At 60.3% G+C, this 115,343-nt stretch carries 88 protein-coding genes and 1 pseudogene; 21 read left to right on the forward strand and 68 right to left on the reverse strand.

The window, feature by feature from the left end:
• From ABXR19_RS05955 to ABXR19_RS05990, 8 genes and pseudogenes are all read right to left on the reverse strand, one after another.
• Positions 1 to 67: transposase DNA-binding-containing protein (locus tag ABXR19_RS05955; protein WP_354600367.1), on the reverse strand; the 67-nt coding region annotated here is incomplete at its 3' end.
• Between the two features lie 19 nt (positions 68 to 86).
• Positions 87 to 332, reverse strand: a pseudogene (locus ABXR19_RS05960) (DUF3987 domain-containing protein); the annotation flags it as partial.
• A gap of 497 nt (positions 333 to 829) precedes the next feature.
• The gene (gene ettA / locus ABXR19_RS05965; protein WP_354600189.1) at positions 830 to 2,494 is read right to left on the reverse strand and encodes an energy-dependent translational throttle protein EttA; all 1,665 of its coding nucleotides are present in this window, start codon (positions 2,492 to 2,494) and stop codon (positions 830 to 832) included.
• Positions 2,495 to 2,784: 290 nt separating this feature from the next.
• Positions 2,785 to 3,777: an NAD(P)H-dependent glycerol-3-phosphate dehydrogenase gene (locus ABXR19_RS05970; protein ID WP_354600190.1), complete on the reverse strand. Its 993-nt coding sequence runs from the start codon at positions 3,775 to 3,777 to the stop codon at positions 2,785 to 2,787.
• Positions 3,777 to 4,223, reverse strand: a complete 447-nt coding sequence (locus ABXR19_RS05975; RefSeq protein WP_354600191.1) for an SH3 domain-containing protein — start codon at positions 4,221 to 4,223, stop codon at positions 3,777 to 3,779. The genes ABXR19_RS05970 and ABXR19_RS05975 overlap by 1 nt, the downstream gene beginning before the upstream one ends.
• A 19-nt stretch (positions 4,224 to 4,242) precedes the next feature.
• The gene (gene secB, locus ABXR19_RS05980; RefSeq protein ID WP_354600192.1) at positions 4,243 to 4,713 is read right to left on the reverse strand and encodes a protein-export chaperone SecB; all 471 of its coding nucleotides are present in this window, start codon (positions 4,711 to 4,713) and stop codon (positions 4,243 to 4,245) included.
• 35 nt (positions 4,714 to 4,748) lie between these two features.
• On the reverse strand, positions 4,749 to 5,012 hold the full coding sequence (gene grxC / locus ABXR19_RS05985) for a glutaredoxin 3 (protein WP_354600193.1): 264 nt from the start codon (positions 5,010 to 5,012) through the stop codon (positions 4,749 to 4,751).
• Positions 5,009 to 5,425 (reverse strand): rhodanese-like domain-containing protein, encoded by a 417-nt coding sequence (locus tag ABXR19_RS05990; protein ID WP_354600194.1) that lies wholly within the window; start codon positions 5,423 to 5,425, stop codon positions 5,009 to 5,011. The genes grxC and ABXR19_RS05990 overlap by 4 nt, the downstream gene beginning before the upstream one ends.
• Before the next feature lie 183 nt (positions 5,426 to 5,608).
• Here ABXR19_RS05990 and ABXR19_RS05995 point away from each other — a divergent pair, with 183 nt between their 5' ends.
• The 4 genes from ABXR19_RS05995 to ABXR19_RS06010 all read left to right on the forward strand — a co-directional run bounded on the left by ABXR19_RS05995 (position 5,609) and on the right by ABXR19_RS06010 (position 8,980).
• Positions 5,609 to 5,767, forward strand: a complete 159-nt coding sequence (locus tag ABXR19_RS05995; RefSeq protein ID WP_354600195.1) for a histidine phosphatase family protein — start codon at positions 5,609 to 5,611, stop codon at positions 5,765 to 5,767.
• Between the two features lie 2 nt (positions 5,768 to 5,769).
• Entirely contained in the window at positions 5,770 to 7,011 is a 1,242-nt protein-coding gene (locus ABXR19_RS06000) for a murein hydrolase activator EnvC family protein (protein WP_354600196.1), read from the forward strand.
• A gap of 19 nt (positions 7,012 to 7,030) precedes the next feature.
• Entirely contained in the window at positions 7,031 to 8,464 is a 1,434-nt protein-coding gene (locus tag ABXR19_RS06005; RefSeq protein WP_354600197.1) for a S41 family peptidase, read from the forward strand.
• 63 nt (positions 8,465 to 8,527) lie between these two features.
• Positions 8,528 to 8,980: a hypothetical protein gene (locus ABXR19_RS06010; protein ID WP_354600198.1), complete on the forward strand. Its 453-nt coding sequence runs from the start codon at positions 8,528 to 8,530 to the stop codon at positions 8,978 to 8,980.
• 29 nt (positions 8,981 to 9,009) lie between these two features.
• On the opposite strand, the gene hslO is transcribed toward ABXR19_RS06010, so the two are convergent.
• Both hslO and ABXR19_RS06020 read right to left on the reverse strand, forming a co-directional pair.
• The gene (gene hslO / locus ABXR19_RS06015) at positions 9,010 to 9,867 is read right to left on the reverse strand and encodes an Hsp33 family molecular chaperone HslO (protein ID WP_354600368.1); all 858 of its coding nucleotides are present in this window, start codon (positions 9,865 to 9,867) and stop codon (positions 9,010 to 9,012) included.
• Complete coding sequence (locus tag ABXR19_RS06020; RefSeq protein WP_354600199.1) at positions 9,867 to 10,217, reverse strand: ArsC family reductase; 351 nt, start codon at positions 10,215 to 10,217, stop codon at positions 9,867 to 9,869. Before ABXR19_RS06020 ends, hslO begins: the two co-directional genes overlap by 1 nt.
• 113 nt (positions 10,218 to 10,330) lie before the next feature.
• Here ABXR19_RS06020 and ABXR19_RS06025 point away from each other — a divergent pair, with 113 nt between their 5' ends.
• Entirely contained in the window at positions 10,331 to 10,924 is a 594-nt protein-coding gene (locus tag ABXR19_RS06025) for a hypothetical protein (protein ID WP_354600200.1), read from the forward strand.
• 63 nt (positions 10,925 to 10,987) lie between these two features.
• On the opposite strand, the gene ABXR19_RS06030 is transcribed toward ABXR19_RS06025, so the two are convergent.
• From ABXR19_RS06030 to ppsR, 8 genes are all read right to left on the reverse strand, one after another.
• Positions 10,988 to 12,151, reverse strand: coding sequence for a DUF2863 family protein (locus ABXR19_RS06030; protein ID WP_354600201.1), 1,164 nt, complete (start codon positions 12,149 to 12,151; stop codon positions 10,988 to 10,990).
• Positions 12,152 to 12,316: 165 nt separating this feature from the next.
• A complete protein-coding gene (gene bioD, locus ABXR19_RS06035; RefSeq protein ID WP_354600202.1) occupies positions 12,317 to 12,985 on the reverse strand; it encodes a dethiobiotin synthase in 669 nt (222 codons plus the stop codon).
• Positions 12,982 to 13,752 carry a methyltransferase domain-containing protein gene (locus tag ABXR19_RS06040; RefSeq protein ID WP_354600203.1) on the reverse strand — a complete coding sequence of 257 codons (771 nt, stop codon included), beginning with the start codon at positions 13,750 to 13,752 and terminating at the stop codon, positions 12,982 to 12,984. The genes bioD and ABXR19_RS06040 overlap by 4 nt, the downstream gene beginning before the upstream one ends.
• Positions 13,742 to 14,455, reverse strand: a complete 714-nt coding sequence (locus tag ABXR19_RS06045; protein WP_354600204.1) for an alpha/beta fold hydrolase — start codon at positions 14,453 to 14,455, stop codon at positions 13,742 to 13,744. The genes ABXR19_RS06040 and ABXR19_RS06045 overlap by 11 nt, the downstream gene beginning before the upstream one ends.
• Positions 14,452 to 15,624, reverse strand: a complete 1,173-nt coding sequence (gene bioF, locus ABXR19_RS06050; RefSeq protein ID WP_354600205.1) for an 8-amino-7-oxononanoate synthase — start codon at positions 15,622 to 15,624, stop codon at positions 14,452 to 14,454. The genes ABXR19_RS06045 and bioF overlap by 4 nt, the downstream gene beginning before the upstream one ends.
• Positions 15,625 to 15,805: 181 nt before the next feature.
• Entirely contained in the window at positions 15,806 to 16,702 is an 897-nt protein-coding gene (locus tag ABXR19_RS06055) for an alpha/beta hydrolase (protein ID WP_354600206.1), read from the reverse strand.
• Positions 16,703 to 16,809: 107 nt separating this feature from the next.
• Positions 16,810 to 19,347 carry a sodium-translocating pyrophosphatase gene (locus ABXR19_RS06060; protein ID WP_354600207.1) on the reverse strand — a complete coding sequence of 846 codons (2,538 nt, stop codon included), beginning with the start codon at positions 19,345 to 19,347 and terminating at the stop codon, positions 16,810 to 16,812.
• Positions 19,348 to 19,568: 221 nt separating this feature from the next.
• Positions 19,569 to 20,399, reverse strand: coding sequence for a posphoenolpyruvate synthetase regulatory kinase/phosphorylase PpsR (gene ppsR, locus ABXR19_RS06065; protein WP_354600208.1), 831 nt, complete (start codon positions 20,397 to 20,399; stop codon positions 19,569 to 19,571).
• A 131-nt stretch (positions 20,400 to 20,530) separates the two neighbouring features.
• Here ppsR and ppsA point away from each other — a divergent pair, with 131 nt between their 5' ends.
• From ppsA to ABXR19_RS06090, 5 genes are all read left to right on the forward strand, one after another.
• Entirely contained in the window at positions 20,531 to 22,903 is a 2,373-nt protein-coding gene (ppsA, locus tag ABXR19_RS06070; RefSeq protein WP_354600209.1) for a phosphoenolpyruvate synthase, read from the forward strand.
• A gap of 216 nt (positions 22,904 to 23,119) precedes the next feature.
• Positions 23,120 to 24,079 carry a M23 family metallopeptidase gene (locus tag ABXR19_RS06075; protein WP_354600210.1) on the forward strand — a complete coding sequence of 320 codons (960 nt, stop codon included), beginning with the start codon at positions 23,120 to 23,122 and terminating at the stop codon, positions 24,077 to 24,079.
• Positions 24,072 to 24,440: a hypothetical protein gene (locus ABXR19_RS06080; RefSeq protein WP_354600211.1), complete on the forward strand. Its 369-nt coding sequence runs from the start codon at positions 24,072 to 24,074 to the stop codon at positions 24,438 to 24,440. Before ABXR19_RS06075 ends, ABXR19_RS06080 begins: the two co-directional genes overlap by 8 nt.
• Positions 24,441 to 24,461: 21 nt before the next feature.
• Positions 24,462 to 24,881: a bactofilin family protein gene (locus tag ABXR19_RS06085; protein ID WP_354600212.1), complete on the forward strand. Its 420-nt coding sequence runs from the start codon at positions 24,462 to 24,464 to the stop codon at positions 24,879 to 24,881.
• A gap of 17 nt (positions 24,882 to 24,898) precedes the next feature.
• Positions 24,899 to 25,336 carry an NfeD family protein gene (locus tag ABXR19_RS06090; RefSeq protein ID WP_354600213.1) on the forward strand — a complete coding sequence of 146 codons (438 nt, stop codon included), beginning with the start codon at positions 24,899 to 24,901 and terminating at the stop codon, positions 25,334 to 25,336.
• Positions 25,337 to 25,538: 202 nt separating this feature from the next.
• Here the strand turns inward: ABXR19_RS06090 and ABXR19_RS06095 are convergent, their stop codons facing one another.
• From ABXR19_RS06095 to ABXR19_RS06120, 6 genes are all read right to left on the reverse strand, one after another.
• On the reverse strand, positions 25,539 to 45,470 hold the full coding sequence (locus tag ABXR19_RS06095; RefSeq protein ID WP_354600214.1) for an immunoglobulin-like domain-containing protein: 19,932 nt from the start codon (positions 45,468 to 45,470) through the stop codon (positions 25,539 to 25,541).
• 288 nt (positions 45,471 to 45,758) lie between these two features.
• Positions 45,759 to 46,373 carry a helix-turn-helix transcriptional regulator gene (locus tag ABXR19_RS06100; protein ID WP_354600215.1) on the reverse strand — a complete coding sequence of 205 codons (615 nt, stop codon included), beginning with the start codon at positions 46,371 to 46,373 and terminating at the stop codon, positions 45,759 to 45,761.
• Between the two features lie 3 nt (positions 46,374 to 46,376).
• On the reverse strand, positions 46,377 to 47,747 hold the full coding sequence (locus ABXR19_RS06105; RefSeq protein WP_354600216.1) for an HlyD family type I secretion periplasmic adaptor subunit: 1,371 nt from the start codon (positions 47,745 to 47,747) through the stop codon (positions 46,377 to 46,379).
• A gap of 1 nt (position 47,748) precedes the next feature.
• Complete coding sequence (locus tag ABXR19_RS06110) at positions 47,749 to 49,920, reverse strand: type I secretion system permease/ATPase (RefSeq protein WP_354600217.1); 2,172 nt, start codon at positions 49,918 to 49,920, stop codon at positions 47,749 to 47,751.
• Complete coding sequence (locus ABXR19_RS06115; protein WP_354600218.1) at positions 49,910 to 50,230, reverse strand: hypothetical protein; 321 nt, start codon at positions 50,228 to 50,230, stop codon at positions 49,910 to 49,912. The genes ABXR19_RS06110 and ABXR19_RS06115 overlap by 11 nt, the downstream gene beginning before the upstream one ends.
• Positions 50,231 to 50,408: 178 nt before the next feature.
• On the reverse strand, positions 50,409 to 51,659 hold the full coding sequence (locus ABXR19_RS06120) for a methyltransferase family protein (RefSeq protein WP_354600219.1): 1,251 nt from the start codon (positions 51,657 to 51,659) through the stop codon (positions 50,409 to 50,411).
• A gap of 196 nt (positions 51,660 to 51,855) precedes the next feature.
• Between ABXR19_RS06120 and ABXR19_RS06125 the strand changes: the two genes are divergently transcribed.
• Positions 51,856 to 53,637 carry an ABC transporter ATP-binding protein gene (locus ABXR19_RS06125; protein WP_354600220.1) on the forward strand — a complete coding sequence of 594 codons (1,782 nt, stop codon included), beginning with the start codon at positions 51,856 to 51,858 and terminating at the stop codon, positions 53,635 to 53,637.
• A gap of 170 nt (positions 53,638 to 53,807) precedes the next feature.
• Here the strand turns inward: ABXR19_RS06125 and ABXR19_RS06130 are convergent, their stop codons facing one another.
• The 15 genes from ABXR19_RS06130 to ABXR19_RS06200 form a co-directional block, all read right to left on the reverse strand.
• Positions 53,808 to 54,815, reverse strand: coding sequence for an inorganic phosphate transporter (locus ABXR19_RS06130; RefSeq protein ID WP_354600221.1), 1,008 nt, complete (start codon positions 54,813 to 54,815; stop codon positions 53,808 to 53,810).
• A 5-nt stretch (positions 54,816 to 54,820) separates the two neighbouring features.
• Positions 54,821 to 55,450 (reverse strand): DUF47 domain-containing protein, encoded by a 630-nt coding sequence (locus tag ABXR19_RS06135; RefSeq protein WP_354600222.1) that lies wholly within the window; start codon positions 55,448 to 55,450, stop codon positions 54,821 to 54,823.
• A gap of 84 nt (positions 55,451 to 55,534) precedes the next feature.
• Entirely contained in the window at positions 55,535 to 56,467 is a 933-nt protein-coding gene (ispH, locus tag ABXR19_RS06140; protein WP_354600223.1) for a 4-hydroxy-3-methylbut-2-enyl diphosphate reductase, read from the reverse strand.
• 19 nt (positions 56,468 to 56,486) lie between these two features.
• The gene (locus ABXR19_RS06145; RefSeq protein WP_354600224.1) at positions 56,487 to 56,918 is read right to left on the reverse strand and encodes an FKBP-type peptidyl-prolyl cis-trans isomerase; all 432 of its coding nucleotides are present in this window, start codon (positions 56,916 to 56,918) and stop codon (positions 56,487 to 56,489) included.
• Positions 56,915 to 57,412 (reverse strand): signal peptidase II, encoded by a 498-nt coding sequence (gene lspA, locus ABXR19_RS06150; protein ID WP_354600225.1) that lies wholly within the window; start codon positions 57,410 to 57,412, stop codon positions 56,915 to 56,917. The genes ABXR19_RS06145 and lspA overlap by 4 nt, the downstream gene beginning before the upstream one ends.
• Entirely contained in the window at positions 57,409 to 60,201 is a 2,793-nt protein-coding gene (gene ileS, locus ABXR19_RS06155) for an isoleucine--tRNA ligase (protein WP_354600226.1), read from the reverse strand. The genes lspA and ileS overlap by 4 nt, the downstream gene beginning before the upstream one ends.
• Positions 60,194 to 61,153, reverse strand: a complete 960-nt coding sequence (locus ABXR19_RS06160) for a bifunctional riboflavin kinase/FAD synthetase (protein ID WP_354600227.1) — start codon at positions 61,151 to 61,153, stop codon at positions 60,194 to 60,196. Before ABXR19_RS06160 ends, ileS begins: the two co-directional genes overlap by 8 nt.
• 135 nt (positions 61,154 to 61,288) lie before the next feature.
• Positions 61,289 to 62,833 (reverse strand): rhamnogalacturonan acetylesterase, encoded by a 1,545-nt coding sequence (locus ABXR19_RS06165; protein WP_354600228.1) that lies wholly within the window; start codon positions 62,831 to 62,833, stop codon positions 61,289 to 61,291.
• Between the two features lie 359 nt (positions 62,834 to 63,192).
• A complete protein-coding gene (locus tag ABXR19_RS06170) occupies positions 63,193 to 64,005 on the reverse strand; it encodes a helix-turn-helix domain-containing protein (protein ID WP_354600229.1) in 813 nt (270 codons plus the stop codon).
• Between the two features lie 320 nt (positions 64,006 to 64,325).
• Positions 64,326 to 65,408, reverse strand: coding sequence for a polyamine ABC transporter substrate-binding protein (locus ABXR19_RS06175; protein WP_354600230.1), 1,083 nt, complete (start codon positions 65,406 to 65,408; stop codon positions 64,326 to 64,328).
• Positions 65,405 to 66,184, reverse strand: a complete 780-nt coding sequence (locus tag ABXR19_RS06180; RefSeq protein WP_354600231.1) for an ABC transporter permease — start codon at positions 66,182 to 66,184, stop codon at positions 65,405 to 65,407. The genes ABXR19_RS06175 and ABXR19_RS06180 overlap by 4 nt, the downstream gene beginning before the upstream one ends.
• A complete protein-coding gene (locus tag ABXR19_RS06185) occupies positions 66,184 to 67,020 on the reverse strand; it encodes an ABC transporter permease (protein WP_354600232.1) in 837 nt (278 codons plus the stop codon). The genes ABXR19_RS06180 and ABXR19_RS06185 overlap by 1 nt, the downstream gene beginning before the upstream one ends.
• Positions 67,021 to 67,027: 7 nt before the next feature.
• Positions 67,028 to 68,131: an ABC transporter ATP-binding protein gene (locus tag ABXR19_RS06190; RefSeq protein WP_354600233.1), complete on the reverse strand. Its 1,104-nt coding sequence runs from the start codon at positions 68,129 to 68,131 to the stop codon at positions 67,028 to 67,030.
• A 286-nt stretch (positions 68,132 to 68,417) separates the two neighbouring features.
• Positions 68,418 to 69,953: a sensor domain-containing diguanylate cyclase gene (locus tag ABXR19_RS06195; RefSeq protein WP_354600234.1), complete on the reverse strand. Its 1,536-nt coding sequence runs from the start codon at positions 69,951 to 69,953 to the stop codon at positions 68,418 to 68,420.
• 67 nt (positions 69,954 to 70,020) lie between these two features.
• Positions 70,021 to 72,321, reverse strand: coding sequence for a sensor domain-containing diguanylate cyclase (locus ABXR19_RS06200; protein WP_354600235.1), 2,301 nt, complete (start codon positions 72,319 to 72,321; stop codon positions 70,021 to 70,023).
• A 319-nt stretch (positions 72,322 to 72,640) separates the two neighbouring features.
• On the opposite strand from ABXR19_RS06200, the gene mobB reads away from it, so the two are divergent.
• The 4 genes from mobB (at position 72,641) to moaE (ending at position 75,078) form a co-directional block, all read left to right on the forward strand.
• Complete coding sequence (gene mobB / locus ABXR19_RS06205; protein ID WP_354600236.1) at positions 72,641 to 73,135, forward strand: molybdopterin-guanine dinucleotide biosynthesis protein B; 495 nt, start codon at positions 72,641 to 72,643, stop codon at positions 73,133 to 73,135.
• 62 nt (positions 73,136 to 73,197) lie between these two features.
• Positions 73,198 to 74,382 (forward strand): molybdopterin molybdotransferase MoeA, encoded by a 1,185-nt coding sequence (locus ABXR19_RS06210; protein ID WP_354600237.1) that lies wholly within the window; start codon positions 73,198 to 73,200, stop codon positions 74,380 to 74,382.
• On the forward strand, positions 74,379 to 74,636 hold the full coding sequence (gene moaD, locus ABXR19_RS06215) for a molybdopterin converting factor subunit 1 (protein WP_354600238.1): 258 nt from the start codon (positions 74,379 to 74,381) through the stop codon (positions 74,634 to 74,636). Before ABXR19_RS06210 ends, moaD begins: the two co-directional genes overlap by 4 nt.
• A 1-nt stretch (position 74,637) precedes the next feature.
• The gene (gene moaE, locus ABXR19_RS06220) at positions 74,638 to 75,078 is read left to right on the forward strand and encodes a molybdopterin synthase catalytic subunit MoaE (RefSeq protein ID WP_354600239.1); all 441 of its coding nucleotides are present in this window, start codon (positions 74,638 to 74,640) and stop codon (positions 75,076 to 75,078) included.
• A gap of 147 nt (positions 75,079 to 75,225) precedes the next feature.
• Here moaE and ABXR19_RS06225 read toward each other — a convergent pair whose 3' ends face one another.
• From ABXR19_RS06225 to ABXR19_RS06265, 9 genes are read right to left on the reverse strand one after another with little or no spacing between them, the layout of a single operon-like run.
• Positions 75,226 to 76,500, reverse strand: a complete 1,275-nt coding sequence (locus tag ABXR19_RS06225) for a glycerate kinase type-2 family protein (protein ID WP_354600240.1) — start codon at positions 76,498 to 76,500, stop codon at positions 75,226 to 75,228.
• 29 nt (positions 76,501 to 76,529) lie between these two features.
• The gene (glxR, locus tag ABXR19_RS06230; protein WP_354600241.1) at positions 76,530 to 77,420 is read right to left on the reverse strand and encodes a 2-hydroxy-3-oxopropionate reductase; all 891 of its coding nucleotides are present in this window, start codon (positions 77,418 to 77,420) and stop codon (positions 76,530 to 76,532) included.
• Between the two features lie 36 nt (positions 77,421 to 77,456).
• A complete protein-coding gene (locus ABXR19_RS06235) occupies positions 77,457 to 78,251 on the reverse strand; it encodes an aldolase/citrate lyase family protein (RefSeq protein ID WP_354600242.1) in 795 nt (264 codons plus the stop codon).
• A 17-nt stretch (positions 78,252 to 78,268) separates the two neighbouring features.
• Positions 78,269 to 79,054 carry an ABC transporter ATP-binding protein gene (locus ABXR19_RS06240; RefSeq protein WP_354600243.1) on the reverse strand — a complete coding sequence of 262 codons (786 nt, stop codon included), beginning with the start codon at positions 79,052 to 79,054 and terminating at the stop codon, positions 78,269 to 78,271.
• 11 nt (positions 79,055 to 79,065) lie between these two features.
• Entirely contained in the window at positions 79,066 to 79,917 is an 852-nt protein-coding gene (locus ABXR19_RS06245; protein ID WP_354600244.1) for an ABC transporter ATP-binding protein, read from the reverse strand.
• 12 nt (positions 79,918 to 79,929) lie between these two features.
• Positions 79,930 to 80,832, reverse strand: a complete 903-nt coding sequence (locus ABXR19_RS06250; protein ID WP_354600245.1) for an ABC transporter permease — start codon at positions 80,830 to 80,832, stop codon at positions 79,930 to 79,932.
• Between the two features lie 10 nt (positions 80,833 to 80,842).
• A complete protein-coding gene (locus ABXR19_RS06255; RefSeq protein ID WP_354600246.1) occupies positions 80,843 to 81,883 on the reverse strand; it encodes an ABC transporter permease in 1,041 nt (346 codons plus the stop codon).
• A 60-nt stretch (positions 81,884 to 81,943) separates the two neighbouring features.
• The gene (locus ABXR19_RS06260) at positions 81,944 to 83,545 is read right to left on the reverse strand and encodes an ABC transporter substrate-binding protein (RefSeq protein ID WP_354600247.1); all 1,602 of its coding nucleotides are present in this window, start codon (positions 83,543 to 83,545) and stop codon (positions 81,944 to 81,946) included.
• A 37-nt stretch (positions 83,546 to 83,582) separates the two neighbouring features.
• Positions 83,583 to 84,737, reverse strand: coding sequence for a mandelate racemase family protein (locus ABXR19_RS06265; RefSeq protein WP_354600248.1), 1,155 nt, complete (start codon positions 84,735 to 84,737; stop codon positions 83,583 to 83,585).
• Between the two features lie 311 nt (positions 84,738 to 85,048).
• Here ABXR19_RS06265 and ABXR19_RS06270 point away from each other — a divergent pair, with 311 nt between their 5' ends.
• The 3 genes from ABXR19_RS06270 (at position 85,049) to ABXR19_RS06280 (ending at position 92,329) form a co-directional block, all read left to right on the forward strand.
• Positions 85,049 to 85,768, forward strand: a complete 720-nt coding sequence (locus ABXR19_RS06270; RefSeq protein ID WP_354600249.1) for a FadR/GntR family transcriptional regulator — start codon at positions 85,049 to 85,051, stop codon at positions 85,766 to 85,768.
• Between the two features lie 369 nt (positions 85,769 to 86,137).
• Positions 86,138 to 89,827, forward strand: a complete 3,690-nt coding sequence (locus ABXR19_RS06275) for a DUF748 domain-containing protein (protein ID WP_354600250.1) — start codon at positions 86,138 to 86,140, stop codon at positions 89,825 to 89,827.
• A 210-nt stretch (positions 89,828 to 90,037) separates the two neighbouring features.
• Positions 90,038 to 92,329: an EAL domain-containing protein gene (locus tag ABXR19_RS06280; RefSeq protein WP_354600251.1), complete on the forward strand. Its 2,292-nt coding sequence runs from the start codon at positions 90,038 to 90,040 to the stop codon at positions 92,327 to 92,329.
• Between the two features lie 168 nt (positions 92,330 to 92,497).
• Here ABXR19_RS06280 and pabB read toward each other — a convergent pair whose 3' ends face one another.
• The 3 genes from pabB to typA form a co-directional block, all read right to left on the reverse strand.
• The gene (gene pabB, locus ABXR19_RS06285; RefSeq protein ID WP_354600252.1) at positions 92,498 to 94,327 is read right to left on the reverse strand and encodes an aminodeoxychorismate synthase component I; all 1,830 of its coding nucleotides are present in this window, start codon (positions 94,325 to 94,327) and stop codon (positions 92,498 to 92,500) included.
• A gap of 9 nt (positions 94,328 to 94,336) precedes the next feature.
• Positions 94,337 to 95,722, reverse strand: coding sequence for a transglycosylase SLT domain-containing protein (locus ABXR19_RS06290; protein WP_354600253.1), 1,386 nt, complete (start codon positions 95,720 to 95,722; stop codon positions 94,337 to 94,339).
• A 242-nt stretch (positions 95,723 to 95,964) separates the two neighbouring features.
• Entirely contained in the window at positions 95,965 to 97,782 is a 1,818-nt protein-coding gene (typA, locus tag ABXR19_RS06295) for a translational GTPase TypA (RefSeq protein WP_354600254.1), read from the reverse strand.
• A 194-nt stretch (positions 97,783 to 97,976) separates the two neighbouring features.
• On the opposite strand from typA, the gene ABXR19_RS06300 reads away from it, so the two are divergent.
• Together ABXR19_RS06300 and def are read left to right on the forward strand one after the other, a co-directional pair.
• The gene (locus tag ABXR19_RS06300) at positions 97,977 to 98,720 is read left to right on the forward strand and encodes an S-methyl-5'-thioinosine phosphorylase (protein ID WP_354600255.1); all 744 of its coding nucleotides are present in this window, start codon (positions 97,977 to 97,979) and stop codon (positions 98,718 to 98,720) included.
• Positions 98,717 to 99,241: a peptide deformylase gene (gene def / locus ABXR19_RS06305; protein WP_354600256.1), complete on the forward strand. Its 525-nt coding sequence runs from the start codon at positions 98,717 to 98,719 to the stop codon at positions 99,239 to 99,241. The genes ABXR19_RS06300 and def overlap by 4 nt, the downstream gene beginning before the upstream one ends.
• 47 nt (positions 99,242 to 99,288) lie before the next feature.
• Here the strand turns inward: def and ABXR19_RS06310 are convergent, their stop codons facing one another.
• Together ABXR19_RS06310 and ABXR19_RS06315 are read right to left on the reverse strand one after the other, a co-directional pair.
• Positions 99,289 to 99,615: a cupin domain-containing protein gene (locus ABXR19_RS06310; RefSeq protein WP_354600257.1), complete on the reverse strand. Its 327-nt coding sequence runs from the start codon at positions 99,613 to 99,615 to the stop codon at positions 99,289 to 99,291.
• 74 nt (positions 99,616 to 99,689) lie between these two features.
• Entirely contained in the window at positions 99,690 to 100,880 is a 1,191-nt protein-coding gene (locus ABXR19_RS06315; RefSeq protein ID WP_354600258.1) for a hypothetical protein, read from the reverse strand.
• 340 nt (positions 100,881 to 101,220) lie between these two features.
• Here ABXR19_RS06315 and kduI point away from each other — a divergent pair, with 340 nt between their 5' ends.
• On the forward strand, positions 101,221 to 102,060 hold the full coding sequence (kduI, locus tag ABXR19_RS06320) for a 5-dehydro-4-deoxy-D-glucuronate isomerase (protein WP_354600259.1): 840 nt from the start codon (positions 101,221 to 101,223) through the stop codon (positions 102,058 to 102,060).
• Positions 102,061 to 102,224: 164 nt separating this feature from the next.
• Here kduI and ABXR19_RS06325 read toward each other — a convergent pair whose 3' ends face one another.
• The 15 genes from ABXR19_RS06325 to nifH form a co-directional block, all read right to left on the reverse strand.
• Positions 102,225 to 102,998 (reverse strand): NAD-dependent deacylase, encoded by a 774-nt coding sequence (locus ABXR19_RS06325; RefSeq protein WP_354600260.1) that lies wholly within the window; start codon positions 102,996 to 102,998, stop codon positions 102,225 to 102,227.
• On the reverse strand, positions 102,995 to 104,419 hold the full coding sequence (locus ABXR19_RS06330; protein ID WP_354600261.1) for an MATE family efflux transporter: 1,425 nt from the start codon (positions 104,417 to 104,419) through the stop codon (positions 102,995 to 102,997). The genes ABXR19_RS06325 and ABXR19_RS06330 overlap by 4 nt, the downstream gene beginning before the upstream one ends.
• Entirely contained in the window at positions 104,416 to 104,985 is a 570-nt protein-coding gene (locus ABXR19_RS06335; protein ID WP_354600262.1) for a hypothetical protein, read from the reverse strand. Before ABXR19_RS06335 ends, ABXR19_RS06330 begins: the two co-directional genes overlap by 4 nt.
• A gap of 372 nt (positions 104,986 to 105,357) precedes the next feature.
• On the reverse strand, positions 105,358 to 106,053 hold the full coding sequence (locus ABXR19_RS06340) for a hypothetical protein (RefSeq protein ID WP_354600263.1): 696 nt from the start codon (positions 106,051 to 106,053) through the stop codon (positions 105,358 to 105,360).
• Between the two features lie 157 nt (positions 106,054 to 106,210).
• A complete protein-coding gene (locus ABXR19_RS06345; protein WP_354600264.1) occupies positions 106,211 to 107,620 on the reverse strand; it encodes a response regulator in 1,410 nt (469 codons plus the stop codon).
• A complete protein-coding gene (locus ABXR19_RS06350; RefSeq protein WP_354600265.1) occupies positions 107,575 to 108,165 on the reverse strand; it encodes an NAD(P)H-dependent oxidoreductase in 591 nt (196 codons plus the stop codon). The genes ABXR19_RS06345 and ABXR19_RS06350 overlap by 46 nt, the downstream gene beginning before the upstream one ends.
• A gap of 105 nt (positions 108,166 to 108,270) precedes the next feature.
• Entirely contained in the window at positions 108,271 to 108,837 is a 567-nt protein-coding gene (locus tag ABXR19_RS06355; protein WP_354600266.1) for a hypothetical protein, read from the reverse strand.
• 244 nt (positions 108,838 to 109,081) lie between these two features.
• Positions 109,082 to 109,399, reverse strand: a complete 318-nt coding sequence (gene cowN / locus ABXR19_RS06360; protein ID WP_354600267.1) for a N(2)-fixation sustaining protein CowN — start codon at positions 109,397 to 109,399, stop codon at positions 109,082 to 109,084.
• The gene (locus ABXR19_RS06365; protein WP_354600268.1) at positions 109,389 to 109,661 is read right to left on the reverse strand and encodes a DUF6129 family protein; all 273 of its coding nucleotides are present in this window, start codon (positions 109,659 to 109,661) and stop codon (positions 109,389 to 109,391) included. Before ABXR19_RS06365 ends, cowN begins: the two co-directional genes overlap by 11 nt.
• Positions 109,662 to 109,663: 2 nt before the next feature.
• Positions 109,664 to 110,371, reverse strand: coding sequence for a dinitrogenase iron-molybdenum cofactor biosynthesis protein (locus ABXR19_RS06370; RefSeq protein ID WP_354600269.1), 708 nt, complete (start codon positions 110,369 to 110,371; stop codon positions 109,664 to 109,666).
• Positions 110,372 to 110,497: 126 nt separating this feature from the next.
• Positions 110,498 to 110,695 carry a 4Fe-4S binding protein gene (locus ABXR19_RS06375; RefSeq protein WP_354600270.1) on the reverse strand — a complete coding sequence of 66 codons (198 nt, stop codon included), beginning with the start codon at positions 110,693 to 110,695 and terminating at the stop codon, positions 110,498 to 110,500.
• Positions 110,696 to 110,810: 115 nt separating this feature from the next.
• Positions 110,811 to 111,035 (reverse strand): putative nitrogen fixation protein NifT, encoded by a 225-nt coding sequence (gene nifT, locus ABXR19_RS06380; protein ID WP_354600271.1) that lies wholly within the window; start codon positions 111,033 to 111,035, stop codon positions 110,811 to 110,813.
• A 90-nt stretch (positions 111,036 to 111,125) separates the two neighbouring features.
• Positions 111,126 to 112,694, reverse strand: coding sequence for a nitrogenase molybdenum-iron protein subunit beta (nifK, locus tag ABXR19_RS06385; protein ID WP_354600272.1), 1,569 nt, complete (start codon positions 112,692 to 112,694; stop codon positions 111,126 to 111,128).
• A 91-nt stretch (positions 112,695 to 112,785) separates the two neighbouring features.
• Positions 112,786 to 114,258, reverse strand: coding sequence for a nitrogenase molybdenum-iron protein alpha chain (gene nifD / locus ABXR19_RS06390; protein WP_354600273.1), 1,473 nt, complete (start codon positions 114,256 to 114,258; stop codon positions 112,786 to 112,788).
• 78 nt (positions 114,259 to 114,336) lie between these two features.
• The gene (gene nifH, locus ABXR19_RS06395) at positions 114,337 to 115,218 is read right to left on the reverse strand and encodes a nitrogenase iron protein (protein ID WP_354600274.1); all 882 of its coding nucleotides are present in this window, start codon (positions 115,216 to 115,218) and stop codon (positions 114,337 to 114,339) included.
• Positions 115,219 to 115,343: the final 125 nt, after the last annotated feature.

Raw genomic sequence — 115,343 nt, forward strand, 5'->3', positions numbered from 1 at the left:
CTGCCAACTTGACCAGACGCTTGGTCAAACGCTTATCCCCTGTCTGTGCCTTGCCAAACTCGTCCATTGCCCAGTTCCCAGATCAGTTTTGCAGCACTATATTCCGTGCGTTGTTTTTTATACTCCTGAAGTTGATCTGACTGAAATTCATGAAATGCCTTCGTGGTTTTTCTGTCCACGGTCGTTTTTCGTTCGCCTGACGCGCAGATTGAGACGAGCGCTAGCGAACAAGGTGACTCTAGACCTTCCCGTCGCCTTACTCTGTACTGTGCTTGTACAGCAAGCGCCATGGACGCGAGAATGGAACTTCCAATCATTGGAAGCGGGGCCATTGTCTCGGCCGCTAGTTCTTGTAGGACTAAGAGTGCGATCTCCGGAAAGGCGTAAGCCGGGTACGCGCGCTGCTTCGTGCAGGGGAAGTAGTCCCCAGCGTGGAGACTGTGATATATCGAACATGCGCAAGTCCTTTTTTGAGTGGTTCAGTCATGGGCAACGGCATGGGGTAGCTAAACTTGACTGTATGGGGGCTAGAGTGATTTGGTGCAGCCAGCTTTTCGAATGACAAAGGGTGTTTGTTAGAGACTTTTTTGTGTGTATTTCTGTGTGTATATTGTTTTGTTGCTCTGACATTCTTTTATATAGATCAGTGTTTTAATATTGTTTTGTGATTAACAGGACATCATGAACATGCAGGTTTAAGGGGGTTTTCGGGGTTCGAAGTCGATGGGTCAGATGCTGGGCCTTGTCTGGTCTGTCGGGCTTATGAAACGACTCATGAAAAAGCCCGCCAGTTCGGCGGGCTTTTTGCTGTCCGTAACGCGCAAACGAATCAGCGCGAGATTGGCTTGTAGCGGATGCGCTTGGGCTTGGCGCCTTCTTCGCCCAGACGCTTCTTTTTGTCTTCTTCGTACTCGGTGTAGTTACCGGCGAAGAAGGTCCATTGCGATTCGCCTTCGCACGCCAGGATGTGGGTGGCGATGCGGTCGAGGAACCAGCGGTCGTGGGAGGTGACCATCGCGCAGCCGGAGAATTCCAGCAGGGCGTCTTCCAGTGCGCGCAGGGTTTCGACGTCCAGATCGTTTGAGGGCTCATCTAGCAGCAGCACGTTGCCGCCTTCGACCAGAGTCTTGGCCAGATGCAGACGACCGCGCTCGCCACCAGAGAGCTTGCCAACGACCTTGGCCTGATCTCCGCCTTTGAAATTGAAGCGGCCGATGTACGCGCGGCTGGGCATTTCAAACTTGCCGACGGTCAGCACGTCGGCGCCGTCTGCAATCGCTTCGAACACGGTCTTGCTGTCGTCCAGGCCTTCGCGGGTCTGATTCACGGCGGCGATTTTGACGGTGGAGCCGATGATGATCTCGCCGGAATCGGCTTTTTCCAGGCCCTGAATCATGCGGAACAGGGTCGATTTACCGGCACCGTTCGGGCCGATTACGCCGACGATGGCGCCGGGCGGGATCTGGAATGAGAGGTTGTCGATCAACAGGCGATCCCCGAAGGCCTTGGAGACGCCATTGAAGTCGATGACCTGGTTGCCGAGACGCTCGCCCGGCGGAATGAAAATTTCGTGGGTTTCGTTGCGCTTCTGGTATTCGACCGCGCTCATTTCCTCGTAGCGGGCCAGACGAGCCTTGCTCTTGGACTGGCGAGCCTTGGCGCCCTGGCGCACCCATTCCAGCTCTTCCTTCATGGCCTTGCGGTGCGCGTCTTCCTGCTTGGATTCCTGCGCCAGACGAGCACCTTTTTGTTCCAGCCAGCTGGAGTAGTTGCCCTTCCACGGGATGCCTTCGCCGCGGTCGAGTTCGAGAATCCATTCGGCGGCGTTGTCGAGGAAGTAGCGATCGTGGGTGACGGCCACCACGGTGCCGGGGAAGCGCACGAGGAACTGTTCCAGCCATTCGACGGATTCGGCGTCGAGGTGGTTGGTCGGCTCGTCGAGCAGGAGCATGTCGGGCTTGGAGAGCAGCAGTTTGCACAGCGCCACGCGGCGCTTTTCACCGCCAGACAGCGGCCCGATCTTGGCATCCCAGGGCGGAATGCGCAGCGCGTCGGCGGCGATTTCGAGCTGGGTTTCCACGTCCGCACCGCTGGTGGAAATGATGTTCTCGTACTTGGCTTGCAGTTCGGCGAGCTGGTCGAAGTCGGCATCAGGCTCGGCGTAGGCGGCATACACTTCTTCGAGCTTCTGCTTGGCTTGCATGACTTCACCCAGCGCGGATTCGACTTCTTCGCGCACGGTCTTGTTCGGGTCGAGCTGCGGCTCCTGCGGCAGGTAGCCGATGCTCATGTTTGGCTGCCATTGCACCTCTCCGTCATACTCCTTGTCTTCGCCGGCCATGATGCGCAGCACGGTGGATTTGCCCGAGCCGTTGAGGCCGAGCAGGCCGATCTTGGCGCCGGGAAAGAAGGAGAGGGAGATGTCTTTGATGATCTGACGCTTGGGCGGAACAACCTTGTTCACGCGCAGCATCGACATGACGTACTGGGCCATAGTGCAGAGTCCGGAAAGGAGTGGGAATTTTTGGGAGTCGGGAGTTTAGCTTGTTAATCAGGACTGAGTGCTGAGGACTGAGGGCTGAGTAAAAACGCGGGGTCTTGGTTGTTTTGTGGTGCGTGCTTGAAGAGCCGCTCCTGTATTGGCTCTCCAGCTTGCATGGCTGGAGAGCCGCTTCGGGCGTATTCCATTTCCAGGTAGAGACGAGACGCGAAGACGAGCCGCAGACAGTGCTGTGGCACGGCAAGGCGAAGTCAACAATGTATCGTTTCTATCTGGAATTGGAATTAGTTCTCCAGCCGGGTCTCGCGCGTCATTAGTTGCTCGACCGCATCACGCGGTTTGAGGCGGCCGCACAGCACTTCCTGCACGGCTTCGGTGATGGGCATTTCGACGCCGAGCTGGGCGGCGCGTTGCACCACGGTTTCGGTGGTCAGTACGCCTTCGGCGACGTGGCCGAGTTCGGTGAGGATTTCAGCTAGGCTGCGACCTTCGGCCAGCGACAGGCCGACGCGGCGGTTGCGTGACAGATCGCCGGTGCAGGTCAGGATCAGATCGCCCATGCCGGCCAGGCCCATCAGGGTGTCACGGCGCCCGCCAAGGGCTTCGCTGAGGCGGGCGATTTCCGCCAGGCCGCGCGTAATCAGGGCGGCGCGGGCGTTCAGGCCGAAGCCGAGGCCATCGGAAATGCCAGCTGCAATCGCCAGAACGTTTTTCACCGCCGCGCCGATTTCGGCGCCGACGATATCGTCGTTGGCATACAGGCGCAGACGTGGGTGAATCAGCTGGGACACCCAGTAACGGGCGAAGGCCAGATCTGGCGAGGCCAGGGTAATCGCGCAGGGCAGGCCGACGGCGACTTCCTGGGCAAAGCTCGGGCCGGTCAGCGCACCACGACCGACGCCGGGAGCGAGGAATTCGGCAGCGACTTCATGCGGTAGTTTGCCCGTGCCGGCTTCGAAACCCTTGCAAACCCACAGCACAGGCAGCGCCGGATATTCGGCAGCAATGCGCTTGAGGGTCGGGCGCAGGCCGGAAACCGGGGTGGCGATCAGGGCCAGATCCGCGTTGCCACAGGCCTGGGCGAAGTCGCCCGTGATGGCGAGCTGTGCGTGCAGATCGATATCGGGCAGGTAGCGGCGATTCTGTCGCTCGGCATTCATCTCGGCGATGTGATCGGCCTCGATGCTCCATAGCGTGACGGCGTGGCCGCTGGAAGAATAGGAATTCGCCAGCGCGGTGCCCCAGGCACCTGCGCCGAGTACGGCAATACGGGACATCAGATTCCCCAGACGGATTTGATCGGAACGTAGCCGCTCTGGCCGTCCCGGTGTTTGACCTTGATCCAGGCGCCAGCGGGCTTTTCGAGCACTTCAAGGACAACGTCCTTGTCGGCGGAAAAGACCAGCGGTGCAGCATCTTCGGCGCGTTGCCGCACTTCGGCCACTGGCAGCTTGACGATAACCTGACGGGTATCGCTGAGTGAGCTGCGCTCTACGCAGCCCATGCTGCCGGATTGCTCACGCACCTTGACCCATTTATCGACAGCGACGATCACTTCGACCGGCGTGCCCTTGAGCAGGATGAACTGCGGCTGGGCCTTGGTGGAGCAGGCGTCGTAGGCGATGGCATTGTCGGCCAGCGACTTGTAATCAAGCGCGCTCGCAAGCCCGGGGGCAAGGAGCGCGGCCAGCAGGAAAGCACGCAGAGGTGTCAGACGGATCATCGCTTTCCGGCCTATGGGATTACTGGATGGGAACTTCGATGCTCGGTGTTTGAGCCGCCAGTTCTTGCTGACGCGCCTCGTACATGCCTTCGAAATTCACCGGAGCCAGCAGCACGGGCTGGAAGCCGGCGCGGGTGATCGCGTCGGAAACGGTTTCGCGCGCATACGGGAAGAGGATGTTGGCACAGCCGATCATCAGGATCGGCTCCAGCTCTTCCGCCGGGATGTTGCGGATCTGGAAGATGCCGCTCTGTGCAGCCTCAACCAGGAACACGACCTTGTCGCCTTCGGCCAGCTTGGCGGTGACGGTGACAGTGATCGTGACTTCAAAGAAGCCTTCGCCGATCGCGGTGGCTTGCGTGGCGAGTTCTACGTTGACGGCAGGTGAGGCCGGGTCAAGGAAGATGGCGGGTGCATTCGGCACTTCCAGCGACAGATCCTTGACGTAGAGTTTTTCGATCTTGAAGACGGGTTGTTCGTTTTGTTCCATTTGGTGTTGATCCAGTTGAGGATTGAAAGAAAACTTCAGCTGCCGGCCAGCAGGGTGTCAAGCTTGCCTGCGTGATCCAGCGCGTAGAGATCGTCGCAGCCGCCCACGTGGGTGCCGCCGATGAAAATCTGGGGAACGGTGCGCAAACCGGTGATGGCCATCATGTGGTCGCGCTGAGCCGGATCAAGATCGATGCGGATCTTTTCGATCTCGGTGACCCCTTTGCGGCGCAGCAAAGCTTCGGCGCGAACGCAGTAAGGGCATACGGCCGTGGCGTACATCAATATCTTGATGCTCATGCCTTTTTGCCAATCACCAAGGATTGACCGGCATCTTTCCAGCCCTTGATGCCGCCATCAAGGTTGAATACTTGTTCGAAACCGGCTTTGCGCAGGATTTCGACGCCCTTGCCGGAGCGTGCGCCGCTGGCACAGACCAGAATGACCGGACGGGTTTTGTTCTTGCCCAGCTCCGCGGCACGCTCAGCCAGACTGGCAAGCGGGATGTTCTGCGAATTCACGATATGGCCGGATGCCAGTTCTTCGGTGTCACGCACGTCAACAATCACTGCATGCTGGCGATTGATGAGCATAACGGCCTGGCCCGGTGTGATCGAATTGGCGCGCGCATCGCGCAGTACCGGGAGAAACAAGGCAAAGCCACTGACTGCGGCGATGACAATCAAAAAAATGTTCTGTGTAACAAATTCCATGGTTTCGCTTCAACAAATCGGTTCAGGATATGAACCGGATCAAAAAGGCCGCCGAAAGGCAGCTGCGAGGGCACGAGCAGCCCGACTGATCCGATACAATAACACTTTTGCCGTGACACGCGCTTGCGTCGGCTGCAGCAATCCTTTTGAACCCGTTTCTCCTTCCTTCTATAGGTTTGCGTCATGTACAGGATCGTATTCATGCGTCACGGTGAATCCACCAGGAAGTGCGAAAACCGCTTTGTCTGCGTGACAGATGTAGATCTGACCGAGCAGGGTGTCAGCGAAACCCATGCTCTTGCCATGAATGCCGCGGCTAATCAAGGCAAGGCCAAGGCTTGATAGTGCATAAGGCGGTTCTTGCGTTGTTTTTTGCAGGAGCCTGCCTGCTGTCGGCTGGGGCGTTCGCCGCGCCGGCCGATGGCAAACGCAGTGATTTGTCAGCGCTGCGTGAACAGATCCGCAGCGTGCAGGATGAAATTGCCCGCAGCGAAGAAAATCACGGCGAAGCCGCAGATGAGCTGGCAGCGTCGGACAAAAGCATCTCTGCGGCGCAGCGCCGTTTGCGTGAAATTGCCCGCCTGCGTGATGCCGCAGAGGCTGAGGTCGAACGCCTCACTGAGCAGCGCTTGGCGCTCGAGAATGAAATCGCGGTGGCACGCAAACAACTGGGCGATGCGGTTTTTCGCACCTATGTAGAAGGCGGGCAAGCCGGTACGCGACGCTTTCTGAGTGGCGATAATCCGAATCAGCTCTCGCGCGACGCTTATTACCTCGAACAGATTGCGCGCCAGCGCATGGTGGCGATTGAGCAGGCGCGTGTAGCAATGCGGGCCTTGCAGGATGTTCTGGTGGCCGCTGAGGCCCGGCATGCCGAGTTGGCTCTGCTGGAAAAACAGCGTCGTGGCGAACAGGCCGGACTGCTGATCGAGCGAAAGAAACAGCGCGAAGTGCTCAGCCAGATTTCCAGTCAGTTGCGCAGTCAGCGCAAGCAGATGGCCAATCTGCAGCGCGACGAAGCGCGCATGGAAAAACTCATCAAGGGCCTGGAGCGGATCACCCGCAACCAGGCTGTGAGGCCCGCCAAGCCGGTAGTACCTCTGGCCCCAGCCTCGGCTTCGAGTAGCAAGCCAGAGTCGGTGACGGGCAAGACCGATAGCGTCGCCGTTGCTGATACGGGCGAAGCCGCGTTCGGCGAACGTAAAGGTCGGCTGCGCTGGCCGGTGAAAGGCGAAATTACCGGACGCTTTGGCGCCCAAAGGGCTGAGGGCGTGACAAACTGGCGTGGAGTTTTCATTCGTGCCAGCAATGGTGCGGAAGTGCGTGCGGTTGCGGGCGGCAAGGTGGTGTTTTCAGACTGGCTGCGTGGCTTTGGTAATCTCGTCATCATCGATCATGGCGATGGTTACATGACGGTCTATGGCAACAACGAAGCCATCTTCAAAAATCCGGGTGACAATGTTAAGGCCACTGAGGTGATCGCCAGCGTAGGCGTCAGCGGTGGGCAGGAAGAATCAGGTTTATACTTCGAAATACGATATCGCGGTCAGCCGCAGGATCCTGTGCGCTGGGTTGCCGCTAAATAGTGGAATCTCTGGAGAAGTAATGAGCAGACTGAAGCAGGTTGGGCTGGTACTGAGTGGCGTGTGTCTGGGCATTCTGGTCAGTCTGCATTACGCGGCAAATGCCAACAAAGATAGCGTCACCACTGGGCAATTGCCGGTTGAAGAGGTGCGCAACCTTGCCGACGTGTTCAATGCGGTCAAGCAGTTTTACGTTGAACCGGTTGAAGACAAGAAGCTCATCAATGACGCGATCACCGGCATGGTTGCCGGTCTGGATCCGCACTCCACCTATCTTGATGAAGATGCCTACAAGGATCTGCAGGTTTCGATCAAGGGCGAGTTTGGCGGCCTGGGGATAGAAGTCAGCATGGAAGACGGCTTGGTCAAGGTTGTCAGCCCGATTGAAGACACGCCCGCTTTCCGCGCGGGGGTTAAATCTGGCGATTTGATCTTCAAGATTGATGAAACCTCGGTCAAAGGCCTGACTATCTCCGAGGCAGTCAAGCTGATGCGCGGCGCCCCCAAGACTTCCGTCGTACTGAATATCTTCCGCAAGGGAGAGAGCCGGCCTGTCGTGGTCAAGCTGGTGCGCGAAATCATCAAGGTGCGCAGTGTGAAATCCAAGATGATCGAGCCGGGCTTGGGGTATGTGCGGATTACCCAGTTCCAGGAGCAGACCACCGCTGATCTGGCCCGTCACCTTGAGCAACTCAACAAGGAGTCTCCGCTCAAAGGCCTGGTGCTGGATCTGCGCAACAATCCGGGCGGCTTGATTGATGCCGCCGTGGGCGTTTCGGCGGCTTTCCTGCCGCAAAAGAGTCTGGTGGTGTATTCCGAAGGCCGCACGCCGGACGCCAAGCGCAAATATCTGGCAATTCCGGATGACTATTCACGCGATGCCGGTGATCAACTCAAGTCGCTGCCAAAGAATTTCAAATCGATCCCGATGGTGGTGATTCTGAATGGCGGCTCGGCCTCGGCTTCGGAAATTGTTGCGGGCGCATTGCAGGATTACAAGCGCGCCAAGCTTCTCGGGATTCGCAGCTTCGGCAAGGGCTCTGTGCAATCAATCATTCCGATCGTGCCCGGCAAGTCCGGCGTGAAGATCACGGTGGCCAAGTATTTCACGCCGAATGGGCGCTCGATCCAGGCAAAAGGCATCGATCCGGATTATGTGGTGGATGAAACCGCGAACGGTTCTTCCGAGCCCTTCATGCGCGAAGCCGATCTGACTCGCCATTTGTCTAATCCGAATGAACAGTCTGCGCCAGCAGCATCGGCTCCGGTGGCTGCGCCGAAGGCCATCAAGGCGCGTCAGGTGGATGATGACGGCAATGAGATGCCGCGTTTCGAGCTTGCTGGCAAAGGCGATCTGCAATACGAACAGGCAATCAATCTGCTCAAAGGTTTGCCGGTTGCCGTGCGTAAAGTTGTCGATCAGAGTGCGCCAGGTGCGGGCGCTTCGGAGCCGTGATCTAGAACACAGCAAAGGCGTACCGCTCTGTCGAGCGCGGTGCGCCATTACTCAGGAGGCCACATGATGCGTCGTGAAACAGCTTACAAACTGGCCGGCCGCAAACACCAGCACGACAACGTGCTGGATGAGGCGCACTGCCATCACATCATGAGTTTTGCTTCTGAGCCCGCTGGCCAGACTGAGCGGGCCCTGCTGGCCTTGCAACAGATCGCCTATCTGAAAGCCGAGCTTGGCCGCCATCCGGATACGCTGAGTGTGCGCTACGAGTTGTCACACCACACGCTGCGCGAACTGGAGGCCTATCTGGCCGAGCAAGGCTTCGTGCTCGATCAAACTTGGGGCGCGCGCCTTCGTCGCGCATTCGCACATTTCTGCGAAGACACCCAGACCCGCAATGCGTCCTCGCCACAAAGGCTGATCAAGCAGTCCAATCAGGTCTATGTCAAAGCCTGGGAGCATCATCCGCACGGTGATCACGACGACACGCCGGTGGAGCTTCGCGAGATCAAATAGGTCGCGGGGCCAGCCTCCCCGCCAGTGCCTCAATGCACCGTCGGCCCCTCCGGCCCGAACAGGGCTCGTGCCTCTTCCACGCTGAAGTGGTATTCGTGGTTTGACAGTTCATCGTTGATCAGCACTTCGCCGTGTTCGGCAAGGATGTGCTCGATTTCTGCAGAGCCCAGCCCGCGCAGCATGGTGGCGATTTTGTCGCGATCGGGCGGGAAGTCATGACTCACGATTCGCGGCTCATACACCCGCACCGTTTCTTCGCCAAACAGGCGGTCAAGCACTTCAAATGCGTCCAGCTCGAAGAGTTCTTCGCGCTTGATGGTGGAGGCCAGATGCGCAGCGCGGTTCCAGCCGTCCGCGTCCTTGAGATCGGCACCGGGTAGTTTCTGCAGAAACAGGCCGACGGCGTGTTCGCCATTTGCAGCGAGGAAGAGGCTGGCGGGCTGTTGTTCGGATTGCGATAGATAGTGCTGGAAAATCTCGGCGATGGACTCACCTTCGACCGGCACGTGGCTCTGGTAGGGCTGACGGGCTTCGGGCATTTCCAGCGACATGAGCATTTGCCCGTCGGCGAACAGGCTGGAGAGGGGCGCTGTGCTTGCTTCTTCAAGGGTGTGCCGTGCATAGCCGCGCAGATTAAGGCTCTCCGAGCAGTCAATCACCAGCAATGAAACTGGTCCTTGCCCGGTAAGTTGAAAGGTCAGGCGGGCGGCTTGTTTCAGATTGGCTCCGATGATCGCAGAAACTGCGCACATTTCGCCCAGCACCGCTGTGACGGTTGCCGGATCTTTGCGGCGAGCACTGATAGCTTGCCAGACGCTGTCGAGCTGGACGATGGCGCCACGGATATCGAGGTTTTCAAGCAGAAAACGCGTCACGGTATTGTGCATCATTGGCCTCCCAGAATTTGTGCGTAGCGTGCGGCATCGAAGCCGAGCAAGGCTTCCTTGCCGCCGAGGACCAGCGGGCGTTTGATCAGGCTCGGGTTGGCGATCATCAGGCGGATGGCTTTGGCCTGGTCGAGGTCGGTGCGATCTGCTTCGTCAAGCTTGCGCCAAGTGGTGCCGCGCGTATTGACCAGAGCTTGCCAGCCCAGTTCGGAGCACCAGAGGGCGAGTGTCTCGGCGTCGATTCCGAGTTTTTTATAATCATGAAACTCGTAGGCGAGGGGCTGCGCCTCCAGCCAGGCAAATGCTTTTTGCATGGTGCTGCACTGTTTGATGCCGAATACCTTGATCATTTTAAGTTTCTGCTGCTTTCTGAAGAAGGTGATTTTCGCATTGCCGGCACGATAGCGCACGCATTTGCGTGCGCGTGTCGGGCTGAACAGTGCGAAAATGGAACACTTCTGTAATGGCTGAACGAGACGAATTGCTGATGAAGAATTTGATGCATAGTTTGTGTGCCCTGATGCTGGGCTGTGCCGTACTGGTGTCCGCGCCTGCGCAAGCGGCTACGCCCCAGAAAAAAGTGGTGCGCACGACGCAGGCAAAAAAAGCTGTGCGTACGACGCAGGCAAAAAAAACTTCGACCAGCAAGAAGGCAGCAGTCAGATCCGGGGCTTCGCAATGTCGGGTACTCAAGCTCAAAGGCGGCAAGACACGCCGTCTATGCAAGGCTGCGCCGGCTGATCCCGTGCTGAACAGCCCGATTCAAAGTAACGCTTTGAACAAGACGGCTTCTGATGATAAAACGCCGGAAGTGAAGGTGCGTAGTGCGCCGGATCGCGCCTATGCCGTGGATGGAGAGGTCTTTTTTTTCCAGGGCCGCAAGTATCGCGTTGCGGGCCTGGAGGGGGCCGGCAATAGCGATATGGCCAAGCAGCGCCTGCAGAAGGCGCTGGAAAGCGGCAGTCTCGCCATTGACCCGCAGAGCGCTGACGATGCGGGAGTTTTGACGGCGACGGTGCGCGTGAATGGCCGTAATCTGGTCGAATCCTTGCGCTGAATATCAGCTGCACAAACAAGCAAAAAGCCCGTCTCGACGGGCTTTTTGCTTGTTCTCGGGGGCTTAATGCAGGTGCTTGGGGACTTGCTCGGCCTTGTCTTCGGGCAACTCGGCGTGCACGACTTCGCCTTCTGGCGACGGGTACATCGGCGCGCCGCAATCGTCGCAGTATTCAAGCTGAAAACGGTTGTCGATGTGCTCGATGCGGGTAATGCCGTTTTCTTTCAGCGCGGTGTCGATCTGCGCGGGCACATCTGCGGCATCGTCTTCCGGCCCGAGCAGCGGCCACACCAGTCCATGCACCACCGCATTGCTCTTGAGCGTGGTAAAGCCGATCCGGAACTCCTCGATTTCATTCTCGTAGAAGGGCGCGACGATAGCGCGCAGTTCTGCAGGCTCGACTTCCAGCGTGGTGCTCAAAAAAGCCACGGAGGCGCGGATCGAATAAGCCCGTGAGGCGCGATCAGCTGCGCGACAGGCTGAAAAATAGGCGTCCGGCAGTACGGTTTCCATCGCACAACCGGCCAGCAGCGGGGCCAGGCAGGCGCCACCTTGCTTTTGCCATTGCTCGGCCGCCTGTTCGCGGCTGCCGCCTTCTTCCTGCCAGCGGAAAATCGGTGCACCCGGCTGGACGTGAACAGCGGCCAGCACATAACGCAGATCGGACAGAAAACGTGAGGTCTCGGGCAAGTTGGCTGGATCAAAGAGCAGCACGCCTTCATTCAGCGTGGCGTCGGTCATTTGCTCGGCAAAGTGCGCGGTGTCGCAGTAGCCCTGCGGCAATTGATCCGGGCTGAAGAGCATGTTGGCAATGCCCAGCTTCACATCTTTGGCCAGGATATGCGCCTGCAGATGGACGCGCAGGTCGGCGATCAGACTGGGCGGAAGTTTGGTGGCCGGAATCGTGAAGCGCGACCAAGCCAGGATGGGCGCGGCAATCAGCAGGATTTCACCGCGTTTGCCGGTGTGTTGTTCGGAACGAGTTTCGATGGCGTCGGCGAGCACGTCGTAGGCCGGCTGTTGCGTCTCATTGAGCTGATCGAGGGTGCTGCTCAGCAGCTCTTCGCTGTCCGATTGGAGTAACTCATCGACCGCCGCATTCAGACGCTGCTCCCAGAACGTGTCCTCGGCACGGCTACCCGATGCAGCCAGGCCATTGGCCAGCCACAAAAGATCGTCAGTGTCGCGGGGAGTGCCGCTGCGGCGGCTGGTACGGGAACGCTTCATGGTGTGAAATCGGATTTTTCGGAAGGCGTGGAGTCTAGCATCGCAGGGCTTGGGCCGGCCGATTAAGGTCAATCAGTCTGCCTGCCTGTAGAGCCGCTCGCAGCTTGCCTTTTCAGATGGTGTGCTTGTAGAAGTCCGTCCGGAGCGGATCTTGAGGCAGGGTATTCAGGAAACCTTGAGGAAGGCCGCTGCGCGTGCGGGATCGCCGTCAGCGATGTGTGGCAATACCCCAAGACAGGGGGCTGGCAGTAGTTCGCGCAGGGTTTGCAGGTTTTCCGCCAGTCGGATCATTTCAGGCTGCAAGGTGTTACCGATCCAGCCAACCAGACTCAGGCCGCGCGCGGCGATGGCCTCAAAGCTGAGCAGGGCGTGATTGATGCAGCCCAGACGCAGGCCGACGACGAGGATAACCGGCAAGCCCAGTTCGAGCGCCAGATCGGCGCTGTCGAAATCCTTGCCAAGCGGCACGCGGAAACCGCCGACGCCTTCGACCACGATCCGCTCAGCCTGCGGGCGCAACTGGGCAAAGCCTTGCAGGATTGGCGCCAGGGTAATGGGACGGGCTTCAAGCTGCGCGGCCAGATGCGGCGCGATGGCTGCGCGCAGGCACAGCGGGTTGATCTGGGTCAGGCTGAAGCCAGGGCTGCTGGCGCTTTGCAGCTGGCGCGCGTCTGCATTACTCCATGTGCCATCGAGCAGTTCCGCGCCGGCCGCAACCGGTTTGTAGCCGACGGCGCTGAGGCCCTGCGCACGCCAGGCGTGGAGCAGGGCGCAGCTGGCGAAGGTCTTGCCGATTTCGGTGTCGGTGCCGGTCAGAAAATAAGCGGAGTTCATGCGGCGGAGCGCGTAGCGCAAAGGGTGATCACATCATAACTGGCGGGCAGACCTTCGGCCTCGCGGAAGTTTTCGTAAGCTGCCTGCAAATAGATCCAGGCGTGGCGTCCGAGCAGTCCGGGGCGGCGCGCCTGACCCAGTTCATGGGCGCCCAGACTGCGAATGTCGCGCAGCAAATTGGGCAGATCGGGCGCGAAAGTGCGTTCGATACGCTGCTCGACCTGGATGGCGTGAAAGCCATTGGCGGCGAGCAGGTCGGCATGTAGTTCGGCGTACTGAAAATCGCGTACATGCGGATGCGCATCCACGCTGGCGAAGGCCGTGCGTAATTCGTGCAAGGTAGCCGGGCCGAGGGTGGCGACCCGCAGCAGGCCGCCGGGCTTGAGCACGCGGGCGGCTTCGGCAATCGCCCGCGCGGCTTGCGTCCATTGCCAGGCGAGGCTGGACCAGTAGAGATTCAGACTGGCGTCGGCGACGGGCAGCGCTTCGATGTCGCCGCAAGCAACAAGTGGTGTGCCGCTTTGCTGGCACATGGCATAGGCGGCGTCGAGGGTGAAAACTGTCGAGCCGACGCACTGCTGGCGCAACAAGCTCGCACCAAAACCGGTGCCACAGCCGGCATCGAGAATGGTCGCGGTACTGAGGGGCGGGGTACGCTCAAGCAGGGAGCGGGCAATGCGGCGCTGGACTTCGGCAACCCGGTCGTATTGGCCGGCGGCGCGTCCAAAGGCGGCGCGGATGGCTTGTTTGTCGACTTTAGAGGGCATCGCTGAAAGCCTGAATGTGCCTGGCCAATGCGGCGGGCTGGCTGAGCAGGGGCGCGTGGCCGGCGTCTTCTATGATGTGCAGGCGTGCGCCGGCATGGTGGCTTTGCAGATATTCGGCTGCCGCTACCGGCATCAGCGCGTCCTGACGGCCATGGAGTAGCAGCACCGGTAGGCCGGGGGGGAGTTCAAGCGAGCGCAAATCGGCTTCGGCCAGGATTTGTAGTCCCGCCTCCAGTGCTGTGGCGTGCTCAGCGGGATCGGCGAGGGCGTTTTCAAGCAGCGGCGCGAGCGCATGGCGCTGGCTGTCGCCGAGCACTTGCAAGGCAACGAAACGCTGCTGCGTACGTGCCGGGTTGCGCCTGAAACCTGCCCGGAACGCCGTCACGGTATTGGCTTCCAGGCCATGTGCCCAAGCCTCGTGCGCAACAAAGCACGGGCTGGCGCCGATCAGGAACAGGCCGCGCACTTTGGCCGGGTGGCGCGCGGCCAGATTCATGGCCAGCATGGCGCCCAGTGACCAGCCGATCAGGATGGCGTCATCCGGCAGGCTGGCGGTGAGTTCATCAGCCCAAGTGGCAAGATTGGCGCAGGGTGGCAGGAGCAAGGGTGTGCAGAGTTCAAAGTTGCTGAGTTCGGCGCGCAAGCCGTCCCAGATTTTTGGTGTGTAGCCCCAGCCGTGCAGTAGAACCAGCGTCTGATTCATGCGCAATCCAGCGAACGCAAGGCGGCGCACAGGCGTTCAACATCCGCCAAAGAGTGCGCTGCAGACAGCGAGATGCGCAGACGCGAAGTGCCTTGTGGCACGGTCGGCGGGCGGATTGCCGGCACCTGGATGCCCAGCGCTTCGAGCTGCTGCGCCACACGGAGCGTGAGTGCGTTGTCGCCAATCAGGATTGGCTGGATGGCGGTGCGTGAGCTTTGCAGCTGCCAGCGTGTATCCGCCAACCCGGCTTGCAAGGCCGTGATCATGGCTTGCAGATGCTCGCGGCGTGCGTCGCCATGCTCGACCAAGCCGAGTGCGCGCAGCAGCGTGGCGGCGAGCATGGGCGGTGGCGCGGTGGTGAAAATATATGGCCGGGCGGTTTGCAGCAGCCAGTCGATAAGGGTTTGCGAGCCCGCGACAAAGGCCCCTGCGACGCCTGCAGCCTTGCCCAGCGTGGCCATCAGGATCAGGCGCGGCGAGCTGAGTTGGGCCTCGGCCAGTGCCCCGCGCCCTTGTGGGCCGAGCACACCAAAGCCGTGGGCGTCATCCACCAGCAGCCAGGCGTCGTAGCGTTCGGCCAGTGCCAGTAATGCCGGGAGTGGAGCAGTGTCGCCGTCCATGCTGAAGACGCTGTCGGTGACAATCAGCTTGCGTTTGGCCTTGGAAGCTGCCAGCTGCTTTTCCAGCATGACCAGATCCAGATGTGTATACCGTAGTAATTGGGCGCGGCTGAGCAAGGCGCCATCGACGAGTGAGGCGTGGTTCAGGCGGTCCGCAAAAATCGCATCGCCGCGTCCCAGCAGCGCAGGCATTACAGCCAGATTGGCGAGATAGCCAGTGGAAAAACTCAGCGCCGCTTGGCAGCCAACGAAACGGGCGAGCGCGTGGTCCAGTGCTTCGTGGGCTTCGGTGTGGCCGCTGACCAGGGCCGAGGCGCCGGAGCCAACGCCCCAGCGCGCGACGGCTTCCTGAGCGGCCGCAATTAGCTCGGGCGCATTCGCCAGACCCAGATAATCATTGCTCGTGAAGGCCAGCAACGGCTTGCCATCGCTCAGTGTGGCCGGGCCGCAAGGGCGCGATTGCACGCGGCGGCGGCGCGTGAGGGCGCGGGCGTCAAGTTCGGCGAGTTGCTGTTGCAAGGCTTGATGCGCAGGAAAGGCGCTGGACATGGCGTTCAGGACAAGAGGCGGGTCACAATTCTAGCGTGAAAGTCGCAGAGCGACTTCTCGAAGCTCCCCTCTCCCATTTGGGAGAGGGGTTGGGGGAGAGGGAAACGGGCATGACTTCCATGCTCAGGGTGTGGCTTTCAAAGTCACGACCGTTAGGCGATGTGCCCGCCGGTGGTGGGATTCAGTTTGCGCTGATCAGTTCGTGCCGGCGCAGCCAGTCAATACAGGCGGCTGGCCAGGCGGCAAAAGTGCAGGTATCCGGTGAGCGCAAAGCGAAGCCGTGACCGCCGTCATCAAAAATCTGCAGCTGTGCCGGCACACCCGCTTGGTGAAGGGCCAGGAATAGAGCTGTGCTATTTTCCGGGCTGACGCGATCGTCATTGCCGGCGGCAATCAGGAGGGCTGGCGGCGTGTCTGCGCTAACTTGCGCGCTGGGGATGAATTCCGCGTAAAGACGATTTTTGACGGCCTCGGGAAAAAACAGCTGTTCGCCGCTGGCATGGTTGAAGGCCATGTTGCCGGTGTAAGCGCCGTAGAGCAGTAACATGAAATCCGGCCGTGCGCTGAAGCTATCTATTTGATCTACAGGCGTATAGCACTGGCTGGAGAAGCGCGTGCCTGCTGTGGCTGCGAGGTGCCCCCCTGAAGACGCTCCAAGGACGCCGATCTTCGAGGCATCAAGCCCAAGATCCTTGCTGTGCGCTCTTGTCAGGCGAATGGCTCGTTGCACATCCTGCAGGGCCACAAGATAGTCGTCGGCATGCCCTTCAACCGGCAGGCGGTGTTTCAATACAAAAGCCGTGATGCCGTACTGATTGAGCCAGAGGGCGATTTCACTGCCTTCCTTGTCGAACACCAGTTGTGAATAGGCGCCGCCCGGGATCACTATGATCGAGCTGCCGTTTGGATGTTCTGGCAGAAAGGGGGTTAGCGTCGGGATGCTGACGCCGCGTACTGAAAGGATATTGCCGGGTTTTTGACTGGCACTTTCCTGCAATTGACTCGGCTGGCCGCCGGGCGGCGCATCCGGCCAGATCGGGAAAGCCGCTGGCAGGGCATCAAGCAAACGGGTGGGCATGAGAGGTTTTCCAGAGGGAGGGCACAGCGGTGCAGGTGCCATGAAGACAGATTGTGCCAAAGAAAAAGCCGGCACGCGGCCGGCTTTTTCATAGAACTGCGATCTGCTTACTTTGCAGACGGCATGACTTCAATGCGCATGCCGTAGAAGCTGCGATAGACGAAGAACATGTTGATCAGCAAACACACGCCGGCCAGCACATAGGCCAGGGTTTGTTGGCCGTTGGCCACCATGCCGACGCCCATTTCCACTGCCAGCAAGCCGAACAGGGTGGTGAACTTGATGATCGGGTTCATCGCGACAGACGAGGTGTCCTTGAACGGATCGCCCACGGTGTCGCCAATCACGACAGCTGCGTGCAGATCCGTGCCCTTGGCGCGCAGTTCAGTTTCGACGATCTTCTTGGCGTTGTCCCAGGCGCCGCCGGCGTTCGCCATGAACACGGCTTGATACAGACCGATGATGGCGAGCGAGACGAGGTAGCCAATGAAGAAGAAGGGCTCAACGAAAGCACAAGCCAGCGTGCCGAAGAACACGGCCAGGAAGATGTTGAACATGCCCTTCTGCGCGTACTCGGTACAGATGGCGACGACTTTCTTGCTGTCTTCCAGCGATGCCTTGGTCGAGCCTTCATCCAGTTTCATGTTCTGCTTGATGTATTCCACGGCACGATAGGCACCGGTCGACACGGCCTGCATGGAAGCGCCGGAGAACCAGAAAATCGTTGCGCCGCCAGAGATCAGGCCGAGCAGGAAGGGCGGGTAAAGCATCGACAGGTTCTGAACGTTGGTATTCAAACCGTCGGTGAGCAGGAAGATGATGGAGAACACCATCGTTGCTGCGCCAACCACGGCCGTGCCGATCAGCACCGGCTTGGCGGTTGCCTTGAAGGTGTTACCCGCGCCGTCGTTCTCTTCCAGCAAATCCTTGGCCTTGCTGAAGTCCAGGGCGATGCCGAAATCTTTCTTCACTTCGGCTTCGATGCCAGGAATGGTTTCGATCATCGACAGCTCATAGACTGACTGAGCGTTGTCTGTAACGGGGCCATAGCTATCAACAGCAATGGTGACCGGGCCCATGCCGAGGAAGCCGAAAGCCACCAGACCAAAGGAGAACACCGCGGCCATTGTCGAACCATGGTCAGGGTTGATCACCTGGGCCAGCTCACCTTGCGACACCAGATAAGCACCGGTCATCAGGGCAACAATGATTACGCCCATCCAGAAGGCCGAGAAGTTACCGGCGGTCAGGCCGGCCAGAATGTTCAGGCTGGCACCGCCTTCGCGGGAAGCCGTCACAACTTCGCGCACGTGGCGCGAATGAACGGAGGTAAAGACTTTCACTACTTCAGGAATGATGGCGCCGGCCAGCGTGCCGAAGGTGATGATCACGGACAGCTGCCACCACAAGTCGGCGTAAACAACACCGTTGATGGCGATGCTGCCGATCAAGGCCTTCGAAACGATGAAGGTCAGGATCAAGGAAACGATGGAAGTCACCCAGACCAGCGAGGTCAGCGGGGCTTCAAAGTTGAAACGCTCCTTGGCGCCATAAATGGCTTTCATCACCGTTTCGTTGCCGATATAGGAAATGCCGGAAGCAATGATCATCATCACGCGCATCACGAACAACCAGACCAGCAGCTGAACTTGTACGGTGGCTTCAGGTACGGCCAGCATGATGAAGCTGATCAGGGCAACGCCCGTCACGCCATAGGTTTCGAAACCGTCAGCCGTCGGGCCAACCGAGTCGCCAGCGTTGTCGCCCACGCAATCGGCGATCACGCCGGGGTTGCGTGCGTCGTCTTCCTTGATACCGAAAACGATCTTCATCAGGTCGGAACCGATGTCAGCGATCTTGGTGAAGATGCCGCCAGCGATACGCAATGCAGCCGCGCCCAGGGATTCACCAATGGCGAAGCCGATGAAACACTTGCCAGCCAGGCTTTCCGGGATGAACAACAGGATGCACAGCATGATCAGCAGCTCGGTGGAGATCAGCAGCATGCCGATGGAGATGCCCGATTTCATCGGGATCGCGTACACCGGGAAGGCTTTGCCTTCAAGCGAGGCGAAAGCCGTGCGGCTGTTGGCCAGGGTATTGATGCGGATGCCGAACCAGGCCACGCCGTAAGAGCCGGCGATACCGATCAGCGAGAATGCGAGGATCAGCGCGACTTCGCTTGCCGGCAAACCAGCGCCGCCTTGGGCGTTTTGTGCCACGAAGCCAAAGTAGATCACGATGACGACGGCGATGAAGGCTTCGAGGATCAGCAGGAATTTGCCCTGGGTGATCATGTAGGTCTTGCAGGTTTCGTAGATTAGTTCGCTGACTTCGGCCATCGAACGATGTACGGGCATTTTTTTGACTTGCGCGTAAATCACGGCGCCGAACACGAGGCCCAGGACACAGATGATCAGGCCATAGCTCAGGAGGGTGCTACCGGTCATGCCACCAAAAAAGGTGGCCAGAGCCGGGTCATTCAGGTTTGGCAGAACAAGATTCGCCTCACCACCATTTGCAAAGGATGGAAGGGATACGGTGCCGAGAGCCAATGCCAATAGGCATTTCAAACGACTAAGGGCCTTGCCGCCTTGCGCAAAACTGGATGCGCAGGCACTACGGGCCATGCTTGCAAATGACATAACTGCCTCCTGATAGGTACTTCAATCAACAAAAATACTCTGTGTTTTACGGAGGCGTTGACTCATGCAAAAAACAAGTCAACGTTCCGGGCCATCGCATTGTTCTGAGCTAGTCGCCTATTAGGGTTGACGACGCTCAAACTCTGCCCGGTAGTGCACTGCACAAACGAAAAAAGCGTGTTCCGGCGCAACAGAACACGCTTTTGTATGACCAGCAGGCATCAATAGCCAATATGAGGGATACGGATTTCTTGGAGAATTTTGGCCGAAATCTCTTCAATCGAGCGTGAGGTGGACTCGATGAAAGGAATTCCTTCGCGCCGCATCAGACGTTGAGCCGCGTCAATTTCGTAGAGGCAGTTTTCGATAGCCGCGTACTTGCTGTTCGGGCGGCGCTCCTGGCGGATCTGGCTCAGGCGTTCTGGCGTGATCGTCAGACCATAAAGCTTGGTGCGATACCGGATCAGATCGGGCGGTAGCTTGTTGCGTTCGAAGTCTTCCGGAATCAATGGGTAATTCGCGGCTTTGACGCCGAATTGCATGGCCAGATAAAGGCTGGTGGGTGTCTTGCCTGAGCGCGAAACGCCGACCAGGATGACGTTGCTCTCATCAAGCTTTTCGTTGCTCTGCCCGTCGTCATGGGCCAGCGTGAAGTTGATGGCCTCGATACGCGCTTTGTAGTCCTCGCTCTCGGCAATGCCGTGAAATCGTCCTGCGGTATGTGTGGATTTTGTTCCCAGTTCGGCTTCAAGCGGGCCGATGAATTGCTCAAACAGATCCAGAAACTGTGCGTCGGCCTGGCGCAGTGTTGCAACAATTGCGCTGTTCACCAGTGTACTGACCACTATCGGACGGAAGCCGTCGTGCGTTGCCGCATCACGGATCTGGCGTACACAGGCCTGCGCCTTGTCGATGTTGTCTACGAATGGCGCGCGGACTTGCCTGAAGCGACAATCCGGGAATTGCGCGAGCAGACTGTGCCCGAGCGCTTCTGCGGTAATTCCTGTGCCGTCAGAGATAAAAAAAACAGTTCTGCGCTGTGTGCTGGACATAAACAAACCCCCTTATTTACAAACACTTGACTGCGTAGTCGGTCGTACGGGTTGTTTCTGATGCGATGCAGCATATTGCTCTATAGAATGACTCGCAAAAGATCAACAATCAACCGCAGAGAGGTGTTCCTATGTCCCAATATGTGATCCCGTTCGAAGCCTTGCGCATGAGTGATGTGGCAAGTGTAGGCGGGAAAAACGCTTCTTTAGGTGAAATGATCAGCCAGTTGCAAGCTGCGGGGGTGCGTGTTCCCGGCGGCTTTGCGACCACGGCTGAAGCCTACCGGGATTTTCTGGCACACATGGGGCTGGCCGGAAAAATCCAGGCAGAGCTTGCTCGTCTGGATATCGAAGATGTGATTGCCTTGGCCCGGGCGGGTGCCCAGATCCGTCGATGGATTGTCGAGACGCCTTTGCCTGAAGCGCTTGAGCGCGATGTTCGTACACATTACGAGCGTCTGGTCGCGGAAGGCGAGGGCAGTTTTGCTGTCCGGTCTTCGGCAACCGCTGAAGATTTGCCGGATGCGTCTTTTGCCGGGCAACAAGAGTCCTTCCTGAATATCCGGGGGTTTGACAATCTGCTGCACGCAATCCGCGAGGTATTTGCTTCGCTCTATAACGATCGGGCTATTGCTTATCGGGTACACAAGGGGTTTGCGCATGCAGATGTAGCCTTGTCGGTCGGGGTGCAGCGGATGGTGCGCTCCGATCTGGGGGCTGCCGGGGTGATGTTTACGATGGATACCGAGTCAGGTTTCAAGGATGTTGTGTTCATCACTTCATCCTATGGCTTGGGCGAAACCGTTGTGCAAGGGGCGGTTAATCCTGACGAGTTTTTTGTACATAAAGCCATGTTGGCCGCAGGCAAGCACGCAGTCATCCGGCGCAGCCTTGGTTCCAAATTGATCAAGATGGTGTTTGCGGATGTTACGGCGGTTGGTCGTTCTACCCGGATGCTGGATGTGGTCGACGGCGAGCGGCATCAGTTTTCATTGTCTGATGCAGAGGTGCTGGAGCTTGCACGCTACGCCTGCATTATCGAGAAACACTATGGTCGCTCGATGGACATCGAGTGGGGGCGCGACGGGCAGGATGGCAAGATTTATATTCTTCAGGCGCGACCGGAAACGGTGAAGTCGCAAATTAAAGATGTGCTGGTAATGGAGAAATATCGCCTCAAACAGCACGGTCGGGTTTTGTCGACCGGACGGGCGATTGGCCAGAAAATTGGTGAAGGACCTGTGCGGATTGTGGCCAACGCCTCTGAAATGCATCGGGTGCAGGATGGCGATATTCTGGTGACGGACATGACCGATCCCAATTGGGAGCCGGTGATGAAACGCGCCTCGGCCATCGTAACCAATCGTGGAGGCCGGACCTGTCATGCGGCGATTATTGCCCGGGAGTTGGGCATTCCGGCCATTGTTGGCTGTGGTGATGCTACTCAGGTGCTGCTGGAAGGCGGCTCGGTGACTGTCTCGTGCGCCGAAGGCGATACCGGCTATGTCTATCGTGGCCGTCTGGAATATGAGGTTATTACGACCGACATGGGTAATCTGCCCGAGATTCCGGTAAAAATCATGATGAATGTCGGCAATCCAGAGTTGGCTTTCGAATTTGCGCAGATCCCGAATGCCGGAGTCGGTTTGGCACGGCTGGAATTCGTGATCAACAACATGATCGGGATTCATCCCAAGGCCTTGCTGGAGTTTGAGCAGATGCCGGTCAGCGTGCAGGAGGAAATTCACAGACGCGCTCGCGGTTACGCGAATCCCCGTGATTTTTTCATTGAGCGCCTGACTGAAGGTGTGGCTACGATTGCTGCATCGTTCTGGCCAAAACCGGTCATTGTGCGTCTGTCGGATTTCAAATCGAACGAATATCGAAAGTTGCTGGGCGGCGAAATTTACGAGCCGGAAGAGGAGAATCCGATGCTCGGATTTCGCGGGGCGTCACGCTACATTGCCCACAGTTTTCGGGATTGTTTCGAACTGGAGTGCCTGGCAATGAAGAAAGTACGTGGCGAGATGGGGCTCAGCAACGTGCAATTGATGGTGCCTTTTGTGCGAACAACGGAAGAGGCGCGTGAGGTGGTGCGCTTGCTTGCAGAGAATGGTCTGGAGCGGGGCAAGGATGGTTTGAAACTGATCATGATGTGCGAGATCCCATCAAATGCGTTGCTGGCTGAACAGTTCCTTGAGTATTTTGATGGATTTTCGATCGGCTCTAACGATCTGACCCAGCTGACGTTGGGGCTGGATCGCGATTCTGGTCTGGTTGCGCATGCATTTGATGAGCGCGATCCGGCAGTAAAAGCTTTGCTTTCTGCGGCAATCAAGGCTGCCAATCGTCTGGGAAAATATATTGGCATCTGCGGGCAAGGCCCTTCCGATCATGCCGATTTTGCAGAGTGGCTGATGGATGAAGGCATTCAGACCATCTCTCTCAATCCAGATACCGTGATTGATACCTGGTTGAAGCTGGCTCAGCATCGCTCGCAGTAGCACTTTGTTCGGACCGTTGATTCGCCGTGTCCTCTCCTTCTGGAAGGTGGCGCTTGCCGAAAACCTCTTCTTAGGTGTTAGTATTCGTTCGATTTGCCTATATCAGTTTTGTGTTGTTCGCAAGGAAATATCTGGCCTCCTTGTGAAAATATACAATTTGGCATAAACCGGACAGGTGGGCGCAAGTAGTTGCAGCCCCCGCCAAGAGGAGACCCGATGGCCTTCATTTTGCATACGACACGCTCGATTTCGAGATCGGGTGTGCGCATGATCTCGTTACGACAATTGTTGTTCGCTGGCGTATCGGGAGTCGCTCTTTTTGGAATGCTGACATTTGGTGCTGGAATTTTCGTTGGGCGGTATTTCAACCTTGCACAGAGTGAAATGCAGGTTTCCGCACCAACTGATCCTGTAAAGGAACGATTTGCATTTGATCGTTTGGGGGATATGGCGGGGCGCTTGGTCAAGCTTGAAAACGACGCCCGCTCATTGGTAAAGAAAATCTCTGCGCTGGAGGCTCTCGAAAGCCGTCTGGGGGATTTGAAGGCAGGTCGAGTGTCCGTGCCGCCGAGTGCCGTTGGTGCTGGAAAAGCCTCGGCAGCAGGGGGTAAAGCACTTGCGCCGCAAGGGTGTACGGCTGATGAATTGAATAAAGGCCTGACGGGGCCTCAGGTGGCGCGTACCGAACAGTCACTGGCGTGCATTCAGGATCTGCTTGGAAAAATCGAGGCTGCCACGATACAGCGCAGCGTTGCATACATGCCAATGCCAATTCAGTCGCCGATATTGGTGCCTAAAGTAGGTTCGCCGTTTGGGAATCGTTTGGATCCGTTGAATGGAAATCTGGCTTTTCACTCAGGGCTGGATTTCGAGGCGCCGACCGGGACACAGATTCGCGCGGCAGGAGGTGGTGTGATAAAGACCGCCAGTTGGGTTTCCGAACTTGGCTTGCTGGTTGAGATTGATCATGGGAACGGCCTCCTTACGCGTTATGCCCATACCTCGAAAGTCTATGTAAAGCTGGGTGATATTGTCACCCCGGGGCAATTGCTTGCTGAAGTCGGCTCGACTGGCCGTTCAACAGGCCCACATCTGCATTTCGAAATCCTTCACAATGGGCGTTTCGTGGATCCCAAACTCTATTTGAGCATCGGAGCCCAACTCCCTAATGTTTAAGCGCAACAAATCCTCCATCACACAGACGCTTTCGGGCGCTTCATATTCACTTTCGGTTTCCGGCAAACGCAGCAAGCTGGGGATTGTTCTGGTGATTTCCATTCTTGCCGGCCTTGCGTTTTTTGTGTTGTCGTTCAAGCAGGTTTCACCGGAAGTGGCTTTACGTGCCCATGTGGAGGCGCTGGGGCGAGACAATCAGCGTCTCGCTGATGAGCTGAAGCAGCAGACCATGAGCTTTCAGCACGAGCAGGCGACGCGTGAAGCACTGGAGCGTCAGCTTGCGACACAGGCTGAAGAATTGAAAAAGGCGCGCAAGGACCTGTCTTTCTATCGCGGAAGTGCCGTCAGCCAAGTGCAATGACGATTTTTGGAGGCTATCGAAATGTTTGGCAAGAAAAAAGATACTCAGATTGAACTCACCAAGCTGTCCAGCTTGATTGCCAGCAATATGGAGTTGAGCGGCGATGTGCATTTCCTCGATGGCTTGCGCGTAGACGGCCATATCAAAGGCAATGTTCTGTCCAAGCCGGGCACCAAAAGTCTGTTGGTGTTGAGTGATCAGGGCAGCATTTCCGGCAATGTCAGCGCCTATGATGCAGTCATCAACGGCGAGATCGTTGGCGACCTGGAGGTCGCGCATTTTCTTGAGCTTCAAGGCAATGCCCGTGTTACCGGCAATATCAGCTATCACCAGTTGCGTATGGATTGTGGCGCAAGCGTGGATGGCAAACTTACCCGCTTGGGTGAAATCAGCGAACACTCGAATGTGGTTGAGCTGACAGCAACGGCTGGCAGCAAGTAAATTCTCGGAGCGGCAATATGAACATGCAGTGGTGGCACTGGATTGTCATCGGCTTTGCGCTGTGCATTTGCGAGCTTTTTGTACCGGCTTTCGTACTGGTCTGGCTGGGGCTCGCGGCTTTGGTGTTGGGATTGTTGCTGCTGCTATTTCCTTTGTCCTTAACGGCCCAATTGCTGACTTGGGCCGTTTTGTCGTCGGCACTGGTTGTCCTTTGGTTGCGTGTGTTTCGCAGCAAGGACAAGAGCACGCGCGTCGGGACCTCCGATGAGGCCTTGGGTGAAGTGGGCTTGCTGGTGCGTGATGTCATGCCGTTCCAGTCGGGTGAAATCCTGTTTCAGCGCCCACTGATGGGCTCCGATCGCTGGGCTTGCGTCTCTGATGTGAAGCTAAGTGGTGGCAGCCGTGCGCGTGTCATCGGCGTTGAGGGGCATTCCCTCAAAGTTGAATCGGCCTGAACGCCTCCTTTCGGTTTATTGAATGCCCAAGCGGAGACCCGTGTCCTGCTTCAGCGGAATTTGGTCTTGAATAGGCGTGCTTGCAGAGCCGCGCCCAGCTTGGCTGAGCGGATAGGTCGCCTGTAAAGCAAGTGTGGGTGCGGGTCTGCAGCAAGGGGGTTGAGTTTTCCCCCTCGCTGCTTTTCCTTTGTTTTTGCCCGAATTAATCCGACTGCAGTTTTCCCTTTGCGAGCAGGTCCTGGATGATGGTCTGATCACTAAGTGTGCCGTTACTGGTGAGATCAACGCCGCTGAGTACGATCTGCTGATCGACGGCCGCAGCCGAGAATCCACTGGAGAACGCGCCGCCACTGCTGATCTGCACGGTGGTATTGCCGCCCGAACTGGTGAAGTGCAAGTAGTTGCCGAGTGAGCCCGCGTCGTTGCCTGTATGGTATTCGCCTTGCAGCAGATCGCGAAGGTCGAGTACGTCGCCGCCTGCAGCGGCGGAGCCGTTGTCGTAGGAGTTGATCGTATCCACGGCCGGGGAGCCGGTCGCGCCACGATCCGCCAGACTCCAGACGAATACGTCAGAGCCTGCGCCGCCAGTGAGTGCATCGTTACCACCGCCACCGGTGAGGCGATCACTGCCATCTCCGCCGGATAGCGTGTCATTGCCCTGACCACCGAAGAGCTGGTCGTTGCCGGCGTCGCCGTTCAGTACGTCGTTGCCGGTGTTGCCGGACAGTAGGTCGTGGCCAGCACCGCCACTGAGGGTGTCATTGCCAGTCTGGCCGAAAATCTGGTCGTTGATGGCCGAACCGGTGTAGGCCGTGCTGCTGGCGTCGATGGTGATGGCGTTGTTGTAGCTCGACAGGGTGAGCGTGGAGCTGCTGGTGTCGCCGTCGGCATCAGTCAGGGTGTAGCCGATGTTGATCGGGGCAATGACGGTGGTCGACGAATCTTCGAGCACGGACTGGAAACTTACTCCGCTGATGCGGGCGTAGGTGTCCGAGGCCGCCTGGACTTCGATCCAGCCGACATTGCTGAACTGCGCAGGCAGGGTGACAGTGCCTTCGGCAGTGCTGACGAAGCTGCCCAGCAGGTGTCCGTCGATGTGATAGACGTTGTAGCTCAAGGAACTTGAGCCACCCACCCCGATACGGTCGCCGAGATTGCTGCTCCCCCCACTGATGGTAAAACTGATGTTTTCCACGCCGCGCGGATGGGTGGTCGTGTTGAAACTGAACTGCATGGTCTCCAGCCCATCCAGATAGCGAGCGGGGTTGGTGTTTACGTCGGCGGCCATTGCCGAGCTGGCGACGCCTTGGCCAGTAACGCCAGCCCCATCGTTGGCGGTGCCCGTCGGGTTGTAGAAGGTGATGCCGGCACTGGCTCCGTTCTCGTCGCGGCCGCTGATGGTGAGGCCTGTCGTTGCGACCGGTGCTGTTGTCAGGGTGACATTGACGAGAGTGTCAATCGGGGGATTCGGCAGGCTGGCGGTGGGCGGGGTATAGCTGTAGTAGCCCTCGTTGTTGAAGGTGAGGGTGGAGCCTGTGGCTGAAGCGCTTGTCGCAGTCCAGTTCAAGGTGCCATTTGTATCGACGGTGTAACTGCCGTTGGTGGTGTTGCCAGTGGATGTGGCTGTGAGACTAATCGTCTGGCCGTCGAAGGTGATGCTGCTCACCTTTGCATTGTCAGCCGCTGTGTCAGCACCTGCACCGCGCGCGGTGAAGTCCGTGACCAAGGTGTTTTCAGCCAGTCCGGAGTCGGTGCCCAGACCGGTGATGACATTGCCGGCGAAACTGGTGTTGTTGGGCGTGAGGCTGTCGAAGTCGGGTCGGGCAACGGGTTTGCCGTCAACAACCTCAAAATTCAGGGTAGTGCTTGGCGTAATGTCTCCATCGGAATCGCGGGCTGCAAATGAGATGGCAAACGTCGTGCCTTCGGTGGCGCTGCCGCCAGCGTAGTAAGTGTAGTCTCCGCTGGCGAAATTGAAGTTTAGCGTCCCGAGAACAAAGCCGTTGCTGCTGCCCAAGGTGAGCGTGTCGCCGGTGATAGGAGAGCCACTCGGGAAGCCGCCGCTCCAGCTGATCTGGCTGCCGTTGTAAGTGAAGGTGACGTTGATCGGGGCGGTTGCGCTGTTGTTGTCCGTATCGAGCGGTACAAGCAGTGTCTGGATGTAGCCACCGTCTGCGCCCAGCGCGCTGCCAACTGAACTGGCGCCTCCACCGACGACATTGCCGCCGTAGGAAACCGGAACCGAATTGGTCAGCGTTGCCGAAAGGTCGTTCAGATCCGGGACGATGACTGCAGCGTCACGGGTGCCGCTGGCATCAGCGTCAATATTATGGATGGTATTCAGTGCCGCTGAAGCCGTTACCCCCGTACCGATGCCGATGGCGTAGGACTGGATGGCGTTGTTAGCCGTGAAGGTGTTCCAGGTGTTGGTGGCTGTGGTGGTGTTGCCGGCCGTTGGTGTGCCATCGGAGATGAAGTAGGCAATAGTTTGACCGCTGGTGTTGTCGAGCACGCCATTGCCATTCGTGTCCAGGGCGCTGAGTGTCGTGGTAAGGCCTGCTTCGTAATTGGTGCCACCAGTGTCTGATACGGCAATGCTGTCGATGGCGGCTAGTGCCCCGGCTTTGCTGGTGAAGGTGGTGGCACCGCCGTAGTTGACCAGTACTCCACCCGGCGCGAATGTGACCAGCTGCACCGTGACAGTCGAAGCCTGATCAAAGTACTGGCTGACCAGATCCTTCATGGCCTGTTTGGCCAGATCAAGGCGAGTGGTCAAACTGACCGAACCGTTGTCGGCTTCGTCCTGAATTGCGCCGCCGGCTTCCGGTAGGGTCATCGAGCGAGAATTGTCCAGGATCAGCATCAGCTTGTAGTTGGGCATCGCGGTTTCGGTGATCTGCACCGTGCGGCTGAATGTCTGCGGACGATCATCAACAATGTTGACCTGCAGGTTGGCGCCCGTGCCGGTGCCGCCTGTCGTGGTGTAGGTAATCGCCGAGCTCAGGCTGTTGTTGTTGGCCGCCGCGCTGTGATCTGCGTTGTCGAGCAGGGTGTAGGTGTAATTGCCGATTCCTGCGCCCGTGCAGTCCACCACGACGTTGCCGACGGTGACTCCGCCGACGACATGGTTGACGCCGATGTAGCCGCTGCGTGCATCTGTGTCGTTGGTGCTGCCATCCGTGACGCCGCCCACGCTATTGACTGCTGTGATGCCGGCACTTCCTGGATCGTTGCTTAGCAGGTTGCCGCTGACGAGGGCAACTCCGCCTCCCGTTCCATTACTGAGCGCGCTTTCGTTGACCGTGATGACGTCGTCGCTGGTGGCATAGACACGTACGGAAACCGTGGCGGTGCTGGTCTGGCCCTGATCATCGGTCAGTGTGTAAGTGAAGCTGGGTGTTGTTCCGGCCGTGCCGGCTGGTGGAGTGTAGGTCCAGGTTCCATTGCCGTTGTTGACCAGCCCAGTCAGCGTACTGTTGGCGGTGATCTGGGCGCGATCAAAGAGGCTGTCATTGGCCATCAGCTGGGCGGTCGTGATGATGATCGGGCTGCCTTGGATGGCGACAAAACTGTCGCCCACCGCGACCGGCGTGCCGTCATTCATCGGTGTGACGGTGATAGTGGTTGTGGCGGGGGTGGCATCCACGGCGCCCGAATTGTCCTGCGCGGCGTACTGGAAGCTGGTGTTGCCATTCCAGTTGATGCTCGGGCGGAAATACACAGGGCCGCTGACGGTGTTGCCTGCGGTGATTGCGGTTGTGCCGGCCGCATCGCTGTATAGCGTGCCATTCGCTGGCAAACTGGAGATGACGAATCCGGTGACCGTTCCGTCCGTATCCGTGCCGGCGAGCGCAACAGTGATCAGGCTGTCTTCTGCGCCACTGATCGTGAGGGTGGTGGTGCTGGGTACATCATTAGTCGGCTGCACGGCGATGGTTGAGGTGGCCGTGTTGGCGTTGTTGTCGCCGTCGAACACGGTAACCGTGATGATGCGATTGGTGGTATTGGGCGTATTACTGGTGTTGCTGAAGGTGATGCTGCGGATCGCCGCTTCGTAGTCTGCCTGACTGGCAGAACCACTCAGGGTGATGGTGTTGCCGGACACGGTGGAAGTGATGCCGCCGGCGAGGGTGCCGAGCGTGAGGACATCGCCTGCCTGTGCATTGGTTAGCGTGATGGTGGCCAATGTCATGTTGGCCGAATCGCTGTCGATGATGTCGGCCGTGCTCGCCGCGATGCTGACTGCCGGGCCATCTTCGGTAAAGGTGTTGCTGAAGTTGTATGTGCCGGTGGATGCCTTGATCTGGAAATCGTCCCAATACACCGTGCCTGCCGTGGCGTCGTAAAGATAGGAGCGCACCTCGTAGGTGGTTCCGGCAGCCAGTTGGTAAGGCGTGAGAAGGTTGCTGAACACCGACGTGTAGTAATCCCCGCCGGCTGTGACGGCCTGGCGATCCACGATCAGGGTGGTGGAGGTGACGAAATTGTCGTTGGAGATGAGCACGGCGACCTTGTAGCCGGCTTCCAGGCCATTGTTGTACTTGTCCCAGTCAGCATTGTAGATCTGGGTGATGGTCGTGTCGGCGGGCAGGCCAGCAACGGTCGTGAAGCTGTAGGAGAGGTAGTCGTTGTTGGCGATGGCTTGATTCAGAGTGCTCGTATCCGCTCCGACAATCACGGCCAGCGTGTCGTCGAAAGTGCGGGTCAGGCCGGCCCCTACGGTTTCTGCTGTGGTGCTGCTGATCAGCGTGCCGTTGATCATGTCCGCGTTAACGGTGTTGGCCGGCGTGTTGTGGTTCCAGCCCACCAGCGTGATGTCGTCCAGCGGCGGGCCGCTCAGGTCGATGATCGGTGCAACGTCGTCGTTGAGGATGCTGCCGACGCCTGTTGCGTCGGCAATCGTGGCATTGACAGGAGTGGCGAGCGTGACCGTGAAGGTTTCGGTGGGTTCGACCCGAGCATCGTTGGTGATCGCGATGGTGATGGTCTTGCTGGTTTCGCCCGGAGCGAAAGAAATCGTGCCGGACCCTGCCGTGTAGTCACTACCGGCGATGGCGCTGCCATTGCTGGTGCTGTAGCCCACGCTGACGGTCTGCCCGGAAGCTGCAGACAGGCTGACCGTGAAGGTGGCCGTGCCAGCGGACTCGTTCACGCTCACGTCATTGATCGACAGAGCGGGGGCCGGATCATTGTCGGTGATCGTGGTGGTGATGCTGTTGTTGGTCGGGTGCGCAGCGATGGCTTCAAAGCCGCCGCCAGTGACTGAACCCAGTGTGACGACGACGGCTTCGTTCGTTTCGTCCAGTGTGTCGTTTGTGGTCGGCAAGGTGAAGGTGGCGCTGCTTGCCCCTGCCGGGATTGTGACGCTGACAACACCGGTGTAGTCGCTGCCGTTGGTGGCCGTGCCGGAGTAAGTCAGATTGACGGTGACTGGCGTGACAGCCGCCTGGCCCAGCGAGACGGTGTAATTGGTGGTCGTGCTGCCTTCAATCACGCTGCCGGGGCCGGCGATGCTGACGAGCACCGTGTCGGGCACAGCCTCGTCACTGATGGTCGTCGTGACCGTATTGTTGGTCGGATGAGCCGCGATGGCTTCAAAGCCACCACCAGTGATCGTGCCCAGCGAGACGATGAGGGTTTCGCCGGAGTCAGCTAGTGCGTCGTCGAGGGTGGCGAGGTTGAAGGTCGCGCTGCTGGCGCCAGCAGGAACCGTGACGCTGACCACGCCCGTGTAGTCGGCGCCGTTGCCAGCGGTGCCGGTGTAAGTCAGGTTGACTGTGACAGCGGTTGCTGCAGCCTGGCCCAAGGAGATGGTGTAGTTGCCAGTCGCGTTGCCTTCAGTGACGGTGGCTGGGCCGGTCAGGCTGACCAGTACCGTATCGGGAGTGGTCTCGTCGCTGATTGTCGTGGTGACGTTGTTGTTGGTCGGATGCGCCGCAATCGCTTCGAAGCCGCCGCCAGTGATTGAGCCTAGCGTAACGATGACCGTTTCGCCGGAGTCGGCGCGTGCGTCGTCGAGAGTGGCGAGATTGAAGGTGGCGCTCGTCGCACCTGCCGGGATGGTGACTGTCGCAATACCTGTGTAGTCGGCGCCGTTGGTGGCCGTGCCGGTGTAGCTCAGGTTGACCATAACGGGCGTGAATGCCGCTTGCGCAAGCGACACGGTGAAGTTGCCGGTGGCGTTGCCTTCGATGACTGTCGCCGGGCCCGTGATGCTGACCAGTACCGTGTCAGGCGTGGCTTCATCCGAAATGGTCGTGGTGACGCTGTTGTTGGTCGGGTGCGCCGCAATGGCTTCGAAGCCGCCGCCGGTGATCGAGCCGAGCGAGACGATGACCGTCTCGCCGGAGTCAGCGCGTGCATCGTCGATGGTCGGGATCGTGAAAGTCGCGCTGGTCGCACCGGCCGGCACGGTGACGCTGACAACGCCGGTGTAATCCGTGCCGTTGGTGGCCGTGCCGGTATAAGTCAGATTGACGGTGACCGGTGTGACAGCGGCCTGACCTAGTGTCACGGTGTAGTTGGTGGTCGTGGCACCTTCGATGACGGTACCGGGGCCAGCGATGCTGACCAGCACGGTGTCGGGCGTGGCTTCGTCACTGATGGTCGTGGTGACGCTGTTGTTGGTCGGGTGCGCCGCAATGGCTTCGAAGCCTCCGCCCGTGATCGTGCCGAGCGTGACGATGACTGTTTCGCCGGAGTCGGCGCGTGCATCGTCGATGGTCGGGATCGTGAAGGTCGTGCTGGTCGAACCGGCCGGGACGGTGACGCTGACAACGCCGGTGTAATCCGTGCCGTTGGTGGCGGTTCCGGTGTAGGTCAGATTGACGGTGACCGGTGTGACAGCGGCCTGGCCCAGCGAGACTGTGTAGTTGGTGGTCGTGCTGCCTTCCACCACGCTGCCGGGACCGGCGATGCTGACCAGTACCGTGTCCGGCGTGGCTTCGTCATTGATGGTCGTGGTGACGCTGTTGTTGGTCGGGTGCGCCGCGATGGCTTCGAAGCCACCACCGGTGATCGAGCCGAGCGCGACGATGACCGTCTCGCCGGAGTCAGCGCGTGCATCGTCGATGGTCGGGATCGTGAAGGTCGCGCTGGACGAACCGGCCGGGACCGTGACGCTGACGACGCCGGTGTAGTCGCTGCCGTTGGTGGCCGTGCCGGTGTAGGTTAGATTGACGGTGACCGGTGTGACGGCAGCCTGGTCCAGCGAGACGGTGTAATTGGTGGTGGTGTTGCCTTCCACCACGGCACCCGGGCCGTCGATGCTGACCAGTACGGTGTCTGGCGTAGCTTCATCGGTGATGGTCGTCGTGACGCTGTTCGCCGAGCCGGAGACTGTGAGGTTTTCAAAATTGCCGCCGCTTGCGGAGCTGACGTTGACCGTAAAGCTTTCGCTGCCTTCGGCGAAAGCATCGTCCAGCGTGGCGATGTTGAAGTTCACGCTGCTGCTGCCAGCCGGGATGGTGACGGTCGCGACGCTGGTGTAGTCCGTGCCGTTGGCCGCCGTTCCGCTGTAGCTGAGGTTTACTGTGACTGCCGTCTGTGCCGGGCTGGTGAGCGAGAGCGTGTAAACGCCAGAGCTACCTTCAACAATGTTTGCTGCACCGGTGAGGCTTAGCATAGTGGTGTTGATGGTGTCGCTGACGGTCGTATTTGCAGCCGTCGGCGAGACGACGAGGTTCTCGAAGTTGCCACCGCTCGTGGCGGTGATGCTGCGACTGACGCTGCCGGCATCGATATAAACGTCTTCACTCGGTGCGGCCACGCTGACCGTGCCGGTGGTGGCGCCGGCGGCAATCGTGATCGTTGTGCCACCCGTGATGGTGACCGTCATGGCCGTGCCGGTTGGGTTGCTCAGGGTGGCGGTGTAGACGATGGAGCCACCTTCGGCCACCGATGGGGTTGCCGTGAGTGACAGGTTGGTGCTGTCGCTGTCGTCGGTAATCGTCGTGGCTGCCGGTGTGCTGCTGGCGACGAGGTTCTCGTAGTTACCGCCCGAGATGCTGCTGATGGTGGCCGAGGTTGAGCCGCCACCGACGTAGACATTGTCTGCAGCCGTGACGGTTGTGGTGCCACTGGAGGCGCCAACCGGGATGGTGATTGTCGAACCGTTCGACAGCGTGACGGAGACCGGCGTGCTGGTGACGGGGTTGGGCAGATTGACCGTGTAGGTGATGCTGCCGCCTTCGACGACGCTGGGCGTTGCGCTCAGCGTGGCCGTGACTGTGTTGATGGTGTCGGTGATGCTGGTGACGGCCGGTGTCGGGTTGACCGTCACGAGGATGCCGCCGCCCGAGGTGCTGCTGATGCTGGCGGAGACCGAAGTGGGATCCACATACACGTCGTCCGACGCGGCGAGCGGCACATTGACCGTACCTGTTGTGCTGCCGGCCGGGATGGTGATCGTCGAGCCGTTGGAGAGCGTGACGGTCAGCGCGCTGACCGGTGCCTGGGTGATGGTGGCGGTGTAGACGAGGGTGCCACCGGCTTCAGTCAATGTCGGTGTGGCCGACAGCGAGACCGTGGCGACGTCGTCGTCGATTATGTTGGTGGTGACGGCGCCGGAAGTACCCGAGAGAACGAGACTCTCGAAGTTGCCACCGGAAGCAGAGGCCAGAGCGACCGTGAAGTTCTCGTTGCCTTCTGCCAGCACATCGTTGATCGCGCTGATCGTGAAGTTTGCCGACGAGGTGCCTGCGGGGATGGTGACTGTCGTCGTGCCCGTGAAATCAGACCCGTTGGCTGCCGTGCCGCTGTAGGCCAGCGTGACGGTGACAGCGGTCTGCGCCAGGCTGGTAAGCGAGACTGTGTAGCTGCCGTTGGCGCCTTCGGCGATGCTGGTCGCTCCGGTGAGGGACAGCGTGGTCGTGTTGATCGTGTCGGTGATGCTGGTCGCAGCGGCTGCGGGGATGACGACGAGGTTCTCGAAGTTGCCGCCAGTGGTTGAGGCGATGGTGGCTGATACCGAGCCGGCGTCGACATAGACGTCGTCCGTCGGCGCAGCGACCGAGACGCTGCCGCTGGATGCGCCGGCAGCGATGCTGATGACAGTGCCATTCGACAGCGTGACGCTCATTGCCGTGCCGGCCGGGTTCGTCAGAGAAGCGGTGTAAACAATCGAACCACCTTCAGCCACGCTGGCACTGGCAGACAGCGACAGGTTGGTGTTGTTGATGGTGTCGGTAATAGTAGTCGTGGCGGCCGTGGGGCTGACGACAAGGCTCTCAAATCCGCCGCCGGTGGCGGTGCTGATGGTGGCCGAGACGGAGCCGGCGTCGACGTACACATCGTCCGTTGGCGCGGCGACAGAAACGGTGCCTGTGCTGCTGCCGGCGGCGATGGTGATGGTCGAACCGTTCGACAGCGTGACCGTGACAGGCGAGGCGGCCGGGCTGGTCAGCGAGGCGGTGTAGATGATGCTGCCGCCTTCGGCGACCGACGGGGTCGCCGTCAGCGAGACCGTGGTGACATCGGAGTCGTCGGTGATCGTGGTCATTGCCGGGGTGCTGCTGGCAACGAGGTTCTCGAAGTTGCCACCGGACAGTGTGGCGATGGTGGCAGATGCCGAGCCACCTCCGCTGTAGACGTTGTCGGCAGCTGTGACCGTTGCTGTGCCGCTTGATGCGCCGACCGGGATGCTGATCGTTGAGCCATTGCTCAGCGTGACCGACACCGGCGAGCCGGTAACCGGATTGGGCAGCGAGACGGTATAGGTGATGCTGCCGCCTTCGACAACGCTGGCGGTTGCCGTCAGCGTGGCGGTGACAGTGTTGATGGTGTCGCTGACGGTCGTGCTGGCGGCAGTCGGGCTGATCGTCACTGCCTCGAAATTTCCTCCCGTGGTGGACGCAATCGTGGCCGAGACCGAGCCTGCGTCGATGTAGACATCGTCAGTTGGAGCTGCGACGGAAACAGTGCCGGTCGATGCCCCTGCAGCGATGTTGATGACGGCGCCGGTCGACAGCGTGACCGTCATCGCCGTGCCAGCCGGATTGGTCAGCGAGGCGGTGTAAACAATCGAGCCACCTTCAGCTACAGACGGGGTGGCTGTCAGCGAGACGGTCGTATTGTCGCTGTCGTCGGTGATCGTTGTTGTCGCGGGCGTGCTGCTGGCAACGAGGTTCTCGAAGTTGCCGCCGGAGATCGTGCTGATGGTGGCGGATGCCGAGCCACCGCCTGCGTAGGCATTGTCGGCAGCGGTGACGACGGCGGTGCCGCTGGATGCGCCAACCGGGATGTTGATTGTCGAACCATTGGAGAGCACAACCGACACAGCCGAGCCGGTGACCGGGTTGGGCAGGGAAACGGTGTAGGAAATGGCGCCACCTTCAACCACTGAAGCCGTGGCAGTGAGTGTGGCGGTGACGGTGTTGATGGTGTCGCTGACGGTCGTGCTGGCAGCAGTCGGGCTGATCGTTACTGCCTCGAAGTTGCCGCCCGATGTCGACGTGATGGTGGCCGAAACGGAACCGGCGTCGATATAGACATCGTCAGTCGGAGCTGCGACGGAAACAGTGCCGGTCGATGCGCCTGCCGCGATATTGATGACAGAGCCGTTCGATAGCGTGACGCTCATGGCCGTGCCGGCCGGATTGGTCAGCGAGGCGGTGTAAATAATCGAACCACCTTCGGCCACCGACGGGGTGGCAGTCAGCGAGACGGTCGTACTGTCGCTGTCATCGGTGATGGTCGTTGTGGCAGGCGTGTTGCTGGCAACGAGATTCTCGAAGTTGCCACCCGACAACGTGGTGATGGTGGCCGAGGCCGAACCACCGCCGACGTAGACGTTGTCGGCAGCGGTCACGACGGCAGTGCCGCTGGATGCGCCGACCGGGATGGTGACGGTGGCGCCATTCGACAGCGTGACGACAACCTGCGAGCTGGTAACAGGATTGGGCAGCGAGACGGTGTAGGTGATCGCGCCGCCTTCGACGACGCTGGCCGTTGCCGTCAGTGTGGCGGTGACGGTGTTGATGGTGTCGGTGACGGAGGTGGTGGCAGCCGCCGGCGAGACGACCAAGGCTTCGAAATTGCCGCCCGTGGTGGAAGCTATCGTGGCCGAGACCGAACCGGCATCGATGTAGACATCGTCAGTCGGAGCTGCGACGGAAACAGTGCCGGTCGATGCGCCCGCCGCGATGTTGATGACAGCGCCGTTCGACAGCGTGATGGCCATGGCCGTGCCAGCCGGGTTGCTCAGGGTGGCGGTGTAAACAATCGAACCGCCTTCGGCCACCGAAGCAGTGGCGGAGAGCGACAGGTTGCTTGCGTTGTTGGTGTCGGTGACGGTTGTCGTGGCGGCCGTAGGGCTGACGACGAGGTTCTCGAAGTTGCCGCCGGCGGTAGAGGTAATTGTGGCGGACAAGCTGCCTGCGTCGACATACACGTCGTCAGTCGGCGCAGCGACAGACACCGTGCCGTTGGAAGCGCCTGCAGCGATGTTGATGACGGCGCCATTGCTGAGCGTGACGCTCATGGCCGTGCCGGCCGGGTTGGTCAGCGAGGCGGTGTAGACAATCGAACCGCCTTCGGCCACCGACGGTGTGGCGACCAGTGAGACCGTGGTGTTGTCGATGGTGTCGGTGATGCTGGTGACGGCGGCGGTCGGGCTGATCGACAGCGGAATGCCGCCGCCCGAGGTGCTGCTGATGGTGGCGGAGACCGAAGACGGGTCGGCATACACGTCGTCGGACGCGGCCAGCGGCACATTGACCGTGCCTGTGGTGCTGCCCGCCGCGATGGTGATCGTCGCGCCGTTGGACAGCGTGATGGTCAGCGCGCTGGTGGGAGCCTGCGTGATGCTAGCGGTGTAGACGAGGGTGCCGCCGGCTTCGCTCAGCGTCGGCGTCGCTGACAGCGAGACGGTGGCGACGTCGTCGTCGACGATGTTGGTGGTGATGGAGCCACCAACGCCGCCAGCGATGGCGAGGTTCTCGAAGTTACCGCCGTTGGCCGAGACCAGGGTGATGGTGAAGTTCTCGGTGCCTTCGGCCAGCGCGTCGTTGATGGTGCTGATCGTGAAGTTCGCGCTGGAGGCGCCGGCAGGAATCGTGACCGTGGTCGTGCCGCTGAAGTCGGTGCCGCTGCCGGTGGCCATGCCACTGTAGCTGAGCGTGACGGTGACTGCCGTCTGCGCCGGGCTGGTCAGCGAGACGGTGTAGCCGCCGCTGGCGCCTTCGGCAACGCTGGCCGTGCCGGTGATCGACACGGTGGTGGCGTCGAGCGTATCGGCGATGCTGGTCGTGGCGGCTGCCGGGTTGATGGCAAGGGTTTCGAAGTTGCCACCGGTGGCGGTGCTGATGGTGGCCGACACCGAGATGGCGTCGAGGTACACATCGTCAGTCGGTGCGGCGACCGACACGGTGCCGGCGCTGCTGCCGGCGGCGATGCTGATCGTCGCGCCATTACTGAGCGTGACGGTGACAGGGGTGGCGGCCGGGCTGGTCAGCGAGGCGGTGTAGACGATGCTGCCGCCTTCGGCAATCGCGGCGCTGGCTGTGAGCGAGACGGTAGTGGTGTTGTTGGTGTCGGTGACCGTCGTCGTGGCTGCAGTCGGCGAGACGACGAGGGCTTCGAAGTTGCCGCCGCTGGTCGATGTGATGGTGGCCAAGACCGAGCCTGCGTCGATGTAGACGTCGTCGGCCGGTGCGGCGACGGAAACCGTGCCGGTCGATGCGCCTGCGGCGATGTTGATGACAGCGCCATTGCTGAGCGTAACGCTCATCGCCGTGCCAGCCGGGCTTGTCAGCGCGGCGGTGTAAACGATGGAGCCACCTTCGGCCACGGACGGGGTGGCCGTGAGCGAGAGCGTAGTGCTGTCGCTGTCGTCAGTGATCGTTGTTGTCGCGGGCGTGCTGCTGGCGACGAGGTTTTCGAAGTTGCCGCCTGACAGGGCAGTGATGGTGACCGAAGCCGAACCGCCACCGGCGTAGACGTTATCGGTAGCGGTCACGATGGCCGTGCCGCTGGAAGCACCGACCGGGATCGTGATCGTCGAGCCATTGCTGAGCGTGACCGACACAGCCGAACCGGTGACCGGGTTGGGCAGCGAGACTGTGTAGGTGATGGCGCCGCCTTCCACCACGGAAGCGGTGGCGGTAAGTGTCGCCGTAACGGTGTTGAGGGTGTCGCTGACCGTGGTCGTGGCAGCGGTCGGACTGATCTTCATCGCCTCAAAGTTGCCACCACTGGTCGAAGCGATGGTGGCCGATACGGAGCCTGCGTCGATATAGACATCGTCAGTCGGTGCAGCGACAGAGACCGTGCCGGTCGAGGCGCCTGCAGCGATGTTGACAACAGCACCATTCGACAGCGTGACGGTCATCGCTGTGCCGGCCGGGTTGGTCAGCGCGGCGGTGTAAACGATGGAGCCGCCTTCTGCCACGGACGGGGTAGCAGTCAGCGAGACGGTGGTGCTGTCGCTGTCGTCGGTGATGGTGGTGGTTGCCGGCGTGCTGCTGGCGACGAGGTTCTCGAAGTTGCCACCGCTGAGCGTGGTGATGGTGACCGAAGCCGAGCCGCCACCGGCATAGACGTTGTCGGCAGCCGTCACGATGGCCGTGCCGCTTGATGCGCCGACCGGGATGCTGATCGTAGAACCATTGCTGAGCGTGACCGACACCGCCGAACCAGTAACCGGGTTGGGCAGCGAGACGGTGTAGGTGATGGCGCCGCCTTCCTCCACGGAAGCGGTGGCGCTGAGTGTGGCCGTGACCGTGTCGATGGTGTCGGTGATGCTGGTGACGGCCGGAGCCGGATTGACCGACACCAGGATGCCGCCGCCCGAGGTGCTGCTGATGCTGGCCGAGACCGAAGTGGGATCCACATACACGTCGTCCGACGCGGCGAGCGGCACATTGAGCGTGCCCGTTGTGCCGCCGGCCGGGATGGTGATCGTCGAGCCGTTGGACAGCGTCACGGTCAGTGCGCTGACCGGTGCCTGGGTGATGGTGGCAGTGTAGACGATGGTGCCGCCGGCTTCGCTCAGCGTCGGCGTGGCCGACAGCGAGACTGTGGCGACGTCGTCGTCGATGATGTTGGTGGTGACAGCGCTGGAGGAACCCGAAAGTGCGAGGTTCTCGAAGTTGCCGCCGCTGGCCGAGACCAGGGCGACCGTGAAGCTCTCGGTGCCCTCGGCGGCGACGTCGTTGATCGTGTTGATCGTGAAGTTCGCGCTGGAGGCGCCAGCAGGAATCGTGACCGTCGTCGTGCCCGTGAAGTCGGATCCGTTGGCCGCCGTGCCGCTGTATGACAGCGTGACGGTGACTGCAGTCTGTGCCGGGCTGGTGAGCGAGACGGTGTAGTTGCCGTTGCTGCCTTCGTTGATCGTGGTCGCACCGATGAGGGACAGCGTGGTGAGATCGGTCGTGTCGCTGATGGCGGTGGTGGCTGCGGCCGGGTTGATCGTGACGGCCTCGAAGTTGCCACCGCTGGTCGATGCGATGGTGGCGGACACGGAGCCGGCGTCGACATACACGTCGTCAGTCGGCGCAGCGACCGACACGCTGCCCGTGCTGCTGCCGGCTGCGATGTTGATCGTGCTGCCATTCGAGAGCGTGACCGTCATGGCCGTGCCGGCCGGATTGGTCAGTGTGGCGGTGTAGACGATGCTGCCGCCTTCGCTGACTGCCGGCGTGGCGCTCAGCGAGACGCTGGTGGCATCGGAGTCGTCGGTGATGGTCGTCGTTGCAGGCGCGCTGCTGGCGACCAGGTTCTCGAAGTTGCCACCCGACAGTGTGGTGATGGTGGCCGAAGCTGAACCACCACCGCTGTAGACGTTGTCTGCCGCAGTGACCGTAGTCGTACCGCTGGAAGCGCCGACCGGGATGCTGATCGTCGAGCCGTTGCTGAGCGTGACCGACACCGCCGAACCGGTAACCGGATTGGGCAGGGAAACGGTGTAGGCAATGCTGCCGCCTTCGACAACGCTGGCCGTTGCTGTCAGTGTGGCGGTGACGGTGTTGATGGTGTCGCTGACGGTCGTGCTGGCAGCAGTCGGGCTGATCGTTACTGCCTCGAAATTGCCGCCGGTGGTGGAGGCAATCGTGGCCGAGACGCTGCCAGCATCGATGTAGACATCGTCGGTCGGTGCGGCGACGGAAACCGTGCCGGCCGATGCGCCCGCAGCGATGTTGATGACTGCGCCGTTCGATAGCGTGACGGTCATGCCTGTGCCGGCCGGGTTGGTCAGCGCGGCGGTGTAAACGATGGAGCCACCTTCGGCCACGGACGGTGTCGCTGTTAGCGAGACAGTCGTACTGTCGCTGTCATCGGTGATCGTGGTGGTGGCCGGTGTGCTGCTGGCAACGAGGTTCTCGAAGTTGCCGCCGGAGATCGTGCTGATGGTGGCGGATGCCGAGCCACCGCCTGCGTAGGCATTGTCGGCAGCGGTGACGACGGCGGTACCGCTGGATGCGCCAGCCGGGATGTTGATCGTCGAACCATTGGAGAGCACAACCGACACCGCCGAGCCGGTAACCGGGTTGGGCAGGGAAACGGTGTAGGTGATGGCGCCACCTTCGACCACCGAAGCCGTGGCTGTGAGTGTGGCGGTGACGGTGTTGATGGTGTCGGTGACGGTCGTGCTGGCAGCAGTCGGGCTGATCGTCACTGCCTCGAAGTTGCCACCACTGGTTGATGCAATGGTGGCCGAGACCGAGCCTGCGTCGATGTAGACATCGTCAGTCGGTGCGGCGACCGAGACCGTGCCGGTCGAGGCGCCTGCAGCGATGTTGATAACAGCACCATTCGACAGGGTGACGGTCATGCCTGTGCCAGCCGGGTTGGTCAGTGCGGCGGTGTAAACGATGGAACCACCCTCGGCCACGGACGGCGTGGCAGTGAGCGAGACGGTCGTACTGTCGCTGTCGTCGGTGATCGTGGTGGTGGCCGGTGTGCTGCTGGCGACAAGGCTCTCGAAGTTGCCGCCGGAGATCGTGGTGATGGTGGCGGATGCCGAGCCACCGCCTGCGTAGGCATTGTCGGCAGCGGTGACGACGGCTGTGCCGCTGGATGCGCCAACCGGGATGTTGATCGTCGAGCCGTTTGATAGCGTGACTGACACTGGTGAACCGGTGACCAAGTTGGGCAGGGAAACGGTGTAGGTGATGGCGCCACCTTCGACTACAGAAGCGTAGGCAGTCAGCGTGGCGGTGACGGTGTCGATGGTGTCGCTGACCGTCGTGCTCGCTGCTGCCGGACTGACGATGAGGTTCTCGAAATTGCCGCCGGTGGTGGAGGCAATCGTGGCCGAGACGCTGCCAGCATCGATGTAGACATCGTCGGTCGGTGCGGCGACGGAAACCGCGCCGGTCGATGCGCCCGCAGCGATGTTGATGACTGCGCCGTTCGATAGCGTGACGGTCATGGCCGTGCCGGTCGGGTTGGTCAGCGAGGCGGTATAGACGATGCTGCCACCTTCGGCCACGGATGGGGTGGCAGTCAGCGAGACGGTCGTATTGTCAGCCGGCGTTTCGTCGTTGATGGTGGCGTTGCCGCTGGCCGACGGGTTTGCCGTGAGGCCGCTGGTAACGGAGGCTGTGAGAGTGAAGATTTCGCCGCTGTCGGCAAGCGGGTCGTCGAGCGTGGCAACGCGCACCTGCACGCTGGTGGCGCCTGCGGCGATGGTGACGCCGGCTGCAGGGACGGGCACCCAGCTGCTGCCGTTGAAGTATTCGAGGGCGTTGGCGGTGTCGCTGCCGACCGTGGCGCTGCCCGATGTGAGCGCGGGGGTGAACACGACAGCCGTGGTGCTGGGGTTGGACAGGCTGACGGTGAAGACGGCCTGGTTGCCCTCGGTGACGACGACATCGCTGATGCTGAGGGTTGGCGTGTCGTTGTCGACGAGGGTGGTGGTGACGCTGTTGCTGCTGCCCGAGACGGTGAGGTTCTCGAAGTTGCCGCCCGTGGCGGAAACCAGATTGACGGTGAAGCTCTCGCTGCCTTCGGCGAGCACATCGTCGATAGCGCTGATGCTGAAGCTGGCCGAGCTGGCACCAACCGGGATGGTGACGGAGGTGGTGCCGGTGAAGTCCGTGCCGTTGGCGGCGACGCCGCTGTAGGTGAGGGTTAGGGAGACGGGCGCGCTGCCGGCCGGGCTGGAGAGCGAGACGGTGTAGCTGCCGCTGGCGCCTTCGGTGATGCTGGATGAACCGGTGAGCGAGGCGGTGACGGTATCGATGGTGTCGCTGACTGTCGTACTTGCCGCCGTCGGCGAGACGGTGAGGGACTCGAAGTTGCCACCGCTGGTGCTGGCGATGGTGGCGGAGACTGAGCCGGCATCGAGGTAGACGTCGTCGCTCGGTGCGGTGAAGGAGACAGTACCGCTGGAAGCGCCTGCGGCGATGTTGATGACGGCGCCGTTCGACAGAGTGACGGCCATGGCCGTGCCAGCCGGGTTGGTCAGCGTGGCGGTGTAGACGATGCTGCCGCCTTCAGCGACTGACGGCGTGGCGGAGAGCGAAACGGTCGTGCTGTCACCATCGTCGGTGATGGTGGTGGTGGCGGGCGGGCCGCTGGCAACGAGGTTCTCGAAGTTGCCGCCGGAGATCGTGCTGATGGTGGCGGATGCCGAACCACCGCCCGCGTAGACGTTGTCGGCTGCCGTGACACTGGCCGTGCCGCTGGAAGCTCCGACGGGGATGTTGATCGTTGAACCATTCGAGAGCACAACTGACACGGGTGAACCGGTGACGGGCTGGGTCAGCGAGACGGTGTAGGTGATGCTGCCGCCTTCGACAACGCTGGGCGTTGCGGTCAGCGTGGCGGTGGTGGTGTCGATGGTGTCGCTGACGGTGGTGGTCGCAGCGGTCGGACTGAGGATGAGGTTTTCGAAGTTGCCGCCGGTGGTGTTGGCAATCGTGGCCGACACCGAACCGGCATCGATATAGACATCGTCGGTGGGAGCAGCGAAGGAGACGGTGCCGCTGGAAGCGCCAGCGGCGATGTTGATGATCGCGCCGTTCGACAGGGTGACGGACATCGCCGTGCCGGCGGGTTTGGTCAGTGAGGCTGTGTAGACGATGCTGCCGCCTTCGGCGACTGACGGCGTGGCAGTGAGCGAGACGGTGGTGCTGTCGCTGTCGTCAGTGATCGTCGTTCTCGCCGGCGTGCTGCTGGCGACGAGGTTCTCGAAGTTGCCGCCCGACAGACTGCTGATGGTGGCCGATGCGGAGCCGCCGCCGGCATAGACGTTGTCGACAGCGGTGACGACGGCCGTGCCGCTGGATGCGCCGACAGGGATGCTGATCGTCGAACCATTCGAGAGCACAACTGACACGGGCGAACCGGTGACGGGCTGGGTCAGCGAGACGGTGTAGGTGATGCTGCCGCCTTCGGTAACGCTGGGCGTGGCGGTCAGCGTGGCGGTGGTGGTGTCGATGGTGTCGCTGACGCTGGTCGTGGCGGCCGTAGGGCTGACGAGCAGATTTTCGAAGCCGCCGCCAGTGGCGGTGCTGATGGTCGTTGAGACCGGGCCGGCATCAACGTAAACATCGTCACTGGGCGCTGCGACCGATACCGTGCCCGTGCTGCTGCCGGTAGCGATGCTGATGGTCGCGCCGTTCGACAGCGTGACGGTGACCGCCGAGGCGGCCGGGCTGGTCAGCGAGGCGGTGTAGACGATGCTGCCGCCTTCGGCGACTGCTGGCGTGGCAGTCAGCGAGACGGTGGTGCTGTCGGAGTCGTCGGTGATCGTGGTCGTTGCTGGCGTGCCGCTGGCGACGAGGTTCTCGAAGTTGCCGCCAGACAGATTGCTGATGCTGGCGGTGGCCGAGCCACCTCCGCTGTAGAGGTTGTCGGCAGCCGTAACGGCGGTCGTGCCAGAGGAGGCACCGACCGGGATCGTGACGGTCGAGCCATTCGACAGCGTGACGACGACAGGCGAGCCGGTGACCGGATTGGGCAGGGAAACGGTGTAGGTGATGGCGCCACCTTCAACCACCGAAGCCGTGGCTGTGAGCGTGGCGGTGACGGTGTTGATGGTGTCGGTGACGGCGGTCGTCGCCGGAGCAGTGCTGGGCTGCAGGCTTTCGAAGCCGCCGCCAGTGGCGCTGCTGATGCTGGCGGAAACACTGCCGGAATCGACATAGACATCATCGCCGGGTGCCGCAACAGATACGCTGCCCGAGCTGCTGCCGGCGGCGATGGTGATGACGGCGCCATTCGACAGGGTAAGCGTGACCGGGCTGGCAGCAGGGTTGGAGAGCGTGGCCGTGTAAACGATGCTGCCGCCTTCGGCAACGCTGGGGGTCGCGCTGAGTGAGGCGGTGGTGACGTCGCCGTCGTCACGGACCGTGCTGCTGACCGGATCGGGCAGCTCGTAGGCCGGGAAGGCTCCGCCGCTGGCGCTGGTGACGCTCACGGTGAGGGTGTCGGTGCCCTGCAGGTAGGCATCGTCGGCGCGCACGCTGACGGGTGCGCTGCTGGCACTGCTGGCACCGACCGGGATGGTCAGGGTGAGGCCGTTGCTGAGGCTGACGAGGAGTGGGGTGCCGCTGACGAAGGAGCCTGCCGTGACGGTATAGACCAGGCTGCCACCTTCGCTGACCGAGCCGCTGGAGGCGCTCAGGGCCAGGGCGTCAGGTGAGAGGGGGATGATGACGGCCGCAGGCTCTTCTTCGCGAGGAGCCTCTGCGGTGGCAGGATTGATCAGGATGTCTTCCGCAGCCAGCGCGTTGCTACGGAAGGAGAAGCTCAGTGGGTCCACGCCTTCGACAATCCGCAGCAGACGCACAAAACCATGGCCGCCGTCGGCTGCGCCGCCTGCATTCAAGCCGGCCTCTGGCGCGGCGAGGTTGGCAAAGGGGTCCAGACCGGAGTCCAGGGCGTTGATGACGCTTTGAACTTCGGCTGAATTGCCTGGCTGGATCGCCGCTTCGCTGCGGTCTGTGCTGGCTTGGCTCAATAACTCTTCATTAACTGTGACGGTGCGGCCCCCGCCGATGTCCAGCAATTGACCGTCAGCCAATTGAAGGAATAGATGTCCTTTCGGGTCAATGCTGACTTGTTGCCCCTGCTCAACCTGGTCACCTGGCTTGAGTGCGACCAGTTGTCCCTGTTCGTTCCGGAGATAGGCTTTGCCTTCGATGCGGACGATGGTGGCAGTGTTGGCGGCGGTATTGGAGGTGGCCATGGGGACGCTCTCTTGTGAGGATTAGGGGCAATGACAGGGACTCTACGGCCGGGATTGGGGGCGCCGTATCGTACTCAGGTACTAGATAGATGCTGCAGTGTGGCGCACGTCACGAAAAGCGAGGGTTTCGTGACCAGGGCAGGGCGTTGTGGTGTTTGCAGGAGGGTAGCTGAAGAGCCTTTCCTGGCTTGCCTTTGCCGCATGCATGCCTGAAGATTCCCGTCAGTGGCGGCTCTTCGGCTATGTCATTTTGAATTCTGAAGCGGCAGCGGAGCTGCCGTGTTTACATCAGTGAATGCCGTGCACTTTGAGCGCCAGTTGCAGACGGTCGTTGACGCCCAGCTTCTCAAAAACGGCGGTGAGGTGAGACTTGACGGTGCGCTCGGTGATGCCCAGTGCCTGGGCAATCTCGAGGTTGGAATCCCCTTCGGCGGCGATGCGTGCGACTTCGCGCTCGCGCTCGGTGAGCGGTGCGGCCCAGTTGCGCGCATGGGTGCTGCGCCGGGCGCCGATGCCTTTGAGCAGGCGACTCATCAGGCTGCGACCAACCCAAAGCTCTCCGCTGGCAACGACTTCCAGCACCTGGCGCAGGGTGGCTTCGGCGGCGTAGGCGTGGCAATAGCCGGTTGCGCCCAGATCCAGCCAGGCGAGACCTTCTTCATCCTCAGGCTGGCTGCTGGCGATGACAATGCGGTGCTGCTGGCAGGACGCTCTCCAGATTTTCTCCGGGATCGCGGCCAGATCGCGTGTCGCGGTGTCGACCACGATCAGACTGTGTGGGGGCAGCTCGTCGATGGCCTTGCCATTGCCCAGACGATAAACCGCCCAGTCGCTGGCGAGGCCGCGAAAGCGCGCAAACAGGGTTTCATCATCAGTCAGAACCGAGAAAGCAGGGCGACTCATGAATCAGCGTTCTCGCAAGGCATTGGCGTGGGCACGCAGGACGGGCTTGATCAGGTAGGAGAGGATGCTTTTCTTGCCGGTGATGATGTCGACTTCGGCCACCATGCCGGGGATGATGGGCAGATTGTTGTCGCCGATGGTGGGGCGGTGCGTGCGCACCTTGACGAGATAGAAGGCATTGCCTTTGTCATCGACGATGGAGTCGGCACTGATGTTTTCGAGCGTGCCTTCCAGCCCGCCATACACCGAAAAATCATAGGCGGTGAATTTGACCAAGGCCTTTTGCCCCGGGCGCAGGAAAGCGATGTCACGCGGCGAAACGCGGGCTTCGAGCAGCAAAGCGTCGTCACTCGGCACGATCTCGATCATCTCCTTGCCCGGCTGGACGACGCCGCCCACAGTATTGAATTGCAAGCGTTTGACCGTGCCATTGACTGGTGAGCGGATCTCCGCCTGCTTGACACGATCGGCCAGCGCCACACTACCTTCGGTGAGGCGGCCGAGACGTGAATTCACCTCCGATAGCTCGGTTCGCGCCTTGTTGCGGATGGTCAGTTCCACTTCCTGAATCTTGCGTTGGGCTTCGTTGATGGCCGATTCGACACGCGGGATCTGTGCGGCAGTCATGTCGCGTTCGCCCCGGTAGCGGGAGACTTCCCGTTCCAGGCGTAATAACTCGACGTCCGAAATTGCGCCAGTGCGCGCGAGTGGGCGGGTTTTTTCCAGCTCCTGCTGAGTGAACTCGTAGCCTTGCAGGGCCGCGTCGCGGCGTGCCCGGATCTCCTTGAGCTCCTGCCCGCGTTGCATCAGTTGTTGCTGGGCGATACCGATATTGGCATTCATCTCGGCAAGCGTGGATTGGAACAATGCCTTTTCCTGCTCGGCGATTTCCGGCGCCTCGGCGATGACTTCGACCGGCGGAATGAAGGGTTTGCTGTCGGCCAGCGCTTGCAGGCGCTCGGCCTTGGCGAGCAGAGACAGGTATTCGGAGCGGTTTTCCTTGAGGTTGGAAATGAAGCGCGTTGGATCGATCTTGAGTAGAAGTTGCCCAGTCCGCACCTGCTCACCCTCGCGCACGAGGATTTCCGAGACGATGCCTCCATCCAGACTCTGGATGATCTGGATCTGCCGCGAGGGAATAACCTTGCCTTCGCCTTTGGTGATTTCATCGAGCTGCGCCAGGGCTGTCCAGATGATCAGACCGATCAAGGCAATGCCCGTCGTCCATAAGGCGGCGCGGGCGCCACGCGGCGATTGTTCGCTGATCGCCCAGTCGGCATCGGCGATGAAATCGCTTTCTTCGTGGAGTTCGTCGCGTTCGATGTAGTCCATCGCGCGGTTGTAGAGCGAGGAGAGGCGGGCAAACAGTGTCATCTCAGTTCGCCTTTCCGATGCGCCCGTGCTGCAGGGCTTCAACAACCTGCGCCTTGGGGCCGTCGGCGACAATGCTGCCGCCGTCGATGACGATCAGGCGATCAACCAATTCCAGCAGCGAGGTGCGGTGGGTCACGATCAGCATGGTTTTGTTGGCGGAGTAGTCGCGCAGGCGACGTTTGAGCTGCTCTTCGCTCTGGTGATCCATGCTGCTGCTCGGCTCATCCAGAATCAGGATGGGCGGGTCGTTGAGCAGGGCGCGGGCAATCGCCACGGCCTGACGCTGACCGCCGGAAAGGGACTCGCCACGTTCGCCAATCGGCATGTCGAAGCCATTGGGGTGGGCGTTGGCGAATTCCGTAACGCCGGCCAGTTCGGCGGCGGCAAGGATGGCCGCATCGTCTGCAAGGGGAGAGCCCATGGCGATATTCTGCTTGAGGGTGCCAAAGAACAGGGTGATGTCCTGCGGCACGAAGCCGATGGCACGGCGCAGCTCTGCCGGGTCGATCTGGCGCGCATCCACGCCGTCAATCAGGATCGAACCTTCGCTGGGCTCGTATAGCCCGAGGATGAGTTTTTCAAAGGTGGTTTTGCCCGAGCCGATGCGCCCGATGATGCCGACCTTCTCGCCCGCACGCAGTTTCAGCGAGACGCGTTTCAGCACTTTCTGCTCGGTTTGCGGATAGCTGAAGCTGACTTCCTTGAATTCGATTTCCCCACGGAAGTGGGCGCGATGCAGGAAGTTGCTGTTCTCTGGACGCTCGACTGGCAATGTCATTTGCTGGTCAACCGATGTCAGACCTGTGCGGGCGTGCTGAAACTGCATCATCAAACCGGCGACTTGCCCCAGGGGCGCCAGCGCCCGGCCGGAAATCATGCTGGCTGCAATGATGGCGCCCATGGAGATCTGGTTATCGGTGAGCAGATACACGCCAAGAATGATCGTGCTGATGTTGACCGCTTGCTGAATGCTCTGGGCGAATCCCGTCGTGGTGGAGGAGAGCAGGCGAGTGCGCGCGCTGACCTGAGCGATGAATTGCGTGGCACGTTCCCAGCGGCGTTGGATTTCACCTTCGGCACCCAGGGTTTTGATGGTCTCCAGGCCCACCAGACTTTCGATCAGCACGGAATTGCGTTGAGCCGAGGCGCGGTAGCTCGTCTCTGTCAGTTCGTGCATCTTGCTCTGGGTGAACAGCGCCGCACCGATCACCAGCAGCATGCCGATGATCGCCGGCAGAATCATCCAGGGCGAAATCCACATCAGCACCAGTAGAAAGATCAATACGAAAGGCAGGTCGATCAGTGCGGTCACAGTGGCCGATGCAATGAAGTCACGTACGCCTTCAAACGCGCGCAGATTGGCGGCGAACGAGCCGACGGAGATCGGACGTGAAGAAAGTTTGACGCCCAGCACCCGTTCCATGATGCGTGCCGACAGGGTGATGTCCACGCGTTTGCTGGCCGTGTCGATGATGAAGGCACGAATTGTGCGCAGCATGAAGTCGAAGCCCAGCACCAGCAGGGCGCCGATGGAGAGTACCCACAGGGTTTCGATGGCGTGATTCGGCACCACTCGGTCATACACATTCATCGAGTAGAGCGGGATGGCCAGGGCGAAGATGTTGATCAGCAAGGCGGCGACTAGCGTGTCGCGATACAGGCGCCAGTTGCCGAAAATCGCGCTCCAGAACCAGTGCTGGCTGCGGATCTTGCGGACTTCGGTGGTGCGTGCATCGAAGCGGAACTGCGGTTGAACGATGGCAAGCAAGCCGGTGTAGTCGGCCTCCAGCGCGGCCGCATCGATCTGGGTGGATGTCTCCGGCATCTCCGGCGTGCTGATACGCAAGCGTCCATTTGGCAGACGTTCCAGCAGCAGGCAGGCGCGTTTGTCTTGCAACAGCAGAACGACCGGCAGGCTTTTGTTCGGAATCTCGGCCAGTGATTTCCGCAACAACCGGGCCGACAGGCCTGCACGCGCCGCGGCGCGTACGAATTGTGAAGGCGGCAGCAGGTGGTCGATGCGTGACAGGCCAGCGCCCAGCGCTTCGGCCGTCCACGGGTTGCCGTGAATGCGGGTGAGCTGAACCAGACATTCGAGCAGCGGGTCGACGTGCGTGCTGTGGTTGTTGATCGACCAGTTGTCCTTGCCCGGCAGCGGAAGCTCAGATGACATCTTCGCCCCCCAGCAGATCCAGCGCGCCTGCCATCCTGCGGCGCATGTCCTTGCGTGCCAGCAGTTTGCGCTGTGCCTGCGGCGGCAGGTCGGTCAGGCGCAGCAAACCCTTTGCGAGCATCACGTCGAGCAGATCTTCCATCACGCGAATGAAGTCCGCGTCCAGACCGACGAAGTTGTTGATCGTCGGCAGGCCGAGGAACTCGCAAACCTCTGGCTCCGTCGCCGGCAGGAATTCCTGTGCATCCGGAGCTGGATCGTTCAAGAGGGCGACGATAGCGCCTGCAGCAGATCGGCGGATATAGGGCATGGGGGCTTGCTCTCCATCGGGGGCCTTACTTTACAAGGCTTGTGTGCAAATGGCACGCGTGGCCGGGCTTTGACATGCTGCAATGCGTGAGCAATGTGAAACGCATCACACTTGACAAGAAAAACCCCGGCCATCCCGATGAATTACGGCAGTTTGGTCTGCCGCCTGAAGCCTGGCCTTAAATCACCCCTGGAATGAAGCGCCTGCGCACTTTCTGTGCGTATTCCGCGTAGCCGTTGTTGGCCCTGCGCAGGTGACGTTCCTCGGTGATGGCGCGCATCGCATAGATGAAACTCCAGGCGCAGCGACAGAAGAGCACCCACATGCCTTCCTTGAAACTGTGGGAAAAGCCCAGATAGATGAATGGCATGGAGCCGATCCACCATGCCATGTTCTTCGCAACATAGGCCGGATGGCGGATGAAGCGGTAGGGGCCGGTAGTGACGATGCCGCGGTTGGTCAGATTGCTGGCGCGGAAACCCAGCGCTACAGAAGCCCAGGAATAGACACCCATCAGCACCAGAATGCTGCAGTTCATGACCAGATGAATCTCGTCATTGGTGAAGGACGGGAAGTCCGTGCTGTTCCAGTCCAGCATGACGCTGGTGCCTTTGTTGAAATCCGGATAACAGGCCAGGCAGAAGAACCAGCCGAGAAAAGTCGGCTCCACCGAGACGATGCGATTCTTCAGGGCCGGTGTTTCGATGATGTAGCCCAGCGTGAACAACAGGGTGTCGATGAACAGGATGGCCTGGAACAGCGCCCAGAACAGGTGCTGATCAAACAGGATGCGCCCGCTCATGTTGCCGACGATGCCGTCAATCCACACATTGGAGGAGCTGTTGGCCATGTCAGCTACGTGGCCCAGACACCAGTTGATCATCAACGGGGCGAAGAAGAACTTCAGTAACAGAGCCAGACCTGCCTGTTTGGTTTGTGTGCTGATTTTTTCCTTGCCCGGGAATACGCGTTTTTTCTTGCCCGTGCGGACTTTCTCGGGATCGCGCGACATGCCCAGCCAGACGCCACGCACAAAAATCATGGCCTTCGAATGGATCCAGGGGTACTTGAGATAGAAGCGGATCAGGATCACTGCGTAAGCCAGTACCAGCACCTTGAACAGGAAGGGGGCGGTCAGCGTAACGGTTTCGCCGAGGGCTGCTGCGGTGAGAACGCCCGCGAGTGGATCCGGGATGGTGTCCAGGATGCCTGATGGAACGACGCTGACAATCCAGTCGTGAAACGGGCCGAGCAGGTTCTCAACCAGAAAGTCCCGGGTTGAGTTGAAAATCGGCATCCGCAGCGAACTGCCCAGCATGCCCTGATGCCAGCTCGAGATATAGAAGCAGTAGTACCAGCCGCCGGTAATGAAGAGCATGGTGCTCAGGTAGTTTTTCAGAAAGCGCGGCTTGAAAACATTCTGGAACATGGCAACGTGCACCGGGTTGAAAGGGTGAGTGCAGCAAAAGGATGGCGGATGGTGCCGCGTTGCCGGGCCTGTGGTCAAGCTTGTCGCGACGCAGGGCTGCGCTGGATCATGTATGCAATTGGTATTTTAGCGTTTGTGCGCAGCAGCATCGGCGTATAATCCGCCCTCCAGTGCGCGGCGCTGCTTGGAGATCTGCATGCAAGCCTCCCTTAAGCCAGAAACCGAACAATTTCGTTTTGTCGATTTGCCACGCGCGCTGTGGTATTTCCTGGCAGAGGAACGCTGGACCTACCTGTTCTTTCTGGGTTTGCTGCTGCTGGTGATGTTTTACACCATGGTGCCGCCCTATCTGATTGGGCTGATTGCCAATTTCCTGATTGATTACGTCCAGGCCGACGCGAGCGCCAAGCCGGCGGTGACGCAATTGCTGTGGCTGGTCGGTATCCTCGCCGGCAGCCATGCCGCCGTGTCGATGGTGCGCTTGTCGAGCAAGCGCATGCTCGGCGGGATCAGCCTGAATGCACGCTATCGCGCCAAGGTCTGGGGCTTCGAGCGCCTGCTGGACTATTCCCTGGCCTGGCATCAGCAGGAGAGCACGGGCAACAAGGCTCAGCGCATTCTCACCGGTTCGGAATCGGTGCGTGAATGGACCGGCGATATGATCAACAGCCTGACTTCGGCTGTGGCGGCCTTTGTCGGTTCACTTGTCGCCTGCATGTTTCTGCACCCGGCCTTCATCCTGTTTTTTGTCTACTTCCTTGGTGTGCTGATGAGCATTGAGGCGTACTTTGATTACCGCATCGCCAAGCTCTCGGACCGCATCAACAAATCGATGGAAAATTCGAGCGGCAGCTTTGTCGAGAGCGCCTCGAACATCCTCGCCGTGAAGGCCATGGGCGCGGCGGGCAGCATGACCAGCAATATTGCCCAGCGCGAGGAACTGGCGCGCACGCTGTCTTACGAACGCCTGCGCCTGTCGAACACCAAGTGGATGTGCTTCCAGATTCACAATTCGCTGTCCTGGGGCTTCTTCCTGATCGTGATCGGCCTAATGGTGATGCACGATCATTTGCTGCCGGGTTTCTTCCTGACCTACGCGGCCTATTTCGACCGACTGCGCGAATCCTCGATCGAATTCACGGACAAGATCCAGTTGATGATCGAGCGCAAATCTAATCTCGGCCGGATGATGTCGATCTTCTGGGGCACGAATCCGCTCTCCAAGGGCAAGCGCAAATTTCCGGCCGAGTGGGATGGGATCCACCTCAAGGATGCTGTCTTCCGCTACGGCGATAAACCCGCTGTCGGGCCGCTGTCACTGGAGATCGCGCGCGGCGAGATTGTCGGCATTGCCGGCCATTCCGGTTCGGGCAAGTCGACCCTGATCAAGCTGATGCTGGGCCTCTATCATCTTGAGCACGGTGAGTTGAGGATTGGCGACGCGCCGATCAGCGAAATCCGCCATGAAGATCTGACGCCGAATGTCGCGGTGGTGCTGCAGGAAACCGAGCTGTTCAATTTCTCGCTCAAGGAAAACCTCAGCATGATGCGTGAGGTGGCGCCCGCGTTGCTGCAGCGCGCCTGCGAAATCGCCTGTCTCGAAGACCTGATCGCGCGCCTGCCGGAAGGGCTGGACACGATGGTGGGCGAACGTGGCTACGCGCTCTCCGGCGGCGAGCGCCAGCGCGTTGGCATCGCCCGGGCAATCTGCCGCGATGCACCGATCCTGCTGCTGGATGAGGCGACCTCAGCGCTCGATTCCGCGACCGAGCAGAGTGTGATGGCGGGGCTGATGGGCGATTTTGCGAGCGGGCGTACCATGATCATCGTCGCGCACCGGATCAGTACCTTGAAGGATGCCGACAAGATTGTCGTCTTCGAGCACGGACAGATCGTGGAGCAGGGCGGTTTCGCTGCGCTGGCCGCGAATCCGGCGACGCACTTTGGCAAGATGGTGGCGATTCAGGCGGCAGGCTGAAGAGCCGCATGGGACGGACTTCTTCAGCCTGCCCGCTTGTACAATGAATATTGACGGTCGTATACGGCATGCCTGCTTGAAGAGGCAGGATGGATGCGGCTCTTCGGCAGGGCTGAATTAAAAAGGCGTGATCACAAGATCACGCCTTTTTTGTATGCGGCACCAGACTTTCAGAGGATCTGGTGTCCGATCCACCACGCTGCTGCGGAAATCAGCGCGGTGCACGGAATAGTCAGCACCCAGGCCCACACGATCTTGCCGGCCAGACCCCAGCGCACTGCGGAGAAGCGGTGCGAAGAACCTACTCCGACGATGGCGCCGGTAATGGTGTGCGTGGTGGAGACCGGAATGCCCAGCGCGGTGGCGAAGAAGAGCGTCAAGGCGCCACCGGTTTCAGCGCAGAAGCCGCCGACTGGTTTGAGCTTGGTGATGCCTTCGCCCATGGTCTTGACGATGCGCCAGCCGCCGAACAGGGTGCCCAAGCCAATTGCCGTGTAGCAGCAGATGACCACCCAGGTGGCAACGGATTCGCCGGGGTTGGCATAGCCCGATGAGAGCAGCAACAACCAGATGATGCCGATGGTTTTCTGCGCATCATTGCCGCCGTGGCCCAGACTATAGGCGCCAGCGGAAACCAGTTGCAGGCGGCGGAACCAGCGGTCAACCCGGGTCGGAGTCTTGTGCACACACAGCCAGGATACGGCGAGCATCATCAGCGAGCCCAGCAGCATGCCCAGCAGCGGGGAAATCACGATGAAGGCAACGGTCTTGCCGATGCCGGACCAGATCAGCGGTCCGGTGCCGGCTTTGGCCATCGTCGCACCGACAATCCCGCCGATCAGCGCATGGGATGAGCTGGACGGGATGCCGAAGTACCAGGTCAGGATGTTCCAGCTGATTGCGCCAATCAAGGCGCCAAACACCACGAAATGATCCACCGCGCTGGGGTCGACAATGCCCTTGCCGATGGTGGCGGCCACGCTGAGGTGAAATACGAAAATCGCGATGACGTTGAAAAAAGCAGCGAAGGCGACGGCCTGGTGGGGCTTGAGAACGCCGGTCGACACCACCGTGGCGATGGAATTGGCCGCGTCGTGAAAGCCGTTGAAGAAGTCAAAAACCAAAGCCAGCAGCACCAAAGCGGCGACCACCAGCAGACTCAGTTGCACGGTTTCCATAGTGATCAGGCGTTTTCGAGGACGAGGCCTTCGACGATTTTGCTGACGTCTTCGCAGTGGTCGGTGATTTTCTCCAGACCTTCGTAGATGGCTTTCATCTTGATCACTTGCAGGGGATCGCGTTCGTCGCGGAACACGCGCGACAGAGCGCTGCGCATGACGCGGTCGCAATCGGATTCGAGTTGTTCGATCTCGCGGCAGGTGCGCAGGATGTCGGAGGCGTGATCCATGTTGCCGATCAGCTTGACGATCTGTCTGACGCGCTCGGTGCAGGACAGGGTCAGCTCGGCCATTTGCACGGCATCCGGCGTCATGCGGCGGATGTTGTACAGGCTGATACCTTCGGCCACGTCCTGGATGGAGTCGGCAATGTCGTCCAGATTGTTGATCAGTGCGTGGATGGCATCGCGATCAAAAGGCGTGATGAAGGTGGTATGGAGCAGGGCTGAGGTGTCGTGTGCGATCTTGTCGGCACGTGTCTCGATCTCATCGATCGTTGAAACAATCGCCGGCATGTCGTCAGCGCTGGCCGATGTCAAGGCAACCAGTTGCTGGGCGGCAAGCACGACCTGTTCGGCGTGGGCGTTGAAAAATTCAAAAAAGCGGCCCTCGCGGGGCATGAATCGTCCGAACATGGCGTGGCTAACCTTCAGTAAAAGTGGCGCGATGATAACAGTGCAAAAGGGGAGGCGTCTTGCCTTGCCCCAACTGGCTCAAGACTAGGCTTGCAGCTCCTTGGGGATGGGAAAGGTGATGTTTTCGATCGCTCCGTCCAGGGTGCGTACCGAGCCTGCGCCCAGTTCCTTGAGGCGCGTGACGACTTCGCTGACCAGTACTTCCGGGGCCGAGGCACCCGCACTGACACCAATCCGGCGCTTGCCGACGAACCAGGCCGGATCGAGACTGGCGGCGTTATCCACCAGATAGGCCGGCACGTTGCGCAGGGCGGCCACTTCACGCAGACGATTGGAGTTCGAGCTGTTCTGCGAGCCCACCACGATCACCACATCAACCTGGGGCGCCATGAACTTGATGGCGTCCTGACGGTTCTGGGTCGCGTAACAGATGTCGTCCTTCTTCGGCCCGACAATCGCCGGAAAACGGGCTTTGAGGGCATCCACGATCACTTGGGCGTCATCAACTGACAGCGTGGTCTGGGTGACGTAAGCAAGTTTGCTTTCGTCGCGTACGCCCAGACCAGCAACATCTTCGACGCTTTCAACCAGATACATGCCGGATTCGGTCTGGCCCATGGTGCCCTCGACTTCAGGGTGGCCTTTGTGGCCAATCATCACGATTTCACGGCCGGCTTCGCGCATTTTGGCGACTTCGACGTGTACCTTGGTGACCAGCGGACAAGTCGCGTCGAATACGCGCAAGCCCAGCGCTTCGGCCTGCCGGCGTACGTCCAGTGGCACGCCATGGGCGGAAAAAATCAGGGTGGCGCCAGCGGGAACTTCAGCCAGGTCTTCGATGAAGACGGCGCCTTTGGCGCGCAGGTCTTCCACCACGAACTTGTTGTGCACGACCTCATGGCGCACATAGATCGGTGCGCCGTGGATCTTGATGGCGCGCTCGACGATCTCGATGGCACGTTCCACGCCTGCGCAGAAACCGCGTGGGCTAGCGAGAAGAATTTCAGTGTTGCTCATGATTTGCTCAGTTCCTGGATCAAATTACGCCAATGATTTCGACTTCCACCGTCACGGCTTTACCTGCCAGCGGGTGGTTGAAATCGATCCTTGCGTAGTCGTCGGTCAACTCGCGCACCAGGCCGGGATAGCTGCTGCCGTCCGGGGCGGGGAAGGAGTAAACCGTGTCCTGCGCCAGTTGCAGTTCGGGTGGAATGTGTGTGCGTGCGACTTTTTCGACCAACTCTTCGCTGTACGGCCCGAAGGCTTCGCCTTCCGCAAACTGCAGAGTCTCACGCGCGCCAGCCAGCATGCCGAGCAAGCGTGCTTCAAGGGCAGGCATCAGCTCGCCCGCACCCATCTGCATGGTCATCGGGGTGGCGTCGAAACTGGAAAACATCACCACGCCGTTGTCGGCCTGGGCGATGCGGAAATTCAGGGTGATGAGGCTGTTGGGCTGGATGCTGCTCATTTTGACGAGTTCTCTGTTTGTTTCTTTTGGGAACGGCTTTCACGCAACTGGGCCAGAATCATCAGGCCCACACCGAGGCAGATGGCCGAGTCGGCCAGGTTAAATGCTGGCCAGTGCTGCAGACCGACGTGAACATCAAGGAAGTCGACAACCTTGCCGTAGGCGATGCGGTCAATCACGTTGCCGATGGCTCCGCCTACGACCAGTGAAAAGGCAGCGGGTTGCAGTGTTTCGCTGCGGTGTTGCCAGATCAGGCGCAGCAGCCAGCTGCAGATGACGACAGCAAGGCTCACGAAGAACCAGCGTTGCCAGCCGGCATGATCGGCCAGGAAGCTGAAGGCCGCGCCCGGGTTGTAAACCAGCACGAGATTGAAGTACTCGCTCACTTGCAGCGACTCATACTCGGCAAAGCGCGCCAGTACGGCCAGCTTGCTCCACTGATCCAGCCCGATGACGATACCTGCCAGTGCGAGCCAGCCGAGAAAGCGCTTCATGCCAGACTCCGGGTTTCACCCGCGCCGTGCAGGTTGTCATCGCAACGCCCACACAGTTCTGGATGATCCGCATTGCGGCCCACATCGGCACGGTAATGCCAGCAACGCCCGCACTTCTGGTGGCTGCTGGGGGTGACGACAATCTTCTCGTCGGCCTCCGTCTCGACCTTGCTGACGCTGACGGCCGAGGTGATGAAGACGAAACGCAGATCATCCCCCAGAGCGGCCAGTGCGTCATATTTCGCGCCGCTGGCGTGCACCGTAACCTCTGCTTGCAGTGAGGAGCCGACCTGGCCGGACGTGCGCACGGTTTCGATTTCCTTCATGACTTCGGCGCGGACGGCGCGCACAGCGGCCCAGCGGGTCGTCAGGGCTTCGTCGAGGGCGATTTCGGGCAATTTGTGGAAGCTGTGCAGCATCACACTATCTTCGGCGTTGCCGCCCATCACGCCCCAAGCCTCTTCGGCCGTGAAGGACAGGATCGGTGCCATCAGCTTCACCAGCGTCTGGCTGATGTGCCACAGCGCGGTTTGGGCCGAGCGACGTGCGTCCGACTTGGTGGCGCTGGTGTACAGGCGATCCTTGAGGATGTCGAGGTAGAAACCGCCCAGGTCTTCAGAGCAGAACAGCTGCAGGGCTTGCACGATGCGATGGAATTCATACTTGGCGTAATCGGCTTCCGCATTGCTCGCGAGCTGGCGCGTCAGGCCCAGAGCGTAGCGGTCGATCTCGAACCAGTCTTCGACCGGCAGTGCATCCGTAGCCGGATCGAAGTCGGCCGTGTTGGCCAGCAGGAAGCGCAGGGTGTTGCGCACGCGGCGGTATACCTCGATTACGCGGTCAAGGATTTCTTTGCCGATGGAGACTTCACCCGAGTAATCGGTGCTGGCGGCCCACAGACGCAGGATTTCAGCGCCGAGCTTGTCGGTGACTTCCTGCGGTACGACCGTATTGCCCAGCGACTTGCTCATCTTGCGGCCATTCGCGTCGACCACGAAACCGTGAGTCAGAAGTGCCTTGTAGGGCGCGCGGCCATCGATGGTGCAGCCCGTCAGCAGGCTGGAGTGGAACCAGCCGCGATGCTGGTCGGAGCCTTCCAGGTACAAATCAGCCGGATAGCCGTGCTGATCCGGGTGCGAGCCGCGCATGACGTGCGCGTGCGTCGTGCCGGAGTCGAACCACACATCCAGTGTGTCGCTGATCTTGTCGTACTGGGCGGCTTCATCGCCAAGCAGATCGGCGGCATCCAGCCTGAACCAGGCTTCGATGCCTTCTCGTTCGACGCGTTGAGCGACTTCTTCCATCAATTCGACCGTGCGCGGATGCAGATCGCCCGTTTCCTTGTGCAGGAAGAAGGGAATCGGCACCCCCCAGTTGCGCTGGCGCGAGATGCACCAGTCCGGGCGGTTGGCAATCATCGCGTGCAGGCGCGGCTTGCCCCAGGCAGGGAAAAATTCCGTGTCTTCCACGGCCTGCAGGGCGCGTTCGCGCAGGCTGGTCGTGCCATCAGGCTTGTTATCCATGCCGACAAACCACTGCGCTGTGGCGCGATAGATGATTGGCGTTTTGTGGCGCCAGCAATGCATGTAGCTGTGCGTGATGACTTCGTGCTTGAGCAGAGCGCCGACTTCCTCGAGCTTGGCGACGATGTTCGGGTTGGCCTTCCAGATGAACTGGCCGCCGAAGAATTCCAGGCTCGGCACATACACGCCATTGCCTTGTACCGGGCTGAGGATTTCATCGAAGCTGCGACCGTTGGCACGCCAGATCGTGAAGTCGTCCGCGCCGTAAGCGGGCGCGCAGTGCACGATGCCCGTGCCGGTATCCACGCCCACGTAGTCGGCCATGTAGACTGGCGAGAGCCGCTCGTAGAAAGGATGCTGGAAGGGGATGCCGCAGAGCCGCGCCCCTTCTGCCTCTCCGAGCACCTCGCCATGCAGCTTGTAGCGCTTCAGGCAGTCCTTGACCAGATCCGCGGCCAGTACCAGCAGTTTGTCGCCAACATCGACCAGCGCGTATTTCACTTCCGGATGGATGTTCAGCGCTTGATTGGCCGGAATGGTCCATGGCGTGGTGGTCCAGATCACCGCATAGGCGGGTTTGCTCAGGCCGTCCTGGCGGAAGGCAATCGACAGCAGTTCCGGCTCGGCACAGCGGAAGGCTACGTCGATGGCGTCGGACTTCTTGTCTTCGTACTCGACTTCGGCTTCGGCTAAGGCCGAGCCGCAATCGAAGCACCAGTTCACCGGCTTGAGGCCCTTGAAGACCCAGCCCTTCTTGACCATGGTGCCGAGTGCGCGGATCTCGCCGGCTTCGTTGCCGAAGTCCATGGTGCGGTAAGGATTGTCCCATTCGCCCAGCACGCCCAGACGGATAAAGTCCTGCTTCTGGCCTTCCACCTGTTCGGCGGCGTAGCTGCGGCACAGTTCGCGCACCTTGTCGGCGAGCAGCTTCTTTCCATGGGTGACTTCGATCTTGTGTTCGATCGGCAGACCATGGCAGTCCCAGCCCGGCACGTAGGGCGCGTCAAAACCCGCAAGGGTCTTGGAGCGGATGATGATGTCCTTGAGGATCTTGTTCAGCGCGTGGCCGATGTGGATGTTGCCGTTGGCGTAGGGCGGGCCGTCATGCAGGATGAAGCGCGGCCGACCGGCAGAAGCCTTGCGGATCTTCTGATAGAGATTTTTCTGCTGCCACTGTTGCACCCAGCCCGGCTCGCGCTTGGGCAGATCGCCGCGCATCGGAAAAGGGGTGTCCGGCATGTTCAGGGTGGGTTTGTAATCAGCCATTTTGTTCTCGCACGCTCAAATATTCGGGATGCGCGGCAAACCACGCCCGCACCGCATCACAATCCTTGCCGATCGCCGTGGTCAGGGCGTCCAGCGAATCAAATTTCATTTCGTCGCGCACCTTGTGGTGAAAACGCAGCGAGAGCCTTTCTCCATACAGATCGCCGGAATAATCCAGCACAAACACCTCTACGCGTAGCGCCAGCCCGGCGCCGATCGTTGGCCGGTAACCGATGCTGGCCGCGCCGATGGCGTTTTTCAGTGGTCCCCCATCGACCGTGACTGCGAAGATGCCCGACAGTGGCAGGGTGTGCTGGCGCATGCGGATGTTGGCCGTCGGATAGCCGATGGTGCGGCCGATCTTGTCGCCATGCACGACCCAGCCCTCCACTGCAAAAGGTTCGCCAAGGAGACGCGAGGCATGCTCCATATCGCCGGCCAGCAGGGCTTCGCGCACCGCCGAACTGGAAACGCGCTCACCTGCAACGGTTTGCGTGTGCATGGCCTCCACGCCAAAGCCATAGTGCTCGCCTGCCGCCTTCAGGGCAGCAAAGTCGCCATCGCGCCCGCGCCCGAATCGGAAGTCGTCGCCAATCATCAAATGGCGTACCTGTAAACCGTCGACCAGCACCTGCTTGATGAAAGCATCCGCGCCCAGTGCAGAAAAATCGGCATCAAAGCGCTGCACCCAAATCTGATCCACGCCCCCCGCCTGCAGCAAGGCCAACTTGCGCCACACGCTGCAAAGGCGCGGAGGGGCGCTGTCTGGCGCAAAAAATTCACGGGGATGCGGCTCGAAACACAACACGGTCGCCGGCAGGCCCAGCTCAGCGGCTTTTGCGCGCAACTGTGCCAGCAGAGCCTTGTGGCCAAGGTGCACGCCATCGAAATTGCCGATGGTCAGCACGCAAGGCTGCTTACCCAGTGGTGGAATGCTCCGGAAAACCCGCATGAAAGCTGCTGAAAAAAGGGGGCAATTATAGCGCGAAGCGCGTCGGCTTCGACTTTTTTGGCTGATAGCCTGAAAACCTGAACGTAAAAAAGCCCAGCCTTTTGCAAGGCCGGGCCTGGATTTGCCGTTTGAGGCTTATTTCAACTGGGCCGCCAGCGGCAGCTTGGCTTCCTTGATGCCTTGGGCGACCAGACCGCCGACGGCTTCCGCCCCCCTTTCCTGCAGGTGGGTGTTGTCCGGCTTGCTGCGGCTACCTGTGTTTTTCACGTAGTACGGATATTTGATCGGATCGACGGCCAGGTAGTAGTCCAGCGAGGCCTCTTCGCCCATCTTGTTGAAGAAGGCCATGCTCTTGGCGTCAATGTCGATCAGCGCAACCTTGTTGGCGGCGGCCGTGTCGCGGATGGTTTGCGAATAATCGCCGGGGAACTTGCCCTTGCCCCAGGTGTGGGTGGTGGAGGCGATGATGGCGCCCTTGAAGCTGCGGCGGGTCAATGGTGTGACCAGCACCGGGGTTGCGCCGGCTTTCTTGGCGATGCCGATGTATTTTTCCAGGCTCTTCTGGAAGGACATGTCGGCAGGGATGCCTGCGGCTGTGCCCGGATAGGTGCATAGATTGGCGATGTCGATTATGTCGCGTGCCGGGGCGGGGCGTGCCGGCTCTTCACCGCACTTCTCGTCGTTGTGGCCGAACTGGACGAACAGATAGTCGCCCTTGCGAATGTCGGCGGCAATCATGTCGAACCAGCCTTCGGTGATGAAGCTGCGCGAACTGCGACCGGACTGAGCGACGTTCACGACCTGAACCTTCTTGCTGTCCTTGAACTGACGATTGAAAATCTGGCCCCAGCCGTTGCGCGGGGTGACGTCCACATCGTAGTTGCTGGCGGTGGAGTCGCCCGCTACGAAGACGCGAGTTACACCAGCTGCTGCGATGGCTTTCTGTTCAGCTTGTGCCTTGGCCAGATTGAGCGGCGAAAGCTTGCTGATCTCGTGGTAGTTGCTGTCAAACAGGCTGGTTTCGCCGAGCACGCCTTTGGAGGACAGGTAGCCGCGGTTGTGACGGATCACCTTGAGTACATCTACCACGCCGGCGCTCTTGCTGGCGACGGGATCAAAGCTGTCTGCGTCGGCCAGCTTGGCTTCCTTCAGTGCGCCACCCACCAGCGCCTGCAGGCTGGCGTTTTTGGCCTTGACGGCGTCGGCCGTCACCGCTGGGGCTTTACCGGACTGGACCATGCCGACCGGGCCCAGGAACTTGGTGTCAATCGCGACGGCCGAGGCGACATAGTCGGTCAGGGCATTGATGTTGGCGGTCGTAGCGCCTGCCGGGCTGGCGACGATGGCAACAAATTGCTGGTTACCCACCTGGGCGACGAGCATCAGCGGCGCGACCAGACCATCGGCGACCAGGCTGTAGCTGCCCTTGTCGTCAGTGGTGAGTGATTTGCGGTTGCCCTGCGCGTCAAACACGGTGACGGTGGCTTTGGTGTTGGCGGCGACGATGCCGCTGAGGGTGACGCCGTTCAGCGGGGTGACCTTGATGACCGCTGGTGCAGCGGCAACGGGCGCCGAGGCGGTGGCTGCAGGCGCTGTGGCAACGGGCGCATTGCTGGCACAGCCGGCGACGGTGGCGGCGCTGACGGCCAGAACTGATAAACGCAGGGCAAAAGTCTTCATGCTGTCTCCTGAGGTGAAAGAAGCGAGTCGTGACTGTGCGCGGGAATAAGTTTGCACAGCACGGCCGACGCGCGATTGTGAGTGTTGAACAGCGAGGCTGGCTTGATCGGAATTGCGCAATTTAACCTGGAAACCTCAGTTGGACGTCCCCGAGTGAGCCGCGATGCGGTGCGTTGGCAAGGCGCGCCGACGAAGCGGGCCTTTGCCCGCAAGGAGAAGCAACGCCGCCAGCGTGCGGCGGCGTGGTTCAATCGGGGGCGTAGCGCCATCACCCAAATGGTGAGTGCTGCCAAGGCGGAAAATCCTGCACCCGCCTGAATTTCCTCATGAATCGAAGCGGTCAACTGAGGTTTCCAGGTTCAAGCCGCGACAGGTACGTAAAGATCGAATTGCCGTTCGAAGCCGGCGGGCAGGTAGGCCGAATTGTGGAAGCAGCGCAGCAGGGGGGCGTCGGGCAGTATTTTCCAGCTGGTTTCGGCCGCGATGCGCGCACCCAGATCTGCGTGGGCCGGAATGCCAAAGCCGCCGCTCACGCGCAACACGGCATAGTGTCCGTCAGGCAGTTGGCCTTGCTCCAGCCCGGGGATGTGCTGGCCCAGCTTGTCCGATTGCAGCGCGGCCTGAAGTTCAACTTCGCTGCCGCTGTCATTCATGTCGCCGGACAGTTGCACGCACCAGCCCTTGCGGCGCTCGCGCGGGATGCCGGCAATCAGGGCATGCGCTCGCAACTCGTCGAAGGGGGTGATGCCGCAGCCGAGTTGGCCGCGAAAGGGGATGTACTGGATGGCTTGGCCTTGCAGGAATTCAATGCGGATTGGACTGGGCGTTTGCGCTTGTGGGCGTACGGCCGAGGGCGGCAAGCCGTGTGCAGCGCGGAAGGCGCGCGAGAAGGCTTCGGCCGAGTTGTAGCCACTGTCAAACGCCAGGTCCAGCAAACTGCCAACGCCGCCAGCCTCGATGCGTTGCCGGGCCAGTGCCAGACGCAGGCGACGCACACGGGCGACTGGCGTTTCTCCCGAATACTCGTTGAAGACGCGTTCGAAGTGAAAGCGCGACATGTGGGCGATGCCGGCAAGTTCATCCAGACACATGGATTCACCCAGATGCGCGTCGACATGACTCGCCACCTTGCGCAGGCGCGTCAGTTTGCGAGTGTAGGTGTCGACTTTCATGGGGCGTTTTCGGGGCGGCTTTCCTTGAAACAGTCGAGAGTGTGCCACCAAAAGGATCGACAGAGATAGCCTTCCGTTTCCCGTAACAAACGTTTTTTACGAGCGTTGTGATCGATACCATTCGAGGTCGGATGCGGGGGACGGGTTTCTTGCGCCGATGGCCGCGAGCGCCGGTTCCTGCGCGGACGCAATCGCTTGCGGCAGGCATGCTGCAGAGCCGCACTGGCCGGCCTTGTGCAGGCAGCCATGCGGCAGAGCCTTGCCCATGGCTGCTGAACAGCCATGCATGCGAAAAACGCCCATCCCTTTGCAGGCCGTCCTTATTGATTGCGTACCTTCACTTCCGTCCACATGCGCGAGAGGATGCGGCGGTGCCGGGCTTCATGGTCGCGCAGCATTTCCAGATTTCTGAAGCCCGCGGCGGTCGGGAAGATCGACGGGTCGGCTGCGATGTCCGGGCGGATCAGGGCTTGCGCGGCAGCATTCGGATTGCCGGCGCCGATCAGGTTCGACAGTTCGGCTGCATTATCGCCTTCGAGCATGAAATCGATGAACCGCAGCGCCAGATCGGGGCGCGGGCCATCCTTGTGGATCACCCAGTTGTCCAGCGCCAGCACCGCGCCCTCTTGCGGTGTGGCAAAGCCGATTTCAAAGGGCCGCTTTGCCTCGCGCGCATCCTCGCGTGCCCGGAACATGTCGCTCGAATAGCCGTGGGCAACCCACAGATTGCCGATGGCCAGATCCTTGATATAGGTGCTGTTGGAAAAGGTTGCCCAGTAGGGCTTGGCGCGCAGGATCAGTTGTTTAGCTTTCTCCCATTGCTGTGGGTCGGTGGTCTGAACGGAATAGCCGAGATAGCGCAGCGCGGCGCCGAAGAGTTCGCGCTGGCTGTTGAGGACGCTGACCTTGCCGCGCATTTTTTCGAGGTATTCCGGCTCGAAGATCAGCGCCCAGCTGTTCGTCGGCAGCTTCAGCTCGGCCAGGCGGGTGGCGTTGTAGCCGAGCAAGGTGACGGTATAGGCGTAGGGCACGGAGTAGCGGTTGGCCGGATCGAACCAGGTGTTCAGGTACTCCGGCTTTATGTTGGTCAGGTGCGGCAGTTTCGTGTGATCTATCGGGCGCAGTGCGCCCCTGCGGATCAGGGATTCGACCGCGTTGCCGGTGGGCACCAGGATGTCGTAACCGGTGGCACCGGCTTCAAGCTTGGCGAGCATCTCCTCGTTGTCCGAGTAGTAGTCCTGTTTCACCTTGCACTTGCAGCGCTCTTCGAAGCGCGCTAGCGCGGACTCGGACAGATAGGTGTTCCAGTTGTAGAGATGCAGGACGTCTTCGGCGCGAGCTGTTGTCCCGAGAAGGGCGAGCAGTAAGGCTGTCAGGGTAGGCAGGCTGGAGAGTTGCATCATTGCTTGCTCTTCAGGAGGTCAGGCGCAAGCCTGAGTGCCAGCGTGATCAGGCTCAGGGTCAGGGCCATGAGTAATGTGGATACGGCATTCACCTCGGGCGAGACTGCTACCTTGATCATTGAGTAGATCTGCAGCGGCAAGGTCGTCACACCCACGCCAGCGGTGAAGAAGGTGATGACGAAGTCGTCGATGGAGAGCGTGAAGCTCATCAGGAAACCTGCCAGCACGCCCGGCAGGATCAGCGGGAAAGTGATGAAGCGGAAGCCTTCCCATTGGGTCGCGCCCAGATCCCGCGCGGCCTCGAAGATGCTCTCGTCCATGCCGGCCAGACGTGCGCGCACGATGATGGCGACGAAGCCGATGGAGAAGGTGATGTGGGCGATCAGGATTGAGGCCAGACCCAGGGTCAGATCCAGTGCTTGACGAAAGAACAGCAGCAGCGATACACCGAGCAGGATCTCTGGCATAGCCACCGGTGTCAGTACGAGGAAGGGCAGCAGACGGATGTGCCAACGGTGCATCGCTATGCCGGCCATCGTGCCCAGCACGGTGGCGATGCAACTGGCTGTGAGCGCGATGACCAGCGAGTTGGCCGCGGCGGCAAGCATGGCTTCATCTTCGAGCAGCACGCGATACCAGCGCGTGGTAAAGCCCACCCACTCGGCGTTGAGCAGTGAGTCGTTGAAGGAAAAGAGTACGACCACCGCCAACGGTACATACAGAAAGGCGTACACGGCCAGCGAGGCAATCCACAGAAAGAGAGGCGGGCGGCGCATCAGATCAGCTCCCGTCGCGTCTTGCCTGCCCAGGCTGCAATGGCCGCCAGTGTCAGCACCATCATGGTCAGCAGGATCGACAAGGTGGCGCCCAGCGGCCAGTCACGATTGTCCAGAAACTGTTCCTTGATCAGGTTGCCGATCAGGATGTCGCCAGTGCCGCCCAGCAGTTCCGGGATGGCGAACATGCCCAGCACCGGAATGAAGACCAGCGCCGAACCGGACCATACGCCCGGCAGCGAGAGCGGAAAGGTGATGCGCCAGAAGCGTGTCCATGCGTTCGCGCCCAGATCCTGTGCAGCCTCCAGCAAAGCCGGGTCGTGTTTTTCGAGGTTGGTGTAGAGCGGCAATACCATGAAAGGCAGGTGCACATAGACCATGCCGGCGATCACTGCGGTGCTGGAGTAGAGCAGATTCAGCGGCCCCAGCAGGATGATCCAGGCATAGATGCGGATCAGGAAGTTGGCGGCGAAGGGCAGAATCACCAAGAGCACCAGAAAATCGCGCCTACCCTTGGGGCTGCGGGCGATCAGCCAGGCGAGTGGATATGCCATCAGCAGACACAGCAGGGTAGTCGACAACGCAACGCCGAAGGAACGCAGAAAAATCCGCGCATACACCGTGTCACTGAAAAAGAAACCGTAGGCTTCCATATTCACGGAGTGGCGTCCGTCAGGCAGCAGCAGCGGCGCCAGCCCGCCGAACTCCCCGGGTTGGCGGAAAGAGGCGGCCACCATGATGAGGGCCGGCAGCAGGAAGAAGGCCAGCAGGAAAAGCATCGGTGGTGCGGCGACCAGCCACTTGGCGAATGCAGGAGAGCTGCGGGGCGTTGTCATGGTTGTCTCACTCGTGCAGGAACAGGCCCGCATCCTGGCGCCAGCACACTTGTACGGTTTGGCCAGGTTCGAAGAAGCGTGCGCGACCCGGCGCCGAGTTGGCCATCAGTGCTTCAATTGTCTTTTCCGTGCCGTTGTCGCCCAGCTGGATGCGGTAGACCGTCACGTCGCCGCGATACAGCAGCTCCCGCACCCGGCCAGAAAAATGGTTGCGCAACTCCGGCACGTGATCAGGCCCGATGACGCGAACGTGCTCGGGGCGGATCGCGAAGCTGCCGTGTGTGCCAGCAGCTATGCCCATGCCGGGTGCAAGAATCTCGCCTAAGCCGCACAGTTTCAGGTGCAGCTGGTCGCGATCCTGACTTCGGCCGGCCGGTAGGACTTCAGCGGCCATGAAGTTGCTGGTGCCGATGAAATCCGTCACGAAGCGATTGGCCGGTGCCGTGTACAGCCGGTCCGGCTCGTCCACCTGTTCAATGCGCCCCGCATTCATGACGGCGATGCGGTGGGATAGCGCCAGTGCTTCGACCTGCGCGTGGGTGACGAACACGAAGGTCACGCCCACCTCGCGCTGCAGCCGGATCAGCTCGATCTGCATCTCCAGACGCAGCTTGGCGTCCAGCGCCCCCAGCGGTTCGTCGAGTAGCAGCACGCGCGGCTTGCCGACCAGACCGCGGGCCAGTGCCACCCGTTGCTTCTGGCCACCTGAAAGCTCGTGCGGATAGGCGCGGTCCTTGTCTTCCAGATGCACCTGCGCCAGCGTGGCGCGCACGCGTTCGCGCAGCTCATCGGGCATTGCGCCCGCCATGCGCAGCGGGAAGGCTACGTTCTGTGCAACCGTCATATGGGGGAAGAGCGCGTAGCTCTGGAATACCGTATGCACCGGTCGGCGCTCTGGCGGAATGCCGGCCAGCGGTGCGCCATCAAGCCACAGCGAGCCTGCGTCCGGTTCATCAAAACCGGCGATCAGACGTAACAGGGTAGTTTTTCCGCAACCGGAAGGGCCGAGCAGGGTGAAAAATTCGCCGGCCTCAATACTCAGACTCACCTGATCCAGTGCGAGCAGATCGCCGAAGCGGCGCGACACATCGCGAATCTCCAGCAAGGCCATGAGGTTTTGCTCCCGGATGACGTTCCGATGAAGCGGCAGAAAGCAAACATCCCCTCGTCGGCGCCCGCCCCCGGATATCTTCAGGGAAGATCGGCAGGCAAAAGCAGGCGCCAAAGGGATATTTGAATAATGGCTGTTGAGAGGCAAATCTCAAGAGAAATTTGCGCAGCGCAGCATTTGTGGTGAGTGGCGTCTGTCGAGGGGTGGCCGCTGGCATGCCGGAAGAACCGCGGGGGTATTGGTTCTCGCGCATGCCCGCCCGCACAGGCCCAAGCAGCGAGGCTCTTCAGATACTCACTTCGTTATTGGCGTTTATGGGGGCCGGATTATCCGTGGGAAATCCGACAACGCGGTTGCGCCCGCTGTTTTTGGCTTGATACAGCGCAGTGTCAGCGCGGGCGATAAAGCTGTCCAGCGTTTCGCCGGCCAGGCGCTGGGCAAATCCGGCGCTGAGGGTGATTGTCAGCGCGTTGGCGTCGGCCAGAATCGGGCTGGCCGCCAGTGCCGTGCGCAGACGCTCGGCGGCAAAGAGGGCTTCGGCCGCGTCGGTGTGGGGCAACAATACGACGAATTCCTCGCCGCCCCAGCGACCGGCTATGTCTGATTTGCGCAGGCAACTGTTGATACGGCTGACGGTTTCCAGCAGCACCTGATCGCCAGCCTGGTGGCCGTAGCTGTCATTGACGTGCTTGAAGTGGTCAAGATCCAGCATGACCAGAGAGAGCGGCTCGCCGTAGCGTTCGGCGCGGTCAATGGCACGATCAGCCTCTTCGCGGAAGTGGCGGCGATTGGCGATCCCGGTCAGGGCGTCCTGCTGAGCCAGGCGTTGCAATTCGCGCTCGGCGACTCTCCAGCGGGTGATGTGATGGTCGATACCGATGATCACGGGTTCGTTGTCGAAATAGATGCTGTGTCGCTTGCACACGATGCGAAAGACCTCCTCGCCCGTGGCTTTGCGGATGACATGTTCTTCCTTGAGAATTTCGCCGCCAACGAGAACGCTGTTGTCCTCCTCGATCGAGGCTTGGCGCGTCAGTACGTCGACCGGCGCGGGCGGCGGCGGATAAGCGCTGCTGACGATGTAGCTTTTGTCGAGATGGCGGTATTCGGCGAAAGCATCATTGACCATCACATAGCGTCCGCCGGTTTTCTTGATGTAAACCGGATCCGGAATAACGTCGATCAGGCGTTGCACGAATTGCTGAACCTGTTCACGCAGGGCTGTTTCGCGCTCAAGGGCCTCTTGCGCCGAACGCTGGGCAATGCGCTGCTCGGTGACATAAAAGCGCACACCGACGATGACCGGTTCGCCCGTCGGGTCGCTACACGTCCCTTTGGTAATGACTCGGTAAAGTTCCTGCCCTGTGACGGCGTGGTTGCGGTGTTCTTCCTTGTAAATCGTACGCCCGGCCAACACTTCGCCGTCTTCCAGATAGTGCAGGCGGATTGCCTCCTCGCTGGAGCCGGGGGCCAGGCCGTCGCGGCCGATCAGTTGTTCGTAGGACTTGGCCTTGTCCAGCTCGAAGGCCGTATTGAAGAGCACATAGCAGCTACGCGCGTCCTTCACGTAAACCGGATAGGGGATCACGTTGATGATGCGGCGGATGAAATCCCAGGTTTCCTTCTTTTGTGTCTGTGCTTGCGTGGCAAGCGCGGCCAGCGCAGCCTGTTCGCGGTGTAGCCGCCAGAGCGGCGGCAACAGTCCGGCTAGTGCGGTGAGGAAAAGGGCCGTCGGAGTTGGCCAGGCAAAGCTCAGCGCCAGTCCTACTGTTAGTGCAGCGGGCAGGGCAAGCAAGGTAATTTCAGCCTGCTTGGGGAGCAAGGCGGACTCCAATCGTGGTTTATATGCTTACACCTATATCGGCAAAGTCCCCGCGATACTTGAAGTTTCACTCGCCGGCAATTACGACGCGATTTCGTCCCTCTTCCTTGGCGTGATACAGCGCCGCGTCGGCGCGCGAAACCAGATGATCAAGAGGCTCATCGCGCTGCCACTGCGCTGCACCGATGCTGATGGTGACGGGGACCTTGCTTGTGCTGGTAAGAATGGGCAGCTCGGCCAGATGGCGACGCAGGCGTTCAGCCACAAGCTGCGCTTCACGCATGGCAGTGTGGGGCAGCAGGACGATGAACTCTTCGCCGCCCCAGCGCGCCGGGATGTCCGTGCCGCGCAGACTGTCCTTGATGCGCTGCACGGTTTCGACCAGCACTTCATCACCGGTCTGGTGCCCCCAAGTGTCGTTGACGTGTTTGAAATGGTCGATGTCCAGCATCAGCAGCGAAAGCGCCTCGCCGTAGCGTTTGGCTCGGGCCATGGCGCTTGCTGCTTCCATGTGGAAATGACGGCGGTTGGACAATCCCGTCAGCGTGTCCTCCTGCGCCAGACGTTGCAGCTCGCGCTCGGCCACGCGCCATTGCGTGATGTGATGGTCGATGCCGATTACTACGGGCATGCCATCAAAATACACGCTGGGGCGCTTGCAAACGATGCGGAAAACTTCTTCGCCGGTCGCCTTGCGGCTAGTGTGTTCTTCCTTGAAAACCTCAATACCGGCCAGTACGGCGTTGTCTTCTTGTACAGAGATTGCGCGGGTTTTGGCGCTAGTGAGCAGTAAGGGAGATTTCGCGTTGATCAGGGCTTCTTTGCTCATCTGGTGATACTCGGCAAAAGCGTTATTGACCATGACGTAAAAGCCGCCGGCTTTTTTCACATAAACCGGGTCGGGAATCACGTCGATCAGGCGCTGGATGAATTCCTGGGTGCGCTCGCGTAACTGGACCTCGCGCTCGAAAGCAGATTTAAGCTCGCGTTCCGCCAGGCGCAGGTCTGTCAGGTCGACAATCGCACCCACGATTACGGGTTCCCCAAATGCGTTGGTGCAGGTGCCTTTCGAGATGATGCGGAAAGTTTCGCGCCCGGTATGCTGGTGCAGGCTGTTGTCTTCGCGCAGGATGCGCTGCCCGGCCAGAACCTCGCCGTCCTCTTCAAAGTGCATGCGCATCAATTCAGGCGTTGCAGATTCGGCAAGCCCCACGTGATTCAAAAGTTGGTCGCGGCGCATGAAATGGTCACGTGCCATCGCGTCGTTGACCATCAGATAGCGACTTTGCGCATCCTTCACATAGACCGGGTAGGGCAGCAGATCGAGTACGCGCTGTACGAAATCCAGCGTTTGCTGGTGGTGTTCGCGCTGTAGATCCAGGGCTGCGGTCAATTGCAATTCCGAATTGCGCAGTTCGGTAATGTCGATATTGACGCCAACAATGACCGGGCGTCCCTCCGTGTCGGAGCAGCGGCCCTTGATCACGCGTTGAAAGTAGAGTTCGCCGGATGCCGGATGCTGGCCTCCCTCTTCCTTGTGGAGGGGATAGCCTGCCAGGACGGCTTTGTCTTCCTCGATTGAACGCCGTGCCTGCGGGGTCTCCGGCGACAGATCAAAGGGCGAATTACCCAGGATCTGTTCGCGGGTGAAGCCGCGATCACGCACAAAGGCTTCATTGATGATCAGATATCGGCTTTGTGCATCGCGTATGTACATCGGGTAAGGGATCACATCAAGGATGTGCTGGATAAAGGTACGGGTGTGTTCGGCCACCTCCGTTTGCTGGGTCAGGGCAATCTGCAACTGTTTTTCGGCGGCACGCATGCTGGTAATGTCAAAGTTCGCGCCAATGATTACGCGCCGGCCTTCGGCGTTCAGACAGGAGCCTTTGGTGACGATGCGGTACTGGATTTCCCCGGTCAGCGGATTCCGGATGCGGTCTTCCTTGTAGACCGTATCGCCGGCCAGCACCCGCTGATCTTCGTCAGACACGAGCTTGACAGTGTCGGTGTCGGGGGCCAGTTCTGCGGCGGTGCGCCCGATGATGAAGCTGGCAGGCTGATTGCGGCGATGCGCGAAGGCTTCGTTAACGAAGACATAGCGCCCCTCTTCACTCTTGATGTAAACCGGCTCCGGGATTACATCGAGCAAGCGTTGAACGAAGGCTTGAGTCTGGTCCTGGCGCTGCGCCGCTTCGGTCCGCTCGCGCGCCAGGCGCAGGGCGGGTGGCAGCATGCCGATCAGCGCGCACAACAGGGCTGTGAGCGCTGCTGGCCATTGCAGGACGTGCGCCAATGCAGCACAAACGAGTGCGGTGCTGCCGTAGCTGGCGGCGATCAGTGCGTGTCGGCGGTTCAGAAGGTTCATCGAAGCCTTGTATTCAGAACTTTTCGCAGCCTAGCAGTCGGACTGTCGCGTCGGACGTGACGCGCCCGTAAGTCAGATTTGTCGCAAAGCCACGCTTCCAGACGGCTTTTTGCAACTCTTGTTGTAACGACTTGATCCGTCCATTCTTGATCTTTGCCCACCCGGTAGGCGAGGGCCGCCCGAAAGTCCATGCGTGTCCCTACAGGTTCTTCAGCAGTCCTGTTGGGCCGCTCTTCATCCTGCTGACGGGCTCTCGCTACAGATCTGGAGTAGCCTCTCAGACCTACAATGCCAGCCTGATTCTTGCGACAATCACGCCATGAAAACATTTGGTATCGCCGGTTGGTCCGGTTCGGGCAAGACTACCCTGATCGAGCAACTGATCCCGCTCTTCACCGCGCGCGGTCTGCATGTCTCGCTGATCAAGCACACCCACCACGGCTTTGACATCGATCGGCCCGGCAAGGACTCCCATCGTTTTCGCGAGGCTGGCGCCAGTCAGGTCATGCTCGCCGGCGCGGCGCGTTGGGCCCTGATGCACGAATTGCGGGATGAGGCGCAGCCCAGTCTGGTCGAGTTGCTGGCCCAGCTTTCGCCCTGCGATCTGGTGCTGGTGGAAGGCTTCAAGTCTGCCGAACTTCCCAAACTGGAAGTGCATCGCCCCTCAGTAGGCAAGCCTTTCTTTCACACGGAGTTTCCCAATGTGGTGGCAATTGCCAGCGATGAAAAACTCGAAGTGGACCTGCCCGTACTGGATCTGAACGATGTGCCGGCGCTGGCCGATTACATCCTGCGCTTCACTGAACTGGCCTGAATCAAGGCGCACGCGGCCTGCCACACGAAACAATCCTCGCCGAACAAGCCCCGGAAAAACCCATGCTGACTTACGAACAAGCCCTCGACACGCTGCTGGCCGCCGCCCAGCCCGCAGCGCACACGGAAATCCTCGACACCCTGCAGGCGCTGGGGCGTGTGCTGGCTGCGCCGCAGTTCTCCACGATCAACGTGCCGCCCGCCGACAACTCCGCCATGGATGGCTACGCCCTGCGCAGCAGCGATCTGCCTGCCCAACTCCTGCCGATCAGCCAACGCGTCCCGGCGGGCAGCGCGCCCACCGCACTGCAGCTCGGCACGGCCGCGCGCATCTTCACCGGCGCACCGATTCCGGCGGGTGCCGATGCGGTGGTGATGCAGGAAAAGTGCCTCGCCGAAGGCGAGGCTGTACGTATTGAACAAGCCCCGAAGCCGGGCGAGAACATCCGCCGTGCGGGTGAAGACATCGCCATCGGCGCCGAAGTGCTGCCGGCCGGCACGCGCCTCGGGCCGGCGCATCTGGGCCTGCTCGCCTCCATCGGCGTGGCGCAGGTCGAAGTGTTCGCACGCTTGCGTGTCGCGGTGTTTTTTACCGGCGACGAACTCGTCATGCCTGGTGCACCGCTCGGACCGGGGCAGATCTACAACTCCAATCGTTACGTGCTGCATGGCCTGCTCGGTGCGCTGGGCTGCGTCATCACCGATCTGGGCATCATCCCCGACAATCTGGCCGCCACGCGCGCCGCTCTGCGTCAGGCGGCCGAGGGCCATGATCTGGTGCTGACCTGCGGCGGCGTGTCGGTCGGTGAAGAGGATCACATCAAGGCAGCGGTACAAGCCGAGGGCGCGCTGGAAACCTGGAAAATCGCGATCAAGCCCGGCAAGCCCTTCGCTTTCGGCCGCGTTGGCGCCACCCCCTTCATTGGTCTGCCCGGCAATCCCGTTTCCAGCTTCGCCACCTTCCAGATGCTCGCCCAGCCTTACCTGCGCAAGCGTCAGGGCCTGCACGAAGTTCTGCCCAAGGCAATCCGAATGCGTGCCGATTTCAGCTGGTCCAAGGCGCCGCCGGTGCGCGAATTTTTGCGCGTGCAGCGCAACGCGGCGGGCGGCCTGGATCTGTTCCCGAAGCAGGGGAGCGGCGTGCTCAGCTCCTGCGCCTGGGCCGACGGCTTCGTCAGCAACCCGCCGGGGCAGCTGATCCAGCCCGGCGATCTGGTTGATTACATTCCTTTCGGAGACGCGCTGTGAGCATCAAGATTCTCTACTTTGCCAGCCTGCGCGAAGCCTTGGGCTGCAGTGAAGAAGTGCTGGAAGCCTTGCCGGCCGGTGTCAACACCGCTGGCGCTCTGCGTGACTGGCTGTGCGCCCGCGGCGGTGACTGGGCGGCACTGGCACCCGGCAAGTCTGTGCGTGCCGCCGTCAATCAGATTCTGGCGCAGGCGCACAGTCCAATTGTTGAAGGTGACGAAGTAGCTTTCTTTCCGCCCGTGACCGGAGGCTGAGATGACGGTGAGCGTTCAGACTGAAGACTTCGACCTCGCCGCCGAAACCGCCGCACTCTCGGTCGGGCGCAGCGATGTTGGCGCCATTGCCAGCTTTCTCGGCCTTGTGCGCGGCGAGGGCGATCTCGCCGCGATGAGCCTCGAACACTATCCCGGCATGACCGAAAAAGCCCTCGTCGATATCGTCGCGCAGGCCCAAACCCGTTGGTCGTTGCAAGCCGTTCGCGTGATTCACCGCATCGGGCGCCTGCTGCCCGGCGAGCGTATCGTCTTTGTTGGCGTCGCCAGCCGCCATCGTGGCGATGCCTTCGATGCCTGCGAATTCATCATGGATTACCTGAAAACCCGCGCGCCCTTCTGGAAGAAGGAAGAAAGCCCCGCAGGTGCGCGCTGGGTGGATGCGCGTGACAGCGACGAGGTCGCGCTGGCCAAGTGGGAGTAGGGTTCAGCTACAAGACCTGCCCCAAAAGCCTTGCCTGTATTGGCTCTGCAGCATGCCTGGTCGCAAAGCCAAAGCAGCTGCGCATCTTCAGTATGCATGCCTTAAGAGTGAATATGCATGCGGCTGTACGAGCAGGTGTCTAAAAAATCAGTCCACGATTGCCTCGATCAGGATCGCGCGGAAATCATTCACGTTGGTCAAGGTCGGCCCGGTCACCACGGCGTCGCCGAGCGCGCCGAAGAAACCGTGGCCGTCGTTATTGTCGAGCGCCTCGCGCGGACGCAGGCCCAAGGCCCAGGCGCGCGCCAGCGAATCGGGGCTGAGGATCGCGCCGGCGATTTCTTCCTGCCCATCCACGCCATCGGTATCGCCGGCCAGCGCCCACACGCCGGGCAGGCCATCGAGCGCCACGCCCAGGGCGAGCAGGAATTCAACGTTGCGCCCGCCGCGCCCGTTGCCGCGTACCGTCACCGTGGTTTCGCCGCCGGACAACAACACGCAGGGCCCACGGCAAGGATCGCCGTGCAGGGCCACACTGCGCGCGATGCCCGCCATGACTTTGCCGACGTCGCGCGCCTCGCCTTCCAGGCTATCACCCAGTATCACCGGCGTGAAACCGGCGGCCTGGGCGATTTCGGCGGCCGCCTGTAAAGCCAGACGTGGCGTGGCGATCAGGTGGGTAGTGCAGTTGGCCAGACGTGGATCATCCGGTTTGATCGACTCGCCGCGCCCGCTTTCCAGCACTTCGCGTATCGCTGGCGGAAGTTCTATGGCATAGCGACGGACGATGGCCAGCGCATCGGCGCAGCTCGTCGTGTCGCCGATAGTAGGGCCGGAAGCGATGTCACAGGGATCATCACCGGGCACATCCGAGATCAGCAGGGTGACAACCTGCGCCGGGTAACAGGCAGCCGCCAGCCGCCCGCCCTTGATGGCCGAGAGGTGACGGCGCACGCAGTTCATCTCGCTGATCGACGCGCCGGACTTGAGCAGGGCACGGTTGAGCGTCTGCTTGTCGGCCAGGCTGATGCCTTCCAGTGGCAATGCCATGAGGGATGAGCCTCCGCCGGAGATCAGGCACAGCACCGTGTCATCCGGTGTGAGGCCCTCGATCAGAGAGAGAATGCGCTGCGCCGCCGTGAGCCCGGATGCGTCCGGCACAGGATGTGCGGCCTCGACGATCTCGATGCGCTCGCAGGGCACCGCGTAGCCATAGCGCGTAACCACCAGTCCTTCGAGCGGGCCGGTCCAGTTCCTTTCAACCGTTCGCGCCATCGCCGCCGAAGCCTTGCCGGCACCGATGACAATGAGTCGTCCACGGGGCGTTTGTGGCAGGAAGAATGGAATGCAATTAGCTGCTTGAGCCGCTTCAATCGCCTCCGCAAACATCCGTCGCAGCACTTCCCGTGGAGTCATGTTCATCTGCACGCCTTTTTTATCAGATTTCTCGCTCAAGCCTTCTGGCCGATCTCGAAATTGGCCATCAGCTCCAGCGCCCGCACCATGCCGGAGTGATCCCAGGCACTGCCGCCGTGGGCTGCGCAGGAATTGAACAGCTCCTGACAGGTTGCGGTGTTCGGCAGGGAGAGCCCCAGCTTGCGCGCTACGCCCAGCGCCAGATTCAGATCCTTCTGGTGCAGTTCGATGCGGAAGCCCGGATCAAACGTGCGCTTGACCATGCGTTCGCCATGCACTTCAAGAATGCGTGAGGAAGCAAAGCCGCCCATCAAGGCCTGACGCACGCGGGCCGGATCGGCGCCGGCTTTCGAGGCAAACAGCAGCGCTTCGCCGACCGCTTCGATGGTCATTGCCACGATCATCTGGTTGGCGACCTTGGCGGTCTGGCCGTCGCCATTGGCTCCGACCAGAGTGATGTTCTTGCCCATCAACTCGAACAGCGGCTTGACGTTCTCAAACACAGCCTCATCGCCACCGACCATGATCGACAGGGTAGCGGCTTGGGCACCGACCTGGCCGCCGGAAACCGGCGCGTCCAGATAGTCGCAGCCCTGGGCGCGGATGCGCGCGGCAAATTCCTTGGTTTCAATCGGAGAGATGGAGCTCATATCCACCACGATCTTTCCCGCCGATAGGCCTTCGGCAATCCCGTTGGCATCGAAGAGGGCGGAGGCCACGTGCGGCGTGTCCGGTACCATGATGAAGATGATGTCGGCGTTCTGTGCAACTTCCTTGCCGTTGGCGCAGGCCTTGCCGCCTTGCTCGATCAGCGCGGCGGGAACGCTGGGCAGGCTGTACAGCGAGACCGCATGGCCGGCCTTGATGAGATGAGCGGCCATGGGCGTGCCCATGATGCCGAGGCCGACGAAACCGATTTTCTGCATGATCTGATCCTTTAAGAATGGGGAGAGGAAATGGGTTCAGGCTGCGCTTTTGTGCGCCGTCTTGAGTGGCTGAAAACGTGCGGCGAGCTGTTCCGAGGCGCGCGCCAGCAAGGCGATGTCGGCGCCTACAGCGGTGAAGCAGCAGCCCCATTCGATGTACTGGCGGGCTTGCGCTTCGTCGCCGGTAAGAATGCCGGCTGGCTTGCCGGCGGCGCGGATGCGTTTGATCGCGTCGGCAATCGCAGCCTGCACTTCAGGGTGACCGGGGTTGCCGATGTGGCCCAGCGCGGCCGACAGATCACCGGGGCCAATGAAGATGCCGTCGATGCCATCGACCGCCGCGATGGCTTCGATCTGGCTCAGCGCGTCGCCGGTTTCCACCTGCACGATGACGCACAACTCTTCGCTGGCGCGCTGGTGATAATCCTTGATGCGGCCGAAGCGTGAAGCGCGTGACAGGCCGGTGAAACCGCGCAGTCCACCTTCGGCCGGGTAGCGCGTGGCAGCCACCGCTTCAGCAGCTTCGGCAGCGTTCTGTACCTGAGGAATCAGCAGGGTCTGCGCGCCGATGTCTAGCACGCGCTTGATCAGCACTTTGTCATTCCACGCGACGCGCACCACCGGGCTGCTGCCACCTTCGACCAGCGCCTGCAACTGCTGATGCAGCTGGAAGGTTTCATTGGGTGAGTGTTCGGCATCGAGCACGATCCAGTCAAAGCCGGCGCCGCCGATCACTTCGGTGCTGACGTGGTTCGACAGGTGCGACCACAGGCCGATCTGCAATTCGCCGTTGCGCAGACCTTGTTTGAAACGATTGAGGATCATGTCCATGATGTCTTTTCCTTGGGTCAGGCAGCTTCGGGCGCCACGCTGTCGGCCATGTCTCGCTGGTAGTGGCGACTCGCTTCGACCAGCATGCGGGTGTAAGGATGTTCGGGAATGCAGCCGACCAGATTGGCGCTTTCGATCAGATCTACGATGCGCCCGTGCTGCATCACCGCCACGCGATCGCACAGATGCGCAACCACGCCCAGATCGTGGGTGACCAGCAGGTAGGTCAGGCCTTCGCATTCGCGCAGTTCGGCCAGCAGGTTGAGAATCTCGGCCTGCACCGACACGTCCAGCGCCGAGGTCGGCTCGTCAAGCAGCAGGATGCGTGGCTCCAGGATCAGCGCCCGGGCAATCGCCACACGCTGGCGCTGGCCGCCCGACAATTGATGCGGATAGCGATAGCGGAAACTCGTAGGCAGGCCGACCTTGGTCAGGATCGCATCAATGCGCCGGCTGGCGTCACCGATACCGTGAATCGCCAGAGGCTCGGTTAGCGCGGTCTCCACGGTGTGACGCGGGTGCAGGGAGCCGTAGGGGTCCTGGAACACCATCTGAACCTTGCGGCAACGCGCCTTCTCCAGCTTGCGGCCGAGATTCTCGCCGTTGATGGCCAGACGCCCGCTCCAGTGGTTGTACTGGCCGGCCAGACAGCGCAGCACGGTGGTCTTGCCCGAACCGGATTCACCGACCAGACCGAAAGCTTCGCCTTCCTTCACCGAGATGCTCACGTCGTGCAGCACCTGATTGGCCTGGTCGCCTTCGCCGAAGCTCAGGTTGAGTTTGTCTACTTCGATCATTGCCATCTTGTTTCTCCTCAGGCTGTCAGCCAGCTCGGGTCGCGCTGCAACACCGGCAAGCGCGGACGACGCGCATCGACGCTGGGCAGGGCGGCGAGCAGGCCACGGGTGTAGGGGTGTTGAGCCTGATCCAGATCGGCGGCGGCGATGGATTCGACCACCCTGCCGGCATACATCACGAGGACTCGGTCACAGAAGCTGCGTACCAGATTCAGGTCGTGACTGATGAAGATCAGACCGAGGCCGCGCTGGCTGACCAGATCGTCCAGCGTGGCCAGCACCTGCAGACGCACCGACACATCCAGCGCCGATGTCGGCTCGTCGGCGATGACGATTTCCGGCCCGGTGATCAGCATCATCGCGATCATGATGCGCTGGCCCATGCCGCCGGAGACCTCGTGCGGATACATGCGGAACACGCGCTGCGGATCACGGATGCGCACCGCCTCCAGCATGCTCAGCACCAGTTGATTCGCCTCCTTGCGCGGCACTTTGTGGTGTGCCAGGTAGGCTTCGGCAATCTGGTCACCGACGCGCATCACCGGGTTCAGCGAGTACTTCGGGTCCTGCATGATCATCGACATGCGTCGGCCGCGAATGCCCTGCATCTCTTTTTCGGAGCAGCTCAGCAGATCGATGTCGCCGAAATGCATCTTGCTGGCAGTAATCTGCGCGCTCTTCGGATGCAGGCGCAGCAGGGTGCGGCCGACCGTGGATTTGCCCGAGCCGGATTCGCCGACGATGGCGAGTTTCTCTTTACCGAGGCTGAAAGACACGCCGCGTACGGCATCCACCATGCCTTCACCGGTGGCGAAGCTCACGCGCAGATCTTCCACCTGCAGCTTGGGAGCCTGAATTTCCTGAGTCATTTTTCGTGCTCCTTATTCGCTGCGCGGATCGAGTACGTCGCGCATGCCATCGCCAAACAGATTGAATGCCAGACTCACCATCATGATGGCCGCGCCGGGCATGGCCACCAGCCACCAGCACTCCAGCATGTAGCGGCGTCCGGCCGAGATCATGGCGCCCCATTCGGGGATGGGCGGTTGCGCACCCAGACCGAGGAAGCCCAGACCGGCGGCAGTGAGGATGATGCCGGCCATGTTCATGGTCAGACGCACCACTACCGAGGACAGGCACATCGGCACCACATGCCGCAGCAGGATGCGCAGCGGCGAGGCGCCTTGCAGTTGCACCGCGACGATGTAGTCGGCCTTGCGCAGGCTCAGCGTTTCAGCCCGTGCCAGACGGGCGATGGGAGGCCAGGCGGTCAGCGCGATGGCGATCACGGCGTGATCCAGGCCCGGGCCGAGGGCAGCGACGAAAGCCAGCGCCAGCACCAGACCGGGAAAGGACACGAAGATATCGGTGATGCGCATGAACACCGTGTCGACCCAGCCACCGAAGTAGCCGGAGACCACGCCGACAGCCAGCCCGACCGGGCCGACGATGACCGTCACCAGCGAGATGATGTAGAGCGTGATGCGCGAGCCGAACACGAGGCGGCTGAAAATGTCGCGGCCATATTCGTCGGTGCCGAACCAGTTCGCGCCACTCGGTGCCTTGAGTGTGTTGTTCAGGTCCTGCAGCAGCGGATCATGGGTGGCGACCAGCGGGGCAAAAATCGCCAACAGCAGCAAGGCGAGGATCACGACGAGACCGGCCACGGCTAGCGGGTTGCGTAGCAGCTTGCGCCCGCTGCGTGCCAGATTCTGGCGCAGGGCCTGGGCTGAGGATTGCGGCGTGCTGTCGCAGACCGCAGCGGGGAGAGTAGTTGTCGTCATGGCGCCGGCCTTATCGAGTGCGTGGATCGAAGACTTGATACAAGGCGTCTGCGATCAGGTTGAGGGTCACGAAGATGATGCCGATCAGCAGCACACAGCCCATCACCGCGTTCATGTCACCGAGCAGCAGGCCGCCGGTGAGATAGCTGCCGAAGCCCGGCCAGGCGAACACGGTTTCGATCAGCACTGCGCCTTCGAGCAGCGAACCGTAGGCCAGCGCGACGATGGTCAGCAGCTGCACGAGGATGTTGCGGAAGGCGTGATTCCATACCACCTGCAGCTCGGACAGGCCCTTGACCCGCGCGGTGATGATGTATTCCTGCGACAGTTGCGTCAGCATGAATGAACGCGTCATGCGAGCGATGTAGGCCATCGAGTGCAGACCGAGGATGCAGGCCGGCAGGGTGATGTGCTTGAGCGCGCTGTGGAAGACTTCCCACTCGCCGGCCAGGGCTGCATCAATCAGCAGCAGACCGGTGCGGCTCTGTACCAGCCCGTCAAAGGCCAGATCGATACGTCCGGCACCACCAGCCCAGTCCAGCCAGGCGTAGAAGATGATCAGGCCCATCATGCCGAACCAGAACACCGGCACTGAATAGCCACACAGGCTGATCACGCGCACCACCTGGTCGCCGAGACGACCGCGACGGGTGGCGGCAAACACGCCCAGCGGCACACCGACGAAGGTGCCGAAGAGGATGGCAATGGTCGCCAGTTCGATGGTGGCAGGGAAGACGCGGGCGATATCGGCGGTAACCGCGTTGCCGGTCAGCATTGCACGGCCCAGATCACCGTGCAGCAGATCGCGCAGGTAATAGGCGAATTGCATGTACATCGGCTTGTCCAGCCCGAGCTGGTGATAGACCTGCTGGTAGGTGGATTGGTCGGCATCCGAGCCGACAATCGAGAGGACCGGGTCCAGCGGCATGACACGACCGATGAAGAAGGTCAGGGCCAGCAGACCCATCAGGGTAACGGCGACAATCGCCAGACGATGGCCGAAGCCCGTCGCCCGGCGCATGTGACGGCCGGTCAGGGAAAATATCGACATGAAGTACTCCGTTGCAGCGAGGGGCCGTCATCCGGGACAGGATGACGGCAGGTCAGCGGTTCAGCGTTGCTTGTAGACCTCGCGCCAGCGCGTGGTCGAAGCCGGGTGACTGTGGAAGTTGCGGATATCCTTCTGCAGCACGACGGTATCGACCATCTGCGATACCGGCTGGATCGCACCGACCTGCTGCTCGTAGAGTTTCTGGATTTCCTGATACATCGCGGTCTGCTTCTTCTCGTCCTGCTCGACCTCGGCCTTCTCGATCAGGGCGTTGATCTCCGGGCTGATGAAGGAAGTGCGCCAGCCCTGGAAGTTGGTCAGCTTGGCTTCGTCGCGGTTGTCCGGGTTGTAGACCAGCGAACGCAGGCTGCTGTGCGGATGCGGTTCGGCCCCGCCGCCGCCACGACCAACGATGATCTCGAAGCTGCGGTCACGCATCGCGCCGTACACCTGATTGCCGGTGCCCGGAATCACGCTGGCTTCGATGCCACCCAGCGCCAGCGTGGCCTGCAGGCTGGTCGCGATATTGATGAAGGGCGGATCGGAGAGCACCCGGATGGTGGTCTTGAATCCGTTCGGGAAACCGGCTTCGGTCAGCAGCTTGCGCGCTGCCGGCACGTCGAGTTTATAGCCCGGATTCGGCAGGGTGGCGGGCAGGCCCATCTGCACCGGACGCTGATGGTAGAGGCCGTAGTTCGGCATTACCGTCTTGTTGATTCCGTCATAATCGATCAGGTTGCGGATCGCCAGACGCACCCGCTTGTCGGCAAATTTCACGTCCTTTGCGCTGACCGCCACGTAGTACACGTTGCCGCGCTTGACGGCTTCGATCCCCACGTTCGGATTCTTCTTCATGGCTTCGACATCCGGCACTGACATGCCATTGGCGACATCGATGTCACCGCGCTCGAGCATCAGACGCAGGGTCTGCGATTCGGTCATGTGACGCAGCACCACGCGTTTGAGCTTGGCCTGCGGACGCCAGTAGCTTTCGTTGCGGCTCATCAGCAGCACGTCCTTCTGCCGCCACTCGTTCAGCGCGAAGGGGCCGGAGCCGGCTTCGTTGGTGGTGAGCCAGGCCTTGCCCATGTCACCATCCTTCTCGTTGGCCAGCACCTTCTTGCGATCCAGCACCATGGCGCCCACCGAGGTGCCCAGAGTATAGATCACCAGCTTCGGGTCGGTCGGCTCGGGCAGCGTGAGCACCAGCGTTTCCGCATCGGTGGCGCGGATGCTTTGCTCCACGTTCGCGGCGCTGAAGCCGTAGCTCTTCCATACCGAGGCCAGTGCGAGGTTGAGTTTGAGCACGCGCTGCAAGGACCAGGCCGCATCCTCTGCCGTCAGCGGGTTGCCGGAATGGAACTTCACGCCCTTGCGGATCTTGAAAGTGATGCTGCGGTTGTCCGCCGCGACCGTCCAGCTTTCGGCCAGACCCGGCAGGATCTTGTAGGTGTCGGCCGGATCGAGTTCGACCAGCGAGTCGTACATGTTGGCGTTGACCTCGACCACGTCATTGCCGGTGGCGCCGGCCGGGTCAAGCGACAGCAGGTTGTTCATGCTCATGCCGATGATCAGTTGATCAGTCGGTGTTTTCGCCTGCAGCGGCATCCCGATCAGCGAGATCGAGAGGGCACAGGTGGCCAGCAGATACGGCACTTTCATGACAAGTCTCCTCGGGTGATTCCGTTTTGGTTCTGCATCAGTACGTGCTTACGGTGTGGGCGGCGATGTAGTCGAAGTTGATGTCTTCGCCCAGGCCGGGTTTCTGTGACAGATGCACAAAGCCATCGGCATCCATCGGGTCGGCCAGACTGTTGAGATAGGCCGGCACCTCGTCGTATTCAAGGAAAGGATGGAGCAGGCCACGCTCGTACCACTGGCAATTCTTGATCGCCGCGCACACCGCCAGATTCGCCGCGCCGTTGCCGTGCACTTCACAGTTCATGCCGAAGGCGTCGGCCATGTAGGCCACCTTCAGGGTCGGAGTGATGCCGCCGACGCCGGGTACGCCGGCACGGGTGATTGCGGAGGCGCCGGCCTTGATCCATTCGGCGCGGGTGTGATGCTTTCCGCCCATGTATTCCGGGCCGAGGATCGGGATGTCGAGTTGTCCGGACAGCCACACGTAGGACGACATGCTCTGCTCGTCCATCATTTCCTCGAACCAGGCAAAGTTCAGCTTCTCCAGGGCACGGCCGATCTTCAGGGCCTCGGTGCGGCTGTACCAGTGGTAGCCGTCGAGCATCAGGTCAATATTCGGTCCCACGGCTTCACGCACGGCTGCACAGCACTTGATGTCCATTTCGATACTCGGCGCAAAGGCGACCGGTGGCATCCAGGTGTGCAGCTTGATCGCCTTGTAACCGCGTGCCACCAGCTTCAGTGCGAACTCTGCATATTCCTCAGGCGTAGACAGACCGCCCTTGAGTTCGTCGCCACACATGGTGCTGCCATAGGCCGGCACCTTGTCGCGGTAGCCGCCGATCAGCTGATACACCGGCACGCCCAGCTTGCGTCCGGCCAGATCCCACAGCGCCTGATCAGCGATAGCCAGGGCGCGGTCAGTCAGTTGCCCGGCGCTGCCGCGCTGCCAGTGCTCCAGGTCTTGCCAGATCTGTTCGCGCATGAAGGGATTGGCGCCGACCATGACCTTGCGGAAGAAGGCGTCCAGCACATGTTGGCGCATCACTTCAACCGGGCCGAAAGCATGACCTTCGCTGCCGTCGTCGCAGGTGATGGTCAGCATGGCCATTTTTGCGTCCTTCTCCGGCCCCGGATGGGAATGGCCAGCACTGTCGACCGAGCGGCGGGAGGGATAGGTGAATACGGTGCCGCGCAGGCTTTCAATCTTCATGGAATGCTCCTCAACCGGGTTTGGCGTGACTGTCTTTGCTCGTCAGTCATCATACGAGTTGGCTTGCATCTTAGTGAAGCGAAACGGAGCCTGTCAAACGGCCAAAACCCCTAGATGTAAACCCCTAATTTTGAAATTAACCCTTGCTATATGGGTGGTTAGCCCATTATTTCATTCAGATCCGGGCGTCTCTGTACTGTTCAGTCGCGACTTCCGTTGATATGATAAGAAACAAGTGAGGACGACTCGTCCTGTGAAATACCGAACTCGTCATACAAGTTGATTTGTCTGAAAACGGCCTGGAGCAGTTCATGCAGAAAATGCGACGCAAGGAAACCCTGACTGGGCAGCTGACCCGCACCCTGGCGGAGCGTATCAGCTCCGGTCAGTACGCCGTGGGCGCCCGCCTGCCCAGCGAACAGGACATGATTGCGGAGTTTGGCGTCAGCCGCACCGTGGTGCGCGAGACGATTGCCAACCTGCGCGCCAACGGCCGCGTCACGACCCGCCAGGGGATTGGTGCCTTTGTGATGCAACAGGACAAATCCGACGGCTTCCAGATCGACACGGCCGGCCTGTCGGCCGTACAGGAAATGGTTGCGGTGCTGGAGCTGCGCATCGCGCTCGAATCCGAAGCCGCCGTACTCGCCGCGCAGCGCCGCAGCCCCGAGCAGCTGGCGGCGATGAAGGCAGCCCTGGCCGATATGAACGAGGCCATTTCACGCGGCGAAGACGCCGTGCAGGCCGACATGAAATTTCACCGCTGCATGGCTGAGGCGGCCGGCAACGCGCATTTCCTGAACCTCTTCAATTACGTCGGCGAACTGCTGATTCCGCGTGCGCGCCTGCAGTCGGCACATCTCGACAACGTGCCGATGCCGGATTATTTGGCGCGCGTGCAACGTGAGCACGAACAGATCTGTTATGCCATTGAGCGTCAGGATCCCGAGGCCGCCCGCGCCGCACTGCGCATGCATCTGTCCGAGAGCAAGGCGCGCCTGCAACGCAGCATCGCCAAACTGGTGAGCTGAGTCTTGCCGTGCATTCGCTGCTGGCCGTGCGCCTGATCAGCGCGTCGGGCGAGCGAGCGATGCCTTTGCCACTCACAACCTGCCTGAAGACCCTTGCCAGTATTGGCTGTCAGGTTAGCTGCTCGCCAAGCCTTGACTGGTAAGCCTCTTCAGAATGCCTGCCTGAAGATGTCCGCTGGATGAGGCTGTGCGAGGTGTCGTCGACGTATTCAAGCGCATGAACTGTCGGCCGTGCGTGTTGATGCTGCGCGCAGCGTTCCGGGGCTTTACGTGAATCAGTACTCCTCGAAATGTCACGAAAAGGCGGAGTGAACGTTTTTTGCTGCTAGCATCGAAAGACATAAAAAACAGATGAAGAGAGTCGTCCCCATGAATGTCCCGAAGTTGCCGGATTGGCGTGTTTTGTGGCAGCAGCGTCGTGTGCGTGTTGGTGTGAAGTCCTTGCTGGGCGGTTTGTTGTTGCTGACCGTGACGAGCTTTTTCGCTGTGCCGCCGCTCTTGCGCTGGGCGGTGGAGAGTCAGGGCAGCAAGGCTTTGGGGCGCGTGGTGACGGTGCAGGGGGTAAGTTTCAATCCACTGACGCTAAGCGCGCGCGTCGAGGGCCTGCGCATTGCGGAGGCTGATGGCAAGGGCGAGTTCCTGAGCCTGGGACTGCTGCGTGCGAATCTGTCGATGGCGTCGATCTGGCATCTTGGGGCGGTGCTGGATGGCTTGCGCATCGAGCAGCCGGTGTTGCATGTGACGCGACTGGATGAGGCACGCTTCAATTTCAGCGACATTCTGGATCGTTTCGCGGCTGCGCCGAAGGATGCAACACCCAGCGAGCCTGCGCGTTTCTCGTTGAACAACATCGAACTGGCCGATGGGCGGATCGAGTTCGATGACCGCCCGGCCGGGCGTGTGCATAAGATCGAGCAGATCAATATCGGCGTGCCCTTCCTGTCGAGTTTGCCCACCAAGGTCGAAACCTTTGTGCAGCCCAAGCTGGAGGCGAACATCAATGGCAGTGATTTCAGTCTGCTGGGGCAGCTGAAGCCTTTTGCGGATCATCGCGAGGCGAGTCTGGATCTGGTATTTGAGTCTTTCGATGTGACTCAGTATCTGATGTATGTGCCGGGCAAACTGCCGATCAAAATCGAACGCGCCAAGCTGGCTTCTGATCTGCGTCTGGTGTGGTCCGAGGCTTCCGAGAAGACTCCGGCGTCGCTGGTGTTGAGCGGAAAACTGGGACTGAGCGAAGTGCTGTTGAAGGATGGGCAGGGTGCGGCGCTGTTTGCAGTGGATGCACTGGGCGTGGAAATCGAGCGCATCGAGCCGCTGAGCAACCCGGCGGTTGTCCGGCTGAGTACTGTGCACATTGACGCGCCGAAGTTAGACCTGTCGCGCGCCAAAAATGGCGAGCTGAATCTGTTGGCACTAGCTAACGCTGCTCCTGCCAAACCCGAGAAAGCAGCGGCTACCAAGCTTGCCGTCAGTACGAGCAAACCGCCGCTAATCTCCATCAGTAAACTGGTCGTCAGCAAGGGTGTCGTGCGTTGGCACGATGAAGCGGTGCCCGGTGGATACAGTTTTAAGTTGAGCCCTCTGGAGATTCAACTCGACAAGTTCGATCTGGCCGGTAGCCAGCCCGCAGCTCTACAGCTGAAGGCGCAGGGCGATGGGGGCGTAGCCTTGGCGCTGAGTGCGCGGCTTGGCATCAAGGACGCGCGCTATGGCGGGCACTTTGCGCTCAGTGGCGTGGATATTGAGGCTTTGCGGCCGTATTACGTCGCGGCCTTTGATCGCGCGCAGCTACGCGGGGTGGCTGCGGTCCAGGGTGATTTCGCGGTAGAACCGGGTAAGGAGGGGAATGCTGTAGGTCTGGACAAGCTGGTTCTGGATGTTAAAGATTTCTCGCTGGGTGAATTGAAGGCCAAAACGCCACTGATCAGTGTACTGGATTCGCACGCGGAAGGCGCCAGCGTGAATCTGGCCACGCGTGAAGTCAATCTGGGCAACTATTCAAACAAGGGTTTGCGCGTCAATCTGGCGCGAGACAAGGACGGGGCTCTGAATCTGGTCAGTCTGTTGCAGGCGAAGTCGAGGGCCAACGAGAAAGCCCAGGTGGTGTTGCTCGACAAGCTGGAAACGGTGGCGACTGCTGCCAAGGTCGTCGCGCCACCGATCAAGGCCGATGCACCCTGGCGGCTGAAGTTGGGAGAAGCGGTGCTGAGCGGCGGCAGCCTGCATTTCGCAGACAACTCGGGCAGCACGCCGGTGGCGCTGGATGTGGCCGAGATTGGTTTACGTGTGAAGGACTGGAACAATCAGCCCGGCGCTCAGGCGCAGACTGAATTGACGGCGCGTGTAAATAAGGCCGGAAGAGTGGCTATTGGCGGGCGTCTCGGGACGGCACCTCTGAAAGGCGCGCTGCGCCTTGATCTGCGGGCAGTCGATTTGTTGGCCGTGCAGCCGTATGTCGAGGACGTTTATCGCATTCTGATCACGCGTGGCAATCTGTCGGCGCGCGGCAATCTGGTTTTTGATCTGGCCAATGCCGACAAGCCGGATCTGCGCTACACCGGCTTGCTGGCGGTGGATGACTTCAATGCGCTGGATCGGATCAATGACAGCGACTTCATGCGCTGGAAAAGTTTCTCGTTTGACGATATCAAGCTGCAAACCCAGCCGCAGAGTTTCGCGACACGTGAAATCCGTGTTGAGAATTTCTACAGCCGCCTGATTCTGGACGCGCAAGGGCGGCTCAATGTGCGTGAACTGGCTGCGAGTGAGGCGGCGGGCGGGCCGCCAGCCGCGGCGGCCTCTGAGCCACTGGCTGCGCTGTCCGCACCGCTTGCGGCGAAGCCCGGTGCAGCCTTGCCGCAGGTGAAGATCGACAAGATCGTGCTGGTCAATGCACACGTCAATTACCTTGATCGCTTCGTCAAACCCAACTATGAAGCCAATCTGCTGGCCCTGAACGGCAGCCTGTCGGCTTTGTCGTCGGACCAGACTTCGGTCGCTGCGCTGGATCTGGCAGCCAGTCTGGATGGTGCAGCCCCCGTCAGCATCGTTGGCGAACTCAACCCCTTCCGGCAGGATGGCTTTCTTGATATCCGCGCTCAGGTGCGGGACGTGGATCTGACCGGGGTATCAACCTATACAAGCAAATTCGTCGGCTACGGGGTCGAAAAAGGCAAGCTATCGATGGCCTTGCAGTACAAGATTCGGGATCGCAAGCTGAGCGCCGAGAATCGCGTCACGCTGGATCAACTGACCTTTGGCAAGCGTGTTGACAGCCCCGAAGCGACCACGCTGCCGGTGCTCTTTGCCGTGTCGCTACTCAAGGATCGGCATGGCGTGATCGATGTCAATCTGCCGATTTCCGGCTCGCTGGACGATCCGCAATTCTCGGTGGGTGGTGTCATCCTCAAGGTAATTGTTAACTTGATCGGCAAGGCCGCCAGCGCACCTTTCGCCTTGATCGGCTCCTTGCTGGGTGGCGATGGCGAAGAGCTGGCCTGGCTGGATTTCGCGCCGGGTTCGGCCGTGATTGCGTCTGCAGGGGAAGAGAAACTGCGCACGCTGACCAAGGCCTTGCAAGATCGTCCGGCACTGAAACTGGAGATTGCCGGGCGTGCCGATCCGGCTGCGGACGTGAGCGGCCTCAAGCGAAGTCGACTGGATGGCAAGCTGCGTACGCTCAAGGCCGAGCAGATGGTCAAGCGTGGCGAAACCGTGGGGCAGGTGGATGTCTTGCGCGTCGAGACGACGGAATATCCGGTGCTGCTCAAAACTGTCTACGAGGCCGAGAAAATTGAGGCGCGCCCACGCAATGCCGTGGGTCTGCTCAAGAGCCTGCCGGTCGAAGAGATGGAGAAGATTTTGCTCGCGAGCATGGCCGTCACCGCGGCGGATTTGCAGAGCCTTGCCAGCCAGCGGGCACAAGCCGTGCGAGCGCGTCTGCTTGATCAGGGTGGTGTTGCACCCGAACGGGTCTTCCTGCTGGGCAGCGCAAATGCCTCCGAGGCGCAAGACGGCGGGCCCGCACAAGCCCGTGTGGAGTTCTCGCTGAAGTAGCGACTGTCGGGCAAATGTCCTTTGGGCCAATGGCGCTTTCTTTGTCGATCAGAGAAAGTGTTTGCCGTGAGTTTGATTTTTTGCAGCGCGCCCGAAAGTTTCGGGCGCGCGTGCCGTTAATTCCAGAGATGGCTTGCGTAGGGGCAAGCAATGCAGCAAATGATGCAACAAGCCCCGGGGACACGAGGCTCGTGACAAAAGGAGGGGGTGATGAGCCTCGTTGTTGATCAGCAATCTGGAGAGTCTGCCATGCCGGCAGAAGAGTCCTATCGGTTTGCCGAAGATCAGCCCGCAGAGCAGTCGGCTGCTGCCGATGAGTTATTGCAGCGACCATGGCGTGTGCTGGTCACCGACGATGATGAAGAAGTTCATCGTGCGACGACCTATGCCTTGCGCGGCATTGAGGTTGATGGCCGTCCGCTGGAATTGCTGCACGCGAGCAGCGCCCTCGAAGCGATTGAGCTGCTGAAAGTCGAGCGTGACATCGCGGTCGGCATGCTGGATGTCGTGATGGAAACTCCGGATGCAGGCTTGCGTCTGGTGGAGACGATCCGCAAGGATCTGGGTCTGCACTCGATGCGCATCGTGCTGCGCACCGGCCAGCCCGGCTATGCGCCCGAGCTGGAGGTGATCCAGCGGTACGACATCAACGATTACCGTACCAAATCCGAACTCAGCCAGACGCGTTTGATTACGACCCTGACAGCGGCCGTGCGCGCCTATGAACAGCTCGAACTGATCCGTGCGGCCAATCGTGGCATGGAGACTGTGGCACGAGCCTCCAATGAAATTTTCCGCTTGCGCTCAACGCAGGAGTTTTCACGCGTACTGCTGCAGCACATGGCAGAGCTGTTCAGCCGGCCAGTAGATGGCGTGGTTTGCCTGGAGCAAGGCGCTGGCGACGCACAGCGCGACCATGGTCTGTATATCGAATTCGGCACAGGCCGCTACGCCGTAATGCAGGGCTGCATGGCCGACAAGGCGCTGGACGTCGAGCTGTTGCGCGCCATCCGGCGTTGTTCCGCGGCCCGTACCTGTGTCTTTGAATCCACGCGCTTTGCGATGTGGTTGGGCAGCGGCTCACGGGATGCGGTGGTGGTGGTGGATCTGGGGCAGTCCTTGCAGGGAGTCGAGCAACGACTGGTCGAGATGTTTGCTGCGAGCCTGGCGGTGGGCTTTGAAAATGTTGATTTGATTGAGCGTCTGGATTTCTTTGCCTTCTTCGATCCCCTGACACATCTGCCTAATCGCACGCGCTTCCTGTCGGATGTGGATCAGGATTTGTATACGCGTCAGGGAGGATCCCGCTGCCTGGCGATTGCGGACATCGTGCGCTTTTCCGAGGTCAATGACGCTTTGGGGCATCGCTGCGGGGATTCGCTGCTGGTGGCTGTGGCGAAACGCCTGCGCGGGGCCATGGGCGCGGCGGTGAGCCTTTCACGGATTGCCGGTGATACTTTCGGGCTTTACGGCCCTGAAAACTCGATTGATCCTGGCGTGATCCGCAAGGCTTTCGAGCAGTCATTTTTTGTGCACGGCCATGCCTTGTCCGTGCAGATGCGCGTCGGGCTGGTGCGGGTCAGTCAGTGCAAAGGCAATGCCGTGGAACTGTTGCGCAATGCCAATCTGGCCTTGAGTCAGGCACGTCAGTCCAGTGGCAGCGCGTTCTGCGAGTTTTCCGTGATGATGTCTGAGGATGTGCAGACCCGCGTCAGCATGCTGCACAGCCTGCGCGCCGCGATCGACTTCAAGCGCGGTTTGACCCTGCATTATCAGCCGCTGATGAACGCGTCCAGCGGTGAGGTCGTCGGCGTGGAGGCGCTGCTGCGCTGGCGCAATGATTTTGGCGAGATGGTGCCGCCGCAACGTTTTATTCCCCTGGCCGAACGTACCGGCATGATCAATGAGCTGGGTTTGTGGGTGCTGGAGCAAGCGCTGGATCGATTGTCCGCCTGGCATCGCCAAGGCTATCGCCAGCTGGGGATGGCCGTGAATGTGTCTCCGGTGCAGTTACGTGCCGATGATTTTGTCATCAAGGTGCGCCAGATCATCGAGTTCTGCGATGTGCCACCAGCGCTGATCAGTTTTGATCTGACCGAATCCATCGGGCTGGAAGAACCGGTCTTGCTGGCGTCGCGCCTGATGGCTCTGCGCGAATTGGGGATTCGTCTGACACTGGACGATTTCGGTACGGGGCACTCGTCCTTGCGTCAGTTGATGGGCTTGTGCACGGACATGGTGAAGATTGATCCGGGCTATATCGAAGAGATCGTCGAGTCGGCCGACGCGCGTGCGCTGGCGGCATCGATTGTGGATCTGGCCAAGAAGCGCAGCAGCTGCGTCATTGCGGAAGGCGTGGAAACCGCAGAACAGGCGCAAGCCCTGGTGGATATGGGCTGCGTGTTGATGCAGGGCTTTCATTTCGGCCGGCCGATGGCTGCCGATCAATTCGAACACTGGTTGCGTGCCAATAAGGCGAGCCTGCTGGTGAGCAATCCCTGATTTTGTATAAGGAGCGGCTTTAGCCGCGAATTGCCGCTCCCGAAGATCCGCTCCTGTACTCCCTCTGCAACATACCTGCCCGAAGACCCAATACGGGCAAGGCTCTGCAAGCACGCCCACTCAGCACCCAGTCCTCATTGCTCAGTCCTCTGCTGCAGGCAGGCGCGCTCAGTCCTCTGCCGCAGGCAGCAGCTTCACCTCCACCAGCCCACGCAAGGCATTGCCCAGCCAGATGCGGCGGGCTTTCAACAAGTCTTCTTTGCTCAAGACGGCCTCGACGGCGCGTCCCTCGGCCAGCAGTTGCGCACGCAGCACGCCGGGCAGCAATCCGCAGAGCAGTTCCGGCGTGCGCAAGGGGCCGTCATCCAATTCCAGGAACAGGTTGCTGCGCGCGCCTTCGCAAAGTTCGCCGCGTTCATTGCAGAAAATCACGTCGAACAGGCCGGCTTCCATCGCAGCTTTGAGGGCTGTTTCGTAAAAGACACGTGCCGTACTTTTGTGGCGCAGACGCGGATCGTTCGAGTTCAGCGCAAACGGAGCCCAGGCTGTTTTCTGATCCATCGCGGGGGCTTCCAGCGCAGCCGCAAGCAGACTGGTTTTGCCGTCACGTGCCATGGAGAGGCGCACCCGTTGGGCGTGTGCAGGAAGGGTGGCTGCAAACTCAAGCAGCATGCGGCTCTGCGAGGCATGGTCAAAAACGAAGCCCAGTTCCTGCGCCGAGCGTGCCAGACGCGCCAGATGCCAGTCGAGGTCGGGATAGCTCGTCTGGGGCGTCCATTTCAGGGTTTCGATCAGCTCGAGATCCGTGCCCAGTTTGCGCACGAAATCGGCTTTGGCCAGGCACTCGCGATATTCTGCCGCGGCTTGGGAATCGGCTACGATGCCGCTGCCGACATCCAGCCGGAAGTACCCGTCGGCGCGCAGCAGCAGGGTGCGGATTGGCACATTCAGGCTGAAATCACCATCAGGGGCGAGCCAGCCGAGGGCGCCACAGTAGAGGCCGCGCGGGCCGTCTTCAAGCGCGTGAATGATCTGCATGGCGCGAATCTTCGGGGCGCCGGTAATTGAACCGCAGGGAAACAGCGCCCTCAAAACGGTCTCGAATTTTGCGTCTACCGGGGCTGCACGCACCGTTGATGTGAGCTGGAAAACGGTTTGGAAGACCTCCAGCTCGAACAGCTGCTCGACGCGCACGCCGCCCGGCGGCGCGAGGCGGCCCAGATCATTGCGGATCAGGTCCACGATCATCAGGTTTTCGGCGCGATCCTTGGTCGAGGCTTGCAGTGCGGCGGCATTGGCGGCGTCGATGCCTGGATCCTGACTGCGTTGGGCGGTGCCCTTCATCGGGCGGCAAATGAGTTCTGCGCCCCGGTGAGCGACGAAGAGTTCGGGCGAGCGTGACAGAATCCAGTCCTGCCCGTCGAAGATCAGGGCGCCGTGTGCGACCGGCTGGGTTTCGCGCAGGCGGGCAAAGAGGGCGATTGGGTGCCCGAAGGCCTGGCCGTAGAGCGGGAAGGTGAGATTGGTCTGGTAACAATCGCCTGCGTAAATCCAGGCCAGGATGCGTTCGACGGCTGTGGCGTGGCGGGCTTCGTCCCAGTCAGGCTGCAGGCTGAGGATGCCAGCTTCCTTTTCCTGCGGGCTGAGGCGGGCCAGCGCACTTTGCCAGAATGTGGCAATCGCGTCGCCGCTGATCCGGCTGCACTGTGCAAACACCCATGCCTTCAAGAGTAGCTCTGCGTGGCTGTCTTCAGGTAGTGTGTCGTGAAGAGCCGCTTCCAGAGCGGCTCCCAGCTCATAGTTCCCTGCAAAGGCAATCCAGTGGCCGCTGTTGCGGGCGGCCTCGATGGCTGCCAGTGCGCCAGGTAGCTCGGCTGGGGTGTGTGCGGAAATGCAGCACAGCAGATTCTGCAGCAGGTTTAGCTGTGCCGGATCGCCGAGATTGTCTTCAAAAACGGCGAAGGGGCGATCAAAGCGGGGTGCTGACGCAGAAGTCAAATCAGCGGATCAGCTGCGAGGCCCGGATTTGCGGGCGGCGACCGGGCGTTTCATGGCCTTGCTCAGTGCGCGCGGCGGGCTCTGCCGGACGGAAGCAATCTTGCCGGGCTTGGTTGTGGCCAGTTCGGTGTCGGTGGTCTGCGGAATGAGCAAGGTATAGCCCGCAGCCAGCCGTGCCCGTGGTGCCAGGCCGTTCGCCGAGCGTAGAACATCGCTGCTCAGGCGCAGGCGCTGGGCGACTTCCTCGACCCGAGCTGTACGCGGCACGGTGTAAGTCTTCCAGCTGATGAGGGACTGACCCGCGTGGGCAGCGAGGTTCTCGCGGAATTTGTTCGCGTTTTCAACCGGCAGCACCAGATCGGCAGAGTGGCTGCCCGGGATGACCGGACGATTGAAGGCCGGGTTAAGGGCTTGAAATTCCGATGTGGGCATTTCTGCGAAGCGCGCTGCAACGGCGACGTCCATGCCTTGCGTGCGCTCGACCGTAACAAAATAAGGCTCGTTGGGGATATTCGGCAATTTGATGCCGTAGCGCTCCGGGTGCGCCACGATCATCTTGATGGCTTGCAGTTTGGGTACGTACTGAGCCGTCTCGGCAGGCATCCTGAGGCTGTTGAAATCGGTCGGCTTGCCGGCATTGCGGTTCGAGTTGACCGCACGCAGAACGGCGTTCTCGCCCCAGTTATAGGAAGCCAGCGCCAGGTGCCAGTCGCCTTGCAATTCATACACGGCCTGCAGATAGGTTAGCGCTGCGGTGGTCGAGGCCAGCACGTCGCGGCGCTCATCCACCCACCAGTTTTGTTGTAACTGGAAGTCTTTGCCTGTCGATGGAATGAACTGCCACAGGCCTGCCGCCTTGGCAGAGGAGAAGGCCATCGGGTTGTAAGCACTCTCCACCAGTGGCAGAAGCGCCATCTCGGTCGGCATGCCGCGTTTTTCCAGCTCGACAACGATGTGATACATGTACTTGCGGCCGCGTTCAAGGATGTTGGTCACGGCTTGCGGGTGCGCAGTGAAGGCGGCGAGGTGTTTGTCGACGATGGGATTTTCCAGATTCGGCATGCCGAAGCCGCGGCGCATGCGTGTCCAGATGTCAGCACTTTGGCTGGTGAGGTCCATAGTCTGGACGTTGGCGCGTGCGCGCTGCAGTTCTGTGGCGAAGCCGGAGACGTTTGAGCTGGAGTTGTTTGAACCGGAGATATTCGAGCCAGAGATTTCCATGCGGGCTGGCGGGGCGCTGGCGGGGCTTGTGCTGGACAGGGCCGTGCTGATGGTCAGCGCATCAAAGCGCGACGTGCTAGTCGTGTCGTCTGGTGCCGCTGTCTGCTGGGCACTTAGCAGGGGTGCGCAGCCGATAAGCAGCGCGGACAAGCTGATCAGCAGAATATGCTTCATTAAGTATGCTCCGGGGTCCGGATTGGACTGAGCCCACATTTTACGGCCTCATGTTCAAAAGGGAAGGAGATGTTTTTTTATTGCAGGCAGCAGGCCAACCTGAAAACCGTTTTTGAGGTGAAGGCTGTCAAGGCGACAAAACCTTGTGCCCGCCTGAATTTTCGCGGTATTCGGTGCGTCCTGCTGTGGTTTTCAGGGTCACAGGTGCGAAAAAAAGCCACTCCGCAGAGTGGCTCTTCAGATCAGGCCTTCGCAGCACTGAAGGCGCGCTTGCGCTCGTGTTCCTTGAGGAAACGCTTGCGCAGACGGATCGATTTCGGAGTGATTTCGACCAGTTCGTCGTCGGCAATGAATTCGATGGCCGATTCCAACGTGAGCAGGATCGGCGGAACCAGACGCACAGCTTCATCGGTGCCGGACGAGCGCACGTTGGTGAGCTGCTTGCCCTTGATCGGATTGACCACCAAGTCGTTTTCGCGCGAGTGAATACCGATGATGATGCCTTCGTACACCGGGTCGTTGTGCGACACGAACATCTTGCCGCGATCCTGCAGTTTCCAGATCGCGTAAGCCACGGCAACGCCATCGTCCTGGCTGATCAGCACGCCATTGCGACGCTCTGACATGGTCGCTGCCATCGGGGCGTATTCGTCAAACACGTGACTGGCCAGGCCGGTGCCGCGTGTCAGGGTCAGGAATTCGCCCTGGAAGCCGATCAGGCCACGTGCCGGAATGCGGTATTCCAGACGCACACGACCCTTGCCGTCCGGCTGCATATCCTGCAGTTCGCCACGGCGACGGCCGAGTTCTTCCATCACGCCGCCCTGGTTGTCTTCTTCCACGTCGACGGTGAGCATTTCATATGGCTCGCACTTCACACCGTTAATTTCACGGAACACGACGCGCGGGCGGCCCACGGCCAGCTCAAAGCCTTCGCGGCGCATGGTTTCCAGCAGAATCGTCAGGTGCAACTCGCCACGGCCGGAGACTTCGAACACGTCGGAATCTTCGGTATCGACAACGCGCAGCGCGACATTCTTCAGCAATTCTTTATGCAGACGCTCGCGGATCTGGCGGCTGGTGACGAACTTGCCTTCACGGCCGGCGAGTGGCGAGGAGTTGACCTGGAAGTTCATGGTCAGCGTCGGCTCATCCACGGCGATAGGTGTCATGCCTTCGAGTTTTTCAGGCGCGCAGATCGTCACACCGATACCAACTTGATCAATGCCGCTGACCAGAATGATGTCGCCGGCTTCAGCGTAATCCGTCTGAACGCGCTCCAGACCCTTGAAGGTCAGTACCTGACCAACTTTGGATTTGCCAATTTGCTTGTCGCCCATCATGACCGCGACTTCCTGATTTGTCTTGATGCTGCCACGCTTGATGCGGCCGATACCCAGCTGGCCGATATAGGTCGAATAATCCAGCGAGCAGATCTGCACTTGCAGCGGGCCGTCAGCATTCACTTCGGGCTGCGGTACGTGCTTGAGGATGGCTTCAAAAATCGCGACCATGTCGGTGCCGGGTTTGTCTGCATCCAGCATGGCGTAGCCGTTCAGCGCGGAGGCATAAACAACCGGGAAATCGAGTTGCTCTTCGGATGCGCCGAGCTTGTCAAACAAATCGAAGGTCTGGTTGATGACCCAGTCCGGGCGTGCGCCGGGACGGTCAATCTTGTTGACGACGACGATGGGCTTGAGGCCCAGGGCCAGCGCCTTGCGCGTCACGAAACGCGTTTGCGGCATCGGGCCTTCGACGGCATCGACCAGCAGCAATACACCATCGACCATCGACAGTACGCGCTCGACTTCACCGCCGAAGTCGGCGTGTCCAGGGGTGTCGACGATATTGATGTGGGTTTCGCCATACTGAATGGCGCAGTTCTTGGCCAGAATCGTGATGCCGCGTTCTTTTTCAAGATCGTTGCTGTCCATCACGCGCTCGGTCACTGCCTGGTGGGCGGCGAAGGTGCCAGATTGGCGAAGAAGTTGGTCGACCAGCGTGGTCTTACCATGATCGACGTGGGCGATAATGGCGATGTTGCGAATGGCGCGGCTCATGGTGTCTTGGCTTGCAGGGGGAAGAGAATGGGTCGAGGAGTCAAGGCCGGTTTAAACCGGACTATGTAACTGCTTGATAGAAAAGCCCTCAATTGTAGCACGCCAACTGGGCATACTCGTGGGTAAGTGCCAAGAGAAGCGTGCTGGCGGACGTGCTAACATCGCCCGCACATCCTTATTCCGGCATTCCTGACATGATCGCAATCATCGGTGGCAGCGGCTTGAGCCAGCTTTCCAACCTTGACATTTCACGGCGCGAAGTCATGCGCACACCTTACGGCGAGCCCTCCGGCGCTTTGCAGTTCGGTCACTTGTGTGATCAGCAGACGGTGTTCATCGCCCGTCATGGCTACGGTCACACCATTCCGCCACATGCCGTCAATTACCGCGCCAATATATGGGCCTTGAAGCATGCCGGCGCCGAAGCGATTGTCTCGGTGGCGTCGGTCGGTGGCATCGCTCCGGATCTCGGCCCGGGGGTGATTCTTGTGCCCGACCAGATCATTGACTACACATGGGGACGCAACGCCACCTTTTTCGATGGTGGCGACACGCCGGTCGTACACGTTGATTTCACCGAGCCCTATGATTCCCGTTTGCGCCAGCGCATCCTTTCCGCAGCGGCCCGCGCGGGCGAAGGCGTGGTCGACGGTGGTACCTATGCCGCCACACAGGGGCCGCGCCTTGAATCAACGGCTGAGGTCAATCGTCTGGACCGTGATGGTGCCCACGTTGTCGGCATGACCGGCATGCCTGAAGCAGTGCTGGCGCGCGAACTTGGCATCCCTTACGCCGCGATTCTGGTGGTATCCAATCACGCAGCCGGGCGCGGCAGCAGTGAGCACGGCATTCAGATGGAAGAAATTGAAGCCACTCTCAAGCTGGCAATGGGGCGTGTACACAATCTTTTGCAACACTTTTGTGGCGCCTGCCCATGATTCGTCCGGTATTGCGCATGGGTGATCCGCGCCTGCTGGAGCGCGCCACAGAACTCGCCGAGTTTGATACCCCGGAACTGCACGCGCTGATCGCGGACATGCTGGAGACGATGGAGCATGAAGGCGGCGTTGGATTGGCCGCGCCGCAGATTGGCGTCGGGCTGCGTCTGGTGGTTTTCGAGGTGGACGCCTGTGAGCGCTATCCGGATGCGCCATCCGTGCCACAAACCGTGTTGATCAATCCCGAACTGGAATTCATCGGAGAGGAGATGGAGGAGGGCTGGGAAGGCTGCCTGTCAGTGCCTGGCTTGCGCGGCGTGGTGCCGCGGCATGTGAAGCTGCGGTATAGCGGCTTCGATCAGTTCGGGCGGCGCATCGAGCGTGAGGCCGAGGGCTTTCATGCGCGCGTGGTGCAGCACGAATGCGATCATCTGGATGGCACGCTCTACCCCATGCGGGTTCAGGATTTCAGACGATTTGGTTTTGTTGAAGCGCTTGCGCCAGCAAGCGAAACTGAATAATAAAAAACCGGCTCGCGAGCCGGTTTTTTATTGCTGCAGCGCAAGATTTACTTGGTCAGGAAATCTTCGCGAATCGGGGTGAAGGTGTCGAGCAAGATGCCTGCTTTCAGGCACTTGCAGCCGTGCATGATGTGCGGCTCTTTATAAAGCGTATCACCGGCTTTGACGATCTTGACGGTATCGCCAATGGTGAATTCGAATTCGCCCGACAGCACATTGGTCAGCTGTTCATGCGGATGGTTGTGCATGTAACCGATGGCGTTGTCGGCGAAATGGACTTCGACCTGCATGATTTTGCCAGCATGGGCCAGGATGCGGCGACTGACACCATTGCCCAGATCTTCGAGCGGGCAATCTTTGTTGAATACGAACATTGCGGAATTCCTTTTAAGAGACAGGCCGGAATTATACGTAGGCCCGCCGACGACGCAAGCACATCAAATGTTGCTCAAGGCAACTGCTGCGTCAGCCACATGATCAAGGCCAGCAGGCAGGCTGAGCCAAGGGCAAGCAGCACCAGCTGCAGCTTTGGTGAGAGTCCCGTCAAGGTGTTTCTGTTTGAATTTGTACGGTCGCTATCGCTATCGTCGCGCAAAGACACCCATTCTGTGGCGTCACCCGCGCTGCTGTGAGGCGACTGTGCCTGAAAAGGCCGGAGCGGCGCTGATGCAATCTCTGCCGGCACAGCGACAGCCGCCGTGGGTGCGGGAGCATCCAGTTCCATCACGTTCGCAAGCGAGCCTGTGCGTCTGGCGCGGATACTGCCGGGCGGAGTACTTTTGGGGGACTCAGGTGCTGGCGGTGGCGGCGCCTCATGCCCGCCCAAGGTGCTGCCAGCGCTGAGATCGGTGCTTGTCATGTTGCCTAGTGGGCTGGAGCCAGGGTTGGCAGCCAGATAGGCCTCCAATGCGCCTTCGTTGGCGATCAGGGTGCGTTCCGGATCGTGTTTTTTGGTGACGCCTGACGGGCCGGTGCGCAGGTGATCGGCGTCCTGTCCCACAATGACCGTAGCCGTCACGCCGCCTTTTGCTGCATTGCTGCGCGGCACGATCAGGGTGGGGGCGTTGGAGGGATCTGCTTGGTCGGACAGGGTCTGTTCGATTTGGCGGCGTGTTTCGTCCAGTTGCGAGCGGGGAACGACGAAGGTCGGCATGCTGCTTGGGTCTTGTTCCGTGGCCGCTTGCCGGGTCATCGCGGCGACCTGGGTGCGTGGCACGATCAGGGTCGGTGCGTTGGAGGGATCAACCTCGTCCCGCAGGTAGCGGGCAAGTGCATCCGGATTGGCGATCTGGGTTTTTTCAAGATCGTTGGAGGCAATTGCTGCCGGGTATCTTGTAACCGCAAGGGCTTGGGCTGGCGGCGCCACTGGCGCTGCGATTGCCGGGCTGGCCAGTGCGGGAGCCTCTGGTTGCTGAATATCCAGCTCCACCATCATGCCGATACGGCGCAATTCGGCGATATAACGTTCGCCCATTTCGCGGCTCAGGCCTTTTTTCAGCACGGCATTGCGGCCTGAAAACAGGCGATCGACTTGCTGCGGAGATGCCTTCAGGCGCCCACCAGCGGTTTGTTTGACCGCCTCAAGCGCAAAGCCTTCCAGCACCGCGCCTGCAAAAATTACCCGGTACTCGCTTGCCATTCATCATCTCCCGGCTTGTTTGCGTCCTGCCGCGTTTGAACGGCTGCAGGCGTCTCGTATCTTTGTCGGCGCATGATAACCTCGGATCGTCGGCCATTCATGCTGTTCACATGGGAATGTGGCAGATTTGCTGCGCTGATCGAGTCAGTCATGCCAAAACGTCGAGCTGGATCAAGACTTGAGTTTGCGATCATCCTTAACATGCAGCGCTTGGCCGGGTTTGTCCGACTTCAGGAAGCAATTTGGGCCGAGTACAATTGTCTTTCTATTTTCCAAACCACCCCCCCTTTAACCGGAAGCGGCCTGTTTGCGCAGCTTCCTCAAACCGATGGAGCCAAGCATGCAGATTGATATCCGCCAGGCCGTAAACGCCGCCTACACCAAGACTCTTGATACCGCAGGCCTGCGCAATGAGTTCGTGGTCGAGCAGATTTTCGTGGCCGACCAGATGACCATGACTTACAGCCACGTTGACCGTATCGTTTTTGGCGGCATCATGCCGGTGGCCGCCGAGATCTCCATGCCGGATCTGGGCAAGACTTACGGCACGGCTTATTTCCTCGAGCGTCGCGAGCTGGGCGTGATCAACATCGGTGGTGCCGGCGTGATCGTGGTCGATGGCGTGTCTTACGACATCGGCAGCGAAGAGGCGCTGTACGTGGGCAAGGGTTCCAAAGAGCTGCTGTTTAAGAGTGCTGACGCTGCCAACCCGGCCAAGTTTTACTACAACAGCGCTCCGGCGCACGCGGCCTACCCGAGCAAGAAGATCACCCGGGAGATGGCCAGCCCGCAAGTCATGGGCGATGCCAGGACTTCGAACAAGCGCACCATCAACAAGTACATCGTGCCTGGCGTGGTCGATAGCTGTCAGCTGGTCATGGGCCTGACCAAACTGGACGAAGGCAGCACGTGGAACACCATGCCTTGCCATACGCACGAGCGTCGGATGGAAGTGTATTTCTACTTCAACATGCCCGCCGACGGCCTGGTCTTCCACATGTGTGGCGAGCCGACCGAAACGCGTCACGTCGTGATGCGTAACGAGCAGGCGGTGATCAGCCCGAGCTGGTCGATCCACTCTGGCGTGGGCACGCAGGCTTACACCTTCATCTGGGGCATGTGCGGTGAGAACCAGACCTTCCCGGATATGGATCACGTTGCGATGACAACGCTGAAGTAAGCGGACGAGCAGGCAAAAAAAGCCGGACGGCCAAGCCGTCCGGCTTTTTTATTGCTGATCAGACGGTGCCCGAAGAGCCGCGTCCCGCCTTACCGCGGCGCACACCGGCCTGAAGATCCTTAATGGGCGCGGCTCTTCAAGCATGCCCACTCAGCACTCAGTCCTCAGCACTCATTGCTTAATTTTCCCCACAGTTGCTCCAGCGCCGCTGCCGCACCGCAGCGCCAGGTGACATCGGCAAAGCGGCTGACTTCGGTGGGGGTCGGGTTGATCTCCACGGCAAGGGCGCCAAACTGTCGCGCAGCGATGAAAGGCTGGGCGATGTAGGGGAAGACGCTGGTGGTGCCGATCGAGAACACCAGATCGTAGCCCTCATCCAGTACCTGTTCCAGACGCTTGACGGCAGGCCGGGGCAGGGCTTCGCCGAAGAGGACTACGGCGGGACGCAGCTGCCCCAGACAGTGCGGGCAGGGTGGCGGAAGTTCGTGAAGTTCGCTGTAGTCGCTAACGCTCACCTGATGCCCGCAGTGCGGGCAAAACAGCTCGAACAAGTCGCCGTGAATCTCGATCAGATCTGCGCTGCCCGCTTCGCGGTGAAAGCCATCAATGTTTTGCGTCAGGACCGTGGTTGGTACGCGATCCTGCAGGGCGGCGATGATGCGGTGCGCGGCGTTTGGTTTGGCGCCACGGCAGGTTGCTTCGATCCGGGCCAGATGTTTCCAGGTGATCTCGGGCTGAGCCGCCATGATTTCACCGGACAGCGCAACTTCAATCGGCAAGCCGTCGTCAGTGTGCTGATCTTCGTTGTACAGCCCGCCAAAGCCGCGATAAGTCGGCAGGCCGGAGTCCGCCGAAATGCCGGCGCCGGTGATGAACAGCACCCGGCGGGCTGTGGAGAGCCGCTCCGCGACTCGGTCTACATCGGGCAGGTCTGTCATGCCGCGTCCCTATTGGTTCTTGAAGATGGGTGCTTGCGCAGGGCCGCCCATAGGAGGCCTGCGAAGAGGAGTGCGGCCACGCTCGAGGAGGCGACGCCCGCTTGCCAGAATCCGGCCAGGCCCTGGGGCGCGATGTTCAGCGCCTGCAGTCCGTGATAGCACAGCCACCAGCCGCCTGCCAGTCCGACTCCCCAGAAGCTGAAAATGTGAACGAGCATCGGCAGGGTGGTGATTTTCAGCCCACGCAGGGCTTGTGCGGCGATGGTCTGGGCGGCGTCCACCAACTGGTAAAGGGCAATCAAACCGACCAGTCCGAAGGCTGCGGCGCGCACCGCCGGGTCGGGCACGCTGGCTTCGATCAGCGGCCTTTGCAGCAGCCATAGCGTGATCCCGACCAGTACGGAAATCGTACAGCCCAGCGCCATGCCGGCAGCGGCAGTACGACGTACGCGCGCCCAGTCCTGCGCGCCAGCGGCCTGGCCGACCAGCGCCAGGGTGGCAATCGAAATCGACAGCGGCAGCATGTAGCAGGTGCCGGCGAAGTTGCCGAGCAGGCGGTTGGCGCCCACGGCTTCTGCACCGAGGCCGGCGACCAGCAGGCCGATCAGCGCGAAGCTGCTCATTTCGACGAAAGTGGACAGGCCGATCGGCAGGCCCAGCTTCAAATGCTCGGCAATCAGCGGCCAGCGCGGCCCTTGCCACTGACGCAAGAGCTGTAACTCACGGCTGACCGGCGAGCGTATCAGATAGATCAGCCCCACGACGGCCAGCAACGTGGTGTTGAAAGCAACCGACGCCGCGCAGCCGACCGCACCCAGCGCTGGCAAGCCGAACCAGCCGAAGGCAAGCATCGGCGCCAGCAGGACATGACTCCCTGCATTCGCCAGGCCGAAGAACATCAGCATGCGCGGGCGACCCAGCGCGTTGAGCATGCCGCCACAGGCGCGATACACCAGCGTGCCGGGCAGCGCCAGCGCCAGCACGGCCAGATAGGCGCGGGTGCGTTCCGCCACCGCCGGGCTGACATGATTCATGTTCAGTAGCCAGTCCGGCATGGCCAGAATCAGGCTGCCGCCGACAGCCAGCAGCAGGCACAGCCACAGGCCTTGTTGTAGCGTGGCGGGCAATTGATCGAAACGCCTGGCACCGACGTGATGTGCGGCAATCGGCGTCAGGCCTTGCACCACACCGGCACCGGCCAGCATCACCGACATGTAAAGCCCGGCGCCGATACCCACGGCGGCCAGATCCACGGTGCTGACGCGCGCGGTGATGACGGTATCGACAATGGCGGTGCTCATTGAGGCGAGCTGGGCGATCAGGATCGGCGTGGCGTGCTTCGTAATGGCCGAAGTGATAGCTGGGCTCGAAGCGCCCCTCCCGATTTCAGAGGGAAGGTCAGCTGACGGTGTGTCACTCATGCGTGATCGGCGCCAACCCGGCTGCGCCACTTGGCCTTCCAGTAAAAGCCCGCGAGCAGGGCCAGGGTCGCCGCGCCCATCAACCAGTAAGCCACGGCCTGCCAGAAACCATAGGGGTCGCTGAGCAGTGAGTATTGCTGGCCCTGTCCGCGAAAAGCGATGTAGCCCGTCAGCAGCGCCTTGATCGGTGGATACAGCGCGGCCAGTGCGGGCGCAAAGCTCACCAGCAGGCCGCCGGTGATCGCCAGAGCATCGCCAAACCTGCGGTGGCGCGAGCGTGGTGCAAAGCCGGCTTCCACGCGCAGAAACAAGGCGACCAGTGCACACACCAGTGCGGTGACCGGCCCGACAGCCATCAGCAGCCCCCATGCGGCACCCGCCAGCAGGAAGGCGCCCGAGCCGAGGGTGATGACCCAGCTCCACAGACGCGGGAAGAAAATAATCGCGGGCAGGGTCAGGAGCAGGGCCGTGACGGCAATCAGGGACCAGCGGCGCGCTCTGCGGTGCAAAGCATCTCCACGCAAGATGACGGCAACGGAATCAACGGGAGTTTCGGATGGGTTCATAGGCGAGAGTGTACGGGGGCGAATGGCGCGTGGGAAGTAGGACGTCGCAAGTCGCAAGTCGCAAGTCGCAAGTCGCAAGTCGCAAGTCGCAAGTCGCAAGTCGCAAGTCGCAAGTCGCAAGTCGGGGGTTGGAGCGGCCGGAGGCGGCGAAGTTTCCGGTTTCGCGTGTTGGCGAGAAGTTTAATTGCGGCAGTCTGTAGAGCCGCGCCCCGCTTGTTTGTGCGGCAAGCCTGCCCGAAGAAGTCCGCCCCGTGAGGCTCTTCAGGCATCTTGTATCCAGCCAAAAAAATTCAGGGGTATGGCGTTCAGACAAAAAAAGCGCCCGTTTCGGGCGCTTTCTTGTGAGTGATCGCGTTAAGCGCGAGCCTCTATTTACTTCGACGGGCGCCCCGTCTTGATGCGCTCCACCGCATCCAGTGCCTTGAGCAGACCGTGCTCAGCCATATCGACCAGAGCGGCGAGACCGGCGCGCAGCACTTCACTCTTCTTGATATCGAGGCCGGCTTTCAGCGCGCGCGCTTTGAGCGTGGCAATCAATTGATATTCATCTTCCGGGAAGGTGAAGCTGTCACGTACCAGTTTGGTCTTCTTGGCTTTGGGCGCTTTGACTGGAGTCGCCGGTTTGGCTACGACGGGTTTGGTGGCAACGGGTTTGGCAATTGCTGGCTTGGCAATAGCTGGCTTGGCAATCGCGGGTTTGGTGGCTGGCTTGGCTGCCGCAGATTTGACCGGCTTGGTAGCGGGCTTGGCTTTTGCAGCAGCGGGTTTTGCGGGCGCAGCAGCTGTCTTGACTGGAGCCTTGACGGCGACTTTGGTAACGGCTTTCTTTGCAGCAACGGCCGGCTTGGCGACTGGCTTTGCAGCCGGTTTTGCAGCAGCAGGCTTACTGGCGGGGGTGGCCGGTTTGGCTGCGGCGGCAGTCTTTGCGGCCGGCTTGGCTGCTGGTTTGGTGGCGGCTTTGGCTGGCGCAGCCTTGGCTGGCGCAGCCTTGGGTGCAGCGGCCTTGGCAGCGGGCTTGCTCGCGGTCGGGGCAACAGCTGGAGTGGCGGGTGTGCTGGGTGTATTCATGGTATTTCCTTTGGGTGGTTTTAAACGGTGCAAACAGTATAAATACTTTATACGGGAATTCTGCTTGATGCAAACTTCGCGTGGATTGACGCGAACACATCCAGCGTGAGTATCTGCGGCCGTTCGGGTACAAGCTTCGAGTTTGGTATTCCGGGAGCTACAGAATGTCGCCGGTGTAGCGCGTCAGCATTTTCTTGAGCTCATCGAAATGGATCGGTTTCGACACGTAATCGTCCATGCCGGATTCCAGGTAGCGATCACGGTCGCCTTGCATGGCGTTGGCGGTCATCGCGATGATCGGGATATGACTGCCCGTGCTGCGCTCGATCTCGCGAATGCGGCGGGTGGCGGTGAGGCCGTCACAGTGCGGCATTTGCATGTCCATGCAGATCAGATCAAGACCGCCACGTTCGAAGCGGCTCACGGCGATATCGCCATCGGCGGCGATTTCGACTTTGCAGCCGAGTTTTTCCAGCAGGCGTGTGGCGAGTTTCTGATTGGTGCTGTTGTCTTCGACCAGCAGAACGTTCGGTGCATTCAGGCGCGGTGGGGGCGTTACGGAAGCAGGGCGCCGTTCTGCAATGCGTGCGGCCTCGGCGCAGACCGGTCCGGTCTGGAGTGAGGCCATCTCGGGGGACGGACTGCTGTCCTCATCCTTGATGAGGATGCCGATGGCGTCGATCATTTCGGTGCCTGAAACCGGCTTGGTCAGGCAGCGCTCAATGCCAACTTTTTGGGCCAGGCTGCGCTCGTCGCCTTGATCTGATGAGGTGAGCATCAGTACTCGCGCAGCAGGCCAGCGCGTGCGCATGAATTCAGTGGTGGTTATGCGAGCCTGTTTTTCGAGCGGAATGCCGATGCCGCTATTGCGCACGGAAAATTGCAGGCGCAACTGTCCGTCGGGTTCGATCTCGTGATGTGCACTCAGCACGATTTCGCCGCGTTCCGTGAATTTTATGGCGTTGGAGAGAAGATTCAACAGGATCTGGCGCACGCGGCCGGGGTCGCCGCTGACTTTGCCCGGCAGGTCGGGAGATATGTCCAGAATGAGTTCAATGGATTTCTCGCCAGCGCGCAAGGCCATGGTCTTGGCCGTGCTCGAAATCAGCTCGGAGAGCGAGAACGGGATAGACTCGACATCAAGCTTGCCTGCCTCGATCTTCGAAAAACCCAGGATGTCGTTGATGATCTGCAGCAAGGCCTCGGCCGAGCTTTCTACAAATCCGAGGTATTCGCGCTGCTCGCTGTTCAGGGCTGTGTCCAGTGTCAGTGCGGTCATGCCCATGATGGCATTCATGGGCGTGCGGATTTCGTGGCTCATATTGACCAGGAATTCGCTCTTGGCCCGGTTTGCACCTTCGGCTGCTTTCTTGGCGCGTAGTGTTGCTTCGCGACTGGCCTCGCGTTCGGTTACAAGCTGGCTGACGTGGCGCGACAGGGAGCTGAGGTCTTCCTGCGTAGCGCTCGGCGTTCCGTCAGGTTCAGGCCGGCCTCTCTGACAGGCCCGTCCAGAGTGCCTCTTCAGGCAATGACTTGTTTGGTCAGAGTCACTACATCCTCCAGCCATCCGGCGCGTTGTTCTGGCGTGCTGGCGATGACAGATTCGAAATTGCGGCGTTCAACCTTGCTGACTCCGCAGAAGCCCCAGACGCATGCTTTCCAGAAATTATCCAGCGGATCGCCGTAGAGCGCGAGCTCAGCTGCTTTCGGGGTGTTCGAGGTAGTGAAGACGAGGGCTGCGCGTGCCTTGAGCTGGCCGATGATGACACCTTCGCCCTTGTCATTCATACCGAATCGGTAGGCCTCGCCGGCCCGCAGCACGCGATCCAGCCAGCCCTTGAGAATGGCCGGCGCCTGGGCCCACCAGTTGGGGTGCACCACGATGATGGCATCGGCATTGAGGACGAGATCGGCGTGTTCGCGCACTTCGGCTGTTGGAATGTGGCCGCGTACCAGTTCTTCGGGCGTGTACAGCGGATCGAAGCCTTCAGCATGCAGATCACGCAGGGTGACGCGATGGCCGGCGGCTTCCAGTGTCTGGCGTGCCGTGTCGGCAATGGCGTGATTGAAGCTACCGGGTTTGGGGTGGGCGAGAACGATCAGGATGTGCATTTTTGGGTACTCGGAACTGGGTAGTGGGGACTCGGGGCGGGGAACGGGGAAAACGGAGCCAGGGCCCCCGATTCCCCAGTCCCTAGTTCCCAGTTCCCGAATTAATCAGACCGCGCCGCGAATCTCACGTCGCTTGCCGTTGTTGAGCGCGGCGATGCCGGCGAGTTCAACGTTGCTTGAATTGCGCGGGCGGAAGCCGGTGAGCTCCTTGAATACGGCCTGCACCTTGTCGGCAGGGGAAAGGCTCTTGATGTCCCCTTTTTCCAGACCGGCCAGCTGCATCAGTTCAGGCCAGGGCAAGCCATCATCCATCGGCACCAGATGCACCTTGCTGTTGCCGTGACTCAGGCTGGCAGCCTTATCGATATTGAGCGCAAAAATCACACACAGCGTATCGCAGCCCATGTCGTCGCCATAGCGACCGAGTAATGCGGGCACGTCGTTTACGTCATCAAGCATGCCGGCGAGAAATTTGATCTGGGTGTCGTCAGCCAGGAGGACGGCTTGCTGCAGAATTTTAGCCGGTGCCTTGCGTTGGGTTGCGGCATCAATCACTTCGCCTTCGATGACGATCATCTCGCCGCGGTATGCTTTCAGCGGGGCACCGCTGCAGGTCTCGTTGAGGTTGGCGTTGATCTGGTAGCCGGCGTCTGCATATTTTTTCAGCAACATGGTGAAGGGTCCTTGGTATTCATCAGGGTTGAGGTGGTTGGCAATCGCAGTTGGTTTTCTGCCCCGGGCCACTGCAGCAGTCCTGACTGGGCGCACGGCCTAGAATCAGGTTGAAGAGGGAGCCGACGGCATGCACGGCTTTGCATGGAATGCCGTGAGTGGCCTGGCAGAATTTTTCATGCAGGCTTTGCTCTTCTCCTGCGGTTTTTTTCTGGCACATGAGGGTCTCCGGAATTGAAAGGGCTCAGCAGCATTCCTGCTCGATCTGATCGAGCAAGAGCAAGGCTTGCACGTCGTCGAGGCTCTCAAGCTGATCGCGCAGGATGTTGATGTGGGCGTGGATCAGAAAGAGCTCGTCGTTGCGTGGGCCGCTGGTGGCTGTGAGTTTCTTTTCAAAGTGCACCCAGAAGGCATTGCTGCGCGCCGGATCATCCAGATAGGGCCGCAGCATGGTGATGAAGCGGCGTGCCTGACCGTTGCAATCGAGGCCGATAAAACTGGCGTAGCGGTCGCGTTCTTCGCTGGCTTGTTGCAGGCAGCCGCAGGGTGATTCAGTCGTCATCGTTGATCAGACCAATGGCCAGCCCGCCAGCGCCTTCGAGTTGTGGCGTGAGTTGGGAACAGTGACCGCTGGTGCTGATGGCATACAGCGCAAAGTCTTCACCCGTGGCCACGGGAGCAAGTCTCGAGGGAATATCGTTGTCGTCACATACGCTGAAGACGACTCCGGGAAAAGCTTCGCGCAGCTCCCGGTCGACGCCGGGACGTCGGGCATTGCCATCGGCCAACGCCTTGCAGATGGTGTCAATAAATTCTGGAGTCATTTTCAGTCCTCCTCGATCATCGCTGCAAATTGCGCCAGCGAGGGCGGGCTGATGCCCATCACGCGGGCCAGCCAGGGCGGCGGGCTGGACAGACTGGTCTGCAGACGCGAGACACTGGTGCGTGCCGGCCCGGTCTGCGGAATCTTCACCGGATGCACGTTGGCGCGGATCACCTTGGCCGCTGCGGGCCCACCGATGGACTGCACGTACAGCACATCGCAATCGGCAATCAAGGCGGCACGGGCGACGTTTTTGTCTTCGGCGTGTTCGGTTTCCAGTGTGGAGCGTGTCTCGATCAGGCGAGCCTCGGTGGCTGAAACCTGATAGATCAGGAAGCGGTCGCAGGAACCAAAATGCCCATCGAGTATCTCGCCTGTGTTCGAGGCGCAAGCCAGGCGGATTGAACCGGGCATATCGCCATCGTTGTAGGCGTCCAGTGACGGTAATTCGCTGCCACTGACACCTTCGCCCCAGAGCAGGTGCACGGCGCGCTTGAGATCTTCTTTTTCGGCCTGACAGATACCGCCATCGCCATCCATGGCTTCGCGCAAATCCTCAACCGAGCAGGCAGCCAGCTTGGTTTCGGTGAGCGGCAAATCGATCTTTTCCGCCAGCGCCAAAGTCAGTTCGCGCGGCGTGACATTCAGCTCGCGTGAAGCCAGACCAATGCGCAGCGCGGCTTCGCGGGTGATGGATGAGTTGGTGCTCATGGCAGGGCTCCTCGTGTTCGGGATGTAGGGTGGGTTCGCGCAGCAACCCACCATCGATACGGTCAAGCTTTAGCCGGTTTGCGCGGTGGGTTGTCGCTTCGCTCCGAACCCACCCTACGGATTTGATTACATATAAACGATGCAGGCGTCACCCGAAGCACAGGTGGCCTGGCACTTGGGGCCGGCGTCACTGTCTTCACATTCATTACACGTGTCGGCCTTGATCTTGACGATGCCGCCCTTGTCGAAGATCGAGTTGGTGGGGCATACGGGGATGCAGTCACCACAGCTACTGCATTCGGCTACAACGATTTTCATTGCCATGATGTTTCTCCAATCAGTAAGGAGGAAAGGGTGATGAGTGAGGAGTTGAAATTTCCGCCGGCTGCGCCGACGCAAGTTTTTACTCAGCACTCAGCACTCATTGCTCAGCACTTGCTTATTCAACTCCATCCACGCGCCGTGCCCGGATCGAAATGGGCAAACGCGCGGGCGCAGGAATCGGATCGATGTAATACACGCCCCCGTTCCCCAGCTTGATTTCGCCACCCCATTTTTCCGGGGAGTCAAACTCGATGGAAGTGATGCTGTCCTCGATGTCACGCTTGGGCAGATAGAAAGACAATCCGCCGTCTGCGCTTTTACGAACCATGATGTTGGCCATGGGGAAGTTCCGAGTGCTGGGTACTGAGTGCTGAGTGCCGAAGCCGAGGGTTTTCCCAGCACTCAGCACTCAGTCCTCAGCACTGGTTGATTAACGAACGATGTCGTAGTTGTAGTCGGTATCGTTCATGTACTTGGTCTTGTCATCCAGCAACTCAAGCACAGCGTTGGTCAGCGTGGTCAGGATGTACATCCCGCCCTCGTAGCCCAGCGTGGTCATGCGATGCAGGTGGTGTCGATCGAAGATCGGGAAGCCCAAGCGGATCAACGGCACTTCAAAGTCGGCGCCCTTGTACAGGGTGTCGCGCTGGATGGTCTTGCCGTAGGTGCTGCCGATGACGAAGTCCGGCTTGTCGGTGAAGCACAGGCTACGCAAGTGCCACAGATCGCAGCCCGGATACACCTTGGCATGGATACCGTAAGGCGAGGATTCGAGCACGGCCTTCATCCGCTTCTCCCAACGCTTGTTGCTGTTGTTGCAAAGGATGTGAGTCGGTTCGATGCCCAGTTCCAGCATGAACTTGACCATGCCGAGCAGGAAGTCCGGATCGCCGAAGATGGCCATCTTCTTACCGTGCAGCCAGGCGTGGGAGTCGGTCATCATGTCGACCAGACGGCCACGTTCCTTCAGCAGCGAAGCAGAGATCGGCTTGCCGGTGACTTCCGAAACCTTCATCAGGAATTCGTCGGTCCATTCCACGCCCATCGGAATGTTGATCTTCGGTACTTCGTGGTTCCAGGTGCCTTCAACGAACTTCTTGCTCTTTTCCAGGGTGGTGGGCTGGAGCATGAAAGTGGTGATGGCGTTCGGCGCATCTTTCACTTCGTCGATAGTCGTGCCGCCGGCATACATTTCGTATTCGCCGTTGGCCGGGGTGTCGAGCACTTCTTCCGGATCACACAGGAAGGTGTAGTCGACATCCATTTCCTTCAACATGCGCTTGATGACGCGGTAGTTGCCGAGATAGGTTTCGAAGCCCGGAACGATGTTGATCTTCTTGTTGCTGCCGACCACCTTGCCGTCCATGGTCGTCTGCGTGAAGTAGCTGACGATGCCTTCGAACATGTTGTCCCAGCCGGTGACGTGCGAGCCGACGAAAGACGGGGTGTTGGCGTAAGGGATCGGGAAGTCTTTGTCGACGTTGCCTTCCTTGCGGGCATTGCCGATGAAGGCGCCCAGGTCGTCACCGATAACTTCTGCGATACACGTCGTGCAGACAGCAATCATCTTCGCGCCATACAGCTTGGTGGCGTTCTGCAAGCCTTCATGCACGTTCTTCTGACCGCCGAACACGGCCGCATCTTCCGTCATCGAGTCGGCGATGAACGCAATCGGCTCTTTGAAGTGACGGTTGAAGTAGGTGCGGAAGTAAGCCACGCAGCCTTGTGAGCCGTGGATGTACACCATGGTCTTTTCGAAACCCATGCCGCACAGGGCGCCGCCCAGAGGCTGACACACCTTGGCCGGGTTGATGGTCAGCGCGGTGCGCTTGAAGTTGATGTCCTGATATTCCTGGGTGGTCGTCCAGGCGAAGGTTTCAGCGATCTTGTCCTTCGACGGCATCTCTTCCCACAGCTCGCGCTTGTTGGCGAGCAGGTCCTGATACTCCGGCTCGTTGAAGAGCGGGAAACATGCTTTTGTGTTTTCGACGGTTTGCATTTTGCATCTCCTTGCCCGGCCAGCTAGCTGTGGACGCGGGCTAAGTTTGGTCGGCCGTGCGGCGCTCGCCGCACGGATTCACTGGTCTGCTTCAGGCGGCTTTCTGTTCGCCTTCAGCCTCATCTTTCAACCACGGAGCCTTGAGCATTCCCCAGCAGGGGTTATTCACGGTCATGTCCATGTCGCGGGCGAAGACGGCGAAGCCATCAAAGCCGTGATACGGGCCGGAGTAATCCCAGGAGTGCAGCTGGCGGAAAGGCACACCCATCTTGTGGAAGGCATACTTTTCCTTGATGCCGGAGCCGATCAGATCAGGCTTGAGAACGCGCACGAACTCTTCGAACTCATAGCCAGTCACGTCGTCATAAATCAACGTGGCGTCCTTCATCTCTTTCATCGTGCGGTCGTAATCGTCGTTGTGCGCGAATTCATAACCGGCACCGATCACTTCCATGCCCAGATCTTCGTAGGCACCGATGGTGTGACGCGGACGCAGACCACCGACGTACAGCATGACCTTCTTGCCTTGCAGACGCGGCTTGAACTTGGCGATGATCGCGTTCATGGCGGGCGTGTATTTGGCAATCACACGCTCGGCACCCGCCTGGATCGTTTCGTCGAAGTGCGAGGCGATGTCGCGCAGGCTCTCGGCAATCTTGGTGGGGCCGAAGAAGTTGTATTCCAGCCATGGAATCGCGTACTTCTCTTCCATGTGGCGCGCGATGTAGTTCATCGAGCGATAGCAGTGCAGCAGGTTCAGTTTCACCTTCGGCGTGTTTTCCATCTCGGCCAATGTGCCGTCGCCGGACCACTGTGCCACAACGCGCAGACCCATCTCTTCGAGCAGGATGCGTGAAGACCAGGCATCGCCGCCGATGTTGTAATCACCCAGGATGGCCACGTCGTAAGGCGTGCCTTCGAATGCAACATCGTCACGATTGCTGATGATGAAATCGCGTACTGCATCGTTCGCGATGTGGTGGCCGAGGGATTGCGACACGCCACGGAAACCTTCGCAACGAACCGGAATGACGACCTTGCCGATTTCAGCCGACTTCTTCTTGGCGACGGCTTCGATGTCGTCACCGATAAGGCCGACCGGGCACTCGGATTGCACCGAGATACCACGGGACAGCGGGAACAGCGCTTCCAGTTCGTCGATCAGGACGGCGAGCTTCTTGTCGCCGCCGAAAACGATGTCTTTTTCCTGGAAATCGGACGTGAAGTTGATGTCACAAAAGCTATCAACGCCAGACGTACCAGAGTAATAGTTACGACGACCACCGCGGGAATACGCGCCACAGCCGACCGGACCGTGCGAGATGTCGATGATGTCCTTGATGGGGCCCCACACCACGCCCTTGGAACCGGCGTAGGCGCAGCCGCGCTGGGTCATCACGCCCGGCACCGACTTGCGGTTGGAGGTGATGCATTTTTTGGATTGCTCAATGGACTTGTCATTCACCATCAGGTGTTTGGCGCGGTCCTTCTTGGCCTTCTCGGGATAAACCTCCAGCACCTCTTCAATGAGGGCCTGGGCTTGCTCGCGGGTGAGCTCAGACATGGTATTTCTCCTTGCGCCGGCCCTTAGCCGGGCACGGCGCACAAGTTGATACGAGTTTTACGGTGGTGTCGGTATGAATCAGGCGGCCAGTTCGGCGGCAGTCTTGCCGACGATCTTTTCGTCTTCCACTTCCATGATCCCGAATTCCATCAGCAGTTCTTCCAGAACTTCCATTTCGATCGGATTCGGAATGACGAACTTGGTGTTGTTCACAATCTTGTTGGCCAGTGCGCGATATTCGTCAGCCTGGCTGTGCGTCGGGTCATACTCGACGACGGTCATGCGGCGGATTTCAGCGTGCTGAACAACGTTGTGGCGCGGTACGAAGTGGATCATCTGGGTGCCGATCTTCTCAGCCAGTGCCATGATCAATTCATCTTCGCGGTCGGTATTGCGGCTGTTGCAGATCAGGCCGGCCAGACGCACACCACCCGAGTTGGCGTACTTCACGATGCCCTTGGCGATGTTGTTGGCGGCGTACATGGCCATCATTTCGCCGGAACAGACGATGTAGATTTCCTGCGCCTTGCCTTCGCGGATCGGCATGGCGAAACCACCACACACCACGTCGCCCAGCACGTCGTAGAATACGAAATCTAGGTCATCCGAGTACGCGCCTTCTTCTTCGAGGAAGTTGATGGCGGTAATCACACCACGGCCAGCGCAACCGACGCCGGGCTCAGGGCCACCGGACTCGGCACACTTGATGCCGCGATAACCCACTTGCAACACGTCTTCCAATTCCAGATCTTCAACCGAGCCGGCATCTGCCGCCAGTTGCATTACCGTGTTCTGCATTTTTGCGTGCAGAATCAAACGGGTGGAGTCGGCTTTCGGATCGCAACCGACGATCATGACCTTCTTGCCGGATTCGGCCAGAGCGGCCACGAGGTTCTGGGTAGTTGTGGATTTGCCAATCCCACCCTTGCCATAAATTGCGCATTGACGCAGCTTTGCCATGGTGCTTCTCCTTGCGAGATGTTGCTGAAACGGGTTGTTCGGGGCCAGGCATGTGAGTTGCGTCATTCACGCTAAACACCTGCACTGGCGACTCGCAACACTTATCGCAACGCCTGTGCCAGATG

Source organism: Uliginosibacterium flavum (assembly GCF_040566545.1).
In the GTDB taxonomy this organism is placed as follows: domain Bacteria; phylum Pseudomonadota; class Gammaproteobacteria; order Burkholderiales; family Rhodocyclaceae; genus Uliginosibacterium; species Uliginosibacterium flavum.

What these genes read in the sequence shown, in the direction of transcription:
- ettA (WP_354600189.1), bottom strand. Translation starts at nt 2,494, where the DNA reads ATGGCCCAGTACGTCATGTCGATGCTGCGCGTGAACAAGGTTGTTCCG.
- ABXR19_RS05970 (WP_354600190.1), bottom strand. Translation starts at nt 3,777, where the DNA reads ATGTCCCGTATTGCCGTACTCGGCGCAGGTGCCTGGGGCACCGCGCTG.
- ABXR19_RS05975 (WP_354600191.1), bottom strand. Translation starts at nt 4,223, where the DNA reads ATGATCCGTCTGACACCTCTGCGTGCTTTCCTGCTGGCCGCGCTCCTT.
- secB (WP_354600192.1), bottom strand. Translation starts at nt 4,713, where the DNA reads ATGGAACAAAACGAACAACCCGTCTTCAAGATCGAAAAACTCTACGTC.
- grxC (WP_354600193.1), bottom strand. Translation starts at nt 5,012, where the DNA reads ATGAGCATCAAGATATTGATGTACGCCACGGCCGTATGCCCTTACTGC.
- ABXR19_RS05990 (WP_354600194.1), bottom strand. Translation starts at nt 5,425, where the DNA reads ATGGAATTTGTTACACAGAACATTTTTTTGATTGTCATCGCCGCAGTC.
- ABXR19_RS05995 (WP_354600195.1), top strand. Translation starts at nt 5,609, where the DNA reads ATGTACAGGATCGTATTCATGCGTCACGGTGAATCCACCAGGAAGTGC.
- ABXR19_RS06005 (WP_354600197.1), top strand. Translation starts at nt 7,031, where the DNA reads ATGAGCAGACTGAAGCAGGTTGGGCTGGTACTGAGTGGCGTGTGTCTG.
- ABXR19_RS06010 (WP_354600198.1), top strand. Translation starts at nt 8,528, where the DNA reads ATGATGCGTCGTGAAACAGCTTACAAACTGGCCGGCCGCAAACACCAG.
- hslO (WP_354600368.1), bottom strand. Translation starts at nt 9,867, where the DNA reads ATGCACAATACCGTGACGCGTTTTCTGCTTGAAAACCTCGATATCCGT.
- ABXR19_RS06020 (WP_354600199.1), bottom strand. Translation starts at nt 10,217, where the DNA reads ATGATCAAGGTATTCGGCATCAAACAGTGCAGCACCATGCAAAAAGCA.
- ABXR19_RS06025 (WP_354600200.1), top strand. Translation starts at nt 10,331, where the DNA reads ATGGCTGAACGAGACGAATTGCTGATGAAGAATTTGATGCATAGTTTG.
- ABXR19_RS06030 (WP_354600201.1), bottom strand. Translation starts at nt 12,151, where the DNA reads ATGAAGCGTTCCCGTACCAGCCGCCGCAGCGGCACTCCCCGCGACACT.
- bioD (WP_354600202.1), bottom strand. Translation starts at nt 12,985, where the DNA reads ATGAACTCCGCTTATTTTCTGACCGGCACCGACACCGAAATCGGCAAG.
- ABXR19_RS06040 (WP_354600203.1), bottom strand. Translation starts at nt 13,752, where the DNA reads ATGCCCTCTAAAGTCGACAAACAAGCCATCCGCGCCGCCTTTGGACGC.
- ABXR19_RS06045 (WP_354600204.1), bottom strand. Translation starts at nt 14,455, where the DNA reads ATGAATCAGACGCTGGTTCTACTGCACGGCTGGGGCTACACACCAAAA.
- bioF (WP_354600205.1), bottom strand. Translation starts at nt 15,624, where the DNA reads ATGTCCAGCGCCTTTCCTGCGCATCAAGCCTTGCAACAGCAACTCGCC.
- ABXR19_RS06055 (WP_354600206.1), bottom strand. Translation starts at nt 16,702, where the DNA reads ATGCCCACCCGTTTGCTTGATGCCCTGCCAGCGGCTTTCCCGATCTGG.
- ABXR19_RS06060 (WP_354600207.1), bottom strand. Translation starts at nt 19,347, where the DNA reads ATGTCATTTGCAAGCATGGCCCGTAGTGCCTGCGCATCCAGTTTTGCG.
- ppsR (WP_354600208.1), bottom strand. Translation starts at nt 20,399, where the DNA reads ATGTCCAGCACACAGCGCAGAACTGTTTTTTTTATCTCTGACGGCACA.
- ppsA (WP_354600209.1), top strand. Translation starts at nt 20,531, where the DNA reads ATGTCCCAATATGTGATCCCGTTCGAAGCCTTGCGCATGAGTGATGTG.
- ABXR19_RS06075 (WP_354600210.1), top strand. Translation starts at nt 23,120, where the DNA reads ATGGCCTTCATTTTGCATACGACACGCTCGATTTCGAGATCGGGTGTG.
- ABXR19_RS06080 (WP_354600211.1), top strand. Translation starts at nt 24,072, where the DNA reads ATGTTTAAGCGCAACAAATCCTCCATCACACAGACGCTTTCGGGCGCT.
- ABXR19_RS06085 (WP_354600212.1), top strand. Translation starts at nt 24,462, where the DNA reads ATGTTTGGCAAGAAAAAAGATACTCAGATTGAACTCACCAAGCTGTCC.
- ABXR19_RS06090 (WP_354600213.1), top strand. Translation starts at nt 24,899, where the DNA reads ATGAACATGCAGTGGTGGCACTGGATTGTCATCGGCTTTGCGCTGTGC.
- ABXR19_RS06095 (WP_354600214.1), bottom strand. Translation starts at nt 45,470, where the DNA reads ATGGCCACCTCCAATACCGCCGCCAACACTGCCACCATCGTCCGCATC.
- ABXR19_RS06100 (WP_354600215.1), bottom strand. Translation starts at nt 46,373, where the DNA reads ATGAGTCGCCCTGCTTTCTCGGTTCTGACTGATGATGAAACCCTGTTT.
- ABXR19_RS06105 (WP_354600216.1), bottom strand. Translation starts at nt 47,747, where the DNA reads ATGACACTGTTTGCCCGCCTCTCCTCGCTCTACAACCGCGCGATGGAC.
- ABXR19_RS06110 (WP_354600217.1), bottom strand. Translation starts at nt 49,920, where the DNA reads ATGTCATCTGAGCTTCCGCTGCCGGGCAAGGACAACTGGTCGATCAAC.
- ABXR19_RS06115 (WP_354600218.1), bottom strand. Translation starts at nt 50,230, where the DNA reads ATGCCCTATATCCGCCGATCTGCTGCAGGCGCTATCGTCGCCCTCTTG.
- ABXR19_RS06120 (WP_354600219.1), bottom strand. Translation starts at nt 51,659, where the DNA reads ATGTTCCAGAATGTTTTCAAGCCGCGCTTTCTGAAAAACTACCTGAGC.
- ABXR19_RS06125 (WP_354600220.1), top strand. Translation starts at nt 51,856, where the DNA reads ATGCAAGCCTCCCTTAAGCCAGAAACCGAACAATTTCGTTTTGTCGAT.
- ABXR19_RS06130 (WP_354600221.1), bottom strand. Translation starts at nt 54,815, where the DNA reads ATGGAAACCGTGCAACTGAGTCTGCTGGTGGTCGCCGCTTTGGTGCTG.
- ABXR19_RS06135 (WP_354600222.1), bottom strand. Translation starts at nt 55,450, where the DNA reads ATGTTCGGACGATTCATGCCCCGCGAGGGCCGCTTTTTTGAATTTTTC.
- ispH (WP_354600223.1), bottom strand. Translation starts at nt 56,467, where the DNA reads ATGAGCAACACTGAAATTCTTCTCGCTAGCCCACGCGGTTTCTGCGCA.
- ABXR19_RS06145 (WP_354600224.1), bottom strand. Translation starts at nt 56,918, where the DNA reads ATGAGCAGCATCCAGCCCAACAGCCTCATCACCCTGAATTTCCGCATC.
- lspA (WP_354600225.1), bottom strand. Translation starts at nt 57,412, where the DNA reads ATGAAGCGCTTTCTCGGCTGGCTCGCACTGGCAGGTATCGTCATCGGG.
- ileS (WP_354600226.1), bottom strand. Translation starts at nt 60,201, where the DNA reads ATGGCTGATTACAAACCCACCCTGAACATGCCGGACACCCCTTTTCCG.
- ABXR19_RS06160 (WP_354600227.1), bottom strand. Translation starts at nt 61,153, where the DNA reads ATGCGGGTTTTCCGGAGCATTCCACCACTGGGTAAGCAGCCTTGCGTG.
- ABXR19_RS06165 (WP_354600228.1), bottom strand. Translation starts at nt 62,833, where the DNA reads ATGAAGACTTTTGCCCTGCGTTTATCAGTTCTGGCCGTCAGCGCCGCC.
- ABXR19_RS06170 (WP_354600229.1), bottom strand. Translation starts at nt 64,005, where the DNA reads ATGAAAGTCGACACCTACACTCGCAAACTGACGCGCCTGCGCAAGGTG.
- ABXR19_RS06175 (WP_354600230.1), bottom strand. Translation starts at nt 65,408, where the DNA reads ATGATGCAACTCTCCAGCCTGCCTACCCTGACAGCCTTACTGCTCGCC.
- ABXR19_RS06180 (WP_354600231.1), bottom strand. Translation starts at nt 66,184, where the DNA reads ATGCGCCGCCCGCCTCTCTTTCTGTGGATTGCCTCGCTGGCCGTGTAC.
- ABXR19_RS06185 (WP_354600232.1), bottom strand. Translation starts at nt 67,020, where the DNA reads ATGACAACGCCCCGCAGCTCTCCTGCATTCGCCAAGTGGCTGGTCGCC.
- ABXR19_RS06190 (WP_354600233.1), bottom strand. Translation starts at nt 68,131, where the DNA reads ATGGCCTTGCTGGAGATTCGCGATGTGTCGCGCCGCTTCGGCGATCTG.
- ABXR19_RS06200 (WP_354600235.1), bottom strand. Translation starts at nt 72,321, where the DNA reads ATGAACCTTCTGAACCGCCGACACGCACTGATCGCCGCCAGCTACGGC.
- mobB (WP_354600236.1), top strand. Translation starts at nt 72,641, where the DNA reads ATGAAAACATTTGGTATCGCCGGTTGGTCCGGTTCGGGCAAGACTACC.
- ABXR19_RS06210 (WP_354600237.1), top strand. Translation starts at nt 73,198, where the DNA reads ATGCTGACTTACGAACAAGCCCTCGACACGCTGCTGGCCGCCGCCCAG.
- moaE (WP_354600239.1), top strand. Translation starts at nt 74,638, where the DNA reads ATGACGGTGAGCGTTCAGACTGAAGACTTCGACCTCGCCGCCGAAACC.
- ABXR19_RS06225 (WP_354600240.1), bottom strand. Translation starts at nt 76,500, where the DNA reads ATGAACATGACTCCACGGGAAGTGCTGCGACGGATGTTTGCGGAGGCG.
- glxR (WP_354600241.1), bottom strand. Translation starts at nt 77,420, where the DNA reads ATGCAGAAAATCGGTTTCGTCGGCCTCGGCATCATGGGCACGCCCATG.
- ABXR19_RS06235 (WP_354600242.1), bottom strand. Translation starts at nt 78,251, where the DNA reads ATGGACATGATCCTCAATCGTTTCAAACAAGGTCTGCGCAACGGCGAA.
- ABXR19_RS06240 (WP_354600243.1), bottom strand. Translation starts at nt 79,054, where the DNA reads ATGGCAATGATCGAAGTAGACAAACTCAACCTGAGCTTCGGCGAAGGC.
- ABXR19_RS06245 (WP_354600244.1), bottom strand. Translation starts at nt 79,917, where the DNA reads ATGACTCAGGAAATTCAGGCTCCCAAGCTGCAGGTGGAAGATCTGCGC.
- ABXR19_RS06250 (WP_354600245.1), bottom strand. Translation starts at nt 80,832, where the DNA reads ATGACGACAACTACTCTCCCCGCTGCGGTCTGCGACAGCACGCCGCAA.
- ABXR19_RS06255 (WP_354600246.1), bottom strand. Translation starts at nt 81,883, where the DNA reads ATGTCGATATTTTCCCTGACCGGCCGTCACATGCGCCGGGCGACGGGC.
- ABXR19_RS06260 (WP_354600247.1), bottom strand. Translation starts at nt 83,545, where the DNA reads ATGAAAGTGCCGTATCTGCTGGCCACCTGTGCCCTCTCGATCTCGCTG.
- ABXR19_RS06265 (WP_354600248.1), bottom strand. Translation starts at nt 84,737, where the DNA reads ATGAAGATTGAAAGCCTGCGCGGCACCGTATTCACCTATCCCTCCCGC.
- ABXR19_RS06270 (WP_354600249.1), top strand. Translation starts at nt 85,049, where the DNA reads ATGCAGAAAATGCGACGCAAGGAAACCCTGACTGGGCAGCTGACCCGC.
- ABXR19_RS06275 (WP_354600250.1), top strand. Translation starts at nt 86,138, where the DNA reads ATGAATGTCCCGAAGTTGCCGGATTGGCGTGTTTTGTGGCAGCAGCGT.
- ABXR19_RS06280 (WP_354600251.1), top strand. Translation starts at nt 90,038, where the DNA reads ATGAGCCTCGTTGTTGATCAGCAATCTGGAGAGTCTGCCATGCCGGCA.
- ABXR19_RS06290 (WP_354600253.1), bottom strand. Translation starts at nt 95,722, where the DNA reads ATGAAGCATATTCTGCTGATCAGCTTGTCCGCGCTGCTTATCGGCTGC.
- typA (WP_354600254.1), bottom strand. Translation starts at nt 97,782, where the DNA reads ATGAGCCGCGCCATTCGCAACATCGCCATTATCGCCCACGTCGATCAT.
- ABXR19_RS06300 (WP_354600255.1), top strand. Translation starts at nt 97,977, where the DNA reads ATGATCGCAATCATCGGTGGCAGCGGCTTGAGCCAGCTTTCCAACCTT.
- def (WP_354600256.1), top strand. Translation starts at nt 98,717, where the DNA reads ATGATTCGTCCGGTATTGCGCATGGGTGATCCGCGCCTGCTGGAGCGC.
- ABXR19_RS06310 (WP_354600257.1), bottom strand. Translation starts at nt 99,615, where the DNA reads ATGTTCGTATTCAACAAAGATTGCCCGCTCGAAGATCTGGGCAATGGT.
- ABXR19_RS06315 (WP_354600258.1), bottom strand. Translation starts at nt 100,880, where the DNA reads ATGGCAAGCGAGTACCGGGTAATTTTTGCAGGCGCGGTGCTGGAAGGC.
- kduI (WP_354600259.1), top strand. Translation starts at nt 101,221, where the DNA reads ATGCAGATTGATATCCGCCAGGCCGTAAACGCCGCCTACACCAAGACT.
- ABXR19_RS06325 (WP_354600260.1), bottom strand. Translation starts at nt 102,998, where the DNA reads ATGACAGACCTGCCCGATGTAGACCGAGTCGCGGAGCGGCTCTCCACA.
- ABXR19_RS06330 (WP_354600261.1), bottom strand. Translation starts at nt 104,419, where the DNA reads ATGAGTGACACACCGTCAGCTGACCTTCCCTCTGAAATCGGGAGGGGC.
- ABXR19_RS06335 (WP_354600262.1), bottom strand. Translation starts at nt 104,985, where the DNA reads ATGAACCCATCCGAAACTCCCGTTGATTCCGTTGCCGTCATCTTGCGT.
- ABXR19_RS06340 (WP_354600263.1), bottom strand. Translation starts at nt 106,053, where the DNA reads ATGAATACACCCAGCACACCCGCCACTCCAGCTGTTGCCCCGACCGCG.
- ABXR19_RS06345 (WP_354600264.1), bottom strand. Translation starts at nt 107,620, where the DNA reads ATGGCTGGAGGATGTAGTGACTCTGACCAAACAAGTCATTGCCTGAAG.
- ABXR19_RS06350 (WP_354600265.1), bottom strand. Translation starts at nt 108,165, where the DNA reads ATGCACATCCTGATCGTTCTCGCCCACCCCAAACCCGGTAGCTTCAAT.
- ABXR19_RS06355 (WP_354600266.1), bottom strand. Translation starts at nt 108,837, where the DNA reads ATGTTGCTGAAAAAATATGCAGACGCCGGCTACCAGATCAACGCCAAC.
- cowN (WP_354600267.1), bottom strand. Translation starts at nt 109,399, where the DNA reads ATGACGACTGAATCACCCTGCGGCTGCCTGCAACAAGCCAGCGAAGAA.
- ABXR19_RS06365 (WP_354600268.1), bottom strand. Translation starts at nt 109,661, where the DNA reads ATGACTCCAGAATTTATTGACACCATCTGCAAGGCGTTGGCCGATGGC.
- ABXR19_RS06370 (WP_354600269.1), bottom strand. Translation starts at nt 110,371, where the DNA reads ATGAGCACCAACTCATCCATCACCCGCGAAGCCGCGCTGCGCATTGGT.
- ABXR19_RS06375 (WP_354600270.1), bottom strand. Translation starts at nt 110,695, where the DNA reads ATGGCAATGAAAATCGTTGTAGCCGAATGCAGTAGCTGTGGTGACTGC.
- nifT (WP_354600271.1), bottom strand. Translation starts at nt 111,035, where the DNA reads ATGGCCAACATCATGGTTCGTAAAAGCGCAGACGGCGGATTGTCTTTC.
- nifK (WP_354600272.1), bottom strand. Translation starts at nt 112,694, where the DNA reads ATGCAAACCGTCGAAAACACAAAAGCATGTTTCCCGCTCTTCAACGAG.
- nifD (WP_354600273.1), bottom strand. Translation starts at nt 114,258, where the DNA reads ATGTCTGAGCTCACCCGCGAGCAAGCCCAGGCCCTCATTGAAGAGGTG.
- nifH (WP_354600274.1), bottom strand. Translation starts at nt 115,218, where the DNA reads ATGGCAAAGCTGCGTCAATGCGCAATTTATGGCAAGGGTGGGATTGGC.